The sequence below is a fragment of the Flavonifractor sp. DFI.6.63 genome, assembly GCF_024462255.1.
GTDB classification, from domain to species: domain Bacteria; phylum Bacillota; class Clostridia; order Oscillospirales; family Oscillospiraceae; genus Lawsonibacter_A; species Lawsonibacter_A hominis.
On the sequence record NZ_JANGBE010000006.1, the window covers coordinates 55,516 to 145,026 of the forward strand.

Sequence of the window (89,511 nt, forward strand, 5' to 3'; positions counted from 1 at the left end):
GGTGCGCAGCCCCCGCATCACGGCCTCCTCCAGCTCCAGCCCGGCGCCCGGCGCGGCAGCCGGGGCTGCTGAGACCGTACCGGCAAAGCGCTCCACATAGTCCCGGCACGCCCTGTCCTCGCCGGAGAGGACCCGAAAAGCCGCTACCGCATCCATCATTTCCCGTTGATTGGGGTTGAGGATGGGCAGCGTCAGGCCCATATTCAGCGCCTGGATCAGAAAGCTTTGGGTGATCAACGCACGGTTCGGCAGGCCAAAGGAGATATTGGACACGCCCAGAACGGTCGCAAGCCCCAGCTCCTCCCGTACCGCGCGCACCGCGCGCAGGGTCTCCGTCGCCTGGGATTGCTGGGCGGAGACCGTGAGGGTCAGGCAGTCGATCCAAAGATCTTCTCTCGGGATATCGTACGACAGCACCGCGTCCAGAATACGCCGGGCGATGTCCAGGCGCGCCCGGGCCGTCTGGGGAAGCCCGTGCTCATCCAGCGTGAGCCCCACCACGCTGGCGCCGTATTTTTTCACAATTGGCAGGATTCTGGCGAGCACCTCAGGGTCGCCGTTCACCGAGTTGACCGCCGCCTTGCCGTTGTAGACCCGAAGGCCGGCCTCCAGCGCGTCCGGATTGGAAGAATCCAGCTGAAGCGGCAGGGCCACGGCGCTCTGCAATTTTCGGACGACCCGGGGCAGCATATCGACTTCGTCCACGCCGGGGTAGCCGACATTGACGTCCAGGATATCGGCTCCGGCGTCCTCCTGCTGCACCGCCACATCCAGGATATAGTCCAGGTCCTCCTCCAGCAGGGCCTGCTGAAAGCGCTTTTTGCCGGTGGGATTGATGCGCTCTCCGATGACGCGTACTCCGTCCAGCCGGAGGGGCCGGGTGGGGGTGCAGACGAACGCCTTTCCCGCATGGCGCCGGGGAACGGGGTGCTTGTCCGCCAAGGCGGCGCGCAGCCGGCGGATATACTCCGGCGACGTGCCGCAGCAGCCTCCAAAAATGGTCACGCCGGCCTCCAGGCCGGGCAGCAGCGCCGCCGCAAACGCCTCGGGGGCCATGTGGTAATGTCCGTCCACCGGGTCGGGAAGCCCCGCATTGGGCTTGGCGATGACGGGCAGGCGGGTGTGCCGGCACAGCTGACGCAGCAGCGGCAGCAGCTGGTCCGGTCCCAGCGAGCAGTTCAGGCCGATGGCGTCGGCTCCGAGGCCCTCCAGCGTACGCGCCATCGAGGGGATGGTACAGCCGGTGAAGGTCCGCCCTCCCTCGTCAAAGGACATCGTGACAAAGACCGGCAGATCGGTCTGCTCCTTCACGGCCAGCAGGGCGGCCTTGGCCTCATAGAGGTCGGTCATCGTCTCGATCGCGACCAGATCGGCCCCCGCCGCCGCGCCGCAGCGCGCCATTTCCCCAAACAGCGCATAGGCCTCCTCAAAACGGAGGCTTCCCATGGGTTCCAGCAGCTCTCCCAGCGGCCCCATGTCCAGGGCGACCCGGGCCGGCGTTCCAGCAACGGCCTGCTTGGCCAGGGTCACCCCCGCCGTGACGATCTCCTGTACGCTGTGACCGGTGTGAGCCAGCTTACGGCGGTTTGCCCCGAAGGTATTGGCGTAGACCACCTGGCTGCCCGCCAGGGCGTATTCCCGGCTGACCGAAGCGATCCATTCCGGCGCGCTCCGGTTGAGCAGCTCCGGCTGGCCGCCGGGGGGCAGCCCCTTCTGCTGGAGCACGGTGCCCATAGCGCCGTCCAGCAGAAGGATCCCGTTTTTCCAAAATTCAGCTTCCACAGTGGTTTCCTCCCTTGCGCAGCGTACAGCTCTCCCGCATGGAACAATAGGCGCACCCCCGGATGCGGGCGCGCTGGGGCGTGTCGGACAGGCCGATCACCGCCGTCACCGATTTGGCCGGGTTGAGCAGCAGGCTCTCCGTGACCGACAGTCCCAGCCGGCGCCCGGCGTCCAGCGCGGCGCAGACCTGCGGCTGCACCTGCAGCGGCAGGTCCCCATAGCCGGGGCTGAAGCGGTCCGTCCGATAGCGGCCGGGCAGACGCCGCTGCAGCTGCGCTTCCGCCGCGTCGCATCCGGACTCGACCCAGGCGCTGCCGCAGGCGTCCAGAAGGACCGCCCGCGCCATATCTCTGGCCTGCTCGGCGCGCAGCATGGCGTCAAATCCGCTGCCCAGGGTACAGGCCAGCAAAACGGCCTGGTCGCATTGCGCCAGAAGCGTCCCGGCCGTCCGCCCCGGCAAGACGATCCCCGTCCCGGACAGGGAAAGCCTTTCTCCTTCCCGCAGCAGCGGAAACACCCGGTAGACAAACCTGGGCGTGATCCGGGCCGTCAGCTGCGCCGCCACGTCCTCCGCCTGACCGCGCAGCCCGTCCGGTACAGGGCCCCGCACGCCCAAATAGCGCAGGGCTTCCTCCACGTTCAGCACTGCCGCGCGCCTCCCTTCCGTACGCTTTCGGTTGCAAAAAAGCCCGCCTTCGTTCGACGGAAGACGGGCCGATCTTCTGCTTTGCTGTTATTATAACCTGCGCAGCTGCGGTGTGTCAACCAAACCCATCGGCTCAATATGAAATAAAAATAGAAAAAATGGTTGCCCTGCGTTGGTACATTCGATCATTGACTGCGGTGTATACCTGTGCTATCATAAAACCCACAAAATCAATTGGTTTATTTTTGGAAGGAGTGACGACGCCAATGGAACCGGGTGCAGGCGTCCTCATCGCCATGAGCGGCGGGGTGGACAGCTCGGTTGCGGCTTACCTTCTGTTGGAGCAGGGCCGCCATTGCGCAGGGGCAACCATGCGTCTGTATCGCAATGAGGATATCGGCCTTCCGCGCTTCCATTCCTGCTGTGCCCAGCAGGATATAGAAGACGCAGCGGAAGTGGCGTTTCAATTGGATATCTCCCATAGGGTGCTGGATCTTACTGCAGAATTCCGGGAGCAGGTCATCCAGCGGTTTGTCCAAGGTTATGAGCGTGGCGACACCCCGAATCCCTGCATTGACTGCAACCGCTATCTGAAATTTGACCGGCTCCTGCATATCGCACGGCAGGAAGGTCTGGTCTATCTGGCGACCGGCCATTATGCCCGTATCGTTTATGACCGGTCGACCGGCCGGTATCTGCTCAAAAAAGCCGCGGATACGCATAAAGATCAAAGCTACGTGCTCTACAGAATGACGCAGGAACAGCTGGCCCATACACAGTTCCCCCTGGGCGAGCTGCAAAAGGAGCAGGTCCGGGCCCTTGCGGAGCGGCTTGGCTTCGTCAACGCCCGAAAGCATGACAGCCAGGATATCTGCTTTGTGCCGGACGGCGATTATGCGCATTTTTTGGAACAGTACACTGGAATACGGTATCCGGACGGCGACCTTTTGGATCAGGCTGGTCGTACAGTAGGCCGCCATCATGGCGCGGTACGGTATACGCTGGGGCAGCGCCGGGGACTTGGGCTGGCCATGGGCGCGCCGGTCTATGTCTGCGGCAAATGCATGCGGTGCAATACCGTTACCGTCGGGCCCGAATCAGCCCTCTACGCGCGCGGACTCTTGGCGGAAGATATGAACTGGATTATCGACCCGCCGTCCGTGCCGTTCCGGGTCCAGGCAAAGATCCGATACCGTCAGGCGGAGCAATGGGCAACCGTTACCGCGGCATCTGAAACCTGGGCACGGCTGGAGTTTGATACGCCCCAGCGGGCCGTCACTCCGGGGCAGTCGGCGGTTCTGTACCGTGGCGACCTAGTACTGGGCGGCGGGACCATCCGGGAGGCGATTTCCCTGTGATCTACTTGGACTATGCGGCAAATACCCCGGTGGACCCGGCGGTGCTGGAGCGTTTCTGCCAGCTGGAGCATGAATGGGTCGGAAATCCCAACGCCTCTCACCGTGCGGGCCGGGCCGCACGGGCAGAGCTGGCCCGCATTACCGATTCCATTGCCAGCCTGCTGGGGGTACATCCGTCTGAGATCCTGTATACCTCTGGCGCCAGCGAAGCCAACAATACGGCGGTCAAGGGACTTGTACAGGCCGCTGGAACGGCTGGCAGGCATGTGATTTCTACGCCGTTGGAGCACGCATCGATCAACGGTTGCCTGGAATTTCTCCGCACACAAGGCTACACGGTCGATTTGCTGAACCTTCGCAGCGACGGCACCGTTGATCTGGCTCATCTGGACGCCCTGCTCCGGGTCGACACCGTTTTAGTCAGCGTCTGCGCCGTGGACAGCGAGCTTGGTATTCAGCAGCCCATAGAAGCGATCGCGGCGCATCTTCAGAACTATCCGAACTGCCGTTTCCACGTGGATGCCACCCAAGCGGTGGGCCGGACGGACCTGTCCTTTTCCTGTGCGGACACAATGAGTTTTGCCCCCCACAAGTTTTATGGTCTGAATGGAAGCGGTATTCTCCTCAAACGCAGGCGGATACCACTGATGCCGCTGATCCACGGCGGTGGCAGCATGACGGCTTACCGCAGCGGCACGCCGGCTTTGGCACTGGCCGGTGCAGCGGAGGCCGCGCTGCGCCTCGCCCTGGCCGGTCTGCAAGAACGTACCGGTCTCGTCCGCCGCTGGAATACGATCCTACGAAGCGCCCTTTCCGCTTATCCCAACGTACAGATTAACAGTCCGGAAGCGGCGGTTCCTCACATTCTGAATCTCAGCATAGCGGGAGTCAAGGGCACGGCGTTTCAGCGCGCTCTGGATGAACGCGGCTTCTGCGTATCCGTCAAATCGGCGTGCTCGGAAGACGGCGCTCCCTCCCGAGCGGTCTTTGCCCTCAGCGGCGACCGCAAACGTGCGCTCAGCGCTTGGCGGATCAGCCTGAGTCATTTGACCACCGCCCAGGAAATTCAGAGCTTTTTATCCGCCTTTCACGATTGTTATGAGAACCTAGCCGGTTGAGTTCCGCGGGACAGCCTCAGGGGACGGCGCAATACGCCGTCCCCTGAGGCTGTTACCGCTTTCGTGGAATGAGCAGCAATTGACCGTTCGGTGCGTTTTCCTCTGCAAGGGCATTGGCCTGCATGATATCCTGCTGTGTAGTACCGTAAGCCTTGGCCAGATCCCAGAGCCGCTCTCCCGGGCCGACCATGCGCAGTACGATAGAGGGCTGGCCCGAGGTGTCCCGGCGGGCGGTCTCGTCCATGCGGATGGCCGCGACCCCTGCCGTGCGGCGAATCTCCAGGGCCACATATTGGAAGTCCACCGGAAAACGGACCTCGATCCCGCCGGTGGTGGGCGTGGCAAACACGGGGGACGGGCAGGAACACCGCGCCGAGCATACTGCTCCCTCAGGCAGGTCCAACGTGCAGGAAGCCTGGATCGGTCTTGTGACCGAGACCCGGCTTCCCTCCTCCGTCAGGTAGAGCACCGTTACATTGATCTGGCTGCTGAGCGTCAGACGCGCTCCCTCACGGTTTTGAGATACGGCCCCAACACAGACGTAAGCGTCAAAGACTTCCTTGGCCAGCATTCCCGTCTCCAGGATCTCCCGGACGGTCTGCTCCTTTACGCCGCAATCCAACAGGCGCGGCATACTGTAAACCCGTACCTCCGGATGAAGATCGTAGGCAGTGGAGTACACGTCGGTAAGCACTTCCAGAGACCGTTCCTCCCGCACGACTGCCTGCGCCAACAGGCCAAGGGCCACACAGATGGAGCGGCGGTCGCCCGACTCCAGGCTGCATTCAGCGCCGGTCAGCAGCACCTGTACCTGGCAGGTGGACTCCTCTCCTGCGCCGCTGACCTCCATGATCTGAGAGAACGGCAGTTCGTATTCCACGGAGCAGAGCGCGCCCTCCACAGTACGGTAGAGCACCTGAAGCTGGGCCTCGCCCTTGAAAATGAGCTTGCTGCCGATGACCTTGGCCTCGCTGCACCGCAGGGCAACGCGGTGCTTGAGCAGCTCTTCCGCCTCCGGTTTGCTTCCGGGAATCGCCACGTCGTCCGCAAATGTAAAGGGCTTTTCCTGTACGCATGCCACCACGCAGGTATCACAGCGTTCCGCCAGCTGTTCCACCCCGGTCTCCTCCGGGGCCAGCACGCCTGCGCAGATGTTTTCCGTCATGGCGGCATAGGCCTGAACGTGCACTGCGAGATTGACCCGCACCAACACCTTGCGCGGATTGAGACTTCGGGTCTCGGCCATCTCCACCCAGGGGACGGCCACCACGCTGCACTGAGGGCCGACGGCCGCACTGTCCGCCGTACTGGTAAAGGAGAGGGTCGCTTCCACCCGGCGCATCCCCTCCTCCCCGTCCGGCAGATAGAGAATGGCGGCGCGCACTGTGCCGGAGACCTCCACCCTGCCCTCCTGGGCCTCCTTGCTCTTCAGGAAGACTTTCCCCTCGGTATCGCAGATCCGAAGGATATCCGGACAGGCGTCCGGTACGATCATCTCCAGGGTCTCTTCGTGGAAAACGGTGGTATCCAGTACGGCTTCATAGCCGCTCAGTTGGGTCCGGTCAAGTTCCAGCTCCATAGCGTTCCACTCCTTGTACGGGCCCTGCGGCCCTTTTTCATGCTACAGAACTATATGTACAAGGTCGGCCAACTATGTCTGTCCTTTTCTCAGCGCAGTCCAAAAAGGGTCTTCAAAATGCCGCGCAGCGCCTTGGGGGATTTGACCACCACGATCTTCATAGCATAGCCTCCCTGTCATCCCAAAATCGTTTGATCCAGTCCTTGCCCCGACAGCCCAGAACGGCGCCCAGGCCCAGCGTGAACAGGCTGGCCGGATGGAGCAGAACGGCCGCGCCGCCAAGGCAGAGGACCGCGGTATACAGCGTCTTCTTGTTCAACAGCTGCGTCAAAACGGCCGCCTCCCTTCCATAACTGGTCTCATAACCAGTATACGCGGGAGGCGGCCGTTGGTTCCAATGCCGCATTGATTTTTACGCGCCGGACAGCCTGTCCAACCGGACGCTGCGCAGAAGCAGCACACGACCGGAACCGATCACGATCTCCTGCCGCGGTCCTCCGGGCTCGTTGCTGACGGAAAAGGTGTCGCCGCGGGTCAACACGGCGTCTTCAAGGGGATATTTTACGTTCCGAAGCGTCACGCCCGTAATGCTCCGATCCAGCGGGACAAGGGAGAGATACCGGTAAGGCGGTACATTGTCCAGCAAGAGGGCTTCGCTGTCCAGATAGCGCGCCTCATTGTCCTCGTCCACGATCATGGCCCGACCGCCCCGCCGGTCGATCCACTCCAGCAGCGCCAGATTGGATGCGGTATGGTCCAGCCGCCCGCCGGTGCAGCCGCACAGCAGCAGCTCCCGGCAACCCATGGACATGGCCTGCTCCGCGGCGGCCTGCAGATCGGTCTTATCCTTCTCAACGGGCAGGCTGATACAGGGTATCCCCTCCTCCGGAGCGCCGCCGGAATCCCAGTCGCCGATGAGAAAATCCGGCTGCAGGCCGGCGGCCCTGGCATTCCGAACCCCCCCGTCGGCACAGAAGACCGTCCATGCTCCACGCTCGAGATACGGGCGCAAACCGGCAGGATCCCCGCAGGGGGCGGAGCCGAAGATCAGGGCCTGCGTCATTTCAATTCCCATTCGGGCACTTCCTTTGCCTGTTCATACAGCCGGACATAACTGGCATGGCGGCTGGGCGCGATCGCGCCATCCGCCACCGCCTGCAGGACCGCGCAGCCCTTCTCCTTGATATGGGCGCATCCGGTAAAGCGGCAGCGATTCAGGTAGGGCGCAAACTCCCGAAAGGTATATTGCAGCTCCTCCGGCCGCCGCAGCTCCATCCGGTCGGTGTCGAAAGAGGAAAAACCCGGCGTATCCGCTACGATGGCCCCGTTTTTCAGACGAAACAGCTCCACATGGCGGGTGGTATGCCGGCCGCGGCCCAGTTTGTCGGAAACCTGGCCGGTCTGCAGATGGAACCCCGGCTCCAGCGCGTTGAGGATACTGGATTTCCCAACTCCGGAATTCCCCGTGAAGGCAGACACCTTTCCGGCAATCCGTCCGGCCAATTCTGCGATTCCCACCCCGGTTTCAGCGCTCACCCGCAGCGTTGGAAAGCCCGCCTTCTGATAGGTTTCGTAGAGCGCCTGCGCCGTGTCCAGATCGTATTTGTTGATACAGACGACGCATTGGCAGTCCCGCCCCTCCGCGAGTGAGACGACCCGGTCGATGAGAAAGGGGTCGGTAACCGGAACCGCACCGGATGCGATGACCACCAGCTGATCGATGTTGGCGACCGCCGGGCGCTGGAATTCATTCTTCCGGGGCAGGATGCCGTCCAGCACCCCGGCGCCGTCCGCCAGGAGGGTATAATCCACCCGGTCTCCGACCAGAGGATTCAGCTTTTGATGCCGAAATTTACCCCGGGCCCGGCAGGCGACCGGCACGCCGTCCCCGCGGTCCACGTAGTAAAAGCCGCTGAGGGCCTTTAAGATGATCCCCTGCATCTCAGGAACCAAAATCTACCGTGTCCGTCACGGTCAGAACATCATCGATATAGACCTTGACCTCCTGAACACCGTCGCCGAGAATGGGGGCGTTCACCACCATCAGCTGCGTATTGACCACATTCCGGTAGACCTCGGTGTCTCCCACCACGATGACCACCGTCACCGTCTCACGTCCGTCGTCCGGCAAATGCACCGTATAGGTGCGATAGACCGGGCTGACCTGATCCGGCGTGGGGCTGGGACTGGGGGAAGGACCGGGTTCGGTGCCCGGCGTGGGAGTCACGCCCGGCTCCGGCGTGGCCGCCGGATCGGGGCCAAGGCTGACGTGGAACAGGATGGTCGTCCCCTCGTCCACCGAGGTGTTGGGCTGGATGCTCTGATAGCAGATCCGCCCCGCGGCAATTTTCGGATCATAGGCCTCATCCACGGCTCCTACGGTCAGCTTCATGCTTTCGGCCGTATTGCGGGCGGCCTCCTCCGTCATATCCAGGAAGGAGATCACAGAGACCTGTTCCACTTTGGGCCCAAGGCTGACCACCAGGGTAACCTGCTCCACCTGTTCCAAGTCTTCCCCCGCCGCAGGGGTCTGGTCCATGATATAGTCCTTGGTATATTCGTCGGAGTTCTCCTCCACGATGGCAATGCTCTCCTCATCAAAGCCCAGGCCCTTCAAAACACTGATGGCCGAGCGCTTATCCTGATTTTTCAGGTCCGGCATCTTTGTTCCGGCGAGAGGGTCTCCGGTGGGGCCTCCGCTGATGGTAACGGTGATGGTACTTCCTGCGGCGGCGTTCAGGCCGCTGTCCGGAGACTGCGACACGATCTGTCCTGCGGGCAGGTTATTGGCCACGGTTTCCGCTTCCGGCGTGATGATGAATTGGGCCGCCACCACATCTTCCTGCCCTCTGGCATCCTCCACCGTCATGCCGGTCAGATTCGGCACGCGGTAGCCCGGCTCGGTACCGCCATGCAGCATGCCGCTGAATACGGAGACCCACAGGAAGACGCCGATCCCGATCAGAAAGACAATGATCGCGCCAATGGCCAAAAGGACGGGCAGGCGGCTGCCTTCCCGGCGTCCGTCCTCTTCGTCGTAGTCGAAATCGTCGTCCTGGCGGAGGCTCTGGCTCCGCCGGCGCCGGTCGGGAACGGGCTGGCCGGGCCCCTCCTCCCCCGAGCGCCCATGGGCGGGCTGCTGCTTTACGCTGTGCGGCGTATTGGCGCCCAACACCTGCGTGGGCTCGTCTCCGTCCCCTGCCAGCAGGTCCGCCGAGGTATAGTCAAAATTGATGCTGGGATTCTTGCGGAACTCCTCCAGATCGGCCAGCATGGCGTCGGCGGAGATATAGCGCTGGTTCACGTCGGAGGCCATGGCTTTCATGGTGATGGCCTCCAGCGCCTCCGGGATCTCCGGATCGATCTCCCGGGGAGAGAGCGGGATGGAGTTGATATGCTGGATCGCCACGGCTACCGGGGAATCTCCCTCATAGGGCAGGCGGCCGGTAATCATCTCATAAAGCACCACACCTGCGGAATAGAGATCGCTGCGGGCGTCGATATGACTGCCGCGAGCCTGTTCCGGCGAGATATAGTGTACCGACCCCAGCGCCTCCTGGGTCAGCGTGGCCTGGGCGGCCGAGGTGAGGCGTGCAATGCCGAAATCGGCCACTTTCAGGCTGCCGTCCCGCAGGACCATCATATTATGCGGCTTGATATCCCGGTGGATGATACCGCGGCCGTGGGCGTGAGAGAGCGCCTTCATGATCTGGGTAATGAAGTGCAGGGCCTCCCGCCAAGACAGCTTGCCGCCCTTTTTCTGCATGTACTGCTTGAGGGTGATACCGTCGATGAGCTCCATGACGATATAGTCCAGCTCGGAGGAGCGGGACACGTCGTAGACCGCCACGATATTGGGATGGGACAGCATGGCGACGGCCTGGGATTCGTCGTGGAAGCGGCGGCGGAATTCCGCATCCTGGGCCAGTTCCTCTTTGAGGATCTTCACCGCTACCAGACGGTTGAGGCGATGGCAGCGGGCCTTATAGACCACGGCCATGCCGCCCACGCCGATGCGCTCCAGGATCTCATATCGGTTGTCGAGTAATTTCCCTATGTACTGATCCATAGTTCATTACCCCCTTTTACTGGATTTCGAAGAGGACGGCGGTCACATTGTCCGGCGCGCCCCTGGACATCGCAATGTCCAGCAGGCGTTGACAGCAATCCTCCGGCGCGCCCCCATGGAGCGCCTCGTAGAGCATCTCCTGATCGGTTACGATGTTGCTCAGTCCGTCGGAGCAGAGCAGCAGGAAGTCGCCCCCTGCCAGCGCCTGCTCATACAGATCGGCCCGGATGCGCTCCTCAGAGCCCAGGGCCCTTGTAATCAGGTTTTTCCGGGGGTGATTGCGGGCCTCCTCCGGTGTGATGTCGCCCCGCGCCACCATATCCTCCACCACTGAGTGATCCCGGGTGACCCGACGGATCCCCTCTCTGGAGATGTGATAGGCCCGGCTGTCTCCGATGTTCAAAAGATAGGCCGTTTGCTCCACCACCAGCGCTGCCACCATGGTGGTGCCCATCCCCCGGCAGTCCGGGTCGGTGGCCGCCCGATGATAAACGGCGGCATTGGCCTGCTCCGCTGCGCGGGAGAGCACCGCCGCCGGGTTGGCGTCTGCGTCCTCCTGCCAGTTTTGCAGTGCGTCCACGAAGGTCTCCACCGCGACCAGGCTGGCAATATTACCCGCCCTGGCGCCGCCCATGCCGTCGCATACCACGCCTACGGCCAGATGTTCCGAGGGGCTGTCTAAGTAAAAGCCGTCCTGATTCTGTGGTCTGACCGCACCCTTATCGGTGATGCCCCATACACGTATCATATGAACTGCCTCTTTCCCGCGCCTGTATTCCACCCCTGTACCCTGCGCGGCCGGGTGGGGCGTTTCTGTCGTCCATCAAATACCGTCCTGCTCCCGCAGCGCCTTGCGCCGGAGCTGTCCGCAGGAGGCGTCGATCTCCCCGCCCAGCTTCCGCCGGACAGTGGCCGTCACCCCCTGCGCCTCCAAACGTCTCTGGAATTCCGCCACCCGGCGGCTGGGTTTGAGCGGACTTTCTTCCACGTCGTTGAGCGGGATCAGGTTCACGTGGCTGCCCGTCCCCTTCAGATACCGGGCCAGCAGGTCGGCCTGCCAGTCGGCGTCGTTCACGCCGTCAATCATGGCGTACTCGTAGGAGATGCGCCGCCCGGTACGTTCGAAATAGCGGCGGCAGGTCTCCAGAAGCTTCTCCACGCCCACGCTCCGGTTCACCGGCATCAGCCGGGAACGGGTCTCATCATCCGGCGCGTGGAGTGAGACCGACAAGGTCAATTGTAACCGATGTTCCGCCAGCTTGTCAATTTTTTCAGTCAGTCCGCAGGTAGACAGAGAAATATGCCGCATCCCGATCCTGAGTCCCTCCGGGCTGTTCACCAGCTCCAAAAAGCGCAGTACCTTGTCGAAATTGTCCAGCGGCTCCCCGATGCCCATAAGCACGATATTGCTGATGGGCGCACTGGAATCCAGCTGGGTGAAAAGCACCTGATCCAGCATCTCCGCCGGCGACAGGTCTCTCACCTTGCCCCCCAGAGTAGAGGCGCAGAACGCGCACCCCATCCGGCAGCCCACCTGGGAAGAGATGCACACAGTATTCCCATGATGATAACGCATCAAAACCGTTTCAATGCAATTGCCGTCCCACAGCCGCCAGAGGTATTTCACGGTGCCGTCCTTGGGATCCACCTGCTTCCGTTCTACCGCAGGTGCATAGAGCCTGCAGCGCCTGGCCAGCTTTTCCCGCAGCGTCTTGGAAAGGTTGGTCATCTCATCGAACGACCGCGCGCCCCGGTGGAGCCACTGAAAGACCTGCTTGGCCCGGAAGGCCGGCTCCCCGATCTCCCGGAAAAAGTCGGTCATCTCGCCCAGATTCATGGATTTGATGTCGGTCATGCTCTCTCCTCTCCGCCCGGTCCGGCCGGCGGCTCCAGTCCATATTTTGGGGCTACCCGCGCCATCTGCTCCGGAGTGACCGGCCCGCGGGGCGGCGCAGACCGCCAGGGTCCGCCGTCATAGGGTGCGCGGCCCGGCTCCAGCGGAAATTCGGTCCGGAAGTCGTCGGTCTGCACCCAGATCTGGGCAAAGTACCAGCCGTGGGACTGCTCATACGCCAGATTCTCCGGAAGGGCGGCAATCAGCTGCTGAAACTCGGGTCTGTCCAGCAGCTTGGGGTGGTACACCCGCTCCCGCCACAGCTCCACGCCCAGCTCCGGGAAGTCATAGGTATCGGCCAGCTCAGAATCCACACAGTCACACACGAGACCGGACTCCCTTGACAGGGCGGCGACCACATCCTCCGCGTGGGTGCGGGTCAGCTCCAAGCCCCGATACAGAATCCGGATGTCCTCATCAGCGTTCAGGCCGATGCGGGACAGCCGCCCATCCCTATACTCCAGATAAAAGGATTGGGGGGCCTGCGGCAGGCCCAGCCTGCGGCAGGTTTCCTCCGCCTCCTCCTCCGTCATGCCCAGGCGGAATGGGCCGAAGCCCTCCCGGGGACGGATCTCATAGGCCGCCCGCAGCCGGCGCAGCTTGGCGAAGAAAAAGCCGTCGGTGTTGTGCCGGTGGGGCCAGCAGGTGAGCATACCTGTGTCCGTGCCCTCGAAGGGACCGGGCACCTGGAAGCCCTCCAATGTAAAGTTTGGATGCCTGTCAAGAAACGCCCGCACCACGTCCTCATTCTCCCGCTCCAGCAGGGTGCAGGTGGCGTAGAGGAGCACGCCGCCCGGACAGATGCAGCCGTGGCGGTCCAGGCTGCCCGGCCTGACATACCGGGCCACATTGTCCAGAATGGCGGCCTGCACCTTTGGCAGGTTCTCCAGGGGCTCAGGGGCCTTGTAGCGGATGTCCGGCTTTTTGCGGATAATACCCAGCCCTGAACAGGGCACATCCGCGATCACCAGATCAAACTTGTCAAGGAATTCTTCCTTACAGCACTTCCCGTCCAATACCTGGGTCTGAATGCAGTCCAGACCCAGGCGCTCCGCCCCAGCCTGGATCAACGCCTGCTTGTGGGGGTGGATATCACAGGCGAGGATGCTTCCATGATTCTTCATGGCGATGGCGGCCGCAAAGGATTTCCCGCCGGGAGCGGCGCAGGCGTCCAGCACCTTCATCCCGGGTTCCGGTCCCGCGGCCAGCACCGCCAGCCGGGCGGCAGGGTCCTGAATGTAAAAAAAGCCCTGCCGGAACGACTCCAGCCGCTCCAGGCTGCCGGTATCCGACAGCTCCAGACAGTCGGGCAGCCAGGGATGGGGTGCAACGCCGACCCCTTCGTCCCGCAGCCGTTCTGCCGCCGCCGCTGTCGATGCCTTGCCGGTGTTCACCTGGGCCATGGTCGGAGGCTGGGCGTTGTCGGCAGCCATCAGCGCCTGTGCCTCCTCCCTGCCCAGCCGTCGGACAAATTCGTCTGCCAGCCACTGAGGATGACTATACTGTACGGCGGCATCCGGGGGCGGGGGCAAGGATTCTTTTTGACGGACGAGGCCGCGCAGTACGCCGTTGACCAGTCCGGCCGAGCGCGGGTTTTTCGCGTACTTACGGGCCAAATTCACCGATTCGTTCACCGCTGCGCGGTCGGGGACCCGGTCCAAAAACAGGATCTGATAGGCCCCCAGCCGCAGACACTCCAGTACCCGCTCTTCCAGCTTCCTCAGCGGAAGGCGGGACAGGCCCGAAAGGTAAAAATCCAGCAGGATCCGGTTTTGCAGTACGCCGAAGCACAGCCGGGTAGCCAGCGCCGCGTCCCGACTGTCCATACCCGAATCCCGGAGCGCTCTTTTTAAAAATCCATCCGACCACGCCCCCTGCCGCGCACAGGCGGACAGCGCGAGCAGCGCGACCTTTCTGGCGTTTCCCACGTCAGTCCCTCCGGCGTCCGCCGAAGGCCAGCAGGAAGCGCAGCAGCTGTGCCAGGGATACCAGCAGGGCGGCCACATAGGTCATGGCGGCGGCAGAGAGTACTTTTTTCGCGCCCTGCAGCTCCCCATCCCCCAGCAGATTGCCGCTCTCCAGTGTGGCGATGGCCCTGCGCGAGGCGTTGAACTCCACTGGAAGGGTGACCAACTGGCCCAGCACCGCCACTCCGAACAGAATGACGCCGATGCCGAACAAGGGCTCGGAATACAAAACCAGTCCAATGAGGATGAACAGGATAGACAGCTGGGAGCCGATATTGCACAGCGGGATCAGCGCGGAACGTACCTTGATGGGGCCGTATCCCTCGGCGTATTGTACCGCATGGCCCGCTTCATGGGCGGCTACCCCGACGGCCGCTACCGAATTGGCGCTGTAAACGGAGTCGGACAGGCGGATCACGTTGGCGCGGGGATCGTAGTGATCGGTCAGATTGCCCCGCACGCGTTCTATGGCCACGTCGTATACGCCGTGGGCACGAAGCACCGCCTCCGCCGCCTGTGCTCCGGTCAGTCCCCGGGATGCGGGCAGACGGGAATAGCGGCGAAACGTAGCGGATACCCGGATCTGGGCCACCAGGGCGATCAGCATGGCCGGGATCAGGATCATCCAGTAATAGGGATCATAGTAGTAAAAAAACGGCATAACAGCATCCTCTTACATGATTTGTCCGCCGGCGAGGTAACCCAGCAGCGTAACGGCAAACAGTACCGCCCCGCCTGCGGCAAGGGCAATGGAAGCCCCCCTGTGCCGCTGGGTCAGTACGGCGGCGAACAGGAAAAAGGGCACGGCACAGGACAGATAGCGTCCGGCGCTCAGCAGCCAGGAGAGGGAATAGTCCAGCACCAGGGTCGCAAAGGCATACAGGGTATACATGCTGCGGCAGCGGCGGTTGACCGCCAGCAAGACCCCGAAAAACACTGGAAAGAGGACCAGCGTGGGCACCCAGAGCTGGAGCCGGATGGTCTCGTCATAGTAAGATACGGCGTTTTGCAGCACGTACCAAAGGGTTTCTGAAATCCAGCAGAAGCTCTGGCTCCAGTGCTTCTGCATCTCGGTAAAGCCAAAGGGGGTTCCGGTGACAGACCAGTTCAGTCCCAGGTAGGCCAGTGTGCCCAGCAGGGGCAGCAGCAGCGCCGGAAGCGTCCGGAAGATCCGTTTCCAGTCAAAGCGTCCCAAGCTCTGTACCAACTCGGCGCCCGCCGCCAGAATGAGCAGCACCCCGTGCATCCGCGTCAGGGCTGCCAGCGCCCCCCACACACCTGCCGGGAGCCAGTGATGGCGGCGAATGTGCCAGAGCGCCGCCGCCGTGGTCAGCAGAAACAGGCTCTCCGTCATCACGCCTCCAAAAAAGAAGGCGTAGGGGAACACCGACAAAAATACCAGCGTCCACCGGGCGGCGGAGCGCCCGTATTCCCAGGCCGCCAGCCGGTACAGATACACACAGCCGCCGCCAAAGCACAGGAAAGAGACCAGAAGTCCCGCCGCCATAGTATTCCCGATCACCCGGGCGGCCAACCGCACAAGCCATACATACAGTGGAAAAAACACGACGAACAGGTGCTGGCCGTTCTCAACATACCCCTCATAACCCAGCTCTGCCAGGTTCACATAGTGCCAGGCGTCCCATTTTTTCCACAGATCCAGCGCCCAGGATGAGCCGCCTCCTCCTCCCAGCAGCCGGCCGGCCAGAAGGGCCGCGGCCAGAAAGATCAGGATACGAAACAGCAGCGCCGTGCCGAACACGGCGGCACACTCCCGCGGAGCGACCAACACGCCGCGCTCCGCCGGCACATCCGTCCTCAGAGGAACCGGCGCGCCGCAGTCGCCCAGCCAGCGGAGCAGAAGCAGCAGGCCCGTCAGTGCCACCAGGGCGGAGATCAGAACGCTCCAGAGCAGGTGCACGGCCTACCCCAGGGTCAGCGGATGGCCCCGCAAATAATCCGCAGCCTTCATGCGCTTGCCCCCGTCGGCCTGGAGCTCGTCGATGCGCAGCACCGTGCCGCCGCCGCAGGCCAGTTTGATCCCATCCTTTCCCGCTGCCAGAACGGTGCCGGGCGCTTCCGCCGTGCGCTCCTCCAAGACCGCAGTGGAAAACACCTTACACCGGGTGCCGCCCAAAAAGGTTGCTGCGGCGGGCCATGGGATCAGCCCCCGGACCTGATTGTGGAGCGTCTGGGCCGTGTGGGTAAAGTCCATGGGGGAAAGCTCCCTGGTCAGCATCGGGGCAAAGGTGGCCTGGGCCGCGTCCTGCGGCGTGCGTCTGGCAGTGCCGTCCGCAATGGAGTCCAGCACTTGCACCAGCAGCGCGCCGCCCAGTTTTGCCAGGCGGCCATACAGCTCCTGGGCATTTTCGTCGGGACCAATGGGGGTAACCGCCTGGTCGATCACATCTCCCGCATCCAGTTCAGATGCCATATGCATGATGGTCACGCCGGTCTCGCGCTCTCCATTGAGCACCGCCCAATGGATGGGCGCCGCGCCCCGGTACTTGGGCAGCAGCGACGAGTGCACGTTGATGCAGCCCCCAGCCGGAGCGGACAGGATCTCGTCCGGCAGGATGCGGCCATAGGCCGCTACCACGATCAGCTCCGGGGCCAGGCCGCGGATGAGCTCCAGCGCCGTACCGTCCCGCAGCTTGACCGGCTGGTACACCGGGATGTCATACGCTTGGGCACACGCCTTCACAGGGGTGGGCTGCAGCTTCATTCCCCTGTTTTTGGGTTTATCCGGCTGGGTGAACACGCCGCATACCTCGTGTCCGGCCGTCACCAGCGCCTCCAGAGCGGGCACGGCAAATTCCGGCGTGCCCATGAACAGGATTCTCATTTCTGCTCCTTCTCCGCCTGCTCCTCCAGCAGTTGATCCAGCTCTTCGGTCGTATAGAGCCGGGGGGCGTGCTCGGTAAACAGGCGGCCGTCCAGGTGTTCAATCTCATGACAGAAGCAGCGGGCTACCATGTCCGCTCCCTCCGCCTCAAATAGCATCCCATTGCGGTCCTGCGCCCGCACCCGGACCGTTTTGGGGCGCTTGACGACGCCCCAGCGCCCCGGCACGGAAAGACAGCCTTCAAAGCCCTCCTGCTCTCCCGCCTGGTCAATGATTTCGGGGTTAACAAGCTCCAGCATGTTGTCCTGGTCGTCCACCACGATGACCGCCCGGCGAAGGATGCCCACCTGGGGCGCCGCCAGGCCCGCGCCATTGGCGTCGGCCAGGGTCTCCTTCAGGTCGTCCAGCAGGTCCCAGAGCCTCTGGTCAAAACGGGTGACCGGGCGGCAGACCTTGTGCAGGGCCGGATCCCTATCCTCTAAAATTGTTCTCAGAGCCATATTGCTTCCTCCTAATCCAATGGGTCCACATCCGCAGAGACGGACACGCCCTTGTTTTCCTTGTCCTTCTGGGCGCAGCGCACCAAGTGAGCTACCATGGCCCGTACGGCGCGGGTATTCCGGCAGGCCAGGGTCAGCCGGTAGCGGTAACGGTCGTTGACTTTGGCCACGCTGGCCGGAGCGGGGCCAAGCACCTGGGCTTCCAGCGCCCGAAATTCCGGGCGCTCCAGCCAATCCTCCAGCGAACGGCGCAGGCGCATACAGGTCTTCAGCACAGCGCTCTCTGACAGGCCGGAGGCCGTGACCACAAACAAATCGCGGAAGGGCGGGCAACCCCTCAGACGGCGCAGGACGATCTCCTGTTCATAAAACCGGTCGTAATCCTGCCGCGCGGCACAGAGGATCACATCGTTTTCCGGCGTATAGGTCTGGACGATGGCCCGCCCCTTTTTGTTCCCCCGGCCCGCCCGGCCTACCACCTGGGTCAGCAGGGAAAAGGTCCGCTCCCCCGCCCGGTAATCGTCCACATACAGGGACAGATCCGCCGACACTACGCCTACCAGCGTTACATTTTCAAAATCGAGCCCCTTCGCCACCATCTGCGTACCCACCAGGATGGGGATCTTCTCTTTTTCGAAGCGTGAGAGCAGCTTTTCGTGGGATTGGGTGGCGGAGACGGTATCCGTATCCATCCGCAATACCGTTATGCCGGGAAAGGCCGCTTCCAGTTCCTCCTGGACCTTCTGGGTGCCGGCGCCGATAAAATTCAGCGTGCCGCCGCATGCCGGACAGGCCGCCGGCAGGCGCTCTGAATGGCCGCAATAATGGCACATCAACCGTCCATTGGCGGAGTGATACGTCAGATGCACCGAACAGCGGGGACAGGTGGGCACCGCTCCGCACTCCCCGCAGGAGACCATGCGGCTTGCCCCCCGACGGTTGAGAAAAAGGATGCTCTGCTCCCCCGCCCTGAGGTTCTCCTCCAGGGCCTGCCGGAGGGGCAGGCTCAGAGAAGTCCCGTTTCCGGCGCGCAGTTCCTCCTTCATGTCCGCGATAAAAACAGCGGGGAGGGCCTGTTCATTATAGCGCCGGGAGAGGGTGAAGCAATGATAAACGCCGGCCCTGGCCAGATACATACTCTCTACCGACGGGGTGGCCGAACCCAGCACCAGCAGCGCGCCGCTCTGGGTACAGCGGTATTTTGCCACGTCCCGCGCATGATATTTGGGAACATTCTCCGACTTGTAGGTCGCTTCCTGCTCTTCATCCAGAATCACCAGGCCCAGATCCTTCAGGGGCGCGAAGACTGCGGAGCGGGTACCGATGGCCACCCGGGCTTTTCCGGTACGCAGACGCTTCCATTCGTCGTAGCGCTCCCCCGCCCGCAAAGACGAGTGGAGTACCGCGACCGCATCTCCGAACTGTGCGGTGAAACTGCGCAGCAATTGGGGGGTCAGGGCAATTTCGGGCACCAGTACGATCGCGGTACGGCCCCGGTCCAGGACCTGCCGGATGAGGCGAATATAGACCTGGGTCTTTCCGCTGCCGGTGACCCCATACAGCAGGGCGGCGGCAGGCTTGCCGGCGGCGGCCAGGGCGGATAGTCCTTCAAAGGCCGCCTGCTGCTGTTCATTCAGTTCCGGCGGCGGAGCGCTTTCCACCTCCGGCACGCGCACGCGGCGGAATACTTCCCGCCGCTCCAAACGGACCAGGCCGCTTTTGGTCAGGGAGCGCAGCGTGGCGCTGGAGGCGCCCGTAAAATAACACAGCTCCTTGGAAGACGCGCTGCCAAGGGCCGCGAGCAGCTCTACCACCGCATAGCGCAGCGGGGCGGAGCGGCGCTTCGGCGTCACTTGGGCCATGGCCTCCTCCGCCGGGACGGCCAGCACGGCCACCTGTTCCGTCTTGTCCCCCACGCCCCGCTCGGCGCTGGTCTCCAGCTGCAGAACGCCATGGTCGGTCAGCTGCCGCAGGGCCGGGTTGGGGTCCTTGGTCCCAAATGCTTCCCGGATCTGCCGCTGCTCGGCGCTGCCGCCGGAGGCAAAGACCAGCTCCAGGATACGCCTGGCATGCTCCGACTTCCCGGCGGAAGCATAGGCCGTCTCCCGGTCGATCCCCGGAGCCACGGCATAACGATCCTGAAGAGAAAAATACAGCCCGGCCGGCAGCATGGCACGCGCAGCGTCATAGACCGTACAGAACCAGCGCTCCCGCATCCAGAGCGCCAGCTGGAGCGCCTCGGCATCCAATACCGGCTCCTCGTCCAGCAGCGTCAGGATCGTCTTGCGTTTGGGGTCCGGAGGCCGTCCGTCCTCGCATGCCAACACGATCCCCTCTGTGCGGCGGTTGCCCGCGCCGAAGGGAACGACCACCCGCATACCGGGGCGCAGCGTATCCGCCAACTCCCGAGGCACTTGATAATCGTAGGGCCTGTCGATGGCGTAGGTAGCGGCGCTGAGCGCGAGCTTGGCCACCGCAACGGTATCCATCCAATCCCCCCTTTACCCCGGAAAAGGCAAGCGGCAGGCCATCCATGGCCCGGACGCTTGCCTCTCACACGGTCCTACTCGTCCTGCTGCAGCTCCACCTGGCCTTCGGCCACCTGATGGATGGCCAGGGTCACGGGCTTTTCGTCCAGCGGGATACCGGCATCCTCAGCGGCGCTGGCGATCTGGCGCGCCCGCTGAGCCACAACGTTGACCAGCATATACCGGCTGGGGACCTGCTCCAGCAGCTTATTCATGGGAGGTTCGAGCATCATAACGGATCAGACTCCTTCTACAAGATTCATACGATTTTTGGTGCGGCACCCCTCTGCCGTCAGGATGGCGATGATCTCGGCCGCCGCCGCCGACACCTTGTCGTTGACCACCAGATAATCATAGTTGGGGATCTCCCGATACTCCTCCCGTGCCTTCTGGAGCCGGCCCCGGATCACATCCTCCTGATCAGTGGCCCTTCGGTGGAGGCGGCGGGAGAGCTCCTCGAACGAGGGCGGGACGATAAAAATAAAGACCGCGTCGGGACATTTGGCCCGAACCTTTGCCGCCCCCTGGACTTCGATATCCAGAAGCACGTCGATACCGGCGTCCAGCTTTTCCCGGATCAACCGCAGCGAGGTCCCGTAATAATTATGGACATATTCGGCATATTCCAAAAGCTCGTCGCCATCGATCATGGCTTCGAACCGTTCCCGGGTGACGAAATGATAATGGACGCCGTCCGCCTCTCCCACCCGCGGGGCGCGTGTGGTAAACGATACCGAAAAATAGATGTTCTCACGTTCGCTCAGAAGCTCCGCGATCACAGTGCTTTTTCCCACGCCGGAAGGGCCGGACAACACAATGAGCTGGCCCCTGGTCCGTTTCTTCGGCGTCATGCCTCCGCCTCCTCGCCCGCGCCCTCGGATTCCTTGCCGCCCAGGCGGCCGGCCACTGTTTCCGGCTGAAGCGCAGAGAGGACGATGTGGTCGCTGTCCATGATGAGCACTGCCCGGGTACGCCGTCCATACGTGGCGTCAATGAGCACGCCCCGGTCCCGTGCCTCCTGCACCATACGCTTGATGGGCGCCGACTCAGGGCTGACAATGGCAATGAGCCGCCCGGCCGAGACCATATTGCCAAAACCGATATTGATGAGTTTCATCTCTTGCGCACCGCCTTACTCGAGATTCTGGATCTGTTCCCGGATCTTTTCGATCTCAGCTTTGATATCCACGACGTAACCGGCGGTCTCGATATCGTTGCATTTGGAACCGATGGTATTGGCCTCCCGGTTGAACTCCTGGATCAAAAAGTCCAGCTTACGGCCTACCGCGCCGCCCTCCGAGAGCATATGGCGCAGCTGGGACAGGTGGCTGTGCAGACGCACCAGTTCCTCGTCCACCGCTACCTTGTCAGCGTAAATGGCCGCCTCGGTCAGGATGCGGGACTCGTCCAGCTGGGTGTTCTGGAGCACCTCGGACATCTTGCTCCACAGCCGTGCGCGATAGTCGGCCACAATGCCGGGCGCCCGGTCGGCCACCTGTTTTGTGAGCCCCTCGATGGTCGCGGCCCGGTCCAGCACATCCCGGCACAACCGCTCCCCTTCCCGCTCCCGCATGGCGTCGAAGTCCGTCAGAGCCAGCTTCAGCACCGTGCATAGGTCGGCGGAGACGGCCTCCAGATCCTCCTGGGTCTTCTCCACCAGGAAGACATCCTGAAAGCGGGAGAGCAGGGACACCGAGATATCGTCCTTCAAACCGTAGTCGTCCCGCAGCTGGCACAAGGCGGCATAATAGCCGTCGGCCATGGGCTTGTTGACGGAGATGGCCACATCCCCACGCTCCGAGGGGCCGATGGTCACGAACACATCCACCTTGCCCCGGGAAATATGCTGTTGTACCGTCGCCTTGATGGCATCCTCCGCGAATACATAGATGCGCGGCAGTTTTACCGTACAGTCCAGATAGCGGTTATTGACCGAGCGCAGTTCCACGGTGATGGTCCGTCCGCGCAGTACGGCCTCTCCCCTGCCGTAGCCCGTCATACTCTTTACCAAGGGGTATGCCTCCCTTTTTCCTTTGTAGGTGCGTCTTTAAAATCGAACTAATAAAGAATTATATCAAATTATCCAGCCTTTCGCAACACCTTGTCGATCCGCCCGGCATAGAAGGCGATCAGCTTGGAACATCCGACATCATAGATTACAAAGGCCGCGTTGCCCGCAAGGTATACCATCCCTATCTGATGCAGCGCGCCAGGCAGGAAGGGCAGCAGCACCGCGCGCAGGCTGAACCAAAACAGCGTGAGCACGGCGTTGAAAACCCCCAGCTTGCATACCCACTCCAGAATGATCCGGCGCAGGCGCTCAATCAGGCTCTTCAGAATGGGCCACAGGCCGAAAAAAAGCAGATACAGCAGAGCGTTGGCCTTATCCGGCAGAAGCAGCAGGCCCAACAGGCCCGTGGCGCCATAGCACAAAAAGCCGGCGCTCAGTCCACCGGAGACCACCGCCGCTGCCACCAGCAGGCCCGCAACGGCCACCACTCCCATCTGTCCGGTCGGCACAAGCGCAGATGCGTACAAAAATACCAGGGAGAGGGCGCTCAGCACACCCACCAAGGCCGCCCGGCCCGCGCTCTTCCCCGCTCCACTCCGCGCCATAACGTCAATTCCCGCAGCCGCCGCACAGGCAGTTGGCGCACATGCAGGCGGTGCAGCAATCGCAGGTATCCATCCCCCCTGCGCCATAGCCGTAAGGGCGGTAAGCCTGCCCCCCCTGGCGCATCATCACCATGGCCTGACGGTACTCCGCGTTGGACGGATCCATATTGCAGGCCATCTGAAAGTGTTGGGTCGCCTCGTCCAGCCAGCCCTTCCGGTAGGCGATGGAGCCGGTGAGAAAATGCCACTCCGCATCCTGACCGGGCGCGGAGCGCAGCAATTGCTCCGCCCGGCCGATATCGCCCAGGTTGATGCACTGGCGGACCTGGCTGTACAGGGAACCGGAGGCGGAATCGGAGTACTGACGCTGCTGCTGATAGCCGCCCTGATACTGGTAGGAACCCTGGCTCTGGTAGCCGCCGGAAGCGGAGCCTCCGCCGCTGCGCATTTTGGTAATGGTGTCGTAGGCCTGGTTGATCTCCTTCATCTTTTCTTCCGCCAGGTCGGCCAGGGGGTTGTTCTGATAGTTGTCCGGATGGTATTTCCGGGCCAGCTCGCGATAGGCGCGCTTGATTGCATCGTCGCTGGCGTCGGGTTTGACCCCAAGTACGCTGTAAGGATCGCTCATTCGTCTGTTCTCCTAGAATTTCTCTTTTTCACGGCCTTCCAACGGCCGGTAAACACCAGTTCCTCCACCAGGGGCAGTCCAAGGTACAGGATATTTTCCAGCACCCCCTGCCAGCGGCCCGGCTCCAGCAGGGCATAGGCGGAGCGGGCCAGGTTCAGGGAGTGGCGCAGGGTGGTACGCAGATAGGCCGCGTCCTCCGCACTGCGATCCGGAAAACGTGCCGAGACCGGGTTGTACGCCCCTGTGCGCCCGTCCTCCTCCAGATCGTCCCAGGCATCCACCAGGTAGATCCAGCGCCCCAGGTGATATAAAAGCTGTTCCATCGCCCGGTCACGGTCGGCCTCTCCGCTGGGAGGCGCGGCAGAGCGCAGGATTCGGGCAAAGGTGTCCGCCGTGCGGTCCAGCGAGGCGGAACGCCCCCTCTCCAGCGCCTGCAGCTCCTCCAGGCACTCCCGCACCGTCCGGTCGTACTCCGGGCGGAGGGCGGCGGCCCGCCGGTAAGCGGGGCGGAACAGAAGACTGAGCAGCCGCGCCAGCTGCCGCTCCCAAAAGCGCCCGTCCGCCACGGTATCCCGCAGCTTCCAGTAGCTCAGGATCGTACCCGCGTCGGCGGCGGCGCCGCCCCCGTCCAGGCACAGGCAATCCTTCTTGCGGCACCAGAGCCGGGCCGGGCAGCGCCGCCGCACCGGCCGGGGCCGTCCTGTCTCCCGGTCCAAGAGCATTGCAAGAAACGTAAAATCATAGTTCAGGAACATTCGGGCCCAAAAACCGTGGCGCGTCCCCAGGGCCTGGCACAGGCCGCAGTAGAGCGCGTCGTAGTCCCGCTGCTCGCGGACCTTCAGTTCCTCCCGATTGGGCCGGACGTAGCCGAACATCAGGCGGCAGGCTCGATCGCAGTGATCCGGAAGGAGATGCCGCGGCGTTTTCGCACATGCCGGTCCAGTAAAATGGCCAATACCACGCCGGCGGCAAAACCGATGCCGCCGCAGGCCGCGCTGACACCCTCGGTCATCCCCAGTGCTGCGGTCAGAAAGTAGCCCAGAAAGAAGAGCGCAAAGGGCGCCAGATACACCAGGGCGGCCGCTTTCAGGACCCCGCCCGTAGAGGATTCCACCGTGACCCGGTCGCCCGGCATGGCCCGGACCGGATTTTCCGCGACGACAGCCACCGTGGAACTGACCATCAGCTCGCTGCATCCGCCGCCGCATTTGGAACAGTCGTGGCCGCAGGCCGACTGGCGCTTCACCGCTACCTCGGCCCGGCCGTCTTCCAACAATTTTGTAACTTTGGCTGTTTGAACCATGGTAACCTCCATGCGCACGCCTGGCGCTTAAACCGGTATGGGGCCTGCTGCGCAGGCATCTCCTGCGCTCGCTGCACAGCGGCGGGAAGCGGGGCGAAACTGGCTGCGTGACGCTCTGCGCACATCCACGCGCGGCTATTGGGTAATGGAGACTACGATGTTGTAATCTCCGACCACGCCGACCTCGCTGCTTCCGTCCAGATAAACCTTCACGGGAACGGTCTGGCTGCCCGCGGTACGGTCGGACAGGTCCGCCACGATCCGCAGCTGAGAGGCCAGCACAGCATCCACTGCCTCCTGCGCGCCCCGGATCTGAATACTGCAGGTCTGGGTAATGGCCTCGGCGGCATATCCCTCCGGGACATTGATCAACTCGATCTTGTTGGCCTCCAGCACTTTGGTGCTCAGGCCCTTGATCGCTACGGTGACCGTAACCTCCGTAACGCCGCTTACATTCGTCAGTTCCGGCGAAAGCTGTACAGGGAAGGTAACGTCTTCCGAGGTAAAGACCTGATACAAATCCACGCTGCCTACCGTCAGCTCGCTGAGCCCCTCCAGATCATCCTCGCTGCCGGCCACCACAATGGAATCCACCGGTTTAAAGGTGACCTCCACCTGGCTGTCCACATCAGTGACGCCTCCTCCGGGGACCAGATCCACCGTTAGGGGGATCTCCTTGAGCTTATAGACCGGAAGCGTGACCAGAATCGTGCTCTCCTCGGTCACCAGCTGTGAAGCGTCCTCTTCCTCCAGAGGGCTGCCGTTCCGGTCGATGAAGACGAACGGCATCTCCTGACGGTAGGTTTCCGTCATTCCCTCCTGGGAAACGGTCACCTGGGCATAATCGATCTGCTCCACCAGCTCTTCCCTGCCCCGTACCGTTACGGTCTGCGGCGCCAGGGAAAATTCTCCCTGCTGATAATCTTCGGCCACATTGCCGGTCAGGACGGCACGCACCGGCACCTCTTTCTCGGTCCAGCGCGAGATGGTCAGGGCGATCTTTTCCGGGCGCTTTCCGCGCTCCTCGATCACCTCGCCATAGACCGACAACGGGTAGGTGATCTTGTAGTCCAGACTGACCTCGCCCGGCTCGTTAATATTGGACACATCCACCGTAATGGTAATATTTTCGTTGTCCAGACGGTTGAACACATTGCGTTTGGCCTGCAGATCCAGTGTGATCGTCTGGTCCGCGCCCTCGGAGACCATCAGTCCCCGCTCTTCCAGCTTTTCCAGTCCGGCGACGGTCACCTTGATCCCACGGACGGGGGCGGCCACGCTGGGGTTGGCCTCCTTCCCCACATAGAGCCAGAGGACGAAGGCCAAAAGCAGGGAGACGACGATATAAAACCACTTACTGTCTGTGATCTTTTTCCACATCGTTCTTCTCCCCCTTCCTGGAACGCAGCAGATTGGAAAGCTTGAATTTCGGTTCCTCTTCCTGCTCCTGCTCCGGCAGCAGCTCGTTGCGCAGCAGGCGCTCCAGGGTATCCGGAGACAAGTGGCGCTTGAGCATACCGCCCACCGCCACCGAGATGGAGCCGGTCTCCTCAGAGACGACGGCGACCACCGCGTCGGTCTGTTCGCTTGCGCCGATCCCCGCCCGATGGCGCATGCCAAGATCCCGGGACAGATTTACGTTGCCCGACATGGGGAGCATACAGCCCGCCCCAGCGATACGGCCGGAACGGACAATAACCGCTCCGTCGTGGAGCGGCGCTTTGTTCCAGAAGATGTTTTTCAAAAGCTCCGCGTTCACCGTGCAGTCCAGGGCGGTACCGGTCTTGATGGCGTCATCCAGCATATTCTTCCGCTCAAAGACCATCAGCGCACCGGTCTTGCTCCGGGACAGGGACGTATAGGCCTCTACCGTTTGCGTGATGGCGCTGTCCAGTTCGTTGCGCTCTTCCCGCTGGGCAAAGACCTTTCCCAGACTGCTGCGCCCCACCTGTTCCAAAAAGCGGCGGATTTCCGGCTGGAACAGGATAACCAGGGCCAGAACGCCCCATTCCACCACCTTGCTCAGCAGAAAGTTGACCGTATACAGGCGCAGGAAGCTGGAGACCCAAAGAGCCGCCACCAGCAGCAGGATGCCCTTGGCCACCCCGCCGGAACTGGTGCGGCGGATCAGCAGGATGACCTTATAGATCACAAAGGCCATGATGAGCATATCGATGACGTCGGCGACGCCGATGGGCCATATCATGCTTTTGACATCATCAAAGAGTTTTATGATCGTGTCCATTTCCCACGTCCCCCGGTTCCCATACGCTTGACGCCGACTGCGCCTCTTTCCCTAATTTAGTTATTATACTGTATTCCCAATCGCTTGGCAAGCACGGGAAGATTAATTTTCCGTGAACGCAATCATAACCACCGGCCGTGCCGGTGGTTTGCACGGGCCCCCTTGGGGCATGTCCCGGGCAGAGCCTATAGGCTCATCGAAAGGTCTGCCAATCGCGCAGATTTCCCGGGCTTGCCCCTAAAGGGGCCTATTTACTTGCCTTCTTTTACCGGCTTACCCGTAAACGGGTCGATGTACTCTGAAATACTCATTTGGTCCGATGTGATATCTTCCTGAAGCTGATTTCGGATATACTGCTCGATCGTGCGCCGATTTCGCCCTACCGTGCTCACATAATATCCCCTGCACCAAAAGTGCCGGTTCCCATATTTATACTTCATATTAGCGTATTTTTCATATATCATGAGACTGCTCTTCCACTTTAGATATCCCATGCTTTGCGCTATACTGTATTTGGGCGGAATACTGACGAGCATGTGGATATGATCTTTGCACGCTTCTGCTTCTATGATCTCCACTCCCTTATACTCACACAATTTCCGTAGCATTTGCACGATATCCTGTTTGATCTTCCCGTATATCACCTGTCTTCTATATTTGGGGGCAAAGACGATATGATATTTACATTCCCACTTCGTGTGTGCTAAACTTGATACATCAAGTTTCATCCGGACTTGATTCCTCCTTTGGTTTTTTGTGGCGGTTGGCAGACCTCTGCTATTATACCAAAGGAGGATTTTTTCCTGGCATAGCTAAAGCTTTTTGGAACCACCGGCACAGCCGGTGGTTTTCTCTTTACAAACAGGCCGGAGCGGCCGATTGGCCGCTCCGGCTTTCTTATTTGTCATGGACCTGGTTAACGCATTTACGAGGCGGCGCTCTCCTCCATTTCCTCCATGGAGAACTCATAGTCCTTGCCGGGGAGGGCCGCATTGAGGACGATGCCGAAAATGGCGGCGCAGGCCAGTCCGGACAGATTCACGTAGGGGCCCAATTGCAGGCCGCCGATACTGTTGATGCCCAGTCCGGAAACCAGTATAATGGCCGAGATCATCAGGTTGCGCTGTTTGGTCAGGTCCACATGGTTCTCCACCATATTGCGCACGCCGATGGCCGAGATCATGCCGTACAGGATGAAGGACGCGCCGCCGATGACGGCCGCAGGCATAGCTCCGATGATGTTTTCAAAGAAGGGGATGAAGGAAAGGATGATTGCGATAAGGGCCGCGATTTCGATGACGAAAGGATCGTACACCTTGGACAGTGCCAGTACGCCGGTGTTCTCACCATAGGTGGTGTTGGCCGGACCGCCTACCAGCCCGGCTAAGGAAGTGGCCACGCCGTCGCCGATCAGGGTTCGGTGCAGGCCAGGGTTGGCCAGGAAGTTGCGGTGGCAGGTCGCGCCGATAGCGGAGATATCGCCGATGTGCTCCATCATGGTGGCCAGAGCAATGGGCGCCATGGTCAAAATCGCGCCCACCTCAAATTTTGCAAGGGTAAAATTGGGGATAGCAACAATTTGCTCGGGCATAGAAAAGTTGACCTGTCCAGTAATCGCTCCGATGGCATAGCCGCCCACCACGCCCAAAAGGATGGGAATGATGCCGATCATGCCCTTACCGAACACCGCGCAGCCGATGATGATGGCCATAGTGATGACGCCTAGCCACCAGCACTGCTGTACGTTACCAATTGCCGAGGGCGCAAGGATCAGGCCGATCAGGATGATGATGGGGCCGGTGACCACCGGCGGGAAGAGCCGCATGACCCGCTTGATGCCAAAGGCTGTGATACAACCAGAGAGCACCAAATAGATCAGACCGGCAATGACGATGCCACCGCAGGCGTAAGGCAGGCGGCTGGGATCAAAGCCGGGTTCGCCGGCCATACCGCCGCAGACCACACCGAAGCCGCCCAGAAATGCGAAAGAAGAACCGAGGAATGCGGGTACCTTGCGTCCGGTAACGAAATGAAACAGCAGCGTACCTGCTCCCGCACACAGAAGCGTGACGGAAATGCTCAGACCGGTCAGGATGGGAACGAGGACCGTCGCGCCGAACATGGCGAACATGTGCTGGAAACCAAGGACGATGGTACGGGGCCAGCCGAGCTGCTCCCTTGCATGGTAAATCCCTTTGCTGTAGTCGATGTTTCTAGCCACTGAAATACCTCCCTCCAAACGGTTGCCTTCTTCTTGCCTTCAATTCTGGTGTTTGCCGCAGCTCCGGGGCTACCTCCTTCCTTGCCTGCGCAGCTGCAAGACCGTTTTTCAGCCCTTCTCGTTTTCCTGCTGCTCTCGCAACGCTTTCAGTACATCGTCCGGTGTGATGGGCATACGGCGGAACCGAACGCCGATGGCCTGATAGACCGCGTTGGCGATGGCAGGCGCTCCCGGGACCATCAAGGGCTCGCCCACACCCCGGGCGCCGTAGGGGCCGGTGGGCTCCGGATGCTCCACATACTTGACCACCAGCTCCGGCACGTCGTCCGCCGTTGGGATCTTATAGTCCACAAAGCTCTTGTTGAGTACCTTTCCGTCTTTGAGCTTGAGCTCTTCGAACAGAGCGGTGCCCAGAGACTGTACCATCGCGCCCTCCGACTGGCAGGTATAGGTCAGCGGATTGATAACCTTGCCCGCGTCGAAGCAGGAGACCATTTTGAGGACCTTGATATGGCCGGTCTGTGTGTCCACCTCTACCTCGGCCCCGTTGCAGCCGATGGTCCAGAAGGCCGCCGGATGGGAACCCATGCCGGTATCGTGGTCCACATTCAGGTTGTTTTCCAGCGTAAAGCAGCCCACGCCGATCGCGGGTCCGCCTACACCGGAACCGTCCGGGAAGCTGAGGCCCAAGGCAAAGTCGCTCAGCGGCACTTTCCGGTCGGGGTAGAGTTTATGCGCCACAAAACCGTCACGGAACTCCAGGTCCCGCTTGTAGGCCCCCAGCTTGATCTGGGCCAGATCCAGGATCTTGTTCTTCAGATCCTCGCAGGCCAGCTTGATCGCGTTGCCTGCGCAGTAGGTGGTGCGGCTGGCCACGGTCTGCCACTCATAGGGCGTGTGGTCGGTATCTCCAAACCGGCAGGAAATGAGCGCTGGGTCCACGTCCAGAGTCTCGGCGGCGATCTGGGTCAGGGCCGTCTCGGAGCCCTGACCGATCTCCTGCCCACTGGTCATCAGGATAAAGGTTCCGTCCTCGTTCATGCGGATGATGGCAGAGCTGCCTGCGTTGGTGGGCTGCGAGGGGGATTTCCAGCCCGCGGCCACGCCCTTCCCGCGCTTTCTGGTGGGGGACGGGTCCACCGGCTTTTTGTCATACTCGATGTCTTCCAGCACCTGCTCCAGGCAGTCATGGAAGCCGGAGACCTCCATCACCTCTCCGGTTCCGGTAACGCCGCCGGGGCGCAGGCCGTTGATGCGCCGCACCTGAGCCGGGTCCATCCCGATCTTCAGGGCTACCTCGTCGATATTCTGCTCGATGGCGAAATGGATCTCGCACATGCCGAAGCCGCGATAGGGGCCGCCCACGGGATGGTTGGTATAGACGCAGTAGCTGTCGGTCCAGACGTTTGGGATGTCGTAGGGCCCCGCAGAGGCCCAGCCGCCTGCCTTGGTAATGTTAACGCCGTACTCGGTGTACGCTCCTCCGTCCCATACAAACTCGTTCTTGACGGCCTGGATCTTTCCGTCCCGGTTGATCCCGGTCTTGATCCTGCAGTGCAGGCCCTGGCGGACATAGGAATTCTCGAACTCATCCTCCCGGGAGTAGTTCAGCTTCACCGGCCGGCCGCGGTTGCGCCGGGCCAACGGTATGATGATGCCCTCCAGAGTCGTGCCCGCTTTGGCGCCGAAGCCGCCCCCCACATAGGGCGAGATGACCCGCAGCTTGTTCAGCGGAATGTCAAAGGCGGCGGACAGGGCCTGGCGCACTGCGTAGGGGGACTGGATAGACCCCCAGACGGTAACCTTTCCGTCCAGATCGTACTGCGCCACGGCGCAGTGGGGCTCCAGCGGCACATGCTGCACGTGGGGGATGTAATAGGTATTCTCCGTAACGACGTCGCACGCCTCGAAGGCCTTGTCGACGTCCCCCTTGCGCAGCTTATAATGGTGAGAGATGTTGGTGTGGGGCACCGGATGGAAGATCGGGGCCACCTTGTAGGTATGCAGGTCCGGATGGATCAGCGGCGCGTCCGGCTTCATGCCCTCCACGGCGTTGGTAACGGCGGGCAGCTGCTCATACTCCACCTCGATCAGCTCCACGGCTTCGTCGGCGATCTCCGGGGTCTCGGCCGCCACGGCCGCCACGGCTTCCCCCCGGTATTTGGCCGTTCCAACCGCCAGGAAATTCTTATCCTCCAGATAGAGCCCGCAGCGCTTGGTGTAGCAGTCCCCGGTGATGACGCTGCGCACGCCGGGCAGGGCCTCGGCCTTCGACGTATCGATCCGCAGGATCCTGGCATGGGGATAGGGAGAGCGCTTCACCTGAGCGTAGAGCATGCGGGGCATGATGATATCGTCCACATACTGAGCCTGTCCGGTGACCTTTTTGATCGCGTCTACGCGCTGCAAGCTTTCGCCTACCGCCCTCATGCCGGGTCACCTCCTCCATTTGCCGCCCGCTCGATGGCTTCCACGATGCGGGCATAGCCAGTGCAGCGGCAGAGATTGCCGCTGATGGCGTCAATGATCTCCTCCCGGGTGGGGTGAGGCGTTTCCTCCAGCAGAGCGGTGGCCGACATGACGAAGCCCGGGGTGCAGAACCCGCATTGCAGAGCCGCCAGATCCACAAAGGATTGCTGGATGGGCGTCAGTTCCCCATCCTTCGCAAGTCCCTCTATGGTGGTGATGTGCATCCCATCCAGCTCGGGAGCCAGCACCAGGCAGGCGTTGACGGGCTTTCCGTCCACGATGACGGTACACGCCCCGCACTCGCCTGCGCCGCAGCCTTCCTTGGTGCCGGTGAGGGCCAGCTCCTCCCGGAGCACCCGCAGCAGGGTCTTGTTTGCCTCTACGTAGAGTTCCACCGGCTCCTCGTTGACAAAGAAATTGACGCGGTATTTCATGCGGCACACCCCCTCACATCAACGCGCGCAGACTGCGCTCCAACACCACGCCCGCGACCTCCAGCCGGTATTCCTGGGAAGCGCGCACGTCGCTGATGGGCGAGATCTCGCTGCGGGCCAGTTCCACCGCCCGGGTGATGCGCTCTTCCGTCAGAGGCTGGGCATCGAGCAGCGCCTCGGTCTGCCTCAGGCGGATGGGCGTCGGCGCCACAGACCCGTAGGCCACGCGCCAGCCTTCCCCCGTTTTGAGCACGGTGGCGCAAAGGGTGGACAGATCCACTTCCCGGCGGCGTGAAATCTTGGTGAACACCCCGTTTGCACCGGGGATGGCAGGTACCCGGACGGCGGTGACGATCTCCCCGGGACGCAGACTGGTCTTGCGCACGAAGACGAAGAACTCGTCCAGCGGGATCTCCCGTTCTCCCTCGCGACTGACCGCCACGACGCTGGCCCCATAGGCCAGCAGCGGCGTCGCGGTATCCGCCAGAGGGGAGGCGTTAATGAGGTTGCCGGCGCAGGTGGCCCGATTGCGCACCTGCTTGGAACCCACGCTCAGCGCCGCCTTGGCCAGAGTCGGGTAGTGGGTGCAGACCAGCGCCTCGTTCCCCAGCTCGTTCATCGTGACACAGGCCCCTATAGTGAGGCCGTGCTCCGGATCATAGGCGATCCCTCTCAGCCCGGGGATCCGTTTGATATCAATGACCGCCTTGGGCGCGATGAGCTTTTCGCGCAGCTGGATGACCACGTCTGTGCCGCCGTTGAGCAGCTTGCCCTCCGCTTCAAACCGGTCCAGCAGATCAAACGCCTCCTCCAGGGCAGCAGGGGCGTAATATTCAAATGCTTTCATCCCATTCCCTCCTTTCGCAGGGATACGGGCCGTTCCTGCGCCGGTCCGGCGAACGCCCTGCGCGCTCCGAAACTCAGCCGTTGGGCCACCAGGCCGCTCAGCCGGGTCCGATCGCCCAGATAGAGCGCCAGATCCTTCCACGCTCCGTCCGAAAGCGGAGCCGCCGGGTCCGCACAGACCTGCAGGAACAGCTTGTGGAGCAGGAACAACGAGTTGTAATAGTCGAAATAGTGCTTTTTCAGATGAGCGCTTTGCCCAATGGACTGAAACAGCGCCCGCAGCGTTTCGTCCAGCTGCGCGTCATAACGAGCCATCTCCCCGCTTCCGCCCAGCAGGAACGCATTCCGTACCGCCTCCGGCTGTTCCTCCATCGGCAGGAGCCGGCGCAGGCCGGAGGCGTCGGTCATGACGCGCGGCAGAAAATCCTCTCTCCCCGCGGCGTAATCCCTGGCCTCCAGAAACAGCAGCCCGAAACGGTCCCCCATCGCATGGGTGGAGCGGTTTTTCCAGAAATAGACCAGGCAGAGCGCGGCGATGACCAGAGCCATCATCCCATAGGCCAGCAGCTGCGGCATCTTCTCCTCCCTTTCCGCTGTACATCCCGGACCGATCCCCAACCAGGGGCAGTTCCGCGCGGAACTGCCCCTGGCAGCGGTACATCACACGTCTTCGAAGCCGTCGAAGGCCACGATGCGGGAGATGCAGCTTTCCCCGTCCACCAGCTTCCACGGGAAGCAGCCGATGATCACGCGTTTGTTGGACAGCTGCTCGATCTCGCCGCCCAGGCACTCGGCATGGATCGCCTCGTAGGGCTTGCAGAACAGCTCGATATGCATGGCCTGATAACGGTCCGGCCAGGGATATACCTCGTTGAGCGCCTTGCCGTAGCGCTCCCGGAAGACCTTGTCGCACTTCTCGGCCTCCATGGGCTCCCAGTCGCGGATCTTGGTGTTCATGGGGTGGTCGGCGGAGCCGCAGTCCACGCCGATCCAGCGGATCTTCTTGTCGCGCACCCACTGAATAAAGTCCAGGGAGGGCCCCGGGTGGCGGAGCATATAGCGCCGCTCGTCGGCGGTGGGAGAATCCCATCCATAGATGTGATAGCCCGTGTTGATGATGAGGATGTCGCCCTCCTTCACTTCGACCCGCTTCTCGATGTCCTCAGGGGTGTAGATGCCCCAGTCCTCGGCCTGGTCGGACAGGTCCACCACCACGCCGGGAGCGCACAGTTTGGTCAGCTCCAGAGAGGCCATGTCCCGTCCGGCGGTGTCAAAATGCAGCGGGCCGTCCAGATGGGTGCCCACGTGGTTGGAATGGGTCAGCAGCTGGCCGTTGGCGCCGTTGGGGGCCAGACGCTTGAAGAATTTCATCTGCAGCGGTTCGTAAGTAGGCCAAGGGGGCGTGTTGATCCCGATGGGGATGCTCAGATCATACATTTTGATGTCGGACCATTTGCTCATAACGAAACCTCCTATCGTCTTGCCGGTACTGTTTCCTGCGTACTATTCGCACCAGGCCTGCGCGCAGGCCTCAATGGCCTTGCGGAAGCACTCCGCCGGCGGGTGCACCAATCCCGCGCCCACCTGTCCCACGCCGTAGTCCTTGTGGGCGATGCCGGTGTTGATGATGGGCCGGATGCCGGTCTCCACGACCTTCAGAAGGTCGATACCGGTGGCGCTGCCCCGGAAATCCAGGGAGGGGATCTTGTAGGCGCTGCCCTCCCCCACCGTGATCTCATACATCTGGGTGGAGTAGTTGATGGCGTCCTGCACCTGGCCGCCCACAAACTGGACGATGGCCGGGGCCGCCGCCATGCAGAAGCCGCCGATCCCCGCCGTCTCGGTGATGCAGCTGTCCCCCAGATCCGGATTGGCGTCCGCATCGTCAAATCCGGGGAAGTACAGCCCCTTGACCATCTCCGCCGGAGCGGTGAACCACGCTTCCGGCCCAAGGCCCGCGATGCGGATACCGAAGTCGGTCCCGTTGCGGCACATGGTGGCCACCACAGTGGAGCAGGGCACGTCAAAGACCGGGTCCATGGTGCACTTGCAGGCGGGCATCGACAGGTTCAGGAACGTGTGGTCATTGTTGTTCAGGAAGGCCAGCGCCTCCATCTGCCGCTCTCTGGGGAAATCCGTGCCCAGCACGTCCGGAAGGATCGCTCGGAGAAACAGGGATGTGCCCGCCTTGTTGCGGTTATGGGCCTCGTCCCCCATCTGGAGCGCTTGGGCGATCATGACCTTCATATCAACTTCGCCATGGCGCTCCAGCGCCGCCTTCAGTACGGGATAGTACTCGTCCCGCATGCGCCTGAGCCGGTCGAAGACCTCTTGGTCGCAGGCGCCGAAGCGCAGGACCTTGCCCAGGCCCTCGTTCATCGTGCAGTAGGCGTGGTTGCCGAAGGTCTTGTTCACGAGATGCCACACCGGCATGGAATAGGTCACCACGCCCGCCATAGGCCCTACGGCGCTGTGGTGGTGGCAGGGAGCGAAGGTGATCCTTCCGCTGGCGGCCAGGGCCTCCGCTTCCTCCAGGTCCTTGGCCAGCCCCTCGTAGATCAGGCCGCCCATCACCGCACCCCGGACGGGACCGCACATACGCTGCCAGGTGACCGGAGGCCCGGCGTGGAGGATGGTGGTCGGGGTCATACCGGGGATCGCCTCCCCGGCGGTGGACATCCCCACCAGCACCGGCTGGGCCGCCAGAATGCGCCGCAGCGCCTCCTGGTTGGCCGCGGCGACCGTCTCGCTCAGCGGCGCCTGGCGCAGTTTGCGCAGGCAGGCGGCGATCTTCTTGTCCCCGCCGGCAACCGGCTTCCAGTCTACGTGGACGGCGCTTTTGCCCTGTTTGATCAAGTCCTGGTAAAAAGACTCGATTCCGAAATTCACCACTGAAAGCTTGCGTTCAAACAACTGGTTGACTTTGCTCATCTCTTCCTCCCCCCTCTACAGATGCGCCAGGATGCGCTGGGTGAAGCGAGTGGCCTGGGCATTGGAGGGCAGAACGATGGCGCCCGCGTTGGCCAGCTTCATCCGGGAGCCGGACAGGCTCTGGGGGTCTGCTTCCGTACCGCAGACCGAGGCCACTACCGCCAGATAACGCCCCTCCTGGGCCGCCAGCGCCTTGGCGCTGCGGATGGCCTCAGACAAATCCTGCGCCGGGTCCTCATGAGAGCCGTAACCGATGACGCAGTCCACCAGTACCACCGCCGCCGCCGGGTCCGCCGCCTCCGTGACCACGCGTTCCGCCCGCAGGGAGGGATCGATCATGGGGTGCGGCCGTCCCACGGTAAACGCATCGTCCCCGAAGTCCAGGAAGGTGTGCTCCCGGCTTTCGCCGCCGCGGGCGTCCGCCAGCCGGTCCTCCGGCTTCAGCGGGATATTGGAGTAAATATGGCCCAGCGAGGCGATCATCAGCTTCATCGCCTCATCACAGAGCGTACCGCCGGTGTAAAGGCCCCGGACATACTTCTGGCCCGGCGCCATTTTGGCCGCCTCGGCCGCCGCCAGCTCTTCCGCTTTCAGCTGGCCCATGGCAAAGCCGGTGAAGTCTTCCGGCGTCTCGTCCCGGGCCAGCGCGGCGGCTTTGTGGGCCGCGTCTTCCAGGGAGACGGCGGCGTACAGGCCCCGTCTTTCGATCTCCGAGGCTTCGCCGCCGATAAAGCATACCACGGTGGGCTTGCCGCCCGCCGCCGCCTGATCCAGGATCTTTGCGGCGATCTCCGGCGCGGGGGGCTTGGAGACCAGCGTGATCACCTTTGTCTTCGGATCGTGGATCAGCGCATCCAGTCCAAGCCTCATCATGATGCCGCCGATTTCCTGCTTCAGGTCCCGCCCGCCGGTGCCCAGCAGCTGCGAAATGCCGCAGCCCAGCTGATCGATGATGCAGGAGACCTCCTGCGCGCCGGTACCCGAAGCGCACACCATACCGATGTCGCCGCTCTTTACCACATTGGCGAAGGCAAGGGGCGTGTTGTTGACGATGGCGGTACCGCAGTCGGGACCCATGACCAGCAGCTCCCGGGATGCGGCAAACTCCTTGAGGTCCTTTTCCTCTTCCATGGTCACGTTGTCGGAGAAGAGCATCACGTTGATCTCGTGCTCCAGGCAGCTGCGCGCCACCTCGTAGGCGTACTTGCCGGGCACCGAGATGACCGCCATGTTCAGCCCGCTCTCCAGCTTGAGCGCACCCTCCAGGGTGGGCGGAAAGTAATCCGTCTTGCGTTTGTCGGCCTTTTTGTTGAGCAGCTCATCCACCTTTGCCACTACGGCGCTGAAAGCGTCTTCGCTCTCACAGCTGGCCGCCACGAAAAAGTCGTTGGCGGTGACCGCGTCGAAGCCCTCCCCCGCCAGGCCGATATTTGCCGCGATCTCGCGGTTCAGATCCGTCCCCATGCCCACCAGCGCCTCGGTGACGCCGGGCAGCTTTTTCACATCCTTGGAGATGATCATCAGGGTGACGGAATCGTAATACGCGTTTTTCCGTACCTCTAGCTTAATCAATGCGTATCCCTCCAATGGCACAGGCATCCAGGACGCCAAAATAGATTCCGGTGAGGAAATCATAGCCGGAACTGCTGCCGAAGCTGGCCACCCGCAGCAGCCAGGTATGCAGCGCCCGGCGCTCACCGCCCCGGCGCAGGCAGCCGATCAGGCCGAGCGCGTCCTCCGAAAAATGCCCCTCCCCCGCCCGCAGGAGCAGGGCTGCGCTGATATCGTTGGTGCCCCGGGCCGCAGCGGCAGCGATTGCCTCCGCCATACCGGCCCACGCGCCTCCAGACGGCAGCAGCGCCAGATAGCCGCAGATCAGATCGTCCGATGAGGGGGTCAGCCCCGGCCCGCACCCCGCCATCCGGCGGGCCGCCCGGGCGGCGGTCTCGGTCTCCCCCGCCCGCACCGCCCGGCGCAGCGTCTCCAACCGGGGCGCCAGCAACCCGGCATAGAGGCCGTCGCTCCGCCCCAGGGCCAGCCGGGCCAGGCCTTCCTCCGGCGCCGCCGCCAAAAACTGCCGGACCATCCGTGCTCCCTCCGCGCCAGGCGCCGGTCCGGGCGTCAGATGCAGGTCCACCGCGCGGCTGGCTCCGAAGGACACCGCAACCGCCCCATCCACGGCGATCCCCCTGGAGCCGAGCGACAGCACGCCCGGCTCCAGGACCGTGTAATCCATCTCCTCTTCCAATCGGACCGCATAGGGCTGCAGGCATTTGCGCGGCGAAAGCAGGGTGACCAGGCCCAGCGGGGTATCCAGGTTGGCCGCCTCCCGAAAACGAGAGTGGAGCCGCGCAGGAAAGCACTGTCCCTCCAGGGCTGTCCGCAGCGCCGCACAGATCCGCTCTGCCTGTACTGTAGTCACGTCCTCAGGGTTTCTGGAAGATAAAGCCGTAATAGTCCTTCCCGACGCCCTCCTTGACGACCCCCACGGTGGAAATCAGGTCCATGCCGATCTCCGGACGCTCGTCAAAGCCGAGCTGACCGGTGGCGGTGACGCCGTTGTCGAACTGCACGATGCCGAAATTGAGCCATGCCTTCATGTACCCCTCCGGCAGGTTGAACACCCGGGTCCAGGTCAATAGCTTACAGTGGCCCTCCAAAGGCTCCTGCGTGAAGGAGCGGCCGTCGCATTCGGGATTCTGGCACACGGCATAGCGCGGATGATGCAGCTTGCCGCACTTGTCGCACCGATACGCATACATTTCTTGCATTCCGGTCCCCTCCTTTACTTCGTTGTGACGATGGTGGCGACGACGTTGTTGCCGAAGCCGCCGAAGTTGACCGCAAGGCCGGTCCTGGCGCCCTCGACCTGGCGTCCCTCGGCCTCGCCCCGGACCTGACGGACCAGCTCCACCACCTGGGACACGCCGGTGGCGCCCAGCGGATGGCCCTTGGCCTTCAGGCCGCCGGAGGTATTGATCGGGATCCTCCCGCCGATCTCGGTCTCGCCCCGGCGGACCGCCAGGTGGGCCTCGCCCTTGGGAAACAGTCCGCACTCCTCGCTCTCGGCCAGTTCCAGGATGAGGAAGGCGTCGTGCAGCTCCGCGCAGTCGATGTCCTCGGGTCCCATCCCCGCCATCTGATAGGCGCGCTCGGCGGCGGTGCGCACCGCCAGCAGCTCGGTGGGATCGGCGCGGTCTGCCACATAGTGGGTGTCGGTGGCGGAGGCGATGCCGGCGATGCGGGCAAAGGTCTTATGACCGAAGCCCAGCTCCTCCTGCTTATCCTTGGCCACCAGCAGCACGGCGGCGGCGCCGTCGGAGACGGGGCACATATCGAACTGGCGCAGGGGATCGGCCACCATGGGGCTGGTGGCGTCTACGTACCGGGGGTCGCTGATGCGCTCCAGCTTTACCTTACGCTGGATATGGGCGCAGGGGTTATGGGTGGCGTTGTCGTGATTTTTCACCGAGATGCGGGCGAGATCCTCGCTGGTCTCGCCGTACTTCTCAAAGCGCAGGCGGGTGAACATGCCTGCGAAGGAGGGCAGGGTCAGCCCGTAGGGGTACTCGCCCGTGGGGTGGAGCATGGTGGCCACGAAATCGGTGGCCTCCCAGCCGGATACCACCCGCATCTGCTCGCCGCCGACCACCAGCACGCAGTCGCACACGCCGGAGGCGATGGCCATATACCCCAGCTTGATGGCAGAGGCCCCCGAGGCCGGACCGTTCTCAATGCACTCGGCCATGGCGGGCCGGATATTCAGGGTGTCCACCAGGGCGGAGGCCGAGCCGCTGATCCGGTTGAGCATCCCGGCGCCCATGGAGGCCACGAATACCTGGTCGATCACGTTGTCCTTGCCGGTCTTGGCGCCGGCATCGTCCATGGCCTGGAGGGCGGCCTGAGTGATCAGCTCCAGAAACGTGCCCTCCCACTTGCCGAATTTTGTGTGGCCTACGCCGACGATTCCTACCTGCCGCATAACAGGCACCATCCTTTCACATCGCGTCGGTCAAACGCTGATTTTCGCAGGCTTACGCAGAATCTTATTGGCCTCGATCACATCCTCGAAGGCGGGCCGGATACCGGTGCACTTGGCGCCCTTGTGCTTCTCCCACAGCTGTTTGGTCAGCACATAGGTGGGCACGCCGCCCAGTTCATGGGGGCACTCGGGACGGGACTCCAGTTCATACTCGATCATCCAGCGCTTGAAGCCGTTGGGGCTCTCCGCCACGATCCAGACCTCGTCCTGATCCATCACGTCCAGGTGATACTCCATCTTGGCCGCGAACAGGTGCGCGCCGACCCGGGCTCCCCGCTTCAGCGTGATGGTGTGGTAGCTCATGCCGATCTTGTCGTTGACCAGGCGCCCGTTGACGATGCCGGCGATCTCGCCGTCCACCGCGCCTACGAACACATACTCATCCTGCACCCGGTAGCGCAGCATGCCCAGCAGCTCCGCATAGATGCGGGAGGCGACGATGTCATAAAAATCCTTGGGCTGTTTCATCAGCGGCTCAATGGTCTCCATCAGCAGAGGGATCTCATCCCAGGTGGCCTCCCGCACCAGCATGTCTTCTCCGCTGGTCAGAGGGATCACCTTTGCCTCATAAGGTTTGAGCCCGATCGTGGGGGGACGCAGCTGAGCTTCCATTTTGTCGATGATCGCCATGCTTATTCCTCCTTTTATTTATTCGATGTGACATTGCCGCATTCTTTGCTATAATCCGCGGATCTCTTGTCTACATTACACATTATATCTTTTGGCCTTCTTATTTTATATGTTGACTATCGACAAACATTCTTATATACTATTGTCGAGATGATTTTCCCATTAAATGTAATATAATGTTAATTATCAACAGGAGGTGTCCTAATGGAACGCAGCAGTATTTCGCTTTCTTATTACCCCTGCCTTTCCGAACTGCTCACGCTGCCCGTTTTCCGGGGCAGCCGCCTGCTGGGCTGTCAAACCGGGCTGGAGCGGGTCGTGACCGGCGTCAACCTGAGCGACACGCCGGAATACTACAAGTGGCTCTGTGCCGGAGAGCTGATGGTCACCACCTGCTACTCCATTCATGACGATCCCGCCGCCCTGGCCCAGTTTATCCCTACCCTGGCCGCCGGCGGGATGTCCGGCCTCTGCGTCAAGCCCGGGCAGTATCTGGGCCAGGTGCCCCAGACGATGGTGAATCAGGCCGAGATGCTGGGCCTGCCTCTGGTGGCTCTGCCGGAGGACGTGCGCTTCTCCGATATCACCAAGGCGGTTTCCGACGAACTGCTTCGCCGGCAGACCGCTCTGCTCCACAGCACCATCACCGTCAATGAAATGCTCACCCGCACCATCGTCGAGGGGGCGGGACTGGAGGAAATCGCCCGGATGGTCACAGATTTGACGGGCTGCAGCGTACTCATCCTGGACTGCATCAACGACCGGCGCGCCCTTTCTCTTACGGAGGCCGACGCAGTCCGGTTCGCCGGGCTGGCCTGGGACGCCCAATCCAGCGCCATTATTGCCGGAGCGCGGATGTATGTGCTGGAGGTGGGCGGACACTCCTTCGGATTTTTGTACATATACGACATGGAGCATCCCATCGAGGAGCAAAATGCGGATATCCTCTCCCGCGTGCTCCAGACCATCCCGCTGGAGATCGCCCGGGAGCGTGCTGTGCGGGAGAGCGGCGATCAGTTGTTCGACGACTTCATCCTCCACCTTCTCTCGGACCGTATTACCAACGAAGCCCGCGAGTTGACCCGCGCCAAAAGCTATGGCATGGATCTTGCGGAAAATCATCTGATCGTCCGTGCCCGCCTGACGGAATCGCAGGGCGCCGGAAATCCGTACGCCGGCGTGTTCCAGCGCACCCTGCTGGCGAATGAGGTCCACTCCACGCTGACCAACCTGGGCTTGTCCGTCCGCCGGGTACGCAGCGGAGAGGAACACCTGCTCATCCTCAGCAGCCCGCTGGACGATCACGGCTTTTCCGCTCTGGCAAGCCGCTTTCCGCCCCTCGTGGAGCAGATGAACCGAGGATACGACGCGCTGAACATCACCGCCGGATGCGGACGCCCCCATACCGGCGTGGCCGGTCTGATTCAGAGCGACCAGGAAGCGCGCGTGGCGCTCCGGGCTTCTGCCGCCAAGGGCGGGGGCCTCACCTGCCTCGATGATCTTGGATTGCTGCGGCTGATCTATGCCAGCGACCCGGATCAGGAGGTGCATGATTACATCCAGGAGACGCTGGGCAGGCTGCTGAGCGCCGGCCCGCCCCGCAGTACGGAACTGATGAACACACTGGAGAGCTACTTCCGGAACTTCGGCAATCTGCGCCGCATGTCGGAAGAGCTTTACACCCATTACAACACCGTGGTCTACCGGCTTAAGAGCATCCAGGAGATCACCGGGCTGGACCTGCACGTGCCCAGCGACCGCTTCCGTCTGGAGCTGACCCTCTATCTCTACGAAAACGGCTGGTATCATCAGACAACGTGAAAAAGATCGTAAGAGAGGCCCGGGAGACCCTAAGCGGGGTCTCCCGGGCCTCTCTTACGCGCCCCTGCGCAGCGCGGCGACCTCGCGGACGAACTGGTCTACCTCTCTGCGGGTGCTGAAGCTGGAAAAGCTGGCCCGAATGGTCCCGGTTTCAAAGGTCCCGGCCGACTGGTGGGCCAGCGGGGCGCAGTGCAGCCCGGCGCGGACCGCCACGCCGCGGGCGCCCAGGGCGTCCCCTACCGCCTCACAGTCCATTCCGTCCAGCTGAAAGGAGAGCACGCCCGCCTGCCGGACCCTGTCGGCGGCGGTATACACCATCACGCCCGGTATCTCCGACAGCCCGCGGGCGGCCAGGCAGGTCATGGCCCGTTCGTGTGCCAGAATGCTCCCGGTCCCCCGCTCCTTCACATAGCGCAGGCCCTCCAGCAGCCCGGCCACGCCGGGAATATTATGAGTACCGGCCTCCAGACGGTCCGGCAGAAAATCCGGCATCTCCTGGCAGGCGGAAGCGCTGCCGGTCCCGCCCTCCAGCAGGGGCCGCGTCTGGGCGGCGCACAGGAGCAGCCCGGTGCCCTGAGGCCCGTAGAGTCCCTTATGCCCGGGCATGGCGATGAAGGCCGCACCCAGTTCCGCAAGGGACACCGGCAGGCAGCCTGCGGATTGAGATGCGTCCAGAATCAAGGGAATCCCCCCTGCCCGGCACAGAGCCGCCATACGCTCCACCGGCAGGATATAACCAAAAACGTTGGAGACATGGTTGCAGATCACACAGGATACGCCCTTGAGCTGGCTGCGGAAGGACTCCATCAATTCCCCCGGCTCGAACAGCGGGCCGGACGCCACGCGTATGTCTGCTCCCAGTGCATGCAGCGGCCGGGTGACGGCATTGTGCTCATAACCGGAGATAAGCACGGTATCGCCCGGCTTGACCAGGGATTTGATGGCAATATTGAGGGCGTGGGTCGCATTGAAGGTGAAGACCACCTGCTCCGGTCCCTCTACCTGAAAAAGCTCCGCAGCGGCCTGCCGGCAGGCGAAGGCCGTGTCCGCCGCCAGCATGGCGGGCGCGTGCCCGCCCCGGCCCGGCGTGGCCATATGGCACATGGCATAAGAAGCCGCCCGCGGCACCGCGGGCGGCTTTTGCAGCGTGGTCGCGGCATTGTCCAGATAGATCATAGCAGCACCTCTTTATAGCTGCCGTCGCTGGCCATGATATAGATTCGCTTTGGAGTGAGCCCCACACGCCCCAGCGTCAGCAGCGCATCGGCCAGGCTGCGTTCCGAGACCTTCACCGCATGGCTGCATCCCTCCTGGTCGATCACCTTGGGCGCACGCAGGATGTGGGATGTGATGCCTGCCCGTTCCAAAGCGGCGTGGGTGCGCTGCGCATACGTCAGCGAGCGGCAGACGATCAGATAATAGACCATTGAATGACCATTCCTTTCCCGGTTGTTACCAAATGGCCTGTTGAGAGGAATGGACATTGCGGACAGGGCAACAGAAAAGCTCCTCTCGCGCTATCCTATGCGCAAGAGGAGCGTTTGGTCCGCATCGGCGGGCGTGCCTTGGCCCGGTCTTTTCCTGCTCTGTCGGACTCGGAGCCCGTATCGCAGGCATCGAACCCGCACAAACGGGCGCGCCTGCATTCGGTCTAAGAAGACGGTCGCCTACAATTCCTCCAACAGGCACACCGCATGGGCCGCCATCCCTTCCCGTGCGCCGGTAAAGCCTAGGCCTTCTTCCGTCGTCGCCTTTACGTTGATCCGCCCGGCCGAGATATCCATATGCATCGCCAGATTCTCCCGCATTCGCTGGATATAGGGCGAGAGCCGGGGGCGCTGCGCCAGGATCGTGGCGTCCACATTGCTTACCCGGAGGCCGGCCTGCCGCAGCAAGTCCATCACCATATCCAGCAGCCGCAAGCTGCTGATCCCCTCATAGGCCGGGTCGGTATCCGGAAAGGCCTTCCCGATATCCCCAAGTCCTGCGGCGCCCAGCAGGGCGTCCATCACCGCATGGACCAGCACATCTGCGTCGGAATGGCCCAACAGGCCCTTTTCATAGGGGATATCCACCCCGCCCAGGATCAGCTTGCGGCCGTTTTCCAGCTTGTGCACGTCGTAACCGTGTCCGATTCTCATTGGCTTTCACTCCATTCGAAAAGTGCCTCCCCGATCGCCAGGTCCTCAGGGGTGGTGATCTTGATGTTCCGATAATCGCCCCGGGTCAGGGCAACCCCGACGCCCAGCCGTTCCACGGCAGAACAGTCGTCGGTGAGGGATGCCCCCTCTTCCAGAGCCTTCGTCAGCGCCGTCCGGATCAGGGCCGCCTCAAAGACCTGCGGCGTCTGCACAGCGTAGAGAGACGCCCGGTCCGGGGTCGCGGTGACAACGCCGTCCTTCGCCTGCTTGAGGGTATCCTTCACCGGCACCGCCGGCGCAGCCGCGCCGCATTCCCGGGCACGAAGAATGACCTGCTCCAGCACCGACTGGCTCACCAGAGGGCGGGCACCGTCATGAACGGCAATGAGGGACGCGCCCTCCTCCGCCTCCCGTACCCCGGCCAGCACCGAAGCCGTCCGGGTATCGCCCCCCACGATGACCTTGCTCACCTTGGAAAAGGCATAGTCCCTGCACAGCTGCCCAACGGGTACGATCCGGTCTTCCCGTGTGACGATTACGATCTCCGTGATATAGGGGCAAAGCTCCAGCGCCCGAAGGGCATGGACCAGCACCGGCTGTTCCCCCAGGAGCAGCAGGAGCTTATCCTGTCCCTCCATCCGCGCGGAGCTGCCCGCTGCAGCCACCACCGCGGTACAGCGGAGCGGCTCGTCCTTCTTCCGGTGAAATAGGCGCCCCAACCAACCGGCCATACAGCGCTCCCTCCTTCACAAAAAAGGAGCCCACATGGCTCCTTTTTCTGCTTTGTCCATATTATGCGCGCAGAGGTCCGGTCATGTCAAGGCGGTATTGATCCGCGCCTCTACATCCTCATAACTGGCATTTTGCGAGAGCACGATCTCCGATATGAGGATCTGCTTGGCGGAATGAAGCATCTTTCGCTCTCCGGTCGAGAGGCCGCGCTCTCCGTCCCGGAGCATCAGGCCCTTGACCACCCGGGCCACCTCGATCAGATCGCCGCTCTTCAGCCGCAGCATATTTTCCCGATAGCGCCGGTTCCAGTTCTGGGTCATGTCCACCTCGATGTCGGGCATGGCGGCGATGACCTGATCGGCCTCATCCTTTTTGACCACCGGACGCACCCCGATCTCCGCACTGTTCGCGGTGGGGATCATGACCATCATGCCGCCCACCGGCAGCTTGAGGATATAGTAATCCCGAACCACGCCGTTGATCTTCTTCTGCACGATGCTGTCGATGACACCAGCACCATGCATCGGATGAACGATCTTATCGCCTACCTGAAACATGATCCCACCTCCCAATGCGGAACATTCCGAACTGTAATCGCTTCTCTTTTCTGCCTGAACAAAACTAATTATATCCGTTTTCACAACCTTTTGCAAGTAAATTTCCCGTATAAAAAAAGAAAAGGGAAAAAGGGCGCCGTTTCCGGCCGGAAACGGCGCCCTTTTTCATGCAAGAAATAATTACTCTTCGTTGAAGTCGGCTGCGACCTCGGTACCCTCGCTGTCGGAGGAAGCCACCACGGCGTCCTCGCCCTCCGCCGCGCCGGCGCTCTGGGTGCGCTGGGCATTCTCCAGCAGGGCGCGGATGGACAGGGAGACCTTCTTGTGGTCGTAGTCAATATCCGTGATCTTCACATCCACCATCTGGCCCTCGGACAGAACGTCGCCAGGCTTGTCGATGCGGTGGTCCGCGATCTGGGAGATGTGAATCAGGCCGTCCACGCCGGGAACGATCTCGGCGAAGGCTCCGAACGTCATCAGCTTGACCACACGGACATTGGCGGTGTCGCCGATGTTATACTTGCCGGTAAACACAGACCAGGGATCTTGGCCGCGGTCCTTCATCCCCAGAGAGATCTTCTTCTTCTCCGGGTCAAAGGAGATGACATACACCTCAACGCTGTCGCCTACGGAGACCACCTCGGAGGGGTGCTTGATGCGGGACCAGGACAGCTCGGAGATATGGACCATGCCGTCCACGCCGCCGATGTCCACGAAAGCGCCGTAGGAGGTCAGGCTCTTAACGGTGCCGCTGTAGCGCTTGCCCTCTTCAATGTTGTTCCACACCTCGGCAGCCTTGGCGGCGCGCTCCTCGGCCTCGACGGCACGGATGGAGCCCACCACGCGGCGGCGGGCGCGGTTGACCTCGGTGATGCGCAGGCGCACCTTCTTCTTGAGCAGCTCGGACATGGCGGCATCCCGGGGCAGACCGGTCTGGGACGCGGGGATGAAGACCCGCACGCCCTTGATGTTGACGACAACGCCGCCCTTGTTTTCCTCGGTTACCACACCCTCGACGGTGGTGTGCTCCTCCCGGGCCTGCTCGATGTCGTCCCAGCTCTTCACGGTGTCAAGGCGCTTCTTGGACAGGGTGACAACGCCCTCCTGGTCGTTGACGCGCATGACATAGGTTTCGATCTCGTCGCCGACCTTTACCAGGTCCTCGACCTTTACAGTGGGATCATCGGTCAGCTCGGACACCGGTATGTAACCGGCATGCTTGGTGCCAAGATCCACATAGATCTCCGTGGGTGCAATCCCAGTGACAACGCCCGTAACCTTCTCCCCTGTATTTAAAGTTTTGATCGACTTCTCCAGCATTTCAGCGAAGGATTCCTCGATCTCAAAGTTTTCGTCGCTCATTTTGTCATAGACCTCCTTTATAATCCACCCAGGCGTGGACGCGCCCGCAGTGATTCCAATAGAAGCCTTCCGACACAGGTTGGAAGGTTCCAGCTCCGCCGCACGTTCGATCCAAACCGTATCCGGGCAGAGCGCCGCGCATAATTCCCACAGCCGTTTGGTATTGGAGCTGTCCCGCCCGCCGATGACGATCATAGCCCCACAGCGGGCGGCCAGCGCCTGCGCCTCAGACTGCCGTTTATACGTAGCATTACATATTGTATCAAAAATTTTTAAGTTTGTACACTGTTTTTTTGCTTTTTCTACGCTCAAATCCCAAATCATCTGCGTAGAGGTGGTCTGAGAGACCATCGTGAGCGGAAGCGACTTCCGCTCCGGACCTTCCTGCAGCCATTGCTCCAGCTCCTGCGCCCCCTCCAGTACCACAGGGTGTCCGCACCAGCCGGCAATGGCCTGCACTTCCGGATGCGCGCGCATACCGATGATAAGCACCTGCCGCCCTTCCGCTTCGGCCCGGGCCACCAGATGATGGATGCGCGCGACGTTGGGGCAGGTGGCGTCGATCACGCGGCAGCCCCGTGCCGCCAGCGCCTGATGGACCGGCCTTCCCTCCCCATGGGAACGGATGATGACCGCCGCGCCCTCCGGGACCTGTTCGGGCGTCTCCGCCAGCGCTACCCCCTGGGCCTTCAGGCGCTCGATCACGCTGCCGTTGTGGATCACAGGCCCCAGCATCACACAGCGGCAGCCCGAACGGGCCGCCTGCTCCGCCATCTCGACCGCCCGGCGCACCCCGTAGCAAAATCCGGCGGAGCGGGCCAGCTCCAGCTTCATCGCCCCGCCAGAGGCTTCAGCGCCTCGATGCGCCGCATCAGATCTTCCGCGATGGCGCGATACTCCTCCGCAGTGCCTTTCCGTCCGGCCACCTTGGGATAATAGGGCTGCCCAAAAACGACGGGATTCAACCGGAACCATTTCTTTTCCGCCGGCATGTAAATGGGAACGATGGGTACCCCGGTGCGTACCGCCAGCATGGCCGCTCCGGTCTTGGCGTCTCCAAACTCCCCGTCCTGATGACGGGTCCCCTCGGGGAACATGAGCAGCTTCTCCCCCGCCTTCAGGTACTTCATGGCGGTTTTGATGGCCGCTACATCGGACTGTCCCCGTTTGACGCCGAAGATCCCGCCGTGCTTCAGGATCCAGCCCAGGACGGGCCAATGCATGACCTCCTCCTTGGCCATCACATGAATCTGGTTGGGCCATCCCATGGCATAGGCCACAAAAAGCGGGTCGCTCATACGGGTGTGATTGGCACAGTAAAGCGCCCCGCCCTTCGGCAGATTCTGCTTCTGGATCGCTTTGGTGGGCTTGAGTAGGCGAAACACCGGCCAAATCACAAGATAGGCCAGGATATAGACGATATTCATGCCTGTAAACGCTCCTTAATGGTCTGCAAAAGCACCTGGAAGCTCTCCTCCAGGGTATTCCCGGTGGTATCCACCAGCAGGGCGTCCTCCGCCTGCCGCAGCGGAGCCGCCGCACGGCGGGTGTCGTTTTCGTCCCGCTTTCGAATATCGCGGAGCACCGTCTCATAATCGGTCTCCTGTCCCCGCTGCTGCAGCTCGGCAAACCTGCGCCGGGCCCGGTCCTGGGCCGAGGCGGTGAGAAACAGCTTCACGTCGGCCCCGGGCAGCACCACCGTGCCGATGTCCCGTCCGTCCATGATCACATCGCCGCGCCGGGCCAGTTCCCGCTGGCGCTCCAGCAAAAACGCGCGCACCGCGGGGATGGCGGATACGTCGGAGGCGTAACGTGAAATCTCATGGCGGCGGATCTCCCGGGTGACGTCCTCGCCGTCCAGATACATATGCTGCACACCGTCCTGCTCATACCGCAGATCGATCTCCATTCCGTCCAACAGCGCGGTCACCGCCCGGGCGTCGGTAGGCTCCACGCCCTTCCGGAACGCGCACAGCCCGACGGTGCGGTAGATCGCCCCGGTATCCACATAGAGATAGCCCAATTCCTGCGCCAGCATCCGGGCCAGGGTGGACTTCCCCGCCCCGGAGGGCCCGTCGATGGCGATACTGTGATAATTCATGCGTCTTCCCCCTGGCAGTATTGAGCGGCGCCCTCTCCGGCGGCATGGCCGGTGGACCAGGCGATCTGGAGGTTGAAGCCGCCCGTATAAGCGTCCACATCCAGCACCTCGCCGGCAAAAAAGACACCCGGCAGGCGTTTGGAGGCCATGGTCCCCGGGTCGACCTCTGCGGTCTTCACGCCGCCGGAGGTGACGATGGCCTCTGCGATGGGGCGCGGCCCCCGGATTTCCACCTGCAGCCCCTTCATGGTTTCCAGCAGCCGCCGGCGTTCCGCTTTCGTAATGGAATGGACCTTACGGTCCGCCGGGATTCCGGAGCGCTCGGCCAGGACCGGCGCCATCAGGCGGGGCGCCAGATGCTCCAGCACATTGTGGAGATCCCGGTTTGCATTCTCCTCAAATTCCCGCAGCAGGCGGCGGTCCAGCGTCTCCTCCTCCAGGGCCGGTTTGAGATCGATGCGAATGGTGTAATGTTCGCGCTCAAAGTCCCGCATGTGGGCGCTGGCGCTGAGGATCAGCGGTCCGGACAGGCCGAAATGGGTAAATAAAAGTTCGCCCTGAGCGGCATAGACCGTCTTTTTCCCACTGTTTTTTACCTGCACTCCCACATTGCGAAGCGAGAGCCCCTGCATCCGGGCGCAGAGATCCCCCTCTGCCTCCAGCGGGACCAGAGAGGGCCTGGGCGGCAGCAGGGTATGCCCCAGCGCACGGGCCAGCTCGTATCCGTCTCCGGTCGAGCCGGTCAGCGGATAGGATACGCCTCCCGTGGCGATGACAACGGCTCTGCAGGGATAGTCTGCGTGCGCTCCCTTTACCCCGGCGAGTGCGCCCGCCTCCAGCAAAAGCCCGCAGGCCCGGTCCTGCACGATCGCCACGCGGGCCCGGCGCAGGGCGCGCAGCAGGGCGTCGATGATATCGGCGGCCTGATCGGAACAGGGAAATACCCGTCCCCCCCGCTCCGTCTTCAGCGGGACCCCCTCTCCCTCAAAAAACGCCTTCACCGACTCCGGCGGGAATCGGGTGACGGCGCTGGTCAGGAAACGGCTGTTATGGGGGACGTTCTGGAGCACCTGCGGGACGGCGCAGTCGTTGGTCACGTTGCAGCGGCCCTTGCCGGTGATATAAAGCTTGCGCCCCAGCTTCGGGTTGCGCTCCAGCAGGGTCACACGGGCGCCCCGGCGGGCGGCGGCAAGGGCGGCCATACATCCGGCCGCCCCGCCGCCGATCACGATGATGTCAGTCAATTCTGCTCTTCAACCTTTTCATAGACTTCATATTCGTCCCAGATCTGCTCCAGAGTCTCGAAGGTATGGGACAAATCGTCGTTCTTTTTCCTTCCGATGGCCACGATCAGCGCGTTGACCAAGCTGAGGGGGGCCACCAGAGAGTCCACAAAGGAAGCCATATCGCTCTTGGCCAGCAGCGTCAGGGTCGCGATGGGCGCCAGCGGGGACGCCTCGCTGTCGGTCAGGGCGAGCACGGCCGCGCCCCGGTCATGGGCAAACTGCATGGCCTTGACCGTGCGGCGGGAATAACGGGGAAAGCTGATGCCGACGATCACATCCTGAGGCCCAATGCGCAGGAGCTGTTCGAACACCTCGCTGGTGGAGGTCGCATGGACGACCGTGACATTATCAAAGATCAGGTTAAAATAGAAGCCCAAAAAGCTTGCAATGGCGGCGGCGGAACGCACGCCCAGAATGTAGATGTGGCGGGCGGAGACGATGGCGTCCACCGCCTGATCGAACTGCGCCCGGTCGGTCTCCTCCAGCGTGAGGTGAATCTTCTCGATATCCGACTGCATGACCATGGACAGGATGTCCTGATTGCCGATACGATCGTTGGAGACCTCGATGCGCTGCACGGAAGTGAGCTTGCTGCGGATCATCTCCTGCAGGGCCTTCTGCATGGCGGGATATCCGTCGTAGCCCAGCTCCGCGGCAAAGCGCACCACCGTGGACTCGCTGACGCACACCGTTTTGCCCAGCTTGCTGGCCGTCATGAAGGCCGCCTTGTCGTAAGACTCCAGGATGAAATTTGCAATGAGCTTCTGTCCCTTGGAAAAGGTGCTCATATTCGTTTGGATCAGGGATAAGATATCTTTTGTCATGCTGTCCGACCTCCCGGTACTCTGCCCGCCCTTGGAACAGAAATGCGTTTCAAATTATATGATAGCGGGAAACGGGACAAAATGCAATCCTTTTTTGCAAGTTGTTTCACTTTTCCTGCAAAAGTGCGATTTCTTCTCCGGTCAGCCGCCGCCAGCGGCCGCTGGGGAGCGCGCCCAGCGCCAGCGCGCCCTCCCGGACCCGCACCAGGCGCTTCACCGTTAGCCCGGCCGCATCGCACATACGCCGGACCTGACGGTTTTTCCCCTCGTGGATCACCACGGACAAAACGTCTCCCCGGGGCGTCTGCTCCAGCAGCGTCACCCTTGCAGGACGAAGGGGAACGCCGTCCAGAGACATGGGGCCGCGCAGAACGGGCAGCCCCGCCGCCGTATCCCCGTTTACCCATACCCGGTATTCCTTTTCCACCTCATGGCTGGGATGGGTCAGCCTATGGGTCAGCGCCCCGTCGTCGGTCATCAGCAGCAGGCCCTCGGAGTCCAGGTCCAGCCGCCCCACGGGCCACACCCGCGCCCCGCAGGAGCGCACCAGCTCCGCTACGGTCCGTCTCCCCTTCTCGTCGGAGAGGGTGGTCACGTATCCCCGCGGCTTGTGAAGCATCAGATAGGTGTGCGCCTGAGGCCGCGTCAGGCTCCGTCCGTCCAGTCGGATATCGTCCCGCTCCGGGTCGGCCTTGTCCCCCACCCGGGCAGGCATTCCGTTGACGGTCACCCGGCCGGCGGAGAGATAGCACTCTGCCGTCCGGCGGGAGGCCGCCCCGCAGGCGGATAAAATTTTTTGCAGGCGTTCCTCCATGGCCCGTTCCTTTCTATGTAAAGGCCCCTTCTTCCGCGAAATGGAGCCTTTGAATCCGAACGCTCACCTTCCGAACCAATCCCACAGCCGTTTTATCAGACCGGCCGGACCCGAGCGGTCGTCCCGGACGTCCCGGCTGTAGCACAGCGGGAGGTCTCCCACCAGTTCGCCGCCCAGATAAACGCGCAGGCGGCCGGCCTCCGCACCGGCGGTCACCGGGGCCTGCACCTGCTGCGGCAGCTGGAGCTCCGTCCGGAGTTCCTCTCCCCTGGCCAGCGGATAGGCCAGGCCCTCGGCCGCCTGCACCGATACCAGGCGGCATAAACTGCCCTGTACCGGAAGACTGCCGCAGATCTGCCCCGCCTGTACCAGGACCTGTCTGGAATAAGCGGTAAAGCCGTAGTCCAGCAGAGCCGCATGGTCGTTCCAGTCGTCCGGATCGTTGAGGGTGACTGCAATGAGCTGCCGCCCATTCCGCTCCGCGCTGGAGACCAGGGTGCGCCCCGCCTTTTCTGTGTAGCCGGTCTTCATCCCGGTACAGCCTTCGTAGCGCCAAAGCAGTCGGTTGTGGTTGGTGAGGCTCCGCCCCCCGATGGTAATGGTGCGGGTGCTCACGATCCGGGCCAGCGGTTCCGACGCCAGCACCGCCCGCGCCAGAAGCGCCATGTCGGCAGCCGAGGAATAGTGCCCTGCCTCGTTCAGGCCGCTGGGATTGGTAAAATGCGTGTGTTCCATTCCCAGCGCGACGGCTTTGTCGTTCATCCAGCCCACGAAGGTCTCCGTATCTCCCCCGCAGAAGCCCGCCACCGCCAGAGCCGCGTCGTTGCCCGAATGAAGCAGCAGGCCGTAGAGCAGCGCTTCCATCGTAATCTGTTCTCCGGCACGCAGGTAGAGCGAGGAGCCTTCCGCCCCCGTCCATTCCGGCTTGATGGTCACCACCCGCCCCAGCTCCGGCTGGGCCTGGACCGCCACCAGGGCGGTCATCAGCTTGGTAATACTGGCAATGAGCCGCTCCTCGTCCGGGTTCTTGGCGTAAAGTACGCGCCCGCTCTCGCCGTCCACCAGGATGGCGGCGGAGGCCGACACGCAGGGCGCCGCCTCCGCCGCCCGGGCGGGTGGGCACAGCAGGAGCAGGGACAGCAGGAGCGGCAGGATCCGTTTCAAAAAGCATCACCTCGAACAAGCGATGCCGTCAGTATATGCCTCAGAAGGACTCTTTATCCCCCTTGTCCTGCTGCTTCTCAAGGAATCCGGTAACCTTGTCGATCACGTCGGGCACCATCTCCACCACCCGGTCCACCGTGCTGGCCGGCGGCGGCGCCACGGGCAGGAGCTTGACCGTATCCCCCTTCACGATCAGGAAGGCCACAGGAGACAGGTTCATGCCCGCCCCGCCGCCGCCGCCGAAGGCGTTGTCCTCTTCCGGCTTCTGGTTTTTGGTCGTAAAGTCGCTGCCGCCGGAGGCAAAGCCCACGCTGAGCTTGGAGACGGGGATGATCGTGACCCCATCCGCCTGAATGGGCTGGCCGATGATGGTGTTTACGTCCGCGATCTCGCGGATCTTCTGCATGGTGGTGGTCATCAAATCTCCGATGGGATGCTGCTTTTCCATGTTTAACCGCCTCTTTCTGTATTGGTTGAAGTTTTTCACAGGCCGCGCCGCAGCGGGCCGCCTGCGGCTCTTTGCCGGGCGCTTGCCCCGCAGCTTTATGGGGAACGCCGGAAGCGCATTCCGTATTCCGGACGTTCCGCGCCTTCTTTTGACGCAAACGGTCCTCAGGAATCGCTCTTGGCGAGGGGCGCGGCGCCGGTCTTATGTTCCGCCTTATATTCTGCGAACAGGCGCAAAAACCGCACCGTCAGTCGTATCCCCATGTGCAGCGCCGTTCCGATGCTCAGGGTGAGCTGCGCAAACAGCACAACGGTGGGGCGCTGCGCCTGAAAGTCCACCCTTGTACGGATACACCGTTGCTGCACATTGAAATTTTGCTCGATCAGAGGCCAAATCATACCGAGGAATGCGTTTGCTCCGCCGAACGCCATGGCCGCCGCCGCCGGGTCCGCCGCCGCCACCGTCAGATCCAGCCGGAGCACGTCGATGCGGATCTTGCGCTTCATGCGCCCCGCGGCCTCCGCAATCAGCGGCAAGAATTTTTTCACCAGAGCCACTGAGCCTCCCTTTGGGGCCGGTTCCTTGGCTGCGGCGCCGTTCTTTTTTCTTTTTTTTCGCGCGGACCCGGCTTTTGTCCCGTTTCCTCTGCGGGGGAAGACCGTAAGCAGGAAGGGGCCCGTCTTGACACGGACCGTCACGCCGGAGGCGGCGTACTCCACCTGCGCCCCCAATCGAACGAAGGACAGCAGTACCAGTACCAGCAGAACGATTCCCAGTATGAACAGCGCCTTCACCGGTCTTACGCCTCCTCCTCCGCCCGTGCCAGCACCTGAGCCGCCTGGGCCAGCTCTTCTTCCGTGGTCTCTGTCTGGGCGGCATTTTCCGCCCGGCCGGCCCGCAGCCGCTCCACCGCCGCCTGCATCTCCAGGGTAATCTGCCCGTCCTCCGGGCCGGCGTTGGGCAGCTCGGGCAGCTCCTCCAGGCTGGACAGTCCGAAGCAGCGCAGGAAATTCTGGGTGGTGCGGTACTGAATGGGCCGTCCCGGCACTGCCAGACGGCCGCATTCCTCGATCAGCTCCCGCTCCAACAGCAGTCCCACCGTGTAGGAGCTATCCACGCCGCGCACCTGGTCCACATAAGCCCGCGTAGCGGGCTGGTAATAGGCGATGACGGCAAGCACCTCCAGCGCAGGCTGGGACAGGCGGGCGGGCTTGCGGCTCTCAAAGGCCCGGCGGATGGGAGCTGCAAACTCCGGCGCGGAACAGAGCTGATAGCTGTTCTCCATCCGCAGCAGGCGGATGCCCCGGCGCTCATAGCTGTAGTAGTCGGCCAGGCGCTTGCACACGGCGTCCGCCGTGGCCTTGTCGATCTCCAGCGCCAGGCAGATGCGTTCCACGCCCACCGGCTCCCCGGCGGCAAAGAGGATGCCCTCAATGGCCGATTCGATCTCCTTCAATTCCATATCTTACCCCCGATCCGGCGTGTTCGATACGCTTTTTTCCTTCAAAATCACGGATTCCACACGCTCTGCGCTCTAAAAACAGCGGAAGCTCTTTTTCATGAAGATTCGGATCAAAGATCAGTGGAAACTTCCAACGTCCGGTCGGCCTCCCCGTCGATACAGGTAACCGTACAGTCGGACGCTGTGCCCGCCAGGCGCAGCCGCCTGGCCCGGCACAGCTCCAGCACGGCAATAAAGGTGGCCACGATCTCCGAACGGCTGCGGTTGCCCTGGAACAAGGTCCGAAAACGGGTCACGCCGAACTGGACCAGCCGCCGGAGGATCTCTCCGGCCTTATCGGCCACCGGATAGGGCTCCCGGCCCACGATGCCCTCGAAGGCCGCCATGGGAGGCGGCATCTTATGGTCTACCCGCTCCAGCACCGCCGTCATCGCCCGCAGGAGATCATCCTTCTGGTGGACGTAGCGGTAGCTTTTGTCCGCCGGTATAGGCTCGGGCACCTTGGCAATATAATCCCGGCCGATGGCGTAGCGGTCGGACAGCTCCGGGATGACCGCCTTGATCCGTGCAAAATTCTCGTGGCGCTGGTGCTCCTCCAGCGAGGCGATGAGCTGTTCCATCTCGCTCAGGGCCTCCTCGTCGTGGATGGACAGGAGCATCCTGGTCTTGATGAAAACCAGATGGGCCGCCATGGTGACGAATTCGCTGGCCACCTCCAGATCCAACTCCTTGCGCTGGTCCATCCACGCCAGATACTGGTCCAGAATGAGGGAGATCTGGATATCCTTGATCTCCATCTTATTTTTGGAGAGCAGATGCAGGATCAGATCCAGCGGGCCGTTGAAGTCCTCCAGATCCTCGTCCCTGGCCCGGACCACCTTTTCCAGATGAAAAATCGGCGTTTCGATGGGGCTCACCTCATAACAGATTCAAAATCACAGATGCATTCCGGCTGACCAGCAGCCAGTCCAGCGACATGCCCGTGGCCGAACAGAACAGCTGGAGCACATGCGTCATCAGGAAGGACAGCGGCGTATCGAACACGCCGGAGACGACCAGCAGGATCATCACGATCATCACATAGCGCTCATAACGCAGAATGGTGTGGTAGATCCGGTCGGGCAGCAGGGCAAACAGGATCTTCGAGCCGTCCAGCGGGGAGATGGGGATCAGGTTAAAAAGCCCCATGCCTGTGCCCAGAAGCGCCAGATTGGACAAAACGCACAGTCCCAGCAGGCTGGCGTGGTTCAGCGGAGCAAAGCGATAAATCAGGGCGCTTCCCCCCACCGCAGCGAAGGCCAGCAGAAAATTGCAGGCGGGTCCCGCCAGGGCGGTGAGCGCCATGCCGCGTTTGGGGTGTTTAAAGTAACGCATGTCCACCGGAACCGGCTTTGCCCACCCCACCCGGGCCACCACCATCATGATCAGTCCTACCGGGTCCAGGTGTTTTATCGGGTTGAGGGTGAGCCGTCCGGCGTTTTTCGCGGTGGGGTCCCCCAGGCGCCAGGCCGCAAAGCCGTGGGAGAGCTCGTGGAGGGTGATGTTCAGCAGGGCCGCCGCCACGCTGATCAGAAGAGTCGCCAGTCCCCACCAGTCCATATTGCTGCGAAAATCTGAGAAAGCGCTCAAGCTCAGGCCCCCAATGTCAATTTTTCCTTCAGCCGCGCGAGTTCTCCGTCGGTCAGGTCCAGCCAGCGCAGATACTCCAGAACGGTGCCGTGCCGCGTCTCCAGCAGGGTCAGGCATTCCTCCAGATATTCCGGCCGGGAGCGGCCGATGAACGCCGCCGCCTCCGGGTGCTCCCGGCGGATGCGCCGGACCGTCTCCCGTATGTACAGCTCCGTCATCTGGTAGTCGGCCAACACATCGCTCCGCTCCACGCCGGCCAGGCTCAAAAGCAATGCGGCGATGCAGCCCGTGCGGTCTTTGCCCGCCGTACAGTGAAACAACACGCCCCCCTCGGCCTGTGCAATGAGCCGCAGGACCCTGGCGGGATTTTCCCTCCGTTCCAGCATCGCAAAATAGCCTCGCCCGATGTCGGACTCTTCGTTGGGCAGCTTCTCTCCGCCGACCATGGAAACGTGGTGATAAGCAAAACCGGGAATCCTGCTCAGCTCATCCGGCCTGCGCTCCAGCTCCCCATCGCTGCGCAGGTCGATAACGGTCCTTACGCCTCGTTCCAGCAGCCATCCGGCGTCCGCCTCCGACAGCCCCAGGGGATTGTCCCCCCGCAGCAGGCGGCCCCAGGCGGTATGTCCTCCGCCGGGCAGCGGATATCCTCCAAGATCCCGCAGATTCATCATATTCCCCAGAGGGATACGGCGCAGCATAGGCAATTCACTCCAACGATTGATACAGATTGTAGTATTATATCAAATTCCATTTCGAAACACAAGCGGCGGCCCGATGTCCCGGCACGGCCCGACGTCCCGGCAGGGCAGCATACGCTCGGAAACAGCCGCGGCCCCGGCGGAGTACACCGCCGGGGCCGCGCGTTTTTTTACTCCACCGTGACCGACTTAGCCAGATTCCGGGGCTTGTCGATGTCGCAGCCGCGCATCAGCGCCACGTAATAGGCAAACAGCTGCAGAGGCACTACCTCCAGGGAGGGCAGCAGCATGGGGTGGGTATCCGGGATCAGGATGGCATGGTCTACGGTCTTTTGAATCTCGTCGCCCCGGGATTGGGTCGTCAGTCCCAGTACGTCGGCGCCGCGGCTTTTGACCTCCACCACGTTGCTCATGGTCTTTTCAAACAGGGGACGGTACCCGGCCAAAGCCACCACCAGCGTACCCGGTTCGATGAGCGAGATCGTACCATGCTTCAATTCCCCGGCGGCGTAGGCCTCCGAATGGATGTAGGAAATCTCCTTCAGCTTCAGGGAACCTTCCAGTCCCACGGCATAGTCGATGTTCCGCCCGATGAAAAAGATGGACGGATGGTTGAAATACAGCGAGGCAAAGTACTGGATGTCCTCCCGGTTCTCCAAGATCGCCTCCAGCTTGGTCGGGATGAGCAGCAGCTCCTCCACAATAGCGTCGTAATCCGCCGCTCGGATGGTCTCCAGCGCCCTGGCACAGTACAGGCCGATCAGGTAGACCAACGCCAGCTGTGTGGAGTAGGCTTTCGTGGTGGCCACGGCGATCTCCGGTCCGGCCCAGGTGTAGAGCACGTCGTCGCTCTCCCGTGCAATGGTGGAGCCAACCACATTGACGATGGAAAGTACCCGCGCCCCGAGGCGCTTGGCCTCCCGCATGGCGGCCAGGGTATCGATGGTCTCGCCGGACTGGCTGATGACCAGGGCCAGGGTCTTATCCGTGACAATGGGATCGCAGTAGCGGAATTCCGAGGCCAGGGTGACCTCCACCGGCTTGCGCAGCAGCCGCTCCAGCGTGTACTTGGCCGTCATCCCCACATGGTAAGAGGAGCCGCAGGCAATAATGTAAAGCTTATCCACTTCACGCAGGTAGTCCGGCGTAAGGGACAAATCGTCCAAGACCACCCGCCCATCCTGGATACGTGGAAAGACCGTATCCCGGAAGGCTTTGGGCTGCTCCATGATCTCCTTGGCCATAAAGTGCTCGTAACCGCCCTTTTCGGCGGCGGAGATCTCCCAATCCACGTGGCAGCGCTCCTTCTCCACCGGCTGGAGCAGCGCGTCGTAGACCTGGATCCCGTCGGCGGTCAGAACCGCGATATCCCCGTCGTCCAGATAGGAGACCTCACGGGTGTATTTGATGACGGCGGTCACATCGGAAGCCAGAAAGTGGAACCCCTTGCCGTAGCCCAGGATCAGCGGGCTGTCCTTCCGGGCGGCGATCAGCTCGTCCGGCCGGTCGGCGCAGATGATGCCGAAGGCATAGGCGCCCTGGATGCGGTGGAGCACCTTGACCACCGCGCCCAGCAAATCGTCCTGGCCGTCCTTATAGTAGTATTCCAGAAGCTGCGCCACCACCTCCGTATCGGTCTCGGAGGCAAAGTGTACGCCCTGTGCCTGTAAAAACTCCTTGATCTCCACATAATTTTCGATAATACCGTTATGGACTACAGCGATCCGGCCGTCCTCACTGACATGGGGGTGGGAGTTCACGTCGGAAGGCTCCCCATGGGTGGCCCAACGGGTGTGACCCAGTCCCATATGGCCGTGGATGGTCTTGCCGCCGGCCACGATGTCGTCGAGCACCCGCAGGCGTCCCTTGGCCTTGACCACCTGCAGGCCCTCCTTCGCTCCATAGACTGCGATGCCCGCGGAGTCATAACCCCGATATTCCAGCCGGGCCAGACCGTCCAGCAGGATCGGAGCGGCCTCCTCCCTGCCGATAAAACCAACGATGCCGCACATAGGCGTATCCTCCTGTGGTATTTGGTATTGGAACCTCCACAGTATACCACGGGCGCTTTCGCGCCGCAATGGGGAAAGATGCAAATATTACCGCCTGCGCCCCGTTCCGGTCCGGACCTGTGCGGCCTCCACCAGGATGGTGTCCGCCCCAAAGCGCCGCACGGACGTCCAGGGAAACACCGTATCCTCCTCCCGGCCCAAAAGTCCGAACAGGCGCAGCCGCCCCGGCACCACCAGAGCAAGGACCTGCCCGCTGTCCAGATCCACTTCCACGTCCCCCACATAGCCGTAGCGGCTGCCGTCCTGTACGTTGATGATCTCCTTGTAGCGCAGCTCGGATATCCGGCATTCCATAACGCTCCCTCCCTATGGTTTCATTTTTATGCGGCCGGTGACGCATTCTATGCGGCTTACTATTTGGTAACTCACTTGTGCTTCCCGGATTTCGACGTTATAATCAAGCTTACCAACTTTTTCGGGAAGAGGGATACCGCACTATGGAGCAGATGCTGGAAAATCTGATTTATTGTTTGAACGCTACGATCCCCATTTTTTTACTGATGCTGCTTGGCCTGTTTTTTCGGAAAGCCGGCCTGTTTGACGACGCCTTCGCCGGTAAGCTCAACCGCTTTGTGTTCACGATCGGCCTTCCCGTCATGCTGTTCAAGGACCTGTCCACTCAGAATTTCTTTGCCTTCTGGGACGGTTCCTTTGTGCTCTTCTGCTTTTTTGCCACCCTGCTCTCCATCGTGATGGTGGCCGTGGCCAGCCTGGTCATCAAGCAGCGCCCGCTGCGGGGCGAATTCATCCAGGGCGGCTACCGCAGCAGCACCGCCCTTTTGGGCGTTGCCTTCCTGGAAAATCTATATGGAAGTTCAGAGGCGGCCACGCTGATGATCATCGGCGCGGTGCCCCTGTACAATGTGGCGGCCGTAGCCGCCCTCTCCCTGACGACCCGGGAGGCGGGGGAGAAATTGGACGGAACGGCCATCTTGGGCGCGCTGCGGAAGCTGGTCACCAACCCCATCATCATCGGCATCGTGATCGGCATGGCCTGGTCCCTGCTGCAGATCCCCCAGCCGGTCATTTTTCAAAAGACGGTCAGCAGCATATCCGCCACCGCCACGCCGCTGGGACTGATGGCGCTGGGCGCCTCCTTTGATCTGAAAAAGGCCCTGGGGCGCTGGAAGCCCGCCGTATCTGCCTCTGTGTTCAAGCTGGTGATCTTCGCCGCCGCCTTTCTTCCCGTGGGCGTGGCCATGGGTTTTCGGGGTGAGAAGCTGGTGGCCGCCGTCGCCATGCTGGCCAGCCCCACCACGGTGAGCGGCTTCGTCATGGCCCGCAACCTGGGGCACGACGGAACCCTCAGTTCCAGCATCATCATGCTCACCACCCTCTTCAGCGCCTTTACCCTTACCGCCTGGCTGTATCTTTTAAAAACCATGGCGCTGATCTGAGCGCCCCCGCCTTCGAAGACGTCTCAACGGGCTGCGTACGGAGGCGTGAGGCGAGCCGCCTTTTTTCAAACGAGCAAAAGCGCGTGCCGGCCGGCGCGCGCTTTTGCTTGTTCGGTTACGAATTTTTGGGACCGGAGCGGTCAAAGGTGACGCCGGCCACATGGACGTTGACGCATTCCACCGTCAGGCCGCTGGTGTTCTCGATGGCGTTATATACGCAATTCTGAACCTCTTTGGCCACATCGATGATGGTATAACCATACTTGATGAGAATGGAGACATCCACCCGGACGCTCTCTTCCTGGACGGTAATATGGATCCCTTTCGCCAGGTTCTTTTTTCCCAGCAGCTCAGCCAGGTCGGTCCCCAGATTGGCGGACAAACTGCCCACTCCCTCCACCTCCAGGGTGGCGGCGGCGGCGATCACGGCCAGGACCTCTTCGGATATATGGATATTTCCCAACTCGTCCGGGCGGGAAATGTACTCCTTCGCATCAGCCATCGGCTTCACGCTCCTTCTCAGCTTACTCTGCTTTCACAGTTGTAATCATTGTATCACAAAACCGAAAAATTACAACTAGATTTTCCGCTGAACGGAGCACGGCGGGCTCAGGAGGCCTCGATGATCTTGACCTGGCTGGCGGCGCAGCCGGTCTCGTCGGTGACGATCTCGGTGATCTTGGCTACGTCCGCGTCGGTCAGCCCGCTTTCCGTGGCGGAGACCACCACGCTGACGCTCTCGTCGCTGATAAAGGCCACGCAGTCGCTGTATCCTTTGGCGGTAACCAGGTTCTCGATCTGCGCTTCGGACACGGTAGCGCTGGCCAGGGTCTGGATGGCCTGACTGTTGTCCGCGCGCATGGTCTCATCCAGGTCCTCATTGGCCAGAGCATCCTGAAGGATGGCCAGAGCACTGTCCCGGGCCTGCTGCCGGTTGAGCCGGGCGGAGGCAAAATAATCGCTGCCGCTGGCCTGCGCCGCCCCTGTGGGAGAAGGACTCCCGGAGGCGCCCGGCTGGGCCGTCTGTGTGCCGCCCAAAAGCGGGTCGGCGGTCTGACCGCTTACCAGGGCCGCCTCGCCCAAGGTCTTGCCTGTCTCCGCCGCGTCGCCGCCCTCCTTCTGATAGGACCAGTTCAGGTACACCGCCACACATACGAAGAGCACGATCGCGGCTACCACCGCATTGCGTTTCCAAACTTTCATCGTCGTTTCCTCACTTTCCCTTACAGACTGATATTTTATCCGCGCCCAACCCCGTCAGGGCGGAGACCGCCTCGACGATTTTCAGCCGTACCGCATCCGCGTCCCCGCCCGAGCATACCACAAGGGCGCCCTGATATTGGGGCGAAAGCTGTTGGAGCGCCACCGGCTCCTCCGAACCGGAGCCCCGGGACACCACCACTGTGGTCAGCTGCGTATCGGTTGTCTCGCCCCGCTCCGTGGTCTTGCCGTCCTGCGCCAGGATCTGGCGGCCGCTGCTTTTCACGGTAAGTACCACCGTCACCTCCCCCGCTCCGTCCATGCGCGAAAGGGCCGCCTCCAGCCTGCGCTCCAGCGCGTCCACGCTCTGGAGCAGGCTGGTCTGCTCCGCCGTCTGCTCCGCCGCCGTCTCCTTTTCCCCGACCGAGGGCAGCAGAAGAAGCGCCGCCCCCGCCAGGATGACCAGGAGCACGAACTTATACCGGCCGAACACGCCGCGCAGCCGTTTGCTCCATGCACCCAAGGCTTCCGTTTTCATGCCCCGTCCCCGCTTTCGTAAAACTGCCGCTGGACCGGGATGGCGAAGTCCGCCTCGATTTGCCGCTCCAGCGCCTCCCGCTGCTCTCCGGTGAGCGTTCCCTGGACGGTCACCGTCTCCGGAACGGGCCACTCGCCTTCCCCGGCGGCCTGCACCGTCACCTGGCAGGCGATGCCCTGTTGTGCCGCCTTGTCCAGAATATATGCGGCGGATTGCTCCTCTATGATGCTTTTCATCAGTTCCCCATTCTCCTCCTCCAGCTGAGCGCTGTAGGCGCCCAGCTCCAGCTTATATTCCGTCAGGGACCGGGTCAGCGCAGCGGGGTCCAGCTCCACCACCGGCTGCAGTATGCTCACCAGCAGCACCAGGCCGCCGGTCAGCTTGCCGATCTTCCGGATGGTCCCCGGCGGCGTGAGCCCTTCGGCCAGGGCCACCACCATGGCCGCGCAGGTAATGCCTACCAGCCATTGCCGTATCAGTTCCAGCATAGTCTCACCCCGAAACCGCCGTAATGGCGGACACCATGGAAATAATCAGCAGCAGGGCGCAGGAGCCGGTCATGCCCAGCACCAGTCCGAAGGCCCCGCCGATGCTGTCGATGAGCCCGGCCACCCTTCCTCCGGAGACGGTGGCGCTCAGCGCCGAGGTCAGCTTGTAGGCCAGGTAGTGGATGCCCAGCTGCAAAAACGGGGCGATACACATACACAGGACCACCAGCATTCCGAACACGCCCACCGCGTTTTTCAGGATGCCGGCCCCGGCCAATACCGTCTCCGCCGCATCGGAAAGAATTCCGCCCACCACCGGCACCAGGCCGGACATGGCGAATTTAGCGGCCTTTACGGTCACCGCATCGGCGCTTCCGGCGATGACGCCGCTGACCGTCAGGTAACCGGTGAAGACCAGCAGTACGGCGGTCAGGATGCTGGTCACCACCCACTTCAGGGCGCCTGCAATGCGCTTGAGGCCCTCGTTCCCCACCGCCGCATAGGCCACGCTGGCGGCGATGTAGGCGTACACCAGCGGCATCAGCAGCCGCGTGATGAGGGTCATGAGCACATCGGAGAAGAGCATGGTCGCCACTTGCCGGGCCACCGCCCCGCCGGGAGAGCCGCTGGCGGCGGCCGCCGCCGTGATGGTAGGCAGCAGCGCTTTGGAGAACAGCTCCATATGATCCAGGGCCTCCCGGCCCATGCCGATCAGGGAGTGGGCGTCCGCCACCGCCACTGCAGTGATGGCCAGCGCGCCCACCAGACTCACCACGTCTACCGTAGCGCCGTCCCCGATACCGCTGTACACCCCCTCCGCCAGCGCGCAGAGCAGCACGATCGTCAGCAGCAGGATGCCGCTGCGCAGCGCCTTGCGCACCACGCCGAAGATCTGACCGCTGCCGGTGTCCAATATGTACTGGATGCCCTCGTCCAGGCTGGCGTCCACCGGGCTGTCCGTGCCCGGAAGGTAATCTCCCGCCGCGTCCTCCAGGCCATCCAGGTCCAATGCCTCCGATTGGGCGGCGAGCACGTCGCCGGCCCGGGCCGGGCAAAGGCAGGCCAGCAAAAGCAGCGCCGCCGCTGTGGTCAAAATCCGTTTTTTCATTGGTATCTCCTGTTTTAGCGCCTGTGATTCACAGGCAGGATGATCCGGGAAATACGGCTTGCCGGGCTGCGGAGCGGGCGGCAGCGCCCGTGCGTGCGGATGGCTACAGCAGAGCGATCACCGTATCCAGCACCGCCCGCAGCAGCGGCAGCGCTACGAACAGCGCCATGGCCGCTCCCGCCGTCTCCAGGAATGCGGCGATCCCCCCCTCCCCCGCATCCCGGCAGACCTGGGCGCAGACCCGGGTCAGGATGGCGATGCCGACCGTCTTGATGAGAGGAGCCAGCACCGCCGGGGCTAACCCCGCCGCATCGGCCAGGTCGTCCATGAGCGTCCGTACGCCCTCCACCGCCCCCAGCGTCAGGATGAGAATGGCCGCTCCCGCTGCCAGGGAAAGAACCACGGCCACTTCCCCGGCGCTCTTTTTTACCACCACCGCGCAGATCGCCGCGGCCACGGCAACGGCGGCGGCCCGTCCGATCTCGTCCATCCCGCTACAGCCCGAACAGGGTCTTTACCAGCTCGAACAAATCGCTGATCTCCCGTACTACCATCATCAGCACCACCACCAGTCCCGCCAAGGTGGTCATGGTCGCCTGCTCGTCCCGCCCCGAGCGGGAGAGCACCTGATTGAGCACCGAGACCAGGATTCCGATGGCCGCGATCCTGAAAATCAAATCCACATCCATATTCCGTTACCCTTTCCTTTCCGGCGGCTGCGCCGGGTATCACACCAGTAAGATCGCCAGGAACGCCCCGGCCGCCAGGCCAAGGGTCTGATAGACCCTTCCCATGCGTTTGCGCTCCGACCGGGCCTCCGCCAGCGCCCGCTCCAGCGCCGCGCAGGTCTGAGCCAGAGCGGCCAGCTGGCCCTCTCCATCGTAGCTTCCCAGCACCTGGCCCAGGCCGTCCAGCAGGGCGAGCTCTTCCGCTTCCAGCAGCAGGGCGGGCTGACGCACCCCCGCCTTCCAGAGCTCGGCCAGGGACCGCTCCCCCAGACTGGAGAGTCCCTCCCGGCAACCGGCAAACAGCCCGTCGGCCGGAGGATCGGCCTGCCGGGAAAGCCGTTCCAGCAGTTCCGGCATTGGAGTCAGACGGAAGGAAAGCTCCCGCTCCATCAGCTCCAGCGCACCCAGGAGCGCCTGAAGCGCACGGGCCCGCTTTGTCAGCTGTCCCGCAGCGCAAAAGCCTGCAGCGGCGGTCCCCCCAGCCAGCAGCAGCACCCCCAGCAGCTTCAGCATCGTTCCAGCTCCTCTACCGAATAGCACCGCCGGCTCCCCTGCCGCCGGATGACCACCAGCCGGCGGAAGATCTGAGCCTCCAGCAGACGCCGGTACAGCACACGCCGGCGCAGATCCTCCAGCGAAGCCCCATGGGCGGTACACAGAAGGGACACGCCGCAGTTGGCCGCCATCTCCAGCGCCGCGATATCCTCCGGCGCGGTGATCTCGTCCGCCGCCAGCGCCTGGGGGTTCATGCCCCGCAGGAGCATCAGAAGGCCCGCGCTTTTCGGACAGCCGTCCATGACGTCGGTGCGCCGCCCCACCCGGAATTGTGGGACGCCCTCGCATACGCCGGCCAGCTCGCCCCGTTCGTCGGCCACGCCCACCCGCCGGGCGGGGACCCCGTCTCCATCGGAGAGCGCCCGGATCAGGTCCCGCAGCAGCGTGGTCTTGCCCCAGCCGGGCGGCGAGAGGATCAGTGTGCTGAGCAGCTCCTCCCCCGCCCAAAGCCTGTCCAGGATCGGAGCGGCGATCCCGACCGCTTCCCGGGCGATCCGCAGAGCCAGCGAGGAGACCTGCCGCAGGTTCCACACCGCGCCGTCCTTTACCACACCGCTTCCGCAGATGCCCAGGCGGTGCCCGCCCCGGACGGTAAAAAAGCCGCTTCGCACCTGGGAGAGCGCCGTGTGGGCCGAGGCCTGGGTGGCGATCTCCAGCAGCAGGGCCAGTTCGGCCGTCCGAACGGGCCGTTCCCAGCCGGGCAGGGTGATCTCTCCCTCCGGCAGCACCAGGCTGACCGGCTGCCCCGCCCGCAGGCGGATTTCCTCCGTCCGCGCCTTCACGGCGTCGTCCAGCCGCTCCAGCGCACGGCGCTGTTCCGGCGGCAGCAGCGCCGCTGCCTGATGAAACCGCAGGATGTCCTTCTCATACATCACCATTCACGTCCTTCTTTCGTACTGGCACATCCTATGAACGCTCGTCCCACTTTATGACCGGCACGCAAAAAAACAAGCCGGTCCGCCTGGTGCGAGGCGGCCGGCATACCAAAAGCCGGAGGGCGCAGACTCCTTCGAGGAGTCTGCGCCCTCCGGCTTCAAGGCGCTTCCAGTTGGTTTAAAAGTCTCCGCCCGGGTCGAAGGGGGGCAGGTCCCGGCCCTGGGGGACGGCGTCTCCCTCGAACTCCAGTTCGTCGGGCACGCCCTCGGGCGCAGCGTCCACCATCCCCTGCTTGAACTGCATCTCCTGCCACTGCTCCTTGGTAATGAGCACCTGCCGGGGCTTGGAGCCCTCAAAGGGCCCCACGACGCCCTTCTCCTCCATCTGATCCACCAGACGGGCGGCCCTGGAATAACCGAGCTTGAGCCGCCGCTGGAGCATGGAGACCGAGGCCATACCGGTCTCTACCACCACCTCGATGGCGGCGGGGAGCAGTTCGTCATAATCGTCCCCCACCTCTTCGGGCGCGGAGCCGCCCACGCCCTTGCTTCCCTTCTCCTTCTCGGCGGCGTGCTGTTCGATCTCATGGATGATCTCATCCGAATATTCCGCGCTGCCGCTGTTTTCCTTGATAAAGCCCACCACGGCGGCCACCTCCTCGTCGGAGATCAGGCAGCCCTGGACCCGCTGGGGCTTTCCGGTCCCCAGGGGAAAATAAAGCATGTCGCCCCGGCCCACCAGCTTTTCCGCGCCGGTGGTGTCCAGGATGATGCGGGACTCCAAACTGGAGGCCACCGCGAAAGCGATGCGGCTGGGGATATTCGCCTTCATCAGCCCGGTAATCACGTCGGCGGAAGGCCGCTGGGTGGCAATGATCAGGTGCATCCCCGCGGCGCGGCCCATTTGAGCCACCCGACAGATGGATTCCTCCACCTCCTTGGCCGCCACCAGCATCAGATCGGCCAGCTCGTCGATGACCACCACGATCTGCGGCATCTTCTCCATGCCCTCGGTCTTGGCGGCATGCGCGTTGTAGCTGGCCAGATCCCGCACCCCGATCTCGGAGAAGGAACGGTAGCGCTTCATCATCTCCACCACGGCCCACTGAAGCGCCCCGGCGGCCTTTTTCGGGTCGGTGACCACCGGAATCAGCAGGTGCGGGATCCCGTTGTAGATGCCCAGCTCCACCATCTTGGGGTCCACCATGATCAGGCGTACCTCCTCCGGCGTAGCCTTATAGAGCAGGGAAATGATCAGGGAGTTGGTGCATACCGATTTACCCGAGCCGGTGGTACCCGCGATCAGCAGATGGGGCAGTTTGGCAATGTTGCCTACGATGCAGTTGCCCCCGATATCCTTGCCCACGGCAAAGGCCACCTTGGAGGGGTTGTCCCGGAACGCCCGGGAATCGATGACCTCGTGGATGTGTACCGGAGAGACCAGCTTGTTGGGCACCTCGATGCCCACCATGGAGATCTTGTCCGGGATAGGGGCGATCCGCACGCCGGTGGCTCCCAGCGCCAGGGCGATATCGTCGGCCAGATTGGTCAGCTTGTTCAGCCGCACACCCTGATCCAGCTCCACCTCATACCGGGTCACCGAGGGTCCTCGGGTCACATTGGCAATGTTGGCGTCGATGCCGAAGGAGCGGATGGTATCCGACAGACGGACCTGGTTGGCCCGCAGCTCCCCGGCTACGTCGCTGGCGGAGAGACCGCTCCCCTCTTTCAGCAGGGAGACCGGCGGATATTGATAGACGGGGGGGCCGCTCTCCAGATTTTTTGCAATATCCTGGGCCACCTCCGCGGCGGCCTGGGCGGTCTCTCCCTTCTTTCCCTTGCCCACGGCGGGCTCCCGTTCGATCTCCGGCATGGGCGGCATGGGGACCGGTTCCGGTGCGGGGCCATGCTCCGGCACGGGTTCCGCCTGCGCCGGAGCCAACTCCGCCGCCGCAGGCGGCATGGGCGGGACCGGCGCCGCGGGCGCGGCAGGCCCGTCCGCCGGAACGGAGGCCTCCCCGGCCAGTACCTGATCCGGCGTCGGCACGGAAGGCCTGCGGTTGAAGAACCGCTCCTTCTTGGCCACCGGCTCCACTTCAGCGGGCTTCCCTGCCAGCGGACCGTCGTCCACTGGAATATCGATCTCCGCCCTGCGCCGGGACGTGGCGCCCGCGGCAGCGGATGCGGCCGTCTCTTTCACCCGGCGGCGGCGCTCCCTGGGGGCGGGCTCAGGCAGTTCTTCCTCCTCATACTCGGCCCGGGGACGGGACCGCACAGCGTCCACCACGTCCGCCGGCGTCACATGGAAGGCAGCCATCACCATAAGGATGGCCGCCAGTACGAAAATGACTCCCGCGCCCGGCTTGCTGAACACCGCCGTCAGGGCTAGGGCAATGACGCCGCTGACCAGGCCGCCGCTCTGGAGGGCCTGTCCCTGCGTCCACAGGCTCTTGACCAGCGCCATGCTCCAGACGTATTCCCCCCTTGCCAGGATCAGGTGCAGCAAACAGCCCGTCAGCACCGGCGTCAGCAGTGCGCACCACACCCGCAGGCGCACCGGGCGTCCCCGGTGGAACGCCAGGATACCGCTGGCGATGAGAAGCATGGGGGACAGCAGCCAATAGCCGTAGCCAATCAGTCCCTTGACGGTACCGCAGAAAAAGTCCACGAAGATGGCCTCAATGGGAACGTACCCGAACGCGGCAAAAATGGCCAGCAGCAGGCACACCACGGCCCCGACCTCCCGCCGGACGGGTTTCGGGGGCGGCGGCGCTTTTTTCCGCGTGGTCGTACTGCGGGCGGCAGTGCTTGTCCGCTTCCCGCCCGTGGTCTTCTTTTGTGCTGTGGCCATTGCGCATCAGTCCTTTCGAGGATTTGGAGCCGAAAACGGCCCCGGCATACCGGCCGCCGGGGCCGCAGCTGAACTCAGTGGAGCACCGCCATCTTCACGATCCCGGCGATCAGGCTGCCAAGGCCCACGCCCCAGCAGTAATAGGCAAACTTTCCGAACTTGCCCTGGTCGGCCAGCAGCTTCACCAGCCGGATGGCGAAATAGCCCACGACCGCGGCCACCACAACGCCCACCAGGTAGACCGGCAGCAGGCTGTGATCAAAACCGGTTTCCAGCGCGCTCTTCAGGGAGAGGATGTTGGCCCCCAGCACGGCGGGCAGGGACATCAGAAAGGAAAAGCGCACGGCAAAATTCCGGTCAAAGCCCCGCAGCATGCCCACGGAGATGGTGGTACCGGAGCGGGAGAGCCCGGGAATGACGGCGATGGCCTGTCCGCAGCCCACGATGAGCGCGTCCGCCACCGTGGCATTTTTCGCACTCTTGCGGCCATGGGCCAGCCGGTCGGAGAAAAAGAGGATAAAGCCGGTGGCGATCAGGGCGCAGGAAACCAGGATCACATTGGAGAACAGGGACTCCAATGCGTCCTGAAAGAGGACCATCACGAACAGCGGCAGCGTGGCCACGATGATGAGCATCACCAAACGCCGGGCCGGAGGCGGCGTTGCGCCCGTCCCCTTCTTCCCGGCCAGGGAGGCGATCCCGAGAAAGAATTCCCGGATCATCTCCACGATGTCCCGCCAGTAGACCAAACACACGGAGACCAGCGTGCCGAAATGGAGCAGGACGGTGAAAAACAGGTGGCTTTCTTCCACGTTTTCCATGCCGAAAAAGGCCTGGAACAGGGCCAGGTGGCCAGAACTGGAGATGGGCAGGAATTCAGCCACCCCCTGGATGATCCCCATAAGGATCGACATCAAATAAGTCAAATCAGTTACCTCCATCATCAGGCATACGGACCGCTTTGGACATACAGTAGTATATTAACACAAGGCGCGGGATATTTCCATCCTTTTTCACCGTTCGGGAGACAGACAAGCGCACGGTGCGTCCGGTCAGGGACGCACCGTGCGCTGCAAAGCGCTCTATACGACGTGGCTGCGCAGAACCCCGATCCCCTGGATCGCGACCTCCACCGTGTCGCCCGGCTTCATCGCCCCGATGCCCGCGGGGGTGCCGGTGGTCACCACGTCGCCGGGCTCCAGCGTCATGGACGCGGTGATGAAGGCCAGCAGCTCCGGAATCCGGGTCATAAACTGGGATGTGTTCCCCGACTGGACCACCGTACCGTTGAGCCGTGTCTCCAGCTCCAGCGCCGAAGGGTCTACCTCATCGGTGACCAGCGGGCCCACGGGGGCGAAGCCGTCCATACTCTTGCCTCGGGTCCACTGTCCGTCGCTCTTTTGCACATCACGGGCGGTCACGTCATTGAGACAGGTATAGCCCAGGATGTACCGGGCATACTCCTCCGCCTTCACGTCTTTCGCCCGTTTCCGGATCACAAAGGCCAACTCCCCTTCGTAGTCCAGCCGCCCCACAAAGGCAGGGGCGTGGACCTCCCCCTCCGGGCGGTTGAGCGTATTGGGGGCTTTGAGGAACAGGATGGGACGTTCCGGCACCCCGTCCCCCATCTCGACGGCATGATCATAATAGTTTTTCCCTACACAGACGATCTTGGTGGGCGCGCAGGGGGCCATCAGACGGCAGTCCGCCAGAGGCAGGCTTTTCCCGTCATAGCAGATCCCATCAAAGGGCGGCGCGGCCAGAGTGCGTACCAGATCGCCCTGGAGCACGCCCCACACGCTGCCGCCGTCCCGCTCCAACTTCACGTATTTCATAAATGCTCCCCCGCATGCGCCAGGATCAGTTCCAGCAGCTCCTGCTTTCCGTCTCCCTTTTCTGCTGAAAAGGGGATCACCTTTACAGTTTCGTCCAGGCCAAGCGTCTCCCGAATCCGGGCCAGGTTGGACGCGATCTCGCTCTTTTTCAGCTTATCCAGCTTGTTGGCCACGACCGCGAAGGGACGGCCGCTGCCCTGGAACCACTCCGCCATGGTCTGGTCGTCTGCGGTTGGCTTGTGCCGGGCGTCCACGATCATCATGCCCAGGGTCATCAGCGTATTGTCGGAAAACCACTCCTCCATCAGGCGTCCCCAGCGCTCACGCTCCCCCTTGGAGACCTTGGCATAGCCATAGCCGGGCAGATCCACCAGATAGAATTTCTCATCGATGAGGAAATAGTTGATGTGGGTGGTCTTCCCCGGCGCCGCGCCGACCCGCGCGAGATTCTTCCGATTCAAAAGCCGGTTGATGACCGACGACTTGCCCACATTGGAGCGGCCCGCGAAAGCCACCTGGGGCAGGCGGTCCCGAGGGAAATCGGACGCCTTGGCGGCAGAACGGACAAACTCCGCCTTTTGCAGATTGACGCTCATATTCGCTCCTTTACTGCTTGAAGCTGGGGAGATTCTGCCCCTGAGCGGCGTTTTCCACGGGCCGCGCCCGGAGCAGTCCTTCCTCCCGCCCGCCCAGGTCCAGCGCCTGGGCCAGCACCGCGTCCACCTGCTCCACGGGAATAAACTGCAGGGCGGCGCGGACGGTCGGATCGATCTCCTCCAGATCCTTTTGGTTATCCATGGGTAAGAACACCGTCTTGATCCCATTGCGGTAGGCGGCCATGGTCTTCTCCTTCAAGCCGCCGATGGGAAGCACACGCCCCCGCAGCGTAACTTCGCCCGTCATCGCGATTTCACGCTTCACCGGAGCCCCGGTGAGAGCGGAAACCATGGCGGTAGTGATCGCGATGCCGGCGGAGGGGCCGTCCTTGGGGACCGCTCCCTCGGGGAAGTGGACGTGCAGGTCTTTGGTCTTATAGAAATCGGCTTCAATGCCCAGCGTGGCCGCCCGGCTGCGGATATAGGAGAGCGCCGCATGGGCGGACTCCTTCATTACATCGCCCAGGTTGCCGGTGAGCTCCACCTTGCCGGAGCCGGGGACCACGTTGACCTCCACCTCCAGGATCTCGCCGCCCACGCTGGTCCAGGCCAGGCCGTTGACCACCCCCACCTGCTCCATACGGGGCAGGCGCTCCGGGTGGAACCGGCGCACGCCCAGGAATTCTTCCAAAGTGTCTCCTGTAACGCGAACCGACTTTACACCATTGGAGACCAGACGCATAGCGGCCTTGCGGCACAGGGCGGCCAGCTGCCGCTCCAGCACGCGCACACCGGACTCGCGGGTATAGCCCCGGATGATCTCCCGGATGGCGTCGTCGGTCACCTTCATCTGAGCGGGGCGAAGGCCGTGGCGCCTGCGCTCTTTGGGCAGCAGATGGTCCCTGGCAATCTGGAGCTTCTCCTCATCGGTATAGCTGGTCAGCTCGATGATCTCCATCCGGTCCAGCAGGGGCCGCGGAATGGTGTCCGTGGTGTTGGCCGTGGTCAGGAAAAGCACGTCGGACAAATCGAAGGGGACCTCCAGAAAATGATCCCGGAAGGTACTGTTCTGCTCGGCATCCAATACCTCCAGCAGGGCCGAGGAGGGATCGCCCCGCTGGTCGTTGCCCAGCTTGTCGATCTCATCCAGCAGCAGGAGCGGATTGGATGTGCCCGCCTGGCGCACTGCCTCGATGATACGTCCCGGCATGGCGCCCACATAGGTCTTCCGGTGGCCGCGGATCTCGGCCTCATCATGGACGCCGCCCAGGGAAATCCGCGCCATCTTCCGGTGCAGCGCCCGTGCCACGCTCATGGCGATGGAGGTCTTGCCCACGCCCGGAGGGCCTACCAGGCAGATGATCTGCCCTTTCAGTTCCGGCGCCAGCTGCTTGACCGCCAGAAATTCAAGGATACGCTCCTTTACCTTTTCCAGGCCGTAATGGTCGGCGTCCAGCACCTTGCGGGCTGCGGCCACATCGACGCGCTCCCTGGTCTTTTTGCCCCAGGGCAGCTCCAGACACACGTCCAGGTAGTTGCGGATGACGGTGGCCTCGGCAGAGCCGAAAGGCTGTTTTTCCAGGCGCCCTACTTCTTTCAGCAGCTTTTCCGCCACCTCGCCGGGGAGCTTTGCATGGGCGATCTTCCGGCGATATTCCGTCAGCTCGCTGTCGCTGCCCGGATTCTCCTCCCCCAGCTCCTGCTGGATGACCTTCATCTGCTCCCGCAGGAAATAGTCCCGCTGGCTGCGGGTGAGCTGGTCCCGGACCTTTCCCTGCATATCCTGCTCCAGCTCCAGGATCTCCACCTCCCGGCGGAGCGTGCGGCAGAGCAGTTCCAGGCGCCGGACGGGACGCAGCTCCTCCAGCACCGCCTGCTTGTCGCCGGTGCGCATTGCCAGGTTCTGGGCAATATAATCGGCAATATAGCCCGGGTCTTCGCTGGCCAATACGGACAGGAGGATATCCGGCGTCATCTTGGGGGCCAGCTCGATATAGCGCTCAAACAGCTCATAGGTTTGGCGGATCAGCGCCTCAGTCCGGGCGGAGCGCTTCACCGGTTCCTCGGGCCGGATCTCCTCCACCTCCGCCATCAGATAGGGACTGGTTTGGGGCAGGCTGTGCATCCGCCCCCGGCTGACCCCCTCCACCATCACCCGCACGTTGTCCCCGGGCAGGCGGAGGATCTGGCGTACGTTACAGATGGTTCCAATGGTGTAAAGGTCGTTCAGCTGCGGGCTCTCCACAGAGAGGTCACGCTGAGCGACCAGGAAAACCGGCTGCCCGGTGGTCATGGCCTCATCCAGCGCTTTGATCGACGCCTCACGCCCCACGTCGAAGTGGAGCAGCATATTGGGGAATACGGTCAGGCCCCGCAAGGCAAGCGCAGGCATGGTGACCGGCAGATTCGATTCCATGAACATTCACTTCCTCTCGGAAAACAGGAATAGATGCCACAGTGGGGCGAGGGAACCTCCCCCGCCCCGCTGGTATCCAGATGGCTTTCGTTACGATACGTTCCCCCGCAGCGCAGTGCCGCCCTGTTCGGCGCGCAGGGCAGCGCCGCCCAGGCGGGGCCGCTCGGTGCGCTCAGGATCATGCTCGACGGCGGGCGGCACGTGATCCGCTACGCTCTCCGGCGTGATGGTGACCTTGGTAATGGTGGGGTCGGAAGGTACGTCGTACATCACCCGGGTCATGACCTCCTCCAACACGGCCCGCAGTCCCCGGGCGCCGATCCCGCGCTCGATGGCCTGGTCCGCAGCCGCTTCCAGCGCGGCGGGCTGGAACTCCAGATCCACCATATCGTACTCCAGCAGCTTCTGGTACTGCTTGACCAGGGCATTTTTGGGCTGTGTGAGGATACGTACCAGCTGCTCTTTGTTCAGGGCGCTGAGGGTCGTGATGACCGGCAGGCGGCCCACCAGTTCCGGGATGATACCGAACTTCAGCAGATCGTGGGGCTGGACCTGCTTGAAGACAGCGGTATTGTCCTTCTCACGCTTCCGCTGAATCTCCGCGCCGAAGCCGATGGTCTTCTTATCCAGCCGCTGCTCGATGATCTTTTCCATCCCGTCAAACGCGCCGCCGCAGATAAAGAGGATATTTTTGGTGTTGATCTGAATGAATTCCTGATGGGGGTGCTTGCGCCCGCCCTGGGGCGGGACGTTGGCCACGGTACCCTCCAGGATCTTCAGCAGAGCCTGCTGCACGCCCTCGCCGGATACATCCCGGGTGATGGAGGTATTCTCGCTCTTGCGGGCAATCTTGTCGATCTCGTCTACATAGATGATGCCCCGCTCCGCCAGCTCCACATCATAGTCGGCGGCCTGCACCAGACGCAGCAGGATGTTTTCCACGTCGTCGCCCACGTAGCCTGCCTCGGTCAGCGTGGTGGCGTCGGCGATGGCGAAGGGCACCTTCAGGATGCGGGCCAGGGTCTGGGCAAAGAGCGTCTTGCCGCAGCCGGTTGGCCCCATGAGCAGAATGTTGCTCTTTTGCAGCTCCACATCCTCCCCGCCGCCGAAGTAAATGCGCTTATAGTGGTTGTACACGGCAACGGACAGGGCGACCTTGGCGTCCTCCTGTCCGATGATATACTGGTCCAGGACATCACGGATCTCCCGGGGCGTGGGGATCACGTCCGGGATATCGGGAGAAAACGGCTCCTCCGGGTCGTAGGTGTCGTCCAGGATGCTCATGCACAGATGGACGCACTCGTTGCAGATGTAGGCGCCCGGGCCTGCGATGATACGGTTCACCTGCTCCTGATGCTTGCCGCAGAAAGAGCAGCGGACCGATTTGTTGCGTTCGTCGTTTTTCGGCATTGTGTTACCTCAACTCAAAAAGGTTCCGGAACCCCCGTTCCAACCGGCGCGCGGAGGGTGACGGAGGCGGTTTCCGGGAGAAGACCGCAAGGGAGCGGGGCCGATGGCATCCCCGCTCCCCTATGATTCGATCAGCGCTGATAGATGACCTTGTCGATCAGGCCGTATTCCTGGGCCTCCTCGGCAGACATGAAGTTGTCCCGCTCGCAGGCGGCGGTAACCTCCTCCACACTTTTACCGGTGTTGCCGGCCAGGATGTGGTTCATACGCTTTTTGATGATCTCCAAGCGCTTCAGATGGATCGCCATATCGGTGATCTGGCCCTGGGTGCCGGCAGAAGGCTGATGGATCATGATCTCGGCGTTGGGCAGCGCCAAACGCTTGCCCTTGGCGCCGGAGGACAGCAGAAACGCGCCCATGCTGGCGGCCATACCGATGCAGATGGTGGAAACGTCACACTTGACGTACTGCATGGTGTCGTAAATGGCCATACCGTCGGTGACGGAGCCGCCGGGGCTGTTGATGTAGAACTGGATATCCTTATCCGGGTCCTGGGCTTCCAGATACAGCAGCTGGGCCACCACCAGGCTGGCCGTGGTCGCGTTGACCTCCTCGCCCAGGAAGATAATGCGGTCGTTGAGCAGCCGGGAGAAAATATCATAAGACCGCTCGCCCCGGTTGGTCTGCTCTACTACATAGGGAACTAAGCTCATGGTTTTGGATCTCCTTTTATTTGATGTCGGAGCCGGCTGCCCGGCTCTGACCATCCCACCACCGGCGGGCAGTCACACACCACAGTATGCCCGCCGTACGGCAACTTATTCCTCTGCCTTGCCCTCGTCCACAGAAGCCTCTTCTTCCTCCGCCTTCTTGGCGGTCTTCTTCCGGGCCGTGGTCTTCTTGGGCTTCTCCTCGTCCCCGCCGGCCGGCTCTTCTTCCTCCGCCTTCTTGGCGGTCTTCTTGGCGGCCTTCTTCTTGGCAGCCGGCTTGCCCTGCTTGGCGCTGTCCAGGATCACGCGCTCCGCCTTCCGGTCCAGCAGCTCCTTCCGGACATCGTCGGCGGAGAGGTTGGTCTTCGCCTCTTCCTCGCTGACCTTGTACTGCTCGGCCAGGCGCTTGTACTCCGCATCCAGCTCCTCGTCGGTGATCTCCAGCGCCTCGGCCGCGGCTACGGCGCTCAGCGCCAGTTCACGGCGGACCCGCTCCAGGGCGGCGGTCTTGGCCTGCTCGCGCATAATGTCCATATTCATGCCGGTCATGGCCAGATACTGCTCAAAGGGGATGCCCTGGGCCTGGATGCGCTGAGCCATATCGTTGACGAGCTGCTCGGCGCGGAAGTCCACCATCGCGTCGGGGATCTCCACTTCCATATTGTCCATGACCTGGGTCATGATCGCTTCCTCAAAGTCCCGCTGGGCCTGGGTCTGGCGGCGCTCCCTGAGCTTGTCGGCCAGATCCTTCCTGAAGTCGGGCAGGGTATCGAACTCGGACACGTCCTTGGCAAACTCGTCGTCCACCGCAGGCTCCTGCTTCTCCTTGACCTCGTTGACCTTCACCTTGAAGACCACGGCCTTGCCGGCCAGATCCTCGTGATAATCCTCGGGGAAGGTGATATCCAGCTCCTTCTCGTCGCCCGCCTTGGCGCCCACCAGCTGCTCCTCGAAGCCGGGCACGAAGGAACCGGAGCCCAGCTCCAGGCTGTGGCCCTCGGCCTTGCCGCCTTCAAAGGGCACGCCGTCCTGAAAGCCCTCGAAATCAATGACCACGGTATCGCCGTTTTTGGCCTCCCGCTCCACGGTGACCACACGGGTAGCGCGGCTGATAAAGGGCTTGAGCTCATTGTCGATGTCCTCGTCGGAGATGGTGACCTCGTTCTTCTCGGCCGTCAGGTCCTTATAGTCGCCCAGCTTGACCTCGGGACGAACGGTGACCACAGCCTTGAAGGTCAGCCCCTCCTTGCCCACGTCCACGATCTCCACCTTGGGCCAGGCAACGGCGTCCAGCTTCTCCTGCTCGATCGCCTGGGCATAGGCCTCAGGATAGATTTCGTTGATAGCGTCCTCATAGAACACGCCGGAGCCGTACATCCCCTCGATGATCTTTCGGGGGGCATGGCCCTTACGGAAGCCGGGCACGCTGATATTGCCGCGCTGCTTCTTGTAGACCTTCTCGACGGCGGCTTCGAATTCCTCCTTGCCCACCTCGATGACCAACTCGACCGTGCTCTTCTCCTGTTTCTCGACGCTCTTGACATTCATGTTGTTTACTTCCTCCTGTCAGGCCCCGGAGCGCCGCTTTCGCGCCAACGGTGCCATCTTTCGCGTTATCCGCTCTATACTATCAGATATGCAGGAAAATTTCCATACTTTTTTTGCATTATTCGCAGATTTTTTGTGGGCGGAAGCCCAGGTAGTCGGCGGAAACCAGATGATATTCCACCGCGCCGTACCGCCCCTCCACCGCCAGCTTATGGCTGCCGCCGTGGAGATGGCCGTAATAGCAGCGCTCCACGCCGTACTGCTCCAGAAGGGCAAGGATCTCCGGACAGGTATAGCCCTGATAGCAGGGCGGGTAGTGGAGAAAGCACAGCTTCGGCCGCTCCCCCGCCGCCTTCAGGGAGGCCTCCAGGCGGATCAGTTCCCGCTTGAAGACCTTCTGTTCCCCCTTTTCCTCATAAAACCAGCCCCGGGTTCCGCACAGGGCATATTCCCCGTATTCATAGCAGTTATTGTGAAGGATATTCAGGCTTTTCCAGCCGTGCTCCGCAAAAAAGCGGTTCATTTTTGCGGAGGTATTCCACCAGTAATCGTGGTTTCCCTTCAGCAGCAGCTTGCGGCCCGGCAGCGCGTCCAGAAAGGCAAAATCCCGCGCCCCTTCCTCCAGGCCCATGGCCCAGGACAGATCGCCGCAGAGCACTACCGTGTCCTCCGGCCGCACTGCCCGGAACCCCTCTCTCAGCTTATCCACATACCCTTCCCAGCCGCCGCCGAACACATCCATGGGCTTATCGGAGGCCAAAGAGAGGTGGGTATCCCCGATCGCGTACAGGGCCATCTTATTTCAGCAGCTCCAGGACCTGGTCCACCATATGGTCCTTCTCCACGTTCTGTGCAAAGCGTACGCTCTTGTCCTTCAATCCGGCCAGCGGCGCGGGGGCGGCCACGCCCGTCCGGGCGGAGAGCTGTTCCAGAATGGCGGTGCCCTGCTCCAGCTCCGTAACGCCCAGAGCGCCCAGCACGCTGTCGCAGAACTTGAACGGACTGGCGGTAGAGGCCACCAGAGCCGGCGATGCATCCCCCGTCTCCTTTCGGTACTGGTCCAGTACCTCGAAGGCGACGGCCGTGTGGGGGTCGATCAGATACTTATGCTCGTTCCACATGCGGCCGATGACCTGCTGGGTACGCGTGTCGTCGCAGTACCCGGCGGCAAAGAGCTTGCCCAGCTTATCCCTGAGGACGGGACTCACCTCGTAGCGGCCCTCCTGGTTCAATTGGGCCATATAATCCCGCACCTCGGCGTCGTCATGGCCGGTGAGGGCGAAGAGCAGCCGCTCCAGATTGGAGGAGATGAGGATGTCCATGGAGGGGGACATGGTATTATAAAAGGTGCGGTTACGGTCATATACGCCGGTGCGCAGAAAATCGGTCAGCACATTGTTGGAATTGGAGGCACAGATCAGCTTTCCGATGGGCACGCCCATGGTCTTTGCATAATAGGCGGCCAAGATGTTGCCGAAATTTCCGGTGGGCACGCATACGTTCAGCGCTTCGCCCTTCTGGAGCTTCCCATCCCGCATCAGGTCGCAGTAAGCGGAGATGTAGTAGACGATCTGCGGCAGGACGCGGCCCCAGTTGATGGAATTGGCGGAGGAGAGAAAGAAGCCGCGCCCGGCCAGCTGCTCCCGCAGAGCGGGGTCGGCGAAGAGACGCTTCACGCCGGTCTGGGCGTCGTCGAAATTGCCCACTACGGAGCACACGCCCACGTTTTCGCCCTCCTGGGTGACCATCTGCAGCTGCTGGATGGCGGACACGCCGTCCTTGGGATAGAAGACAAGGATACGGGTCTTCTCCACATCCTTGAAGCCCTCCAGCGCGGCCTTGCCCGTGTCGCCGGAGGTCGCCACCAGGATGCACACCGTCTTCTCCTCCTGGTTCTTCACCAGCGCGGCGGAAAGCAGGTGGGGCAGCATCTGCAGCGCCATATCCTTGAACGCGCAGGTGGGGCCGTGCCACAGTTCCAGGCAGTAGGTGTTCCCGTCCACGTCCCGGACCGGAGCCACCGCCTTCACATCGAACTTATCCGGCCCATACGCCCTGGAGGCAAAAGCCGAGAGCTCGGAAGAGGTGAAATCATCCAAAAAGCTCCCCATGACATAGACGGCCCGCTGCTGATAGGACATGTCCCGCATGGTCTCCAGGGCGTTCTGGGACAGCTTGGGGAAGACCTCCGGGGTCATCAGTCCCCCGTCTGCAGCCAGTCCCTGGGCGATGGCCTGGGCGGCCGTGCGCCGGTCCTCCTTGTTTCTCGTGCTCACATAGTACATACTTCGCTCACTACCCTCATTAGATTCTCGAAAAACAGAGCGCGCAAAAGCGCCTCGCTGTAATTTCGCTGCAAAAGCCGTTCCCAGAGCCGGTCCAGGTCCTGGATGCCTTTGATCCCTTCCGGCAGGAGGGAACAGCCGTCCAGATCGCCGCCCAGGCAGACGTTTTGTTCGCCCCCCAGTTCCAGCCAATGCTCCAGATGGGCCACGACCGTATCCACGTCCGCCCGTTCCCCCAGGAAGCGGGCATACAAATTCAGCCCGGCCACGCCGTTGTGGTCTATTATGGCAGTAAATTGCGCGTCGGTCAAGCTTCTGGGGTGAGAAAATACGGCTCTGGAATTGGAATGGCTGGCCAAAAACGGGCCGTCTACCCGCTCCGCCACGTCCCAGAAGCCCGGGTCGGACAGGTGGGAGACGTCTACCAGCATACCAAGCCGCCCCATTTGGTCCACAAACGCGCGGCCCTGGGCGGACAGGCCCCGGTCCGTCTCCTCGGCATTGCTCCCGGAGAGGTCGTTGGCGTGGTTCCAGGTGAGGTTCACCGCCCGCACGCCCAGACGCCAGGCCTCCTCCAGCCGCTCCAGAGAGCAGTCCAGCAGTTCCCCGCCCTCGGCGGACAAAAAGGCCGCGGTCTTCCCGGCGGCAAAGGCGTCCGCCGCCTGGTCCGCCGTGCGGCAGTGGACGACCCGGTCGCGGTTCTCCGCCATCTCCCGCTGGAACACGGCGTACTCCTCCCGGAACAGCTCCCCCAGCCGCAAGCGCCGCAGATCCCTGCCCGGGAAGTCCTCCGCCGCGCCGAAGAGGGCAAAAAACTGGGCGTAGCGGCGGTATTTGCCCGCGCGTTCCAGATCCACATGGCCCTCGTTCCTCCGCAGGCTCCCGCCGTATAAGTAACGCTGAAGGATCGTGTCGCAGTGCCCGTCAAACAGATCGATGGTGCTGTGCATGGTCCCTGCCACCCCTTTCAAAAGGCGTTTAAGACATATTGTATTTGAGGGCGCTCCGTGCCCAGGCCCCGGGGCGCGTAGACCTCCGCCACATCAAACCGGGGCTGGAGACCGCCGGCCGGATGCTCTGCCAGCCAGCACTCCGCCGTGATACGCAGCTTCTCCTGCTTCCGCCGGTCCACAAAAGCCCGCGCCGGGGCAAAGGCGCCGCTTTTCCGCAGCTTTACCTCTACAAACGCCAAATAACGCCCGTCCTCCGCGATCAGGTCGATCTCGCCGAAGCGGGAACGATAGCCCGCAGCTACGATACGCCAGCCCCGCCTTCGCAGGTCTTCCGCCACCAGGGCCTCCCCCCAGCGGCCCAGCAGCTTTGCCTCTGCCCCGCTCACAGCTTTTTTAAAAAAGTCCTGCGGTGGATGGGACAGGGGCCGTATTTCCGCAGCAGCTCATAATGACGGCGGGTTGGGTAGCCTTTATGGCGCTCAAACTCATATTCCGGATAGCGCCGGGCCATCTCCTCCATATAGCGGTCCCGGCTGACCTTGGCCAGGATCGAGGCCGCAGCGATGGAGGCCGACAGGCTGTCTCCCTTTACAATCGCGCGGTGGGGCGTGGTGATCGCCGCCGCCCTGCCGCGATCCCGGTTTCCGTCGATCAGGGCAAAGTCTGCGGCCGGGGCAAGCCCGTCGATGGCCCGCTGCATGGCCAGTATCCGGGCGCTGAGGATATCGGTCTCGTCGATCTCCCGTTCATCCGCCCAGGCCACCGCCCAGGCCGACGCCTGTTCCCGGATGCGGTCAAAGAGGCGTTCCCGGCGCTTTGGGCTTACCTGCTTGGAGTCGTTGAGTCCCTCCAGCTTCCATTCCGGCGGCAGGATCACCGCCGCGGCATAGACCGCGCCGGCCAGAGGGCCGGCCCCGGCCTCATCCACACCGCAGACCAGCGCTGCGCCTTCCGCCCAGCAGGCCCGTTCCGGTTCCCACAGATCCATCGCGTCTCCCTCACTCCACCGGCGGAAGTTCCAGCGTAATATTTCCTAACGTTCCAGACCGGTATTCGTCCAGCAGTACCTTGGCCATGCGCTCCGTATCCACCTCGCCGCCGGAGATGAGGAAGCCACGCTTACGGCCGCAGGCTTCCAACAGCTCCCACCCCTGCCCGGACAGGTCCGCCGGGATCTGATACCGCTGCTCCAGCGCATTGGGGTAGCGTGCCGCCAACAGCTCCAGCAGGCGGCAGGCCAGTGTTTCCGCGTCCATGACCTCGTCCTTCACCGCACCGGTAAAGGCCAGGTGCAGCCCGGTGGCCTCATCCTCGAACTTCGGCCACAGGATTCCGGGAGTATCCAACAGATCCAGTCCCGCATCCACGCTGACCCACTGCCTGCCCCGGGTGACGCCGGGCCGGTTCCCCGCCTTGGCGGATTTCCGCTTTGCCACCTGATTGATGAAGGTGGACTTGCCCACGTTGGGTACCCCCACTACCATCACCCGGATGGGGCGGCCTACCATCCCTTTGGCCTTCCACTGCTCCAGCTTCTCTTTCATTGCATTTTTTATGGTAATGGAAAACTGGTTGACACCCTTTCCATCCCTGGCGTTGGTCTCCAGTACCGCCCATCCCCGCTCCCGAAACCAGGCGCACCAGGCCCTCGTCCCCGCAGGATCGGCCTGATCGGCCCGATTGAGTACGATCAGGCGGGGCTTCTCCCCCACCAGCTCGTCCAGATCCGGGTTCCGGCTGGAGACGGGGATGCGTGCATCAATGACCTCGGCCACCAGATCCACCAGCTTCAGGTCTGCCTGGATCTGCCGCCGGGTCTTGGTCATATGGCCGGGATACCATTGGATGTTCATGCTCCAGCCTCCTTTTTTGCTAATTTTAATATTATACACAATATCTGGTGGTTTGAAAAGGGGGAGAACAGCAAAAAAGCGGGGGCCTCCCCCCGCTTTTTTGCTGTAATATCCTTATTTGAGCCAACCGATGGAGACGCACCGGCTGTCGCCGTACCAGGTCACGTTCCGGCCCAGGCCCTCGAACAGGGCGCGTACCGCCACATAATCCACGCCGTCTACGGTCTTGACGGGCAGCTTGATGGACTTGCCGTTCAGGGTGACCAGCATGCTGGCGCCGTCGGCGCGCTTCTCCGCGCTGATGCCGTTGATCACATCGTTGAGCGGCACATAGATCTTGCCCGGCTCTACGATCAGCTCGCTGTTAAAGGTCAGGGGCAGGCCATTCCACATGATGGTGGGAACAGAGGTATCCTTCTGATAGACCACTTCGCCGCCGGAGACGGTCAGCAGCGCCTGGATGTCCTTGATATCCTCCTCCGGGCAGGTCATGTAGTCCCGGTCGATGACCACGAAGTCGGCCAGCTTGCCAACCTCCAGGGAGCCCTTGAGGTCCTCGTTGAACTCACCGTAGGCGGGCCAGTTCGTATAGGAGCGCAGGGCCTCCTCGCGGGTCATGCACTGCTCGGGGTGCCAGCCCTCGGGGGGCTCGCCCAGGCGGCTCTTGCGGGTCACCGCCGCATAGAGGCTGTGATAGGGGTTGACCAGTTCCACCGGGGCGTCCGTTCCGTTGATGATAATGCTGCCGCTGTCGATGATGGTCCGCCAGGCATAGGCGCCCTTGATGCGCTCGGTGCCGATGCGGTCCTCGGCCATCAGCATGTCAGAGGTGGCGTGGGTGGTCTGCATGGAGGGCAGAACCCCCATATTGATGGCCCGCTGGATGTCGTCCAGGGTCAGGATCTGGAAATGCTCGATCCGCAGGCGGTGGTCCTCTCTGGGGTTCTCCGCCAAGACCTTTTCATAGCAGTCCAGAAGCTGGTGGTTGGCCGCGTCGCCGATGGCGTGGCTGCCCATCTGGTAGCCGTTCTCATAGGCCAGCTTCACCAGAGCATACATCTCGTCATCGGTATAGCGGTTGTTGCCGGTATGACCGGCCCGGTCGCTGTAATCCTCCAGCATGGCGGCGGAGCGGGCACCCAGAGAGCCGTCGCTGAACAGCTTGACCGCCCGCACGTCCATGTGGTTGTTGTACAGGCCGCCCTGAGGCGCGGTGGTGCGCAGGTAGTCGGCCTGCTCGCCCTCTGTGGAGGACAGGGACATCAGCAGATAGGAGCGCAGTTTGAGCTGTCCGCTCTCGTACAGCGGCCTGTAAACCTCGTTCAGGTACTCCACGGAGGTACCGGCGTTCATGGCAGAGGTCAGGCCGTAGGAGAACAGCTGCTCCTGGGCCATCAGCAGGGCATCCTTCTTCTGCTGGATAGTGAAATCGGGGATCAGGCCGCTGATGGGGTACATGGCGGTATCAGTCACGCAGCCCAGCAGCTCGCCGCTGTCCGTCTTCAGGTATTCGCCGCCCTGGGGATTGGGGGTGTCCTTGGTGATGCCGGCCAGCTCAAAGGCCATGGAGTTGACCCAGCACATATGGCCGTCTGCCCGGCTCAGGTAGACCGGGTTGTTGGGGGCCACTGCGTCCAGGTCCTCCTTGGTGGGATAGTCGGTGTTCTCCCACACGGTGTTCAGCCAGCCGCTGCCCTGGATCCACTCGCCGGGCTGGGCCTTCTCAGCCTCCGCCTTCACGGCCGCCAGGATGACGTCCTTCGGCTTCCAGAAGGCGTCGATAACCAGCATGTCCTCTCCCAGGCCGTTGATGTGCATATGGCCCTCGATCAGGCCGGGAATGACAGTCTTGCCGCCCAGATCCACGACCTTGGTATTCGCGCCGATGTAAGCCTCCACACCGGCCTCGTCCCCCACATAGACCAGGCGGTCGCCCTGGATTGCCAATGCGGTGGCAATGGAAAACTCTTCATCTACAGTATAAATTTTGCCGTTGCGATAGACACTGTCGGCGGCCTGCGTCCCGGCCGCCATCGCAGGGAGCATGGAGAGAAGCATTGTGAGAGTCAAGAGCATTGCCAGAATCCTGCCGAAACGTTTGCGTGACATGGTTGTTCCTCCCTTTATAATCTTCTTTCTGGTCTTCCTGGTCTGCGCGTGACTGACCCCAATCCTCCTTTCCTCTTGGTTAGTAACTATAGCGTAACATCTTTCCGTTGTTTAGGCAAGTATAACTTTAAATTTTTTTCAGTTTTCTCCCGCTGTTTTTGGTCACATTTACAATATAACCAAAAAGGAGAGGCATATGCCTCTCCTTTTTGGGGGACGGATCTGTTTTAAATGCGCTCTTTGACCTTGGCGCTCTTGCCCATACGGTCCCGCAGATAGTACAGCTTGGCTCGGCGGACTTTGCCCTTGCGAACGGTCTCGATCTTTTCGATCGTGGGCGCATGGATGGGGAAAACCTTCTCCACGCCGACACCGTAAGACACGCGGCGGACCGTGATGGTCTCCTCGATGCCGCCGTGCTTCTTGGCGATAACGGTCCCCTCGAAGACCTGGATACGCTCGCGGTTGCCTTCCTTGACGCGGATGTGCACCCGAACGGTGTCGCCCACATTGGCCGCGGGGGGCGCTTCCTTCTGATACTTGCTGCTGAATGCCTGCATGAGATCCATAGTCGTTTCCTCCTAGTTTATAGGCGTTCATGCCGGCTCTTTCACGCCGCCCGGTTCCGGGCGGCAGCCGCAGAGGACCACCCTTTATTGAGACCGTAATAGTTTACCATACGGCGGATCGGATTGCAAGCAGATTTTAAAGAGATCGCAAGGAAAACGCCGCGCGATCCGGCAGGGGGCATTTGCAGAAGACCTTGCGTCCCGCCAAGGGGCCAACGATTCGGAACCGGCCACAGGCGCAATCGTGCGCTGCCGCTTCATCCCCTTGCCCGTGCGCCTCCTCTTCGCGCCGTCCAAGGCGAGAGCAGCAGCCACAAAGCCGTGATCAGCAGCGTCAGGTTCGCCTGTCCCCGCAGCGTCAGCAGCAGACTGCCCAGGGTCAGGGCCAGGGATACTGCAGACGAGGTCGCGGCCACGATCCGTTCCGCCTTCTCTTCCGTTTCCAGCAACGCCAGCAGGCACCACAAGCACCGCCCGCCGTCCAGCGGGGCCGCCGGCAGCAGATTAAAGCCGGCAAGCGCCAGATTGAGTCCGGCAAACAGATAGGCCCTCTCGTCCCCTCCTCCTGCCATATGGACGGCGGCGCCGGCGCAGAGAAGGTTGGCTGCCGGACCGCCCAGGGCAGCCAGGAGCTGCCTGCCATAGCCCATCGGGTATCGAGCGGACAGCTTCAGCTCCGCGCCCACGCAGGTCAGCCGCAGCAGCGCCACCCGTCCGCCCAGGCAGCGGATCGCCAGCCCGTGCCCCAGCTCGTGGAGTGCGCAGGCCGCCGCGGCCCAGAACAGCAGATTCTCCGTATCCAGATAAAACAGCAGCGCCGCAACCAGCAGGAACCCGCCGCTGATCTCCACATGCCTCCAGCGCAGCATGCTCAGGCCGGATTGATATAATAGGCCGGATTGAGCAACACGCCGTTGAGCTTCATCTCAAAATGGAGATGCGGCCCGGTGGAATTGCCCGTAGCGCCGGAGAGCGCCACCCGCTCTCCGGCCTTCACGGTCTGGCCCTGCTGTACCAGAAGCTCGCTGCAATGGGCATAAAAGGTGGTCAGTCCCCCCGTATGCCTCAGTTGGAGGTACTGGCCATAGATCTCGCTCTCCCCAATATAGTCCACCGTCCCGTCCGCAAACGCCAGCACATCCGTTCCGCTGTTCACCCCCAGATCCACGCCGTTGTAAAACTTCTCGCCTCCATCCACCGGGTGTTCCCTCCAGCCGAAATCAGAGGAGATCCACCCCAGTGCCGGGGTGACCGTCTCGGTCACCCCGAGTACCTTTAAATTGTATTTATCCATCGTCGCATTGTCCGGAAGCGCAGGGCCGTCATAGGCCATGTGCTCAACCGCCGGCTCCGGGGTGGGCGTTGGCTCCGGACTGGGGGAGGGCTGCATGGGCACCGGCTCTCCCGGCTCCGACTGTATTCCGCCGCCGTTCAGCCAGTGGGATACCGGCGTGACACGCTGCGGATATCCGCTGAGAAAGGCATTCTGCGCCTGAAGCGTAGGCGCCTGCTCCAGCGTCAGTCCGCCGGAGACGGTCACCGTCCCGCCGCCAAACACATCTACCCACAACTCGCCCAGGGTATCCAATACCGGCTCCCCCTCTGAGATGGAGCGGCCCAAGCTGACAAAGGCAGCCCGGAAATCCGTGTCCGAATGCAGCGTGCTCAAAAGCTGCTCCCGCACCGCCTCCACCTTATCCGGAAACACGCCCTTTCCAATGAAGACCACGAGGAACAGTACCACGCAGACCACAAGCTGCAGTAACCTCCTTCTCTCTCGCGTGCCCAGTACCGTTTTTCCGCCGCTTTTCCGCCGGGATGCCGCTCTGCGTCCACGGCTTTGCTCCTGCCGCTTCTTTTCCCACTCCCGATAGGTCGTTTCCATACCGGCGCCCTTCCCTTCTGTAACGCTTTTTGAGTTCAGGACATGTATATGCGGCCAAGCCGCCCGCTATACCATCGGTCTGCAGGAAATCGCTCCTCCGTCGCTCCAAACAAAAGAAGCGGCCCAAAGCGGCCTTGTCATGAACTGCCCCAGGTTGTGCGGACCGTACAAAAAGGGACCCTGGCAGGAACTATTGAGTTTTATGTGGAGAGGCGACGCGCAAGCGGCGCCTCTCCAGTCTTTAGCTGAATGTGCTCATGGTTGTAGAAGTGGATATAGCGGTCAATCCTCTCGTTGGCTTCAGAGAAAGTCGCCGGTTTGCGGCGGTAAATGCACTCTGTTTTAAGAATGGAGAAGAGATTTTCCGCCATGGCATTATCATATGGCTTGCCTTTCCTTGACATGGAAAGCGTAATGCCGTATGCTTGAGTCAGATTGAAGTATGCTTGTGGGGCGTACTGAAATCCCTGGCCGCTGTGGAGGCCGAGTCCCGCAGCGACCCTCTTTTTCTCTTTCTTCATCGCCGGACGAATGGTGTCCAGGACCAGATTTACAGTCTGCCGCCTCCCGGTCTTGCAGGCTGCAATGCCGTTATCGCAGAGGTCCCGAATCATGGAACGATACAGCACCCCCTGTTTGGTGTGGATATAAGAGATGTCCGTTACCCATTTGCGGTTGGGACTGTCCGCATGAACATCTCTGCTGAGCAAATTCTCATATTTGTGAAGCCGCTGTCCCATCTGCGTCCATTTCCTGCGGCGGCGGATCTCAGACAGCAGATCATACTTCTTCATGATCCTCAGTACAGTTTTGGGATTGCGGAAAATGTTCTGACTTTTCAGCCACAGCCACATTTGCCGATAGCCGTAAGTTCGGAAGCTGCGTTCCTGCTGCTGTGCAATGCGTTCTGCAAGAGCAGCCTCCTTCTCCGGCCTGCCCGGGCGATGGACAAAGGCGTAGCAGCCGCTTCTGGATACTGCAAAAAACGCCCACATGACGGGCACCGGATACACGCCGCTGTGACGATAATATGATGTGGTATTTTACCCTTGCCCTCACCTCCTTCCTGCGGACCGCAGAAAATCCCGCAGCAATTTGTTCTCCATGCGCAGTCGCTGGATCTCACAGGCCTGCTCTGCTGCAATGTCTCTGGGAGCAGCATCTTTCCTTGGCCGTCCTTTTGGACGTGGAAGGATCCCGGCTTCCAGCTTGCGTTCTTTTCTCCGCTCCCGCTCAAGCAGCCTTTTCCCCACCCGCTTATTCTGGGAGCCATAGTATTCTGCAACTTCCCGCTGCGTTTTTCCCTCTGCCGGCATAGCCTTGATTTCAGGCAGCAACGCTTGAACGTGTGTGTAATTCCGTTTCCCCATAACAAGACCCCCCGATGTAGTTTATTTTCCTACATCAGGGGGTCTTTTGTCACTGCCCGTTTTTACTGGTCCTGTTCATTTTTCAAGGCTTCCGGGGATTTTCTATTTTATTCCCACTCGGCAAATTCAGATATATGGGAGTGTATTTGAGGTGATTTCACGAGCAAAACATTCGCAAATATATTAATGTTTCACCAGTTATTTGGGGCACCTCGTTTTCTTAGTATCAAAATAGTATCACAGAAAACGAGGGATTGCAAGGGTTTCAACCCCTAAATGATCACTATCAAAACTTCCCTCAAATTGAGGTAGAACCTCGACTTGAACTTGAAGATAAAAGGGTCAGGTAGAATAAGTTTCGCAAAAAGACAAAGAGACATGGTTTGCAGATGTCTGGTAGAATGAAGTTGCGACACCACCATTCGAAAGGAGACAGCAAACCATGTCCGAAAAGATTGTACAGCTAA

General features: G+C 62.1%; 91 protein-coding genes (1 of these 91 only partly in view). 4 read left to right on the forward strand and 87 right to left on the reverse strand.

Annotated elements, in window-relative coordinates; genetic code table 11:
* Positions 1–1,782, reverse strand: the 5' portion of a protein-coding gene (locus NE547_RS04745) for a homocysteine S-methyltransferase family protein (protein WP_256174910.1). The gene continues 585 nt to the left of window position 1, outside the view; only the first 1,782 of its 2,367 coding nucleotides appear in the window; the start codon lies at positions 1,780–1,782; its stop codon lies beyond the left edge, outside the window.
* Complete coding sequence (locus NE547_RS04750; protein WP_186906507.1) at positions 1,772–2,428, reverse strand: vitamin B12 dependent-methionine synthase activation domain-containing protein; 657 nt, start codon at positions 2,426–2,428, stop codon at positions 1,772–1,774. Before NE547_RS04750 ends, NE547_RS04745 begins: the two co-directional genes overlap by 11 nt.
* 266 nt (positions 2,429–2,694) lie before the next feature.
* Between NE547_RS04750 and mnmA the strand changes: the two genes are divergently transcribed.
* Positions 2,695–3,786 carry a tRNA 2-thiouridine(34) synthase MnmA gene (gene mnmA / locus NE547_RS04755; RefSeq protein ID WP_256174911.1) on the forward strand — a complete coding sequence of 364 codons (1,092 nt, stop codon included), beginning with the start codon at positions 2,695–2,697 and terminating at the stop codon, positions 3,784–3,786.
* The gene (locus NE547_RS04760) at positions 3,783–4,904 is read left to right on the forward strand and encodes an aminotransferase class V-fold PLP-dependent enzyme (RefSeq protein ID WP_256174912.1); all 1,122 of its coding nucleotides are present in this window, start codon (positions 3,783–3,785) and stop codon (positions 4,902–4,904) included. Before mnmA ends, NE547_RS04760 begins: the two co-directional genes overlap by 4 nt.
* A 52-nt stretch (positions 4,905–4,956) precedes the next feature.
* Here NE547_RS04760 and NE547_RS04765 read toward each other — a convergent pair whose 3' ends face one another.
* The 36 genes from NE547_RS04765 to NE547_RS04940 form a co-directional block, all read right to left on the reverse strand.
* A complete protein-coding gene (locus NE547_RS04765) occupies positions 4,957–6,483 on the reverse strand; it encodes an SPOCS domain-containing protein (RefSeq protein WP_186906509.1) in 1,527 nt (508 codons plus the stop codon).
* Between the two features lie 157 nt (positions 6,484–6,640).
* On the reverse strand, positions 6,641–6,814 hold the full coding sequence (locus NE547_RS04770; protein WP_186906510.1) for a hypothetical protein: 174 nt from the start codon (positions 6,812–6,814) through the stop codon (positions 6,641–6,643).
* An 81-nt stretch (positions 6,815–6,895) separates the two neighbouring features.
* Positions 6,896–7,558, reverse strand: coding sequence for a thiamine diphosphokinase (locus NE547_RS04775; RefSeq protein ID WP_256174913.1), 663 nt, complete (start codon positions 7,556–7,558; stop codon positions 6,896–6,898).
* Complete coding sequence (gene rsgA / locus NE547_RS04780) at positions 7,543–8,424, reverse strand: ribosome small subunit-dependent GTPase A (RefSeq protein WP_186906512.1); 882 nt, start codon at positions 8,422–8,424, stop codon at positions 7,543–7,545. Before rsgA ends, NE547_RS04775 begins: the two co-directional genes overlap by 16 nt.
* A gap of 1 nt (position 8,425) precedes the next feature.
* The gene (pknB, locus tag NE547_RS04785; RefSeq protein ID WP_256174914.1) at positions 8,426–10,552 is read right to left on the reverse strand and encodes a Stk1 family PASTA domain-containing Ser/Thr kinase; all 2,127 of its coding nucleotides are present in this window, start codon (positions 10,550–10,552) and stop codon (positions 8,426–8,428) included.
* Between the two features lie 16 nt (positions 10,553–10,568).
* Positions 10,569–11,300 carry a Stp1/IreP family PP2C-type Ser/Thr phosphatase gene (locus NE547_RS04790; RefSeq protein ID WP_186906514.1) on the reverse strand — a complete coding sequence of 244 codons (732 nt, stop codon included), beginning with the start codon at positions 11,298–11,300 and terminating at the stop codon, positions 10,569–10,571.
* Between the two features lie 75 nt (positions 11,301–11,375).
* On the reverse strand, positions 11,376–12,407 hold the full coding sequence (gene rlmN / locus NE547_RS04795; RefSeq protein ID WP_256174915.1) for a 23S rRNA (adenine(2503)-C(2))-methyltransferase RlmN: 1,032 nt from the start codon (positions 12,405–12,407) through the stop codon (positions 11,376–11,378).
* Entirely contained in the window at positions 12,404–14,374 is a 1,971-nt protein-coding gene (rsmB, locus tag NE547_RS04800; RefSeq protein WP_256174916.1) for a 16S rRNA (cytosine(967)-C(5))-methyltransferase RsmB, read from the reverse strand. The genes rlmN and rsmB overlap by 4 nt, the downstream gene beginning before the upstream one ends.
* A gap of 1 nt (position 14,375) precedes the next feature.
* The gene (locus NE547_RS04805; RefSeq protein WP_256174917.1) at positions 14,376–15,074 is read right to left on the reverse strand and encodes a zinc metallopeptidase; all 699 of its coding nucleotides are present in this window, start codon (positions 15,072–15,074) and stop codon (positions 14,376–14,378) included.
* Positions 15,075–15,086: 12 nt separating this feature from the next.
* Positions 15,087–16,334: a glycosyltransferase family 39 protein gene (locus tag NE547_RS04810; protein WP_256174918.1), complete on the reverse strand. Its 1,248-nt coding sequence runs from the start codon at positions 16,332–16,334 to the stop codon at positions 15,087–15,089.
* A gap of 3 nt (positions 16,335–16,337) precedes the next feature.
* On the reverse strand, positions 16,338–17,258 hold the full coding sequence (fmt, locus tag NE547_RS04815) for a methionyl-tRNA formyltransferase (RefSeq protein WP_186906519.1): 921 nt from the start codon (positions 17,256–17,258) through the stop codon (positions 16,338–16,340).
* Positions 17,255–17,758 (reverse strand): peptide deformylase, encoded by a 504-nt coding sequence (gene def / locus NE547_RS04820; RefSeq protein ID WP_256174919.1) that lies wholly within the window; start codon positions 17,756–17,758, stop codon positions 17,255–17,257. The genes fmt and def overlap by 4 nt, the downstream gene beginning before the upstream one ends.
* An 11-nt stretch (positions 17,759–17,769) precedes the next feature.
* Positions 17,770–20,247 carry a primosomal protein N' gene (gene priA, locus NE547_RS04825; RefSeq protein WP_256174920.1) on the reverse strand — a complete coding sequence of 826 codons (2,478 nt, stop codon included), beginning with the start codon at positions 20,245–20,247 and terminating at the stop codon, positions 17,770–17,772.
* A 74-nt stretch (positions 20,248–20,321) separates the two neighbouring features.
* Positions 20,322–20,519 carry a DNA-directed RNA polymerase subunit omega gene (gene rpoZ / locus NE547_RS04830; RefSeq protein ID WP_256174921.1) on the reverse strand — a complete coding sequence of 66 codons (198 nt, stop codon included), beginning with the start codon at positions 20,517–20,519 and terminating at the stop codon, positions 20,322–20,324.
* A 6-nt stretch (positions 20,520–20,525) separates the two neighbouring features.
* Complete coding sequence (gene gmk / locus NE547_RS04835; RefSeq protein ID WP_186906523.1) at positions 20,526–21,137, reverse strand: guanylate kinase; 612 nt, start codon at positions 21,135–21,137, stop codon at positions 20,526–20,528.
* Positions 21,134–21,403 carry an extracellular matrix/biofilm regulator RemA gene (gene remA / locus NE547_RS04840; protein WP_186906524.1) on the reverse strand — a complete coding sequence of 90 codons (270 nt, stop codon included), beginning with the start codon at positions 21,401–21,403 and terminating at the stop codon, positions 21,134–21,136. Before remA ends, gmk begins: the two co-directional genes overlap by 4 nt.
* A 15-nt stretch (positions 21,404–21,418) precedes the next feature.
* Complete coding sequence (locus NE547_RS04845; RefSeq protein ID WP_243204653.1) at positions 21,419–22,297, reverse strand: YicC/YloC family endoribonuclease; 879 nt, start codon at positions 22,295–22,297, stop codon at positions 21,419–21,421.
* A gap of 68 nt (positions 22,298–22,365) precedes the next feature.
* On the reverse strand, positions 22,366–22,902 hold the full coding sequence (locus NE547_RS04850; protein ID WP_186906525.1) for a hypothetical protein: 537 nt from the start codon (positions 22,900–22,902) through the stop codon (positions 22,366–22,368).
* 4 nt (positions 22,903–22,906) lie between these two features.
* Positions 22,907–23,530: a J domain-containing protein gene (locus NE547_RS04855; protein WP_186906526.1), complete on the reverse strand. Its 624-nt coding sequence runs from the start codon at positions 23,528–23,530 to the stop codon at positions 22,907–22,909.
* The gene (locus tag NE547_RS04860; RefSeq protein WP_256174922.1) at positions 23,527–24,405 is read right to left on the reverse strand and encodes a DUF5685 family protein; all 879 of its coding nucleotides are present in this window, start codon (positions 24,403–24,405) and stop codon (positions 23,527–23,529) included. The genes NE547_RS04855 and NE547_RS04860 overlap by 4 nt, the downstream gene beginning before the upstream one ends.
* A complete protein-coding gene (locus NE547_RS04865) occupies positions 24,405–24,833 on the reverse strand; it encodes a SoxR reducing system RseC family protein (protein ID WP_256174923.1) in 429 nt (142 codons plus the stop codon). Before NE547_RS04865 ends, NE547_RS04860 begins: the two co-directional genes overlap by 1 nt.
* A gap of 135 nt (positions 24,834–24,968) precedes the next feature.
* Positions 24,969–26,213, reverse strand: coding sequence for a YbbR-like domain-containing protein (locus NE547_RS04870; protein ID WP_256174924.1), 1,245 nt, complete (start codon positions 26,211–26,213; stop codon positions 24,969–24,971).
* Positions 26,188–27,078 carry a diadenylate cyclase CdaA gene (gene cdaA / locus NE547_RS04875; protein ID WP_256174925.1) on the reverse strand — a complete coding sequence of 297 codons (891 nt, stop codon included), beginning with the start codon at positions 27,076–27,078 and terminating at the stop codon, positions 26,188–26,190. The genes NE547_RS04870 and cdaA overlap by 26 nt, the downstream gene beginning before the upstream one ends.
* A gap of 251 nt (positions 27,079–27,329) precedes the next feature.
* A complete protein-coding gene (gene tnpA / locus NE547_RS04880; protein ID WP_186906531.1) occupies positions 27,330–27,806 on the reverse strand; it encodes an IS200/IS605 family transposase in 477 nt (158 codons plus the stop codon).
* A 197-nt stretch (positions 27,807–28,003) separates the two neighbouring features.
* Positions 28,004–29,299: a uracil-xanthine permease family protein gene (locus NE547_RS04885; RefSeq protein WP_186906532.1), complete on the reverse strand. Its 1,296-nt coding sequence runs from the start codon at positions 29,297–29,299 to the stop codon at positions 28,004–28,006.
* Positions 29,300–29,407: 108 nt separating this feature from the next.
* The gene (locus tag NE547_RS04890) at positions 29,408–31,729 is read right to left on the reverse strand and encodes a xanthine dehydrogenase family protein molybdopterin-binding subunit (protein ID WP_186906533.1); all 2,322 of its coding nucleotides are present in this window, start codon (positions 31,727–31,729) and stop codon (positions 29,408–29,410) included.
* Positions 31,726–32,202, reverse strand: coding sequence for a (2Fe-2S)-binding protein (locus NE547_RS04895; RefSeq protein ID WP_186906534.1), 477 nt, complete (start codon positions 32,200–32,202; stop codon positions 31,726–31,728). Before NE547_RS04895 ends, NE547_RS04890 begins: the two co-directional genes overlap by 4 nt.
* A 13-nt stretch (positions 32,203–32,215) precedes the next feature.
* Complete coding sequence (locus NE547_RS04900; protein WP_186906535.1) at positions 32,216–33,049, reverse strand: xanthine dehydrogenase family protein subunit M; 834 nt, start codon at positions 33,047–33,049, stop codon at positions 32,216–32,218.
* A complete protein-coding gene (locus NE547_RS04905; RefSeq protein ID WP_256174926.1) occupies positions 33,046–33,624 on the reverse strand; it encodes a hypothetical protein in 579 nt (192 codons plus the stop codon). Before NE547_RS04905 ends, NE547_RS04900 begins: the two co-directional genes overlap by 4 nt.
* Before the next feature lie 84 nt (positions 33,625–33,708).
* Positions 33,709–34,509, reverse strand: coding sequence for a cyclase family protein (locus tag NE547_RS04910; RefSeq protein WP_186906537.1), 801 nt, complete (start codon positions 34,507–34,509; stop codon positions 33,709–33,711).
* A 42-nt stretch (positions 34,510–34,551) separates the two neighbouring features.
* A complete protein-coding gene (locus NE547_RS04915; protein WP_256174927.1) occupies positions 34,552–35,979 on the reverse strand; it encodes a DUF1116 domain-containing protein in 1,428 nt (475 codons plus the stop codon).
* Positions 35,980–35,994: 15 nt separating this feature from the next.
* Positions 35,995–37,551 carry an acyl-CoA synthetase FdrA gene (fdrA, locus tag NE547_RS04920; RefSeq protein WP_243204655.1) on the reverse strand — a complete coding sequence of 519 codons (1,557 nt, stop codon included), beginning with the start codon at positions 37,549–37,551 and terminating at the stop codon, positions 35,995–35,997.
* Complete coding sequence (locus tag NE547_RS18535; RefSeq protein WP_256174928.1) at positions 37,544–38,401, reverse strand: DUF2877 domain-containing protein; 858 nt, start codon at positions 38,399–38,401, stop codon at positions 37,544–37,546. Before NE547_RS18535 ends, fdrA begins: the two co-directional genes overlap by 8 nt.
* Before the next feature lie 4 nt (positions 38,402–38,405).
* Complete coding sequence (locus NE547_RS04930; RefSeq protein WP_186906541.1) at positions 38,406–38,750, reverse strand: Zn-ribbon domain-containing OB-fold protein; 345 nt, start codon at positions 38,748–38,750, stop codon at positions 38,406–38,408.
* A 14-nt stretch (positions 38,751–38,764) separates the two neighbouring features.
* Positions 38,765–39,961 (reverse strand): thiolase family protein, encoded by a 1,197-nt coding sequence (locus NE547_RS04935; RefSeq protein WP_186906542.1) that lies wholly within the window; start codon positions 39,959–39,961, stop codon positions 38,765–38,767.
* 30 nt (positions 39,962–39,991) lie between these two features.
* The gene (locus NE547_RS04940) at positions 39,992–40,651 is read right to left on the reverse strand and encodes a hypothetical protein (protein ID WP_186906543.1); all 660 of its coding nucleotides are present in this window, start codon (positions 40,649–40,651) and stop codon (positions 39,992–39,994) included.
* A gap of 204 nt (positions 40,652–40,855) precedes the next feature.
* Here NE547_RS04940 and NE547_RS04945 point away from each other — a divergent pair, with 204 nt between their 5' ends.
* Positions 40,856–42,472, forward strand: coding sequence for a PucR family transcriptional regulator ligand-binding domain-containing protein (locus NE547_RS04945; RefSeq protein WP_256174929.1), 1,617 nt, complete (start codon positions 40,856–40,858; stop codon positions 42,470–42,472).
* 54 nt (positions 42,473–42,526) lie between these two features.
* Here the strand turns inward: NE547_RS04945 and NE547_RS04950 are convergent, their stop codons facing one another.
* The 20 genes from NE547_RS04950 to NE547_RS05045 form a co-directional block, all read right to left on the reverse strand.
* Entirely contained in the window at positions 42,527–43,648 is a 1,122-nt protein-coding gene (locus tag NE547_RS04950; RefSeq protein ID WP_256174930.1) for an aminotransferase class V-fold PLP-dependent enzyme, read from the reverse strand.
* A complete protein-coding gene (locus NE547_RS04955; protein ID WP_186906546.1) occupies positions 43,645–43,899 on the reverse strand; it encodes a DUF3343 domain-containing protein in 255 nt (84 codons plus the stop codon). Before NE547_RS04955 ends, NE547_RS04950 begins: the two co-directional genes overlap by 4 nt.
* 240 nt (positions 43,900–44,139) lie before the next feature.
* Entirely contained in the window at positions 44,140–44,613 is a 474-nt protein-coding gene (gene ispF, locus NE547_RS04960; protein WP_186906547.1) for a 2-C-methyl-D-erythritol 2,4-cyclodiphosphate synthase, read from the reverse strand.
* Positions 44,610–45,344: a 2-C-methyl-D-erythritol 4-phosphate cytidylyltransferase gene (ispD, locus tag NE547_RS04965; RefSeq protein WP_256174931.1), complete on the reverse strand. Its 735-nt coding sequence runs from the start codon at positions 45,342–45,344 to the stop codon at positions 44,610–44,612. The genes ispF and ispD overlap by 4 nt, the downstream gene beginning before the upstream one ends.
* Before the next feature lie 81 nt (positions 45,345–45,425).
* Entirely contained in the window at positions 45,426–45,902 is a 477-nt protein-coding gene (locus NE547_RS04970; protein ID WP_186906549.1) for a CarD family transcriptional regulator, read from the reverse strand.
* A gap of 180 nt (positions 45,903–46,082) precedes the next feature.
* Complete coding sequence (locus NE547_RS04975) at positions 46,083–48,098, reverse strand: bifunctional 4-hydroxy-3-methylbut-2-enyl diphosphate reductase/30S ribosomal protein S1 (RefSeq protein WP_256174932.1); 2,016 nt, start codon at positions 48,096–48,098, stop codon at positions 46,083–46,085.
* Entirely contained in the window at positions 48,095–48,691 is a 597-nt protein-coding gene (locus NE547_RS04980) for a 1-acyl-sn-glycerol-3-phosphate acyltransferase (protein ID WP_186906551.1), read from the reverse strand. Before NE547_RS04980 ends, NE547_RS04975 begins: the two co-directional genes overlap by 4 nt.
* Complete coding sequence (cmk, locus tag NE547_RS04985) at positions 48,688–49,365, reverse strand: (d)CMP kinase (RefSeq protein ID WP_186906552.1); 678 nt, start codon at positions 49,363–49,365, stop codon at positions 48,688–48,690. Before cmk ends, NE547_RS04980 begins: the two co-directional genes overlap by 4 nt.
* A complete protein-coding gene (locus tag NE547_RS04990) occupies positions 49,362–50,567 on the reverse strand; it encodes an NAD(P)/FAD-dependent oxidoreductase (protein ID WP_370866820.1) in 1,206 nt (401 codons plus the stop codon). The genes cmk and NE547_RS04990 overlap by 4 nt, the downstream gene beginning before the upstream one ends.
* Positions 50,568–50,605: 38 nt before the next feature.
* Entirely contained in the window at positions 50,606–51,475 is an 870-nt protein-coding gene (locus NE547_RS04995; RefSeq protein ID WP_186906554.1) for a MurR/RpiR family transcriptional regulator, read from the reverse strand.
* Between the two features lie 106 nt (positions 51,476–51,581).
* Positions 51,582–52,289, reverse strand: coding sequence for a pseudouridine synthase (locus tag NE547_RS05000; protein WP_256174934.1), 708 nt, complete (start codon positions 52,287–52,289; stop codon positions 51,582–51,584).
* A 63-nt stretch (positions 52,290–52,352) separates the two neighbouring features.
* The gene (locus NE547_RS05005; protein ID WP_186906556.1) at positions 52,353–53,453 is read right to left on the reverse strand and encodes a D-alanyl-D-alanine carboxypeptidase family protein; all 1,101 of its coding nucleotides are present in this window, start codon (positions 53,451–53,453) and stop codon (positions 52,353–52,355) included.
* A gap of 40 nt (positions 53,454–53,493) precedes the next feature.
* Positions 53,494–53,901, reverse strand: coding sequence for a GerW family sporulation protein (gene ytfJ, locus NE547_RS05010; protein ID WP_186906557.1), 408 nt, complete (start codon positions 53,899–53,901; stop codon positions 53,494–53,496).
* A 164-nt stretch (positions 53,902–54,065) separates the two neighbouring features.
* A complete protein-coding gene (locus NE547_RS05015) occupies positions 54,066–54,695 on the reverse strand; it encodes a DUF2953 domain-containing protein (protein ID WP_186906558.1) in 630 nt (209 codons plus the stop codon).
* Positions 54,696–54,700: 5 nt separating this feature from the next.
* The gene (gene scpB / locus NE547_RS05020; RefSeq protein ID WP_186906559.1) at positions 54,701–55,363 is read right to left on the reverse strand and encodes an SMC-Scp complex subunit ScpB; all 663 of its coding nucleotides are present in this window, start codon (positions 55,361–55,363) and stop codon (positions 54,701–54,703) included.
* Between the two features lie 110 nt (positions 55,364–55,473).
* Positions 55,474–56,280 carry a segregation/condensation protein A gene (locus NE547_RS05025; RefSeq protein ID WP_352408458.1) on the reverse strand — a complete coding sequence of 269 codons (807 nt, stop codon included), beginning with the start codon at positions 56,278–56,280 and terminating at the stop codon, positions 55,474–55,476.
* Position 56,281: 1 nt separating this feature from the next.
* Positions 56,282–56,992 carry a site-2 protease family protein gene (locus NE547_RS05030; protein WP_186906560.1) on the reverse strand — a complete coding sequence of 237 codons (711 nt, stop codon included), beginning with the start codon at positions 56,990–56,992 and terminating at the stop codon, positions 56,282–56,284.
* Between the two features lie 2 nt (positions 56,993–56,994).
* A complete protein-coding gene (locus NE547_RS05035; RefSeq protein ID WP_186906561.1) occupies positions 56,995–57,693 on the reverse strand; it encodes a tyrosine-protein phosphatase in 699 nt (232 codons plus the stop codon).
* A gap of 170 nt (positions 57,694–57,863) precedes the next feature.
* Positions 57,864–59,705, reverse strand: coding sequence for a glutamine--fructose-6-phosphate transaminase (isomerizing) (gene glmS / locus NE547_RS05040; protein ID WP_186906562.1), 1,842 nt, complete (start codon positions 59,703–59,705; stop codon positions 57,864–57,866).
* Positions 59,706–59,792: 87 nt separating this feature from the next.
* Complete coding sequence (locus tag NE547_RS05045; protein WP_186906563.1) at positions 59,793–60,059, reverse strand: YlmC/YmxH family sporulation protein; 267 nt, start codon at positions 60,057–60,059, stop codon at positions 59,793–59,795.
* 143 nt (positions 60,060–60,202) lie between these two features.
* Here NE547_RS05045 and NE547_RS05050 point away from each other — a divergent pair, with 143 nt between their 5' ends.
* Complete coding sequence (locus NE547_RS05050) at positions 60,203–61,162, forward strand: AEC family transporter (RefSeq protein ID WP_370866818.1); 960 nt, start codon at positions 60,203–60,205, stop codon at positions 61,160–61,162.
* A gap of 115 nt (positions 61,163–61,277) precedes the next feature.
* Here the strand turns inward: NE547_RS05050 and NE547_RS05055 are convergent, their stop codons facing one another.
* The 29 genes from NE547_RS05055 to NE547_RS05195 form a co-directional block, all read right to left on the reverse strand.
* Positions 61,278–61,664 (reverse strand): Asp23/Gls24 family envelope stress response protein, encoded by a 387-nt coding sequence (locus NE547_RS05055; RefSeq protein ID WP_186906564.1) that lies wholly within the window; start codon positions 61,662–61,664, stop codon positions 61,278–61,280.
* A gap of 107 nt (positions 61,665–61,771) precedes the next feature.
* The gene (locus tag NE547_RS05060; protein WP_186906565.1) at positions 61,772–62,365 is read right to left on the reverse strand and encodes a SpoIIIAH-like family protein; all 594 of its coding nucleotides are present in this window, start codon (positions 62,363–62,365) and stop codon (positions 61,772–61,774) included.
* 10 nt (positions 62,366–62,375) lie between these two features.
* Entirely contained in the window at positions 62,376–62,900 is a 525-nt protein-coding gene (locus NE547_RS05065; protein WP_186906566.1) for a stage III sporulation protein AG, read from the reverse strand.
* Entirely contained in the window at positions 62,897–63,388 is a 492-nt protein-coding gene (locus NE547_RS05070; RefSeq protein ID WP_256174935.1) for a stage III sporulation protein AF, read from the reverse strand. Before NE547_RS05070 ends, NE547_RS05065 begins: the two co-directional genes overlap by 4 nt.
* Positions 63,389–63,392: 4 nt before the next feature.
* Entirely contained in the window at positions 63,393–64,496 is a 1,104-nt protein-coding gene (locus NE547_RS05075) for a stage III sporulation protein AE (protein ID WP_186906568.1), read from the reverse strand.
* A gap of 103 nt (positions 64,497–64,599) precedes the next feature.
* A complete protein-coding gene (locus NE547_RS05080; protein ID WP_186906569.1) occupies positions 64,600–64,986 on the reverse strand; it encodes a SpoIIIAC/SpoIIIAD family protein in 387 nt (128 codons plus the stop codon).
* 4 nt (positions 64,987–64,990) lie between these two features.
* Positions 64,991–65,185, reverse strand: coding sequence for a stage III sporulation protein AC (gene spoIIIAC, locus NE547_RS05085; RefSeq protein ID WP_256174936.1), 195 nt, complete (start codon positions 65,183–65,185; stop codon positions 64,991–64,993).
* Positions 65,186–65,224: 39 nt separating this feature from the next.
* Positions 65,225–65,737: a stage III sporulation protein AB gene (locus NE547_RS05090; protein WP_186906571.1), complete on the reverse strand. Its 513-nt coding sequence runs from the start codon at positions 65,735–65,737 to the stop codon at positions 65,225–65,227.
* Positions 65,731–66,657 (reverse strand): stage III sporulation protein AB, encoded by a 927-nt coding sequence (locus NE547_RS05095; protein ID WP_256174937.1) that lies wholly within the window; start codon positions 66,655–66,657, stop codon positions 65,731–65,733. Before NE547_RS05095 ends, NE547_RS05090 begins: the two co-directional genes overlap by 7 nt.
* A 175-nt stretch (positions 66,658–66,832) precedes the next feature.
* Positions 66,833–69,505, reverse strand: coding sequence for a DNA translocase FtsK (locus NE547_RS05100; protein ID WP_256174938.1), 2,673 nt, complete (start codon positions 69,503–69,505; stop codon positions 66,833–66,835).
* A 74-nt stretch (positions 69,506–69,579) separates the two neighbouring features.
* Positions 69,580–70,431 (reverse strand): undecaprenyl-diphosphate phosphatase, encoded by an 852-nt coding sequence (locus NE547_RS05105; RefSeq protein ID WP_243204657.1) that lies wholly within the window; start codon positions 70,429–70,431, stop codon positions 69,580–69,582.
* Between the two features lie 156 nt (positions 70,432–70,587).
* A complete protein-coding gene (locus NE547_RS05110) occupies positions 70,588–71,340 on the reverse strand; it encodes a fumarylacetoacetate hydrolase family protein (RefSeq protein ID WP_256174939.1) in 753 nt (250 codons plus the stop codon).
* On the reverse strand, positions 71,337–71,936 hold the full coding sequence (gene yihA / locus NE547_RS05115; protein ID WP_186906574.1) for a ribosome biogenesis GTP-binding protein YihA/YsxC: 600 nt from the start codon (positions 71,934–71,936) through the stop codon (positions 71,337–71,339). Before yihA ends, NE547_RS05110 begins: the two co-directional genes overlap by 4 nt.
* A 10-nt stretch (positions 71,937–71,946) precedes the next feature.
* The gene (gene lon / locus NE547_RS05120; RefSeq protein WP_370866819.1) at positions 71,947–74,358 is read right to left on the reverse strand and encodes an endopeptidase La; all 2,412 of its coding nucleotides are present in this window, start codon (positions 74,356–74,358) and stop codon (positions 71,947–71,949) included.
* Between the two features lie 84 nt (positions 74,359–74,442).
* Positions 74,443–75,762 carry an ATP-dependent Clp protease ATP-binding subunit ClpX gene (gene clpX, locus NE547_RS05125; RefSeq protein ID WP_256174941.1) on the reverse strand — a complete coding sequence of 440 codons (1,320 nt, stop codon included), beginning with the start codon at positions 75,760–75,762 and terminating at the stop codon, positions 74,443–74,445.
* A 131-nt stretch (positions 75,763–75,893) separates the two neighbouring features.
* Positions 75,894–76,529 (reverse strand): ATP-dependent Clp protease proteolytic subunit, encoded by a 636-nt coding sequence (locus NE547_RS05130; protein WP_186906577.1) that lies wholly within the window; start codon positions 76,527–76,529, stop codon positions 75,894–75,896.
* Between the two features lie 51 nt (positions 76,530–76,580).
* Positions 76,581–78,020: a trigger factor gene (gene tig, locus NE547_RS05135; RefSeq protein ID WP_256174942.1), complete on the reverse strand. Its 1,440-nt coding sequence runs from the start codon at positions 78,018–78,020 to the stop codon at positions 76,581–76,583.
* Positions 78,021–78,138: 118 nt separating this feature from the next.
* The gene (locus NE547_RS05140; protein ID WP_186906579.1) at positions 78,139–78,816 is read right to left on the reverse strand and encodes a metallophosphoesterase; all 678 of its coding nucleotides are present in this window, start codon (positions 78,814–78,816) and stop codon (positions 78,139–78,141) included.
* Between the two features lies 1 nt (position 78,817).
* Positions 78,818–80,305, reverse strand: coding sequence for a threonine synthase (gene thrC, locus NE547_RS05145; RefSeq protein WP_256174943.1), 1,488 nt, complete (start codon positions 80,303–80,305; stop codon positions 78,818–78,820).
* The gene (locus tag NE547_RS05150; RefSeq protein ID WP_186906581.1) at positions 80,293–81,255 is read right to left on the reverse strand and encodes a dipeptidase; all 963 of its coding nucleotides are present in this window, start codon (positions 81,253–81,255) and stop codon (positions 80,293–80,295) included. Before NE547_RS05150 ends, thrC begins: the two co-directional genes overlap by 13 nt.
* A 17-nt stretch (positions 81,256–81,272) precedes the next feature.
* Positions 81,273–81,644, reverse strand: a complete 372-nt coding sequence (locus tag NE547_RS05155) for a YraN family protein (protein WP_186906582.1) — start codon at positions 81,642–81,644, stop codon at positions 81,273–81,275.
* Complete coding sequence (locus NE547_RS05160; RefSeq protein WP_186906583.1) at positions 81,641–82,246, reverse strand: ribonuclease HII; 606 nt, start codon at positions 82,244–82,246, stop codon at positions 81,641–81,643. The genes NE547_RS05155 and NE547_RS05160 overlap by 4 nt, the downstream gene beginning before the upstream one ends.
* A 10-nt stretch (positions 82,247–82,256) precedes the next feature.
* Entirely contained in the window at positions 82,257–83,111 is an 855-nt protein-coding gene (gene ylqF, locus NE547_RS05165) for a ribosome biogenesis GTPase YlqF (protein WP_186906584.1), read from the reverse strand.
* A gap of 114 nt (positions 83,112–83,225) precedes the next feature.
* The gene (locus NE547_RS05170) at positions 83,226–85,220 is read right to left on the reverse strand and encodes an amidohydrolase family protein (RefSeq protein WP_243204659.1); all 1,995 of its coding nucleotides are present in this window, start codon (positions 85,218–85,220) and stop codon (positions 83,226–83,228) included.
* Positions 85,221–85,447: 227 nt separating this feature from the next.
* Entirely contained in the window at positions 85,448–85,789 is a 342-nt protein-coding gene (gene rplS, locus NE547_RS05175) for a 50S ribosomal protein L19 (RefSeq protein WP_186906585.1), read from the reverse strand.
* 257 nt (positions 85,790–86,046) lie between these two features.
* Positions 86,047–86,658, reverse strand: a complete 612-nt coding sequence (locus NE547_RS05180; RefSeq protein WP_186906586.1) for a site-2 protease family protein — start codon at positions 86,656–86,658, stop codon at positions 86,047–86,049.
* 2 nt (positions 86,659–86,660) lie between these two features.
* Positions 86,661–87,674 carry a M23 family metallopeptidase gene (locus NE547_RS05185; protein WP_256174944.1) on the reverse strand — a complete coding sequence of 338 codons (1,014 nt, stop codon included), beginning with the start codon at positions 87,672–87,674 and terminating at the stop codon, positions 86,661–86,663.
* 200 nt (positions 87,675–87,874) lie between these two features.
* Positions 87,875–88,687 carry an IS3 family transposase gene (locus tag NE547_RS05190; protein WP_256174945.1) on the reverse strand — a complete coding sequence of 271 codons (813 nt, stop codon included), beginning with the start codon at positions 88,685–88,687 and terminating at the stop codon, positions 87,875–87,877.
* 42 nt (positions 88,688–88,729) lie between these two features.
* Complete coding sequence (locus tag NE547_RS05195; protein WP_256174946.1) at positions 88,730–89,044, reverse strand: imidazolonepropionase; 315 nt, start codon at positions 89,042–89,044, stop codon at positions 88,730–88,732.
* Between the last annotated feature and the right edge of the window lie 467 nt (positions 89,045–89,511).

Coding starts and splice junctions, on each gene's coding strand:
- mnmA (WP_256174911.1), top strand. CDS start 2,695: ATGGAACCGGGTGCAGGCGTCCTCATCGCCATGAGCGGCGGGGTGGAC.
- NE547_RS04765 (WP_186906509.1), bottom strand. CDS start 6,483: ATGGAGCTGGAACTTGACCGGACCCAACTGAGCGGCTATGAAGCCGTA.
- NE547_RS04775 (WP_256174913.1), bottom strand. CDS start 7,558: ATGGGAATTGAAATGACGCAGGCCCTGATCTTCGGCTCCGCCCCCTGC.
- rsgA (WP_186906512.1), bottom strand. CDS start 8,424: ATGCAGGGGATCATCTTAAAGGCCCTCAGCGGCTTTTACTACGTGGAC.
- pknB (WP_256174914.1), bottom strand. CDS start 10,552: ATGGATCAGTACATAGGGAAATTACTCGACAACCGATATGAGATCCTG.
- NE547_RS04790 (WP_186906514.1), bottom strand. CDS start 11,300: ATGATACGTGTATGGGGCATCACCGATAAGGGTGCGGTCAGACCACAG.
- rlmN (WP_256174915.1), bottom strand. CDS start 12,407: ATGACCGACATCAAATCCATGAATCTGGGCGAGATGACCGACTTTTTC.
- NE547_RS04805 (WP_256174917.1), bottom strand. CDS start 15,074: ATGCCGTTTTTTTACTACTATGATCCCTATTACTGGATGATCCTGATC.
- fmt (WP_186906519.1), bottom strand. CDS start 17,258: ATGAGAATCCTGTTCATGGGCACGCCGGAATTTGCCGTGCCCGCTCTG.
- def (WP_256174919.1), bottom strand. CDS start 17,758: ATGGCTCTGAGAACAATTTTAGAGGATAGGGATCCGGCCCTGCACAAG.
- priA (WP_256174920.1), bottom strand. CDS start 20,247: ATGGATACCGTTGCGGTGGCCAAGCTCGCGCTCAGCGCCGCTACCTAC.
- rpoZ (WP_256174921.1), bottom strand. CDS start 20,519: ATGATGCTCGAACCTCCCATGAATAAGCTGCTGGAGCAGGTCCCCAGC.
- gmk (WP_186906523.1), bottom strand. CDS start 21,137: ATGACGCCGAAGAAACGGACCAGGGGCCAGCTCATTGTGTTGTCCGGC.
- remA (WP_186906524.1), bottom strand. CDS start 21,403: ATGAAACTCATCAATATCGGTTTTGGCAATATGGTCTCGGCCGGGCGG.
- NE547_RS04850 (WP_186906525.1), bottom strand. CDS start 22,902: ATGGCGCGGAGTGGAGCGGGGAAGAGCGCGGGCCGGGCGGCCTTGGTG.
- NE547_RS04855 (WP_186906526.1), bottom strand. CDS start 23,530: ATGAGCGATCCTTACAGCGTACTTGGGGTCAAACCCGACGCCAGCGAC.
- NE547_RS04860 (WP_256174922.1), bottom strand. CDS start 24,405: ATGTTCGGCTACGTCCGGCCCAATCGGGAGGAACTGAAGGTCCGCGAG.
- NE547_RS04865 (WP_256174923.1), bottom strand. CDS start 24,833: ATGGTTCAAACAGCCAAAGTTACAAAATTGTTGGAAGACGGCCGGGCC.
- NE547_RS04870 (WP_256174924.1), bottom strand. CDS start 26,213: ATGTGGAAAAAGATCACAGACAGTAAGTGGTTTTATATCGTCGTCTCC.
- cdaA (WP_256174925.1), bottom strand. CDS start 27,078: ATGGACACGATCATAAAACTCTTTGATGATGTCAAAAGCATGATATGG.
- tnpA (WP_186906531.1), bottom strand. CDS start 27,806: ATGAAACTTGATGTATCAAGTTTAGCACACACGAAGTGGGAATGTAAA.
- NE547_RS04890 (WP_186906533.1), bottom strand. CDS start 31,729: ATGAGGGCGGTAGGCGAAAGCTTGCAGCGCGTAGACGCGATCAAAAAG.
- NE547_RS04895 (WP_186906534.1), bottom strand. CDS start 32,202: ATGAAATACCGCGTCAATTTCTTTGTCAACGAGGAGCCGGTGGAACTC.
- NE547_RS04900 (WP_186906535.1), bottom strand. CDS start 33,049: ATGAAAGCATTTGAATATTACGCCCCTGCTGCCCTGGAGGAGGCGTTT.
- NE547_RS04905 (WP_256174926.1), bottom strand. CDS start 33,624: ATGCCGCAGCTGCTGGCCTATGGGATGATGGCTCTGGTCATCGCCGCG.
- NE547_RS04910 (WP_186906537.1), bottom strand. CDS start 34,509: ATGAGCAAATGGTCCGACATCAAAATGTATGATCTGAGCATCCCCATC.
- NE547_RS04915 (WP_256174927.1), bottom strand. CDS start 35,979: ATGAGCAAAGTCAACCAGTTGTTTGAACGCAAGCTTTCAGTGGTGAAT.
- NE547_RS04930 (WP_186906541.1), bottom strand. CDS start 38,750: ATGCAAGAAATGTATGCGTATCGGTGCGACAAGTGCGGCAAGCTGCAT.
- NE547_RS04935 (WP_186906542.1), bottom strand. CDS start 39,961: ATGCGGCAGGTAGGAATCGTCGGCGTAGGCCACACAAAATTCGGCAAG.
- NE547_RS04940 (WP_186906543.1), bottom strand. CDS start 40,651: ATGGCGATCATCGACAAAATGGAAGCTCAGCTGCGTCCCCCCACGATC.
- NE547_RS04945 (WP_256174929.1), top strand. CDS start 40,856: ATGGAACGCAGCAGTATTTCGCTTTCTTATTACCCCTGCCTTTCCGAA.
- NE547_RS04950 (WP_256174930.1), bottom strand. CDS start 43,648: ATGATCTATCTGGACAATGCCGCGACCACGCTGCAAAAGCCGCCCGCG.
- NE547_RS04955 (WP_186906546.1), bottom strand. CDS start 43,899: ATGGTCTATTATCTGATCGTCTGCCGCTCGCTGACGTATGCGCAGCGC.
- ispF (WP_186906547.1), bottom strand. CDS start 44,613: ATGAGAATCGGACACGGTTACGACGTGCACAAGCTGGAAAACGGCCGC.
- ispD (WP_256174931.1), bottom strand. CDS start 45,344: ATGGCCGGTTGGTTGGGGCGCCTATTTCACCGGAAGAAGGACGAGCCG.
- NE547_RS04970 (WP_186906549.1), bottom strand. CDS start 45,902: ATGTTTCAGGTAGGCGATAAGATCGTTCATCCGATGCATGGTGCTGGT.
- NE547_RS04975 (WP_256174932.1), bottom strand. CDS start 48,098: ATGAAGCTGGAGCTGGCCCGCTCCGCCGGATTTTGCTACGGGGTGCGC.
- NE547_RS04980 (WP_186906551.1), bottom strand. CDS start 48,691: ATGAATATCGTCTATATCCTGGCCTATCTTGTGATTTGGCCGGTGTTT.
- cmk (WP_186906552.1), bottom strand. CDS start 49,365: ATGAATTATCACAGTATCGCCATCGACGGGCCCTCCGGGGCGGGGAAG.
- NE547_RS04990 (WP_370866820.1), bottom strand. CDS start 50,567: ATGGCCGCCCTTGCCGCCGCCCGCCGGGGCGCCCGTGTGACCCTGCTG.
- NE547_RS04995 (WP_186906554.1), bottom strand. CDS start 51,475: ATGACAAAAGATATCTTATCCCTGATCCAAACGAATATGAGCACCTTT.
- NE547_RS05000 (WP_256174934.1), bottom strand. CDS start 52,289: ATGGAGGAACGCCTGCAAAAAATTTTATCCGCCTGCGGGGCGGCCTCC.
- ytfJ (WP_186906557.1), bottom strand. CDS start 53,901: ATGGAAAAGCAGCATCCCATCGGAGATTTGATGACCACCACCATGCAG.
- scpB (WP_186906559.1), bottom strand. CDS start 55,363: ATGGAATTGAAGGAGATCGAATCGGCCATTGAGGGCATCCTCTTTGCC.
- NE547_RS05035 (WP_186906561.1), bottom strand. CDS start 57,693: ATGCTGCGCCGTATCCCTCTGGGGAATATGATGAATCTGCGGGATCTT.
- glmS (WP_186906562.1), bottom strand. CDS start 59,705: ATGTGCGGCATCGTTGGTTTTATCGGCAGGGAGGAGGCCGCTCCGATC.
- NE547_RS05045 (WP_186906563.1), bottom strand. CDS start 60,059: ATGGAATGCCGGATATCCGAGCTGCGCTACAAGGAGATCATCAACGTA.
- NE547_RS05050 (WP_370866818.1), top strand. CDS start 60,203: ATGGAGCAGATGCTGGAAAATCTGATTTATTGTTTGAACGCTACGATC.
- NE547_RS05055 (WP_186906564.1), bottom strand. CDS start 61,664: ATGGCTGATGCGAAGGAGTACATTTCCCGCCCGGACGAGTTGGGAAAT.
- NE547_RS05060 (WP_186906565.1), bottom strand. CDS start 62,365: ATGAAAGTTTGGAAACGCAATGCGGTGGTAGCCGCGATCGTGCTCTTC.
- NE547_RS05065 (WP_186906566.1), bottom strand. CDS start 62,900: ATGAAAACGGAAGCCTTGGGTGCATGGAGCAAACGGCTGCGCGGCGTG.
- NE547_RS05070 (WP_256174935.1), bottom strand. CDS start 63,388: ATGCTGGAACTGATACGGCAATGGCTGGTAGGCATTACCTGCGCGGCC.
- NE547_RS05075 (WP_186906568.1), bottom strand. CDS start 64,496: ATGAAAAAACGGATTTTGACCACAGCGGCGGCGCTGCTTTTGCTGGCC.
- NE547_RS05080 (WP_186906569.1), bottom strand. CDS start 64,986: ATGGACGAGATCGGACGGGCCGCCGCCGTTGCCGTGGCCGCGGCGATC.
- spoIIIAC (WP_256174936.1), bottom strand. CDS start 65,185: ATGGATGTGGATTTGATTTTCAGGATCGCGGCCATCGGAATCCTGGTC.
- NE547_RS05090 (WP_186906571.1), bottom strand. CDS start 65,737: ATGCTGAAGCTGCTGGGGGTGCTGCTGCTGGCTGGGGGGACCGCCGCT.
- NE547_RS05095 (WP_256174937.1), bottom strand. CDS start 66,657: ATGGTGATGTATGAGAAGGACATCCTGCGGTTTCATCAGGCAGCGGCG.
- NE547_RS05100 (WP_256174938.1), bottom strand. CDS start 69,505: ATGGCCACAGCACAAAAGAAGACCACGGGCGGGAAGCGGACAAGCACT.
- NE547_RS05110 (WP_256174939.1), bottom strand. CDS start 71,340: ATGAAATACGTGAAGTTGGAGCGGGACGGCGGCAGCGTGTGGGGCGTG.
- yihA (WP_186906574.1), bottom strand. CDS start 71,936: ATGAGCGTCAATCTGCAAAAGGCGGAGTTTGTCCGTTCTGCCGCCAAG.
- lon (WP_370866819.1), bottom strand. CDS start 74,358: ATGTTCATGGAATCGAATCTGCCGGTCACCATGCCTGCGCTTGCCTTG.
- clpX (WP_256174941.1), bottom strand. CDS start 75,762: ATGCCGAAAAACGACGAACGCAACAAATCGGTCCGCTGCTCTTTCTGC.
- NE547_RS05130 (WP_186906577.1), bottom strand. CDS start 76,529: ATGGTCAGAGCCGGGCAGCCGGCTCCGACATCAAATAAAAGGAGATCC.
- tig (WP_256174942.1), bottom strand. CDS start 78,020: ATGAATGTCAAGAGCGTCGAGAAACAGGAGAAGAGCACGGTCGAGTTG.
- NE547_RS05140 (WP_186906579.1), bottom strand. CDS start 78,816: ATGGCCCTGTACGCGATCGGGGATACCCACCTCTCTTTGGCCTCCGAT.
- thrC (WP_256174943.1), bottom strand. CDS start 80,305: ATGTACTATGTGAGCACGAGAAACAAGGAGGACCGGCGCACGGCCGCC.
- NE547_RS05150 (WP_186906581.1), bottom strand. CDS start 81,255: ATGCACAGCACCATCGATCTGTTTGACGGGCACTGCGACACGATCCTT.
- NE547_RS05160 (WP_186906583.1), bottom strand. CDS start 82,246: ATGGATCTGTGGGAACCGGAACGGGCCTGCTGGGCGGAAGGCGCAGCG.
- ylqF (WP_186906584.1), bottom strand. CDS start 83,111: ATGAACATCCAATGGTATCCCGGCCATATGACCAAGACCCGGCGGCAG.
- NE547_RS05170 (WP_243204659.1), bottom strand. CDS start 85,220: ATGTCACGCAAACGTTTCGGCAGGATTCTGGCAATGCTCTTGACTCTC.
- rplS (WP_186906585.1), bottom strand. CDS start 85,789: ATGGATCTCATGCAGGCATTCAGCAGCAAGTATCAGAAGGAAGCGCCC.
- NE547_RS05180 (WP_186906586.1), bottom strand. CDS start 86,658: ATGCTGCGCTGGAGGCATGTGGAGATCAGCGGCGGGTTCCTGCTGGTT.
- NE547_RS05185 (WP_256174944.1), bottom strand. CDS start 87,674: ATGGAAACGACCTATCGGGAGTGGGAAAAGAAGCGGCAGGAGCAAAGC.
- NE547_RS05195 (WP_256174946.1), bottom strand. CDS start 89,044: ATGGGGAAACGGAATTACACACACGTTCAAGCGTTGCTGCCTGAAATC.